The following is a 115343-nucleotide window of genomic DNA, read 5'->3' as shown; positions in this document are numbered from 1 at the left end:
CGGGCTGCGGGCGGCGATCAGCCGGTAGTGGCGGGCGATCTCGGCGGGATGGGTGCGGGTGTAGAACGGCGCGGTGACGACCACCGCGTCCGCGCCCGCCGCCGTGACCGCCTCGACATGCTCCAGCACCCGGGGCGTCGTCATGTCGATCGCCCCGGCCAGCACGGGCAGTCGGCCGGCGACATGGGACACCACCGTCTCGGTCACCAGCCGGCGCTGCCGGTCGGTGAGATGGGCGACCTCCGAGGTGGAGCCCAGCACGAACAGCGAGTCCACCCCGCCCGCCACGAGATGGTCGACCAGCCGGCACAGCGAGGGCACGTCCACCTCGCGGTCCGCGGTCAGGGGGGTGCAGACGGGCGGGACCACTCCGGTGAGCGGGGCGGGAAGGGTCATCGGTGCTCCCTGGGCAGGCTCTCGCGTACGAGGTCGTCGGTCGACTCGTCCTCCTGCACAGGATGGTGACAGCGGTAGTGGTGTCCGGGACGTGACGCGGCCGAGCGGCCGGGCATCGCTTCGGCGCACACGGCGTCGGCCCGCCAGCAGCGGGTGCGGAACGGGCAGCCGCTCGGCGGCCGGGCCGCCGACGGCACCGGCCCGGTCAGCGGGATCGGGTCGACCGGGCGCAGCAGGCTGGGGGTCGCGGAGAACAGGGCCCGGGTGTACGGGTGCCGGGCCCGGTCGGAGACCCGGTCGGCCGGGCTCTCCTCGACGATCCGGCCCAGGTACATCGTGATCACCCGGTCGCTCATCCGCCGTACGGTCTGGATGTCGTGGGAGACGAACACCAGGCTCAGGCCGAGGCGTTCCCTCAGGTCCAGGAGCAGGTTGAGGATCTGGGCGCGGACCGAGACGTCCAGGGCGCTGGTCGGTTCGTCGGCGACGACCAGAGCGGGGTCGAGGGCGAGCGCCCGGGCGATCGCGACACGCTGGCGCTGTCCGCCGGAGAGCTGTCCGGGCAGCGCGTCGGCGAGCGCCCGCGGCAGACCCACCAGGGACATCAACTCCCTCACCCGGTCGTCCCGTTCGGCCTTGGCGCCGCGCCGGTGGACATCGAGCGGGTCGCGCAGGATCCGCCGCACGGGCAGTCTGCGGTTCAGGGCCGTGGACGGATCCTGGAAGATCATGCCGGTGTGGGCGCCGACCGTCGCCCGGCGGTCGGCCGCGGACATCGACCACAGGTCGCGGCCGCGGAACGACACCGTGCCCGACGTCGGCCGCTCGATGCCCACCAGCACATTGGCCAGCGTCGACTTGCCGCACCCCGACTCACCGACCACCCCGACCGTCTCACCGGGCGCGACGGCGAGATCGGCGCCGGTCAGGGCGTACACCCGGCCCCGTCCGGACCGTGCCGTGTGCACCACGTGCGTGTCCCGCAGCTCCGCGAGGGCGGTCATGTCACGGGCTCGCTCTCGGTCGGGACGAGTTCCACCGCCGGACGGTGACAGGCGGCCGTGTGCGTGCGCGTGCCCGTCAGAACCGGTGCGGTGGTGCGGCACACCTCGCTCGCCACCGGGCAGCGGTCGGCGAACCGGCAGCCCGCCGGGAAGTCGGCCGGTGCCGGTACGGCCCCGCCGATCTGTGTCATGCGTTCCTCGGCCGACTCCAGCGAGAGCACACTGCCCAGCAGGCCGCGGGTGTAGTGGTGGGCCGGCGCCTCCACCAGGTCGGCGGTCACACCCGTCTCCACGATCCGACCGCCGTACATCACCACCACCCGGTCGGTGACGTCGGCGACGAGCGCCAGGTCGTGCGAGACGAGGATCAGCGCGAAGCCCAACTCCGCGCGCAGCCGCAGCAGCAGTTCCATGACCCGGGCCTGCACGGTGACGTCCAGGGCGGTGGTCGGCTCGTCGGCGACGATCAGTGCCGGGTCCCGGGAGAGCGCCATGGCGATCAGCACGCGCTGGCGCTGCCCGCCGGAGAGTTCGTGCGGATGGCTGCGCAGGGTGCGATCCGGGTCGAGGCCGACCATCTCCAGCAGCTCCCGGGGCGTACGGCGGCCTCCGCGCCGTACCAGCTGGGTGAGCTGGGCGCGGACGGTCATCGCCGGGTTCAGGGCGGACAGCGCGTCCTGATGGACCATCGCCATCTCGTGGCCGAGCAGCCGCCGCCGCACCCGTGCCGGTTCGGCGAGCAGGTCGCGCTGGTGGAAGCGGACCTGTCCCCGGACGCGGGCGCCCTTCGGCTGGAGTCCCATGACGGTGAGCGCGGTCAGCGACTTCCCGCAGCCCGACTCGCCCACCAGCCCCAGCACCTCGCCCGGGTACACCTCGAAGCCGACCCCGTCGACGATGTCCACGTCACGGTGGCGGCCGGGGAAGCCGACGGCCAGGTTCTCCACCGTGAGCACGGGCTGCCCGCTCCGGTCGAGCGGGGGCCGGGCCCGCGAGCGCAGCCGCCGGGCGGCCTCGGCGAGACCGGGCAGGGCGAGCACCTCGCCGCCGCCGGGCGCCGACGCCGCCGGGCGGTCGTCCGGTTCGCCGGCCGGCCGCGCCCTCCGCGCGGCCGGCGCCGCCCAGGCGTCCGACACCGACTCGGAGAGGATGTTCAGCGACAGCACGGTGACCAGCATCAGCAGCCCCGGGAAGACGGTCGCCCACCAGCCGCCGGTCAGCACCATGTTCTTGCCGTCCGCGATGACACTGCCCCAGGACGGGTCCGGAGGCCGTACGCCCGCCCCGACGAAGGACAGCGAGGCCTCGAAGACGATCGCCTCGGCGACCTGGACCGTGCAGAAGACGAGGATCGGCGCCGCGCAGTTGACGGCCACGTGCCGCAGCACGATGTGGTGGGTACGGGCGCCGATCACCCGTTCCGCCGTCACGTAGTCCTCGCCGTACTGGTCGAGGACGTTGGCCCTTACCACCCGGGCCACCGGCGGGACGAAAAGGAAGGCGATCGCGCAGATCAGGACGGTGATCCCGCCGCCGAAGACCGCGACGAGGACGGCGGCGAGCGCGATGCCGGGGAACGCCATCACCACGTCGAGACAGCGCATCAGCGTCTCGTCGACCCCCTTGCGGGAGGTGGCGGCGAGCGCGCCGACCAGCGCACCGGCCACCAGCGCCAGCGCGGTGGCGCCCAGCCCGATGGCGAGGGACCAGCGGGCGCCGTACATCAGTCTGCTGAGGATGTCCCGGCCGAGGCTGTCCTGGCCCATCCAGTGCGCGGCCGAGGGACGCCCGGTGCCGCCGACCGGGTCCTGCTGGTCCAGCGGATCGTGCGGGGCGAGCAGCGGCGCGAGGACGGCGGCCAGGACGACGACCGCCAGGAAGCAGACAGCCGCCTTCGACGGCGAGGGCAGCCGGCCCGGGCCCCGCAGCCGTACGCCGGGCCGGGAGAGCCGCTCGGTGAGGCTCGCTCGCGTGCGCATCAGGCCGTCCTCAGCCGGGGGTTGATGACGAGATGGAGGAGGTCGATGACGAGGTTGACGACGACGAACCCGGTGGCCGTGGTGAGGACGACCCCCTGGACGACGGCCGGGTCGCCGTTCTGCACGGCGTCGATCATCAGCTTGCCCATGCCGGGCAGGGCGAAGACGGTCTCGATGACGACGGCGCCGCCGAGCAGATGGCCGATCCGCAGACCGAGCACCGTCAGCGGGTTCACCAGCGCGTTGCGCAGCACGTTCCGGCCCACCACCACCCGGGGCGGCAGCCCGCCGCCGAACGCGGTGCGCACGTAGTCCTTGTCCAGTTCCTCGACCACCGACGTCCTGACGACCCGGGTCAGCTGGGCCGCGACGGGCAGGGAGAGGGCGAGCGCGGGCAGGGCCATCGTGCGCAGCCAGCCGGTGACGGAGTCGGCCGGGTTGACATAGCCGCCCGCCGGGAACCAGCCCTTCGCCACGGCCAGGTACTGGATCATCAGCAGCGCCAGCCAGAACCCCGGCGCGGCCACCCCCACCAGGGAGACGGCCCGCACGGCCTGGTCCGGCCACCGGTCCCGGTACACCGCCGCCGTGACCCCGCCGGCCAGCGACAGGACCACCGCGAGGCCGAGGCCCAGGAAGGCCAGCTGGAGGGTGAGCGGCAGCGCGGTGACGATCTGGTCGGCGACCGCGGCACGGGTCAGGGTGCTGGTGCCCAGGTCGCCGTGGAGCAGATCGCCGACGAAATGGACGTACCGCACGGGGAGGGGATCGAGGAGTCCGTTGCGCTCGCGGAACTCGTGCAGCTGCCCGGGGGTCGGGTTGGCGCCCTGGAAGAACGCGGACGCCGGGTCGGCGTCGGAGAACCGCATCACCAGGAACGCGAACAGCACGATGCCGAGCAGCAGCGGCACCAGCAGGGCGACGCGGCGCAGCACGATCCGCAGCACGGCCGGCACGCCGTCAGACCCACTTCGCTTGCAGGAGATTGACGCCCGGGTAGGGCTGGGCCCTGGTCCCGGTCAGCTCGCGCGGGTCCCACGCGGTCATCAGTTCGTTGTGGACGACCGGGTAGAGGACGGCCTGTTCGGCGACGACGTCGAGGCAGTCCTGGATCATCGCCCGCTTGCGCCCGGGGTCCGGTTCGCGGGTGGCCCGGTCCATGTCCCGGAAGAGCCGCCGGGCGACAGCGTTGTCGGCCCAGCGGGCGTAGCCCGTCCACAGGTTCCGCGGGCCGTAGGCGTAGCGGAGGATCAGATCGGGGTCGAGGCCGAACTGGTGGGGGTTCGAGGCGGCGGCGACGACCTGGTAGTCCCGCTTCTGGTCGAGCTTGGTGAACACAGCCGTCGTCTCCTGCGGAGCCAGGGTGGTGCGCACCCCGATCGCGTCCCAGGACGCCTTGACGGTGGGCAGGCAGTCGACGACCCAGCTCACGTTCACGGCGAGGACCTCCACCTCCAGGCGGTCCACCCCGGCCGCCCTGAGCAGCGCCTTCGCCTTCGCGGGATCGTGGTCGTAGACGGTCCTCGCGGGCCGGTGGGCGGGGTTGGACTCGTCGAGGAACGAACGGGCGGGTCTTCCGTGCCCCTTGAGGGCCACCTCGATCATCCGCTCGGTGTCGATGGCGTAGTGCAGCGCCCGGCGCACCCGTACGTCGTCGAAGGGCCGGCGGCGGGTGTTGAACATCAGGAACAGGTTGTTCATCCCGGCGGCGCCCGCCACCTTCAGGCCGCCCCGCTCCAGCCAGGGGACGTTGGCGTAGGGGATGTTGTCGGCGATCTGGGCGCCCGCGCTCCGCCCGGAGATCCGGGCGACGCGCGAGGCCGCGTCGACGATCGTCAGCCAGTTCATTCGCGTGAAGGCGGGTGCGCGCGGTCCGTCGTAGGCGGTGAACGCCTCGAAGGTGGTGTTCGACTTCGGGTGGTGCGCGGTCTGCCGGTACGGCCCCGAGCCCACCGCGAGCCCCCGGATCGCGTCGTCCCAGGCGCCCGGCCGGGAGAACACGTGCCGGGGCATGACCTTGGCCAGGGTGAGCCGGGCGATCCCCTCGGGGAACGGGAAGCGCAGGACGAGGTCCACGGTCCGGGCGTCGACCTTGCGGACCTCCTTCAGCCAGCTCGCGAAGAAGGTGCCGACGAGGGTCCGGGTGCCCGGGTCGAGGATCCGGTCGTAGACGAACACCACGTCGTCGGCGGTGACGGGTCGCCCGTCGTGGAAGGTGGCGCCGGGCCGCAGTGTGAACCGCCAGACGGTGGCCCTCGGGTCGCCCGGCAGTGCGGTCGCCAGCGCCGGGTACGGCGTGCGCGCGATCGGGTCGGTGTCGACCAGCCCCTCGTAGATGTGATGGTTGGCGGCCATCGCGAACGCGGACGCCGTCTGCGTCGGGTCCCAGCTGCCGTCGTTGCCGTAGCCGATCACCGCCGTCAGCGTGCGGTCCGGACCGCCGCCGCCGGTGTCGTTGGTGGACTCGGGGCCACAGGCGGCCAGCGACGAGCAGAGGGTTCCGGCCGCCGCGAGCGCGCCCGTGTGCGTCAGGAACGACCGGCGGTCCGGCGCCGGCACGTCGTGGACCACGGTTCCTCCAGCGGAGGCGGATGCCCCCATTTGTCGGCTTGATCAGCGCGACCATAGGAGGGGCCGTGGGGGCGGTCAAGGCGGTCCACCCGAACGGCGCAACGGCCGGGAAGGGGCCACCAAGAGGTGTCAGCCCTCCCCTGGCGGTCAGGCCCGGTTCTCCGTGGTCCAGCGCGGCAGCGGGCGGCCGCGCTCGAACCAGTCCTTGGTCTCCCGCCGTCCCGAGAGCGCCACCAGCGCCGCGCCGCAGGCGATGCCCGCGCTCCAGGCGTGGCCATGGGTCATGAACGCGGCCAGACTGCCCAGAACGGTCACCCAGCCGACGGCGACCGCACCGACCCGGACGGCGGCACCGCCTTCGGCGAACCTCACCGAGACGACCAGGGACGCCACGGCCGTCAGCGCGCACCCGGTCGCCGCGAGCAGCAGCAGGCCGAGGAACGGCGCGCCCAGGGCCCCGGTCTCGAACGTCGCGGCGGCCACCGCGAGCCACGCCGCGCAGACGGCGCCCGCGACGACCAGCGCGGCCAGCAGTACGCGCGCACACCGGGCGCTACCAGGCATGCGGGTCATATGCGGTCCTCCGGGCGAAGCGGGCGCGGGTGCCAGTCGGTCGGTCCGAACGGATGTGACCGCCCTCATAGCGGTGATGACGCTCGCACAGAGAACCTCTCCTCGCACGAGTTTCCGAAGAACTGTTATCCGCCGCTACCGCAGAGATCTCCCTTTGTGACGGACAGCATCGTTCGACGTCGACGACAGGGAAGCAGCGATGAGTACACGGCACACGAAGGAAGCGGCGGCACTGGTGATCGCCGCCCGGGCGGGCGACCAGGCGGCCCAGGACGCGCTCGTCGGCGCCTACCTTCCGCTCGTCTACAACATCGTGGGCCGGGCGCTGAACGGCTCGGTGGACGTGGACGACGTCGTGCAGGACACCATGCTCCGGGCCCTCGACTCCCTGGACACGCTGCGCGCCCCCGAGAGCTTCCGCTCCTGGCTCGTGGCCATCGCGATGAACCAGGTCCGGGCCCACTGGCACCGGCAGCAGCCCGCCCAGGGCGCCATGGAGGAGGCCGACGAGGTCGCCGACCCGGGCGCCGACTTCGTCGACCTGACCATCGTCCAGCTCCAGCTGTCCGGCCAGCGGCAGGAGACCGCGCGCGCCACGCGCTGGCTGGAACCCGACGACCGCGGACTGCTGTCGCTGTGGTGGCTGGAGTGCGCCGACGAACTGACCCGGGCCGAGGTCGCCGAGGCGATGGCCCTGTCACCCCAGCACACGGCGGTCCGTGTGCAGCGCATGAAGGCGCAGCTGGAGGCGGCACGCGTGGTCGTGCGGGCGCTGGACGCGCAGCCGTCGTGCCGGGAACTCCGGGGTGAGCTGGCCGGCTGGGACGGTCGGCCCTCGGCGCTGTACCGCAAGCGCATAGCCCGGCACGCGCGCGGCTGCGCCCGCTGCTCCGGCCTGTGGAGCGGACTCATGCCGGCGGAGGGCCTGCTGGCCGGCCTGGCGCTGGTCGCGGTGTCGTCCGCGCTCGTGGCGAGGATGGGCTCCGCCGCCGACACGATGGCCCTGGCCGGGTCCGTGTCCCCGCTCGACGCCGAGGGCCAGGGCGTCTCGTCCGTGCCGGGCAGGCACCGGGCCACGAGTGAGCAGGCCGTCTCCCGCGGCGAGGCCCGCCGCAAGCGGCGCACACGGCGGCGGGCGATCGGCGGGGCGGTCGTGGCGGTCTGCGTGGTCGGCGGCGGCCTCTACCACTTCGGCACGCAACAGGGCGGCGGGACGGAGGAGGGCACCGCCGCGCGGCCGGCGAACGACGTCAGTGTCTCGGACGAGCCCACCCCGGACGGCGACCGCACGACCTCCGCCTCGCCCTCTCCTTCCCCGTCGGCCTCCGCGTCGAAGTCGCCGAGCGCGAGCCCCTCCCCGAGTCCCCGGACGGAGAAGAACACGCCGGCGCCCACGAAACCGGCCACGCCGAAGCAGACCGCGTCGAGCAAGCCGGCCGTGCAGTCGGGCGGTTCGTCCGGCCTCGGGGCGCAGGTGATCGCCCTGGTCAACGAGGAGCGGGCGTCGGCGGGCTGCGGCCCCCTCACCGAGGACAGCCTGCTGCGCAAGGCCGCGCAGGGTCATTCCGAGGACATGGCCGCACGGGACTTCTTCGACCACACCAACCCGGACGGCGCCGACCCCGGTCAGCGCATCACGGCCGCCGGCTACCGCTGGTCCACGTACGGCGAGAACATCGCCAAGGGGCAGCAGTCGGCCGAGTCGGTGATGACGTCCTGGATGAACAGCCCCGGCCACCGCGCCAACATCCTCAACTGCGACTTCAAGAACATCGGCGTGGGCATCCACGACGGGGCGGGCGGCCCGTGGTGGACGCAGAACTTCGGCGCCAAGCTGTGACGGCCGCGGGGGCGTCCACGGCTGCGGGGGCGTGCACGGCCGCGGCGAGCGGGCCGGGCACGCCGAGTTCCCGAGGCGGCGCCCGGTGCGCGGTGTCGGGGGCCACCCCGAGCGCAGGACTGGGGTAAACCCCCATGGGAATAGGGCTGTTCCCCTGATGGGCCGGGTGGGTCCGCCGGGCGAGGCTGGTCCGCATGAAGCAGATGAGGAAGCAGCTCACGAAGAACGCGGCCCTGGCGGCGGCCTCGGTCGTCGTCCTGGGCCTGGTCGCGCCCGTCACCGCGTCCGCCGCGTCCGGCACGCCCCTCGAGTGGGGCCCGTGCGAAGGGAGCGGCCTCGATCCCCGGCAGGAGTGCGCCACCGTCCCGGTACCGGTGGACCACGCCGACCCCGGCGGCCCGAAGATCGGCATCGCGATCTCCCGCATCCCGAGCGAGAAGCCCGAAGCCCGGCGCGGGGCACTGCTGTTGATCCCCGGCGGGCCCGGGGGCTCAAGTCTGGACGAACCGTCACAGAAGGGACAGGCGTTACCGCAGGAGGTGCGGGACGCCTACGACCTCATCGGTCTCGCCCCGCGCGGCAACGCGCCCTCGGCCCCCGTCGACTGCCATCTCGACCACGCCGACCTCGCCGCCTCCCGGCTGCGCCCCTGGCCCGGGCCCGACGGTTCGGTCACGGAGAACATGGCCTACGGGCGACGGACGGCGGACGCCTGCGCCCGCACCGGCGACGCGCTGCTGGGGCACATCTCCACGGCCGACAACGCCCGTGACATCGACCGCGTCCGGGCCGCGCTCGGCGAGCGCACGATCTCCGCCTGGGGCGTCTCGTACGGCACGTACATCGGTGCCGTCTACAACGAGCTGTTCCCGCACCGCACCGACCGGATCGTCCTGGACAGCAATCTGGATCCCACCGGCGACGCCGGCCGCACCCAGGTCTCCCGGGCCTGGCTGGCCGGCTTCGAGCAGGGGGTGGAGGACGTCTTCGCCGAGTTCGCGCGGTGGGCGTCCGAGCCCGGCAACCCCGACCGGGTGGCGGACGATCCGGCCGCCGTCCGCTCGGTCTTCCTCACCCTCGCCGCACGCCTGGACCGCGCACCGCTGCCGTGGCCGGGCGCCAACCCCGAGATCCTGAACGGCACCGCGCTGCGTCAGACCATGCTGGACTCCTTCTACGACCCCGACTCCTTCCCCACCCTGGCGAAGCTGATCCGGGCCGCCCGCCAGGGCACCGTGCCGCCGGCGCCGCCGGCCCCGCCGGAGGCGCTCCTGCAGAACGCGATCGCGGTCGGCGCGGCGACCATATGCGGTGACAGCGCCTGGCCCACCTCGACCGCCGTGTACGAGAAGGGTGTCGCGCAGAGCCGGGTGAAGTATCCGCTGACGGCGGGGATGCCGAGGAACGCGATGCTCTGCGCCGCCTGGCCCCGCCCGCAGCGGCAGCCGGTGCGGATCACCGACCGGGGGCCGTCGAACGTCCTGCTCGTGCAGAACGAGCGTGATGTGGCGACCCCGCTCGCCGGGGCCCGCAAGCTCCGCGCGGCGCTCGGCGACCGCGCGGTCATGGTGACGGTGAACTCCACGGGCCACGACGCCTACCTCGACAACGGCAACGCCTGCGGCGACCGGACGGTCTCGCGCTTCCTGGCGACGGGCGAGCGGCCGGACCGGGACGTCTACTGCGAGTGACGGCGGGGGTCGTCCCGTACGGCCCGTCCGGGGCGCCGGACGCCGCGACTCCTCCAGGGGGTCCCGGCGCCCGGACCGGCCGGATCAGGTGTCAGGGGGGCCTGCGCGACGGCCGGGAGGGGTTCCGTGGCCTCGTCCACGGAACCCCCGTCGCTCGACCGGTGGGTGCGGTCAGTACGTGTGCAGCGTGAGCCCGTACCGGCTGAGGATCTCGTTGATCGGCTGGAACCATGTCTCGCCGCCGCTCGAGCAGTTGCCCCAGCCGCCCGAGGTGACGCCCTGCGCCTGGTCACCGCTGATGAACGAGCCGCCGGAGTCCCCGCCTTCGGCGCAGACGCTGGTCTTCGTCATCTGGTGCACCGCGCCCTGGCTGTAGTTGACCGTCTCGTTCTTGGCCAGAACGGTGCCGCAGTGCCAGTGGGTGGTGGAGCCGGAGCGGCAGACGGAGGCGCCCACGGGTGCCACGGCGGAGCCGCGCACCAGCTGGTCGGACACCGTGCCCCAGCCCAGCACCACCGGAACGGTCCACCAGCCGCTGCCCACGTTCACCCAGGCGTAGTCGTTGTCCGGGAACGAGGAGCCCTGGAAGGTGCCGATGTAGGAGCCGTCCCAGCCCCGGACCTGCGCCCCGGCCTGGCCGCAGTGGCCGGCGGTGACGAACCCGCCGTGGACCGAGAAGCCGATGGAGCAGCGGACGTTGCCCGTGTAGTACGGGTCGCCGCCGACGGTCCCCGCGGCGAGGGTGCCGGGGGCGGCGGCGACGCTCTCGACGGTGACCGGACCGGCGGCGCGGGCCTGGGTCAGGAAGCGCTGGACATCGTTGTCGTCGAGTCCGTCGCGCACCACCGTGACGACGACCGAGTTGGCTGCCGCGTCGACGTGCCAACCCGCCACCGCCGAGGGGGCGGAGAGCTTGTCGATGCGCGTCTTGGCCGCGTCCAGCAGACGTGCGCCGTGCTCGACGACGCGGACGGCGGCTCCGGCCGTGCGCAGTGCCGCGCGCGTCGCGCCGGAGGCCTCCGGTGTGACGGCCACGGTCAGCCGCCCGGTGTCGGCGTCGAACCAGGAACCGCCGTACGCGGCCCCCGCGGTGCGCCGGGCCTTCGGTTCGAGCGCGGTCGCGGACCGCTCGGCCTCGATCCGGGCCACGGCCTGGTCCTCGGTGAGCCCGAACTCCTGCCGCATGGCGTGCAGCAGTCCGGCGGAGGCGGTGCGGTGCGTCGGGGTGGCGGTGGCGGGTGTTTCGCCGCCGCTCGCCGTGGCGGGGAACGTGCTCGCCCCGCTCAGGCCGGCCAGCAGCAGGAGCGCGGTCACGCCGATGTGTTTGAGCCCCGTGCGTCTCATGGGAGTTGCCCTTCGTCGTTCCAGGGAGTGGGGGATGGAACAGCCGATGAGTGAGAGCGCTCTCAGGTATGGCGCGGCAGAGCCTAGCCGGGTGTCGGTGTCAGGTCTATGCCAATGCGGAGCCGTTTTCGCCGACCGCCGTCGGTTGCCGTCGGTGCGCGCTCCATGACCCGGCCACCGCGCCTCACCGGACTGCGGTTCCTCCTGCGGCCGTGTCCCGCACCGCCCTCACCGCGGTGCGCGCGGTGCGACGACCGACTCCCGCGTCGCCCCGGTGCTGCCTCGCACGATCAGCGCCGGCACCGGCACCCGGACCGTCCCCGCCGGTCCCCCGTCGAGCAGCGCCATCAGCTCGCGTGCCGCCGTGCGCCCGAACTCGACACTGTCCCGGGACAGCGCGGACAGCCACGGCTTCACCATGCGGCACAGCGCGGAGTCCTCCCAGGACACCATCGACACGTCGGACGGCACGGCGAAGCCCAGTTCGGCTGCGGTCACCACGCCCGCGACCGCCATCACGTCGTTGTCGTAGATGAGCGCGGTCGGGGGAGTGGTGCCGCCCAGCACCCGGCGGGTGACCGCCGCGCCCTCCGCGTCCGAGTAGTCGGTCGGCACCGACTGCACCTCGGTCAGCCCGCGCCGCTCGGCCTCCGCGCGCAGCGTACGGATACGGCGCTGGGTGTGGGCGAGGTCCGGCAGGCCGGCGATGTGCACGATCCGCCGGTGGCCGAGCGCGTACAGCTCGTCCACCACCGAAGCCATCGCCCCGGCGTCGTCCGCCCACACCGTCGACAGACCGGGGTGGCGCTCGTCGGGGGCGCCGCCGATCACCACCGCGGGCAGTCCGAGTTCGTCGAGCAGGTCCGGGCGCGGGTCGTCGGTGCACGGGTCGACGACCAGGACGCCGTCCACCCGGTTCTCGGCCCACCAGCGCCGGTACACCGCGCACTCGTCGTGGACGTCCCGCCCGATCTGGAAGAGCAGCCCGAGGTGACGCTCCGCCAGCACCTCCTGGATCCCCGAGACGAGCTGGAGGAAGAACGAGTCCACGCCGAGGGTGTCCGCCGGACGGGCCAGCACCAGACCGACCGTGGCCGCGCCCTCGCCGGACAGCGCGCGGGCCGCCGTGCTGGGCCGCCAGCCCAGCTCCTCGGCGACCCGGCGCACCCGGTCCCGGGTGACCTCCGAGACCCCCGGCCGCCCGTTCAGCGCGAAGGACACCGCGCTCTGGGAGACACCGGCCCGCTGTGCGATGTCCTGCATGGTGGGCCTGCGCGCCGGTGACCGCTTACCTGACAAGGCGATTCTCCCATTCCCACGGCAATTCCCGGCCAGTATGCACTAATGCGCTTCAGCTCAACAGGCCTAATGCGCATAAGCAACTAATGAAATTAGCTCGGCATGTGCCATTGACGGGCCTGTGAAACGGCGTGCAAGGTCTGCGTCGTCGGCCAACTCCCGCCGTCCCCGGCCGACTCGACTCGACTCGGCTCCACCAGGCTCCACCCGACTCCGGCGAACTCCGCCGCACCGAACCGAACTCCGCCGAACTCGACCGAACTTCACCGACCGTCACGCAATGGAGGCCGTTTCACCGTGCGTATTTCCCGCAGAGCCCTCGCAGCCGCCGCCGTCTGTTTCGTCCTGCCGTTGAGCGCCTGCGGCTCCGGGAGCGACGGCGGCGGACCGGCCGACGCCTCGGGCAAGGTCGAGGGCGACATCACCTTCCAGACCTGGAACCTGCGCGCCAACTTCAAGCCCTACTTCGAAGGCGTGATCGCCGACTTCGAGAAGGAATACCCCGGCATCCATGTGAAGTGGATCGACCAGCCCGCCGAGGGCTACGCCGACAAGATCAGCGCCGACGCGGCCGGCGGCACCCTGCCGGACGTCGTCAACGTCTCGCCCGACCTCGTCGCACCCCTCGCCAAGGCCGGCCTCGCGCTCGACCTCGACAAGGCCGCCCCCACGTACGGGAAGGAGTACCTGGAAGGGGCCTGGGCCAGCCACCGGATACCGGGCACGACCGGCACGTACGCCTTCCCCTGGTACCTCAACACCGGGCCGCTCTTCTACAACAAGTCCCTGTTCGAGGAGGCCGGGCTCGACCCCGACCAGCCGCCGAGGACGTACGGCGAACTCTTCACCGACGCCCTGGAACTGGCGAAGAGGACCGACGGCGAGGTGGCCACGCTCGCCAATGTGCCCACCATCGAGGACTTCGGCCGCTACGGCGTCCCGCTGATGAACGACCAGGGCACCGCCTTCGCCTTCGACGACGACAAGGGCGTCGAACTCCTCACCAAGTACAAGGAGTTGTACGACGCCAAGGCCCTCGACCCGCAGGCGCTGACCGCCACCCCCGAGTCGTCCGGCAAGAAGTTCCTCACCGGGGCCGTCGCCATGAACCCCGGCAGCGCCCTCGACCTGGGCAACTTCAAGAAGCAGGCGCCGAACCTCTACCGGAACATCGGCATCACCGACCAGATCACCAGCACCGGCCACGTCAACATGTACGTGATGGGGCTGATGGTGAACGCCAGGAGCGAACGGACGCCCGCCGCCGTGGCCTTCGCCCACTACGTCACCGACGCCGAGCACCAGATGTCGTTCGCGAAGCAGGTCGCCATCTTCCCGAGCACCGCCGGCTCGCTGGACGACCCGTACTTCACCGAGGAGGACGGCACCGACGAGACCCGTGTCAGGATCGCCGCGGCCAAGTCCCTGAAGAACGCCGTCAACTACACGCCGGTGCTGTTCAGCGAACAGATGAAGACCGCACTGCGCAACGAGGTCGCCAAGGCGCTCCAGGGCAGGCAGAGCCCGAAGGAAGCTCTCGACAACGCTGTCAAGGCCTGCGACACCCTGCTCCGGCAGCAGGGATGATCCGATGGCCGTGCCGAGAACGACCACCGTCACCCGCGTCCGACGCCAACTGCCCACCAGCCCCTGGCTGTTCGCCGCCCCCGGACTCCTCATCGCCGGCGCCTTCGTCCTCTACCCGTTCCTCTCCACGCTGGCGAACTCCTTCACCGACCGCCGCACCCTGATCCCCGGCCGGTTCGTGGGCCTCGCCAACTACCGGGAGATGCTCCACGACGACATGTTCTGGATCGGTCTGCGCAACAGCACGCTGTACGTCCTCGGAGTCGTCCCCGCCCTCGTGGTGCTGCCGCTGCTGCTCGCCCTCCTGGTGCGGAAGAACATCCCCGGTATCACCTTCTTCCGGTCCGCCTTCTACACACCGGTCGTCGCCTCGATCGTCGTGGTCGGCCTCATCTGGGTCTGGCTCCTCGACGAACGCGGTCTGATCAACTCGCTGCTGGAGACGATCGGGGTCGGCCGCGTCGGCTTCCTCAGCGACCAGTGGCTGCTCCTGCTGAGCGCCATGGCGGTCACCGTGTGGAAAGGCCTCGGCTACTACATGATCATCTACCTGGCCGCGCTGGCCGGTGTGCCGCGCGAACTGCACGAGGCCGCGGCCGTGGACGGCGCGGGCGCGGTACGCCGCTTCCTGACGGTCACCGTGCCCGCCGTCCGCTCCACCATGGTCCTGGTCGGGGCACTGTCCTCCGTCGCCGCCTTCAAGGTGTTCTCCGAGGTGTACCTGATGGCCGGCCCCAGCGGCGGCCCGGCGGGCGAGGACACCACCCTCGTCATGCTCGTCCAGCGCACCGGCACCGGACTCACCGGCCGCGTCGGCTACGCCTCCGCCCTCTCGGTCGTCGTCTTCGCCGTCACCGTCGCCCTGATGCTGCTGGTGCTGCGCGCCGACCGGAAGGAGGAGCGGGTGTGAGCGTGCTGGAGAAGGTGCGGCCCGAGCGGAAGCCGGCGCCCGCCCGCGAACCCCGGGTCACCGACGAGCACGGCCGCCGCGTCCGGGTCGGTGAACTCGCCCTGCGCTATGTGCTGCTGCTCGCCGTCCTCGCCCTGACCGTCGGCCCGTTCCTGTGGCAGCTGTCCACTTCGCTCAAGGGCCCCACCGAGGACATCTACAGCTCCCCGCCGAGCTTCCTCCCCGGCGATCCCACCCTCCACAACTACGAGCGGGTCGCCGACACCGTCCCCGTGTGGGACTACGCCCTCAACTCGCTCAAGGTCGCCGGCGCCAACGTCGTGACCAACTGCGTCGGTTCGGCCCTCGCCGGCTACGCGCTCGCCCGGCTGCGCTACCGGGGACGCCGGGCGGCGACGCTCGCCTTCGTGCTCGCCATGCTGGTGCCGGTCGAGGGCATCATCATCGCCCAGTTCACCACCATGCGGGAACTCGGGCTGAACAACACGCTCGTCGGCGTGGTCCTGCCGGGCTGCGTCGGCGCCATGAACGTCCTGCTCATGCGCAACGCCTTCCTCAACCTGCCGTACGAGATCGAGGAGGCGGCCTTCGTCGACGGGGCCCATGTGTGGCAGCGGTTCCTGCGGATCGCCCTGCCCTCGGTGAAGGGCACCCTCGCCGTCGTCGCGATCTTCGCCTTCATGGGCGCCTGGGACGACTTCCTGTGGCCGCTCATCGTGCTCAGCGACCCGTCGAAGTTCACCCTGACCATCGGCCTCAACTACCTGCACGGCACGTTCGCGAACGACGAACGCCTGGTCGCCGCCGGCACCGTCATCGCCGTGGCCCCGCTGATCGCCCTCTTCGCCTGTCTCCAGCGGTACTTCTTCCGCGGGGTCGGCGAGGGCGCGGTCAAGGGCTGAACCCCGACTTCCGCCGGTCACCCCGCCCGCAAGGACACCGCATGCCTTCTGCCGTGCGCTTCGGCGTCAACTACACCCCGAGCGAAGGGTGGTTCCATCACTGGCTCGACTTCGATCTGGACTCCGTACGAGCGGACCTCGACTCCATCGCGGCACTGGGCCTGGACCACATCCGGGTCTTCCCGCTGTGGCCGTACTTCCAGCCCAACCGCACCCTGATCCGCCCCCGCGCCGTCGAACAGCTCCGCGCGCTCGTCGACGCCGCAGGCGAACGCGGGCTCGACGTCAACGTGGACGGCCTGCAAGGGCACTTGAGCAGCTTCGACCACCTCCCGGCCTGGACCCGCACCTGGCACCGGCGCAACCTCTTCACCGACCCGGACGTCCTCCAGGGGCAGGCCGCCTACCTGCGCACACTCGCCGCCGCGCTCGCCGACCGCCCCAACTTCCTCGGTATGACCCTCGGCAACGAGGTCAACCAGTTCTCCGCCGGGCCGCACCCGGACCCCGACCGGGCGTCGAGCACCGAGATCGACACCTGGCTGGACCGGATGCTGGCCGCCTGCGCGCAGGGCGCGCCCGGCCGGCTGCATCTGCACGCCGAGTACGACGCGACCTGGTACCAGGACGACATGCCGTTCACCCCGGCGCAGGCCGCGCGGCGCGGCGCGGTCACGGCCGTGCACTCCTGGGTCTTCAACGGTACCGCCCAGCGCCACGGCCGCGCCTCCGTCCCGGCCGAGCACCACGCCGCCTACCTCGTCGAGCTGAGCAAGGCCTGGGCCGAGGACCCGCACCGGCCCGTCTGGCTCCAGGAGGTCGGCGCGCCCGCCCCCCTCGTCCCGGCCGAACACGCCGCCGCCTTCACCGAGGCGACCGTACGCAACGTCCTTGACTGCCCCGACCTGTGGGGCATCACCTGGTGGTGCTCCCACGACGTGTCCCGGCGGCTCGCCGACTTTCCGGAACTGGAGTACGGGCTGGGCCTGCTGACCAACGACCGCCGCCCGAAGGACACGGCCCTCGTCCTGGCGCGCGCGGCGGCCGAGCCGTCACGCGCCGTCCCCGCGACCCGGACCACAGCGCTCGTCGTCCCCGCCGACCCGTCGCTCCGCTCGGTCTGCGCCCCCGGCGGAGCCGTCTACGACGCCTTCTTCCGGCTGACGGCCGACGGCGCCCGCCCCACCACGGTCCTCGGCACCCACGCCGACGACCGGGACCGGCTGGCCCGGCGCGGCATCACCGAGGTCGTCACACCCGAACAGGTTCTCCCCACCCCACAAGGAGGCACCCGCTCGTGAAACCCACCCGACGCACCGTCCTGCTCGCCGCCGGCGCGGCGGCCGCCCTGCTGCCCACCCGGACCGCTGCCGCGGCACCCGAGCGGGCCGCCGCGGCACCCGCGCCCCACGCCGCCTACTGGTACCCGGACTCCCTGCCCTCCGGCACCCCCGGCACCGGCATCACCTGGCGCAGCCTGAAGAGCTGGACCGCAGCGGACGACACCGACCTCGCCTTCAACGCGGCGTCCGTGCCGCTCGCGCCCCGCTTCACCCCGGCCCCGGCGAACACCACCGCCCGCGCGGGCCAGGCCCGCATCCAGTCCCTGGTCTCCTTCGGACCCACCTCCGCGAACCCCTCCCAGGGCTCCGCCACCGCCGACTACTACGCCTTCACCCACTGGGCCTACGTCGACGAGCTGGTGTTCTGGGGCGGTTCGGCGGGCGAGGGCCTGATCCTCGCCCCGAACGCGCCGATCGTCGACGCGGCCCACCGCCACGGTGTGCCCGTCCTCGGCAACATCTTCCTGCCGCCCGTCGCCTACGGCGGACAACTCCAGTGGACCCGCGACCTGGTCCAGAGGGACGCCGGCGGCCGCTTCCCGCTCGCCGCGCAGCTCGTCCGGGTCGCCGCCGCGTACGGCTTCGACGGCTGGTTCGTCAACGCCGAGACCAGCGGCGGGAACACCGCTCTCGGCACCGCCATGCGGGACTTCCTGACCGAGCTGAAGGCGCTCGCCGCGGCCCAGGGGCAACGGGTGACCTGGTACGACTCGATGACCGTGAACGGCACGGTGAGCTGGCAGGGCGCCCTCAACTCCCAGAACGAGGCGTTCTTCCGGACGGCCGACGACATGTTCGTGGACTTCCGCTGGTCGGCCGCCACGCTCGCCTCCTCCGGGACCCGGGCGGAGTCGCTCGGCCGCAGCCGCTACGCGCTGTGGGCCGGTGTGGACGTCGAGGCGAACGGCTGGAACCGGTCCGTGAACTGGGACGCGATCGTGCCCACGAACAAGCCCCACGTCGTGTCCCTCGGCTTCTACCGGCCCGAGTGGACCCGCAACCACCTGCCCGCCGGCGGCAGGGCGCCCGGCGACTTCCACGCGGCCGACGACCGGTTCTGGACCGGCCGCTCGCTCGACCCGTCCCGGCCGGACGGCACGGACACCTGGCGGGCGCCCGCCGTGTCGGTGGCGGACCGGTCCACGGTGGACGCTCTACCGTTCGCCAGCGTGTTCAACACCGGGCACGGGCTGCGCTGGTACGAGGACGGGACGGTCACCTCCGGCACGCCGTGGAGCCATCTCGGACTCCAGGACCGGCTGCCGTCCCGGCAGTGGACGGTGCGCACCGAGGGGGAGCGGCCGGCCGTCGCCTTCGACTTCGCCGACGCGTGGCGCGGCGGCAGCAGCCTGCTCGTCACGGGCGCCCTGGACGAGCCGACCGTCGTGGACCTCTACGCGACCCGGCTGCCGCTCACCGAGACCACCGTCGTCGAGCTGACCCACCGGACCGACGCCGGAGCGGTGACCGTCGAGCTGGCCGTCGCCACCGCGGACCCGGACACGCCGGGCGCGACACCGCCGTACACCTGGCTGCCGCTGGAGTCCGGCGACGGCTGGCGGACCTCGGCCGTGGCGCTCCGAGGCCTCTCCGGATCCGTCCACGCGATCGGGGTCCGGCTCACCGCGACCGAGGGCCCGGTGCGGTGGCGGCTCGGCGGGATCGCCGTCCGCGACGAACCCCGGACGCCCGCCGCCCCCACCGGCCTGCGGATCACCGGGGCGGCCGGCGGCGATCTGCGCCTCGCCTGGGACGCCGCCGCCGACGACGTCCGCCAGTACACACTGCACCGCGTCCTGTCCGACGGCAGCCGCCGCTTCCTCGGCGGCACCTGCCAGGCGGCCTTCTTCCTCGCGGGGCTCGCACCGGAGCAGGACGAGCGGACGGCACGGTTCGAACTGCGCGCCGTAGGGGAGCTGTACACAGCGTCGGACCCCGTCACCGTGACCCACACCTGGTAACCGCCCCCCAGCCTTGGAGCACTCCGCATGCATGACGACCGCAACCTGGTCGAAGCCCGTCTCAAGCGCGTCCTCGACGAACGCGTCCGTCCCGCCGTGTACCCCGAGTCCGTCCCGCTGGACGTGGCCGTGTGGCACGCGCCCGGCGAACCGGTGCCGGTCGCCGAGGGGCTCGCGGCCGAGCCCGAGCCGATCGAGGCGGGCGCCCGGTGGGGTGCTCCCTGGGGGACCAGCTGGTTCCGCGTCGCCGGGACGGTGCCCGCGCACTGGGCCGGCCGGACCGTCGAGGCACTGCTCGACCTCGGCTTCGACGAGAACATGCCCGGCTTCCAGTGCGAAGGCCTCGTCTACCGGCCCGACGGCACCCCGGTGAAAGGCCTCAACCCGCGCAACCAGTGGGTCCGCGTCGCCGCGCCCGCCGTGGGCGGCGAGGAGGTACGCCTGCACATCGAGGCCGCCTCCAACCCCGTGATCCTCGACTACCACCCCTTCCTGCCCACGCCCCTGGGCGACAGGGAGACGGCCGGGAGCGAACCGCAGTACACCCTCGCACGAATGGACCTGGCCGTCTTCGACGAGACGGTGTGGCAGCTGGTCCTGGACCTGGAGGTGCTCGGCGAGCTGATGGCCGAACTTCCGGTGGAGTCCGCGCGCCGCTGGGACATCCTGCGGGCGGTGGAGCGGTCCCTCGACGCGATCGACCTCCAGGACGTGAACGGCACGGCGGAGCGGGCCCGTTCACGGCTCGCCGGTGTCCTCGCCGCGCCCGCCGTCCCCTCCGCGCACCGCATCAGCGCCGTCGGCCACGCCCACATCGACTCGGCCTGGCTGTGGCCGCTGCGGGAGACGGTCCGCAAGGTGGCCCGGACCACCTCCAACATGACCGCGCTCCTCGACGACGAACCCGACTTCGTCTTCGCCATGTCGCAGGCCCAGCAGTGGGCCTGGGTGAAGGAGCACCGGCCCGAGGTGTGGGCACGGGTCAAGAAGGCGGTGGCGGAGGGGCGGTTCGTCCCGGCGGGCGGCATGTGGGTGGAGTCGGACACCAACATGCCGGGCTCGGAGGCGATGGCCCGTCAGTTCGTGCACGGCAAACGGTTCTTCCTCGACGAGTTCGGCATCGAGAACGACGAGGCCTGGCTGCCCGACACCTTCGGTTTCGCCGCGGGCCTGCCGCAGATCATCAGGGCGGCCGGCACCAGGTACCTGCTGACCCAGAAGATCTCCTGGTCGCAGACGAACAACTTCCCCCACCACACCTTCCGTTGGGAAGGCATCGACGGCACCCGGATCTTCACGCACTTCCCGCCGGTCGACACCTACAACTGCTCCATGAAGGGCTCCGAGATCGCCCACGCCGCCCGCAACTTCAAGGACAAGGGCCTCGCCCGCCACTCCCTCGCCCCCACCGGCTGGGGCGACGGCGGAGGCGGCACGACCCGCGAGATGGTCGCGAAGGCGGCCCGGCTGCGCGACCTCGAAGGCTCCGCGACCGTGACCTGGGAGACCCCGTCCGCCTTCTTCGCCAAGGCACGGGCCGAACACCCCGAACCCCCGGTCTGGGTCGGCGAGCTGTACCTCGAACTCCACCGCGCCACCCTGACCAGCCAGGCCGGCACCAAACAGGGCAACCGCCGCAGCGAACACCTGCTGCGCGAGGCCGAACTGTGGGCCGCCACCGCCGCCGTGCGCACCGGATTCCCCTACCCCTACGAGGAGTTGGACCGGATCTGGAAGACGGTGCTGCTCCACCAGTTCCACGACATCCTGCCCGGCTCCTCCATCGCCTGGGTGCACCGCGAGGCCCGGGCCACCTACGCCCGGCTGGCCGAGGAACTCACCGCGATCATCGAGGCGGCCCAGCGCGCCCTGGCCGGCGAGGGCACCACCCCGCTCGTCTTCAACGCGGCCCCGCACGCGCGTGACGGCGTCCCGGCGGGCGGCGCGAACACCCCCGTCACGCACGGCGGTACGACCCTCACCGCTCGCCCGGAGGGCGGACACCTCCTGGACAACGGGCTGCTGCGCGTCGCGATCGACGCCGGCGGACTCGTCGTCTCGGCCTACGACATCGAGGCGGATCGCGAGACCGTCGCTCCCGGCCGGGCCGCCAACCTCCTCCAGCTCCACCCCGACTTCCCGAACATGTGGGACGCCTGGGACGTCGACGAGTTCTACCGCAACACCGTCACCGACCTCACCGACGCCGAGGAGGTCACCGCCGGCGAGGACGGCAGGTCGGTGCGGATCGTACGGTCCTTCGGCGCGTCCCGGGCCATCCAGGTGCTGTCGCTGCCGCCGGGGGAGCGGCGGCTGGTGATCGACACGGAGGTCGACTGGCACGAGACGGAGAAGTTCCTCAAACTCGCCTTCCCCCTCGACGTGCACGCCGAACGGTACGCGTCCGAGACCCAGTTCGGGCACTTCCACCGGCCCACCCACACCAACACCAGCTGGGAGGCGGCACGCTTCGAGGCCTGCAACCACCGGTTCGTGCACCTGGAGGAGCCGGGGTGGGGCGTCGGGGTCGTCAACGACTCGACGTACGGCCATGACGTGACCCGCACGGTCCGCGACGCGCCCGGGGACGACGGCGGGACCACCACGACGCTCCGGGTCTCCCTCCTGCGTGCCCCGCGCTTCCCCGACCCCGAGACGGACCAGGGCGTCCACCGCTTCCGGCATGCCCTGGTGCCGGGGGCGACGATCGGTGACACGGTGCGCGAGGGATGGCGGATCAACCTCCCCGCGCGCACGGTGCACGGCGCCCGGGACGTCGCCCCGCTGGTCCGCGTCGACCGGGACCAGGTGGTGGTGACAGCCGTCAAACTCGCCGACGACGGCAGCGGCGACGTGGTGGTGCGCTTCCACGAGGCCCATGGCGGGCGCACGCTGGCCACGCTCACCACGGGCTTCGACCTCGCCGGCGCCACCGCCACCGACCTGCTGGAACGCCCCCTGGCCGACGTCGTGGCACCGCGGGTCGAGGGGGACCGGATCACCGTGCGCCTGCGCCCGTTCGAACTCGTGACGCTGAGGTTGCGACGGGGGTGACGGCAGGCGCCGGTGAGGCGCGGTTCGCCGGGGTGGCGGTCAGTTGTTCGAGCCCACGACGTTGTTGTGGGCGGCGTTGAACACGTCGTCACCGGCGAACTGGCCCCAGTCGCCGAAGACGATGGTGACCGTGGGGGCTTCGGAGTCGTCCGCGGTCACCTCGGCACACGCGGTGCCGCCGGCGACGAGGACGAGGGCGCAGGCGGCGAGGGCGGCGAGCCCGGAGCGAACAGAGCGCATGGTGAGGCACCTTTCGGCGAGAGAGGATTTCGGCAATAACGGTTTCGGCGAGAACGGACGAACCGCGCCCGAACCTAGGCGCGAGAGGGCGCTCTGTCCGCGTGCCGGTCCGCGCCGGCGCGAGTCCCATCCGAATGGCCGATCACGGCGTCGGCGGTCCTGCCCGGCCCTGCCCGGTCCCACCCTCCGGCGTCCCTGGAGGGGCCACGGCCGGGGCCGCCCCTACACGGCCGGGGCGGCTGCCTCGAGTTCCGCGATGCTGCCCGACATGATCGTCCGTACCCGCTCGGTGATGTGCTCCACGGGCCAGTCCCACCAGGCCACGGCCAGCAGCCGCGCGATGTCCCGGTCGTCGTAGCGGGTGCGGACGAGGCGGGCCGGGTTGCCCGCGACGATGCCGTAGTCCGGTACGTCGCGCGTGACGACGGCGCCGGTGCCGATGATCGCACCGTGGCCGATGCGCACGCCGGGCATGACGGTCGTGACCATGATCGCGGCACTACGGCGTCCAGAACACCGGTTTCCGGCCCGCGCGAACGCGTGTCCCCCGTCGGTCGGCCCGAGGGGCGCCGGGCTTCCTGGGGATCGGGGTGACCCTAGGCCGGGCCCGTACCACCAGCCGATCCCTCCGGTGCGACACCGGGGAGTTCGGCTGAGCGGCCCGCCCGCCGGGGTCGGTCAGCCGACCGGAGCCTTCGACGCTCCGTCGAACGGCCGGTGTCGGTTCCCCGATCCGTCGGCCCGTCAGAGGCGGGTGGCCCGCAGGAGCTGGATCCGCCAGCGGGCGACGCCGTGCTCCGGCCGGTTCCTCACGCGGGTGGTGAGGCCGTCCGTGAACCGCTGTGCCACGTCCGGGCCGACGGCCGCCGGCCCGGCGAACAGCGAGGGGCCGAAGGCGGCCATGAACGAGGCCGTCACCTCGCTCGCGTACGCGTCGAGGTCGCCGTCGGCGTCGTACCGGACCCACATCGGGTCGTCCAGCACCACGAACTCCCGCTCCTCCAGCCGGAAGCGGTCCCGGAACGGGCCGGAGACCACCGGGTCGACGAACTCCGCCGTCGTCCTGTTCCACGTCGGCACGGTCATCACTGCCAGCTGCTCGCGGGTCAGCGCTCCCCGGGCCACCAGATCGTCCAGCTCGTCCACCGCCAGGTCGAAGAGGCCCTCGGCGCCGCTGAGTCCGTCGTCCGTGGCGGCGCCGCCGACCACGACCAGCTGGCCGCCGGGCGCGAGTTCGGCGGCCCGGTGGCCGAGGAAGGCCGCCCAGTCCTCGGCCGACTGCCGGCGCAGTCCGGTCCGGGCCGCGCCCGTCGCCCGCGAGCCGTAGATGTGGCCGTCGATCGGCAGGGGGACGCGGGAGAGCCAGTGCACGGCGATCGAGCACCACGCCAGGTGCAGTTCGCCGGGCGGGAACAGCGGCTCGTAGAAGGAGCGTGCCTGGGCGCAGCCGAAGACATCCGGGGTCCGGGTGTACGAGGACGGGCCGGCCAGGGTGGCGAAGAGCGCGCCGAAGTCGTTCGCGGGGATGTCGGTGTGGGTGACCCAGACGGGGGTGCCGGGGCGGCGGGCGCGCACGCCCGCGACGGTGCGTGCCATCGGCTCCATCGCGTTGGTCCCGGAGGCGCAGCCGAGGTCCGCGACCCGGAAGGCGTGCCCGTCGGCGGGGACGGGGACGGCTTCCAGAGCCCGGTCGAGCATGCCGCCGGCGGCCCGAAGCCCGGCGTGCTGGGCCGCGGAGTGCCGGCCGTAGCCGCTCCCCATCGCCCCGGATCCGGTTGGGCTCATACGGCACACCTCCTGTACGCGGGGGGCCTGTCACGCTAGCCCGCGAGGCCCGTGACCCGGTGTTGACACGCTTTCGGCCGGGCCGCCGGAGCCCCCGACCGGCGGCGGAGCGCCCTGCCGACCCGTCGGGTCTCGGACAGGCCGGATGCCGGAACACGGCCGGCGGGCGGCCGGGGCTGCGGCAGGACCATGTCCCCTGTCAAGATCCCCGTTCGCGCCGTGGTTGCGGGAGGTCCCGGCCAACCTCCCCGGCTGCCCGTGGTGGAACGTGTCACCACGGCTTAGGGTACGCATTCCCGAATCCCTTCCTTATGCCTTCCACTTGGCTGGAATATCTGTGGAACGCCCGCCGGGATCATGATGTGCTGACGGCGCATATTCGGTTTTCCGTGGAGGAGGTGAATTCCGGTGAACGAGTACGAGATGACTGAGTACGAGGCTCCCCAGATTGAGCCGATGGGCGACTTCAGTGAGCTGACCATGTGGTACGGCTGGGCGAGCGCCGACGGTGAGGGCGACGCCATCATCTGACGTGTCATAGGGAAATCCGGTCGGGGAGGAGAGAATGTGGGCGCTTCATGGTTCGTGACTTTCTCCGGAAAATTCACGGATACGCTTCCTGATTCATTTGGCCGAGCCGACCGGATTTCCACACTCGCCGACGCGTCGGGGCATTCCTGGATTGTCGCCGACACGACGCACTTCCGGCTGGTCGCCGCCGACGCGGGCGTCCGGCGACTCGCGCTGTTCGGCGAGACGGACGCCGGCCCCACCCGGCTGGCGGACCTCCTGCGGCGGCACGGCGACCCGCAGAGCCTCATGGAGGCCGCGCATCGCCTGCCCGGCAGCTTCCACATCGTGCACACCGACGGACGGACCACCCACGTCCAGGGCACCGCCTCCGGCCTGCGCCAGGTGTTCCACGCCCGCCGGCCCGACGGCGGGCACGCCGCCTCCGACTCCCCGGAGCTGCTGGCGTCACTGTGCGGGGCGGCACCCCGGACGGAGACGGTCGCCTGGGAACTGATGCAGCCGACCCTGGACTACGGCCTGACCGACGCGACCTGCTGGACGGGCGTACGGCGGCTGCCGGCGGACCAGCGGCTGCGGATGCGGGCCGACCGGATGGACACGGTCACCTGGTGGCACCCGCCGGCGGCCGAACTCTCCCTCGCCGAGGGCGCGCCACGGCTGAGGACGGCGCTCGACGCCGCCGTCGGGGTACGCGCCGCCACGGCACGGGGCCGTCTGTCCGCGGATCTCTCGGGCGGCATGGACTCCACCTCGCTGTGCCATCTGCTGGCCGGCCACGGGGCCGACTTCCGGGCGTTCGTCGAACAGACCGTGGACCCCAACCACGACGACGCCCTCTGGGCCGCCCGGGCGGCGCGCGAGATCGGCTGCGACCTGACCGTCTTCGGGCCGGACGACATCCCGGGCCCGTACGACGGCCTCTGCGACCCGGCCGGCGTCCTCGACCGGTCGGTCCCGCACGGCCTGTCCACCCCGTACACCCTCGTCCGCAACCGCACCCGCAGGGCCGCCCTGGCGCGGGAGTTCGCCGCGAGCGGATCCTCCGTGCACCTGGCCGGTTTCGGGGGCGACGAGCTGTTCACCGTCGCACCGGCCTACTTCAGCGACCTCTACGGCACCGCCCCCCTCAGGGCGCTGCGGGAGATCCGCCCCCTGGCCCGGCTGCGGCGCTGGCCGACGCGATCGGTGCTGCGCGAACTGTCCGGCCGGCAGACCTACGGCCAGTGGATCGAACGCCAGCTGCGGACGGTGCACCTGCCCCGGCCGGACACCACGCGGCCCACCGTGCACTGGGGGCCCGAGTGGCACATACCCGCCTGGGCGACACCGAGGACGGCCGAAGCGGTCCGTTCCCTGGTCGGCGAGGGCCCCGGAACCGGCCGTCCCCAGGCACCGCAGCGGTCCGTCCATCTCAGCCTGGTGGGCCAGCGCACCGGCGGCCACCGGCTGGCCCCGCTGCGCGAGCTGATGCAGCGGGAGGGCGTCCTGCTGTCGCTGCCGTTCATGGACGACGCCGTACTGGAAGCCGCCCTGTCCGTGTCCCGCGCCGAGAGCCGGCCCGGCCTGAGCTACAAGCCGGCCCTGAAGGCCGCCATGCAGCTCGACGGGCCCAAGGCGGTGCTCTCCCGCTCGACGAAGGGCGAGTTCAGCATGTCGGTGCACCACGGGATCGCCCGCAACCGCCGTCACCTCCTCGCCCTCTTCGAGGACTCGCTGCTCGCGCGGCACGGGCTCGTCGACCCGGGGCGTCTGCGGTCGAGCATCCGCGACAGCATGCGTCCCCAGGCCGAGACCGCGGCCCTGGAACTGACCGTGGGCGCCGAGGTGTGGCTGCGCACCGCGCTGCCCGCACCTGCCGCTCGACCCGCGGGCGCACGACCCGCGGCCGCACGCCCCCCGGGCGCCCGAGACCAGCCCGCGTGAAGCCGACCACCGACCTCCCGAACGGAAAGCCGACCCGCCCGTGCTGAAGCCCTCACCCCATGTCGTCCTGACCAAGAGCCAGGATGCCGCCGTGCTGCTCGACAAGCGGTCCGGCAGCTACTACCGCCTCAACCCCCTGGCCGTCGCCGTCTACGAAGGCCTGGCCGCCGGCACCTCGCAGGAGGCCGTCGTCGAGGAACTCCAGGCCCGCTTCCCCGACGCCCGCGAGCGCATCGAGGGTGACGTCGCCCGGCTGATCGCCTCGCTGCGCTCCGCCCGCCTCCTGGCGGACGCATGACCCTGCCGATGACCCTGGAACCCCGCTCGCCCCTCCCCGTCCACCGGCGGGTCGCCCCCCTGGCCGCGGTGGGCGTGAGCAGGCTTCTCATCGCCTGCTGCACCCCGTACCGGCTGGAGAAGGTCCTGCGGCGGCTCAGCCGCCGGGCCGCGCCCGCCTCCTACGACGAGGCGCTGCGCGCCCGCAGGGACGTGGTCGCGGTCAGCGGACGCTGCGCCGGCCAGTACTGCCTGGACCGGTCGGTCGCCGCGGCGGTCCTCGCCCGGTTCCGCGGGCGCTGGCCCACCTGGGTGTCCGGCGTCAGCCTGATCCCCTTCGCCGCCCACGCGTGGATCGAGGCGGACGGCCGCCCCGTCGGGGAGACGCTGAAGCTCGACGGCTTCCAGAAGAACATCGTGGTCGCCGGCCCCCGCCCGGCACCCGCGCCCGAGAAGGCGGAGGAATGAGCATGGACGTCGCCGCGGTGACACGGGAGATCGCACGGCGAGGACACGCCCTGATCCCCTCCTTCGTGACCGGCGAGGAGCTGAAACGGGCCACCGCGGGCATCGAGGAGTACTTCCCCGACCCGGAGACCACGGCCGACGGCACCCTCGACGTCGGGGCCTTCAAGCACGCCGTCCCCTTCCCCTTCGCCGCCAACGCCCTGAACCGGCTGGTGCTGGACCCGCGGGTCGTCGAGGTCGCCGAACGGCTGCTGGGCACCCGGGACATCCTGCTGACCAGCTCGTTCGTCCAGGCCAAGTACGGCACGGCGTACGGGGACACGAAGGACCAGGCGCTCCACAACGACACCTGGGCCGTCAACAGCCTGCTGCCGCCCCGTACCGACGGCGTCTACCAGCGGCTCTTCGGCATCGTCTACCTGACCGACGTGACCGTGGACACCGCCCCCACCTATGTGGCGGGGCGCGCCGGTGACCTCGGCGTGCCCCTGATCACCGCGGACCGGAAGGCCACGTACGGCAAGGACGCCTACCCGGACCTGTACGCACGCGAGCGTCCCGTCGAGGCGCCGAAGGGCTCCCTGCTGCTGTTCACCGGCGACCTCGTGCACCGGGGTTCGGCCTACCGGGGCCGGCACGGCCGCCGGCTCGCCGTGTTCTTCAACCTGCACTCCGCCGCCGCCCGCTGGACCGGCAAGCACCTGTGGGCGATGCTGCCCGCCTCGCCGGGCTGGCCGGACTTCTGCGACCTCATGGCCGAACTGTCCCCGGGGCAGCGCCAGTTGCTGGGATTCCCGGTACCGGGCGACCCGTACTGGACCGCCGACACCCTCGGCCGTCTCGCCGACCTGTACCCGGGCATCGACACGGCCCCCTACACCGCGGCCCTGCGGGAGCGCGGATGACCGCCACCGCGCGGACCCCGGCGGACGGCCGCCCGCCGACGGGGCCGGACGGCTACGCCGGCCAGGCGCTGCGCGGCCTGACGTACCTGGGGCGGCTCTTCGACCTCGGCCCCCGCTTCCCCGGCGCGGCCCGGGAGGCGGTCGAGACGCTCTTCGCCGGCTGGGGGCATCGCACGTCACGGGAGATCGACGAGCCCCGGGCGGCCCGCGGCCAGGCGCCCTTCGAGTTCTCCCTCGTGCTGCACGAGCCCGACCCCGAGGTGAGGATCTTCCTGCGGCCGCTCGCCTCTGAGGGGCCGACCACCGCCGCCGACAGCTGGGAACAGGGCTGGCGGGCCCTGCGCGCACTCGAGGAACAGGGTGCCGCGACCCTGACGCGCGCGGACGGCCTGCGCGACCTGTTCCGCCCGCGCAGCGACAGGGCGGCGTTCGGACTGTGCATCGCGGCGACCGTCCGGCCGACGGGAATCACGGGCGTCAAGGCGTACTTCGACACCATGGCCGCCGGCGTCGACGACAACCGGCGGATCGTGGGCGAGGCCATGGAGCGCCTCGGACACGGCACGGCATGGCACTGGCTGCGGGACAACGACCCGGCCGGCGTCGCGCATCTGATCCCGGCGTTCCTCGCGCTCGACCTCGCCGACTCACCGCAGGCGCGGATCAAGTTCTACACGACGGTGCAGGAGCGCTCCGGTGCGGAGGTCGGCAGCCGTCTGGACAGGCTCTCGCCCACGGCCCGCCGGACCGCCGCCGCTCTGCTCGACTCCCTGTCGGCCGACGGCCCCGCCGCGCTGACGGCACCCGGAACCCGCCCGACCCTGTGCTGGAACCTCACGGACGACGGACGCGAGCGCCCCGACGACGCGACGCTCTACCTGCCCTTCCACCGTTACACGCCCGCCGGCGACGAGGCCCTGGAGCGGCTGCGGACGTACGTGCCCCCCGCGCACCTGCGCCGACTGGCCGCGTTCCTGACGCACAGCGCCCCCGACGACGCGCCCGGACCGGCACCGAACCCGTTCCACTGGGCGGCGACGAAACTCCACCGCCCCGCCCCGGCCCCGCTGACCCTCTACGCGCCGGCGGCCGTGGTGGACCGCGCGAGCCGTGCCGTGGGCTGAGCCCCGGCCGGCGCACGCCGACGCATCGCCAGCACCACGCGCACCGCGCCCGACCACACCAGGGCGGACCCGCACAGGTGCAGGACCACCGCCACCGACGGCAGAGCCGTCAGCGACTGGAACACCCCGACCGCCCCCTGCCCGAGGAAGACGGCGAGGAACACCCCCGTACGCCTGCGCGCCACGGACCCGGCCGGCAGCGCGGCGAACAGCACACCGCCCAGGACGAGACACACCCCCGCGACGACACCGTGCACGACGGTGACGCCCACCCAGTCGAACGGCATCCGGTGCACATCGGAACTGTCGCCCGCGTGCGGCCCGGACCCGGTCACCGCCGTACCCAGCACCAGCAGCACGGCCGTGCAGCCCAGCAGATACCGGCCCAGCGCCGCACAACGCGCCGACACCTCGGTCGGCCCGGGCGCGTCGGCCTCGGCCCTCTCCACCCGCTCCCAGGTGACCAGCGCCGTCGTCAGCAGCAGGGTCGCCGCCAGGAAGTGCGCGGCCACGACGTACGGGCTCAGCCGCGTCCACACCGTGATCCCGCCGACGACGGCGTTGAGGACGATGACCCAGAACTGCGCCCATGCCCCGCGCAGCACCGCGGGGGAGGGGTCGCGCTGCAACCGGGCGGCGACGATCAGCCAGCCGACCACCGCGCACAGCGCCCCGGTCAGCAGCCTGTTGCCGAACTCGATCGCCCCGTGCAGCCCCATCTCGGCCGTGGGCGCGAGACTCTCCCCGGTGCACGAGGGCCACTCGGGGCATCCCAGCCCGGAGCCGGTGACCCGCACCACCCCACCGGTGACGATGATCGCGACGGCGGCGACCACCGACGCCACCGCGGCAGCACGCACGCTGCGCGGCGACCATGTGTACCGACGGGCTAACCAGGAGAGCGGTGTCCCCACGATGACTCCTCGCTGAACGATCTGCGGGTCCGGCCACTCACCCTAGCCCCGGCGGAAAACCCGAAGGACCACCCCCCGCGCGGGGGGACGGTTCACGCCGGCCGGTGCCCCGGGGCCGGGCATCGGCGCGGTGCCCGGGGGCCACGCCGTGTCAGGCGGACGCACCGGCGGCCGGCTCACCGCGCCCCGCGCCGGAGTTGCGGTGGGCGAGGAGGGCCGCACCCAGGTCCGCCACCGCCCGTGGGTCGGACAGCGGTCGGCCGAGCAGTTCCTCGACGCGGCGCAGGCGGTAGCGGACGGTGTTGGGGTGGACGAACAGGGTCCCGGCGGCGTCCGCGGCGGAGCCGGCCGCGCCGAACCAGTGGTCCAGCGTCTCCAGCAGCCGGGCACGCTCCGCCACGGGCAGGCCGAGCAGCGGGGCGAGGACCACCTCGGTCAGGTGCGCCGCCTCGGACGGGGCGGCCGCGACCAGCATGGCCAGCGGATTGTCGTCGAAACGCGCGACGCCCGGACCGGTGCCCGCGAGACCGGCCAGGGCCAGCCGCGCGAACCGCAGGGCCTGGGGGGCGTCCCGCAGCGAGGCGAAGCAGGGGCTCACGCCGACCCGGGCGCGGGCCCGGCGCAGGACACGCAGGCAGGTGGTCTCCGCCGTCGGCGTGGCCAGGGCGACCACGCCGATCTGCTGGTCGGGCAGCAGACGCCAGGCGGACGGGAGATGGTCGCGGCGCAGGGTCGCCTCCACACCGGCGAGGGGTTCCTCGCCGGGCGCGCTCGCGACCGCCGCCGCGACCGCGTACGGGCCCTGCTCGGGCAGCCCCAGCTCGCGCGCGGCCTCCCACAGCGTGGTGCGGTCGACGAGAACGCCGGTGAACAGCGCCTCCACCAGGGCCGAACGCCGTGCCTCGCGCTGCTGGGTCAGCTCGGCGGTGGTCTCCCGGTGGGCCGCCGCGACGGCCTCCGCGTAGCGGCCGAACAGCGACCAGATCTCCGCCGACCGGGTCACCAGCTGGGCGTCGGTGACCTCGGGGTGGGTGCGCGACTCCGCGATGATCTCCGACCAGAGCAGCTCGAAACCGATCCGGTACGCGTGGAGCGTGTCGGCCAGCGGCATGCCCTGTTCGGCGCGCAGACGGCCGGTGTCCCGGGCGGGGCTCGGGTCCGGGTCGTCGTCCCCGCGACTGAAGTGGCTCAGGATCAGATCGGCGTTGGCGGTGCAGGAGCGGCGCAGCGAGTCGAACGGGATGAGCGACGCGTCCCTGTAGGCGGCGACGTCCGAACGGATGCGCTGCGCCATCCGTTCGCCCAGTTCCGGCAGCCGTGCGTGGAGCGCCGAAGCCACCCCTGAGAGATCCATCGTCGCAGCTTAACGGCGCCCTATTGTTCCAGGGAACAATCCGGCGGGGTGGACGCTGTCACACCGCCCATAGGCCGTCGTCACGCGTGGCAGCACCATGTCGTCCACGTGAACGGCGGATTTCGACGGTGACATTCGTGGAGGCGGAAATGGCCAATCTGGCGGAGTTCCTGGTGGAGACGGCAGGACGGCAGCCGGAACGGCCCGCACTGCGGTTCGCGGGCCAGGTCACCGGCTACGCGGACCTGGACGAGCGCAGCGCCCGCGCCGCCGCCCTGCTCCGGGCCGAGGGGGTCCGCCCCGGGGACCGGGTCGCCCTGATGCTGCCGAACGTTCCCGAGTTCGTCGTCCTGTACTACGGCGTCCTGCGCGCCGGCGCGGTCGTCGTACCGATGAACCCGCTGCTGAAGACCCGGGAGACGGAGTACCACCTCGACGACTCCGGGGCGGTGCTCCTGTTCGAGTGGCACCAGGCGCCGGGGGAGGGCGCGCAGGGCGCGGCCGCCGCCGGGGTGCGGCACCTCGCCGTGGAGCCGGCCGCGTTCGCCGCTCTGCTGGCCGGGCACGAGCCGCTGCCGGAGGTGGCGCCGACGGCGGACGACGACGTGGCGGTGCTGCTGTACACCTCCGGCACCACGGGCCGGCCCAAGGGTGCCGCGCTCACGCACGGCGGGCTGCGGCACAACACCGAGGTCAACACGGTCCAGGTGCAGCGGATGACACCCGAGGACGTGGTGGTCGGCTGTCTGCCGCTGTTCCACATCTTCGGCCAGATCTGCACCATGAGCGTGGCCGTCCGGGCCGGCGCCTCGCTCACCCTCGTCCCCCGCTTCGACCCGCAGGCGGTGCTGGACGCCATCGCCCGCGACGGGGCCACGGTCTTCGAGGGCGTGCCGACCATGTACGCGGCCCTGCTCCAGCACCCGTCGGACGCGGACGTGTCCACGCTGCGGATGTGCATCTCCGGCGGGGCCTCGCTGCCGGTGGAGATCCTGCACGGCTTCGAGCAGCGCTTCGGCTGCGCCGTGCTGGAGGGCTTCGGCATGTCCGAGACCAGCCCGGTGGTCACGTTCAACCACCCCGACCGGCCGCGCAAGGCCGGGTCCATCGGCACCCCCATCCGGGACGTGGAGGTGCGGCTGCTGGACGACAAGGGCCAGGACGTCGCCCCCGGCGAGATCGGTGAGCTGGCGGTGCGCGGGCCGAACGTGATGAAGGAGTACTGGAACCGGCCGGAGGAGACGGCGGCGGCCGTCCCGGACGGCTGGCTGCGCTCCGGTGACCTCGCCCGGCAGGACGAGGACGGCTACTTCTACATCGTCGACCGCAAGAAGGACATGATCATCCGGGGTGGCTACAACGTCTACCCGCGGGAGATCGAGGAGGTGCTCCACGAGCACCCCGCGGTGGCGCTGGCCGCCGTGGTGGGCCGGGCGGACGCCCACCTGGGCGAGGAGATCGCGGCCGCGGTCGTCCTGCGCCCCGGCGCGCACGCGACGCCCGACGAGCTGCGGGAGTTCGTCAAGGACCGGGTGGCGGCGTACAAGTACCCGCGCGAGGTGTGGCTGATGGACGCCCTGCCGACCGGGCCCAGTGGCAAGATCCTCAAGCGGGAGATCACCGCGCCGACGGCGTGATCCCGGCGCGGGCGCGGTTTCCGTGACGCGCGGCGGGTGGATCCGGGAATCGTGACGGCGGCCGCCATCGACCTGGCGGCCGTTCCCTCGTAGGGTGGCAGCCGCCGTTCCCGGTACCCCCCCCGCCCCGCGCTCGCAGAGGACCAGGATGCCGTCCAGATTTGTCACGCACCTGACAGTAATGGCAGCCGTAGCACTCACCCTGCTGACGGCGGCACCGAGCGCGGTCGCCGCCCCCGCCGAGGCCGCTGCCGCCGTCGAGGCCGCCCCCGCCGAGGCGGCGGCCGACAGCTGGCAGCCGCCGCTGTCCACCCGCGGCCGCTACATCGTCGACGCCCGGGGAGACCGCTTCCGCCTGAAGTCCGCCAACTGGGACGGTGCGCAAGGGTCCTGGACCGGCAGCGGAAGCACCTCCGACCCGGCCAACCACCACGCCGGCCAGAACTCCTACGGCATCCCCCTCGGCCTGGACCGCGCCCCGCTGCCCGAACTCCTCGCGGACTTCCACGCACTCGGCATCAACAGCGTCCGGCTGCCGTTCTCCAACGAGATGATCCACGCGACCGCACCGGTCCCGGACGCCGCCGTCACGGCCAACCCGCAGCTGCGCGGCAGGACACCCCTGGAGATCTACGACGCCGTGGTCAGCGCGCTCACCGGCAGCGGATTCGCGGTGATCCTCAACAACCACACCAACACCACCCGTTGGTGCTGCGGCGTGGACGGCAACGAACGCTGGAACAGCAGCCAGTCCACCGAACGATGGGCGGACGACTGGGTCCTCATGGCCCGCCGCTACGCCGCCGACCCCCGGGTGGTCGGAGCCGACCTGTACAACGAGGTACGCCGCGACGTGCTGGACGACCCCAACTGGGGGCTCGGCGACGCCCACGACTGGTACGCGGCGGCCCGGCTCGCCGCCGACCGCATCCTCATCGAGGGCAACCCCGACCTGCTGATCGTCGTCGAGGGCATCAACTGGACCGGCCTGCCCGTCGACGGACTGCCGCACGAACGTCCCACCCTCGCCCCCGCCCGCACCCTCTCGCACACCCTGGTGAACGCCCACAAGCTGGTCTACTCGGCCCACTTCTACGGCTACACCGGTCCCCGGCACAGCGGCGCCACCGGAATCGGCGAGACCCACGACGCCCGCTACCAGGACCTGACCCGCGACCAGCTGTACCAGACCCTCGCCGACCAGGCCTTCTTCGTCACCACGGAGGGGCAGCACTACACCGCCCCCGTGTGGATCAGCGAGTTCGGCATCGGCGCCGGTGAGACGGGCGCCGCCGCCCGCACCTGGTTCGGCAGCATCACCGACTACTTCGCCGACCACGACGCCGACTTCGCCTACTGGCCGCTGGTCGGCTGGGAGGGTCACGACGACTGGTCCCTGCTGCGCTACGACACCGCCGGGCGGCGGTACGGCATCCTCGACGGGGCCGACTGGCGCGGCACCGGCTGGCAGCGCCTGATGACGTCCCCCGGTCGCACCGGCCCCGTCGCACCGGTGCCCGCCTGGCGCATGCTCACCACCGACCGGGGCGACGACGTCCGGTCCCTGCGGGTGCGGGCCGGCGGCGACTGGGATTCAGGTGCGTCCAAGGCCGCCTGCCCCGACGGGCTGCGGCTGGCCGGGCTCAGCCACACCGGCGGCCGGGGCCTGTGCACCGACGTGACCGCCGGCGACCTGCGCGCCGACGGGAACGCGCAGACGGTCGTCACCGACGAACGCCATGTCCCCGCGAACGGCGACTGGGCCGGCGGCTACACCAAACTCCAGTGCCCCGCCGGGCAGTTCCTGATCGGCTACAGTCGCCGCGGCGAGCGGGTGTCGGCGGCCCTGTGCGCACCCGCCCGCACCACGACGGGCCGCACCGGACGGACCGTCTGGTTCGACCGGTCCGACAACCGGCCCGCCGACGGCACCGGCGGCGACTTCGCCCAGGGCCGCTACAAGGGCCAGTGCGCCGCCGACGAGTACGCCGCGGGCATCGCCTTCACCACCCGCGTGGGCGCGCGGCAGGGCCCCGCGGCCCTGCTGTGCAGCCCGCTCCGGCCCTGAGCCGCCGAATCCCTCAGGGCCGGATTCCGTCGCAGGCGATGGACAGATGGCGTGGCCCGCGCAGCACGGCGTTCTGCCGGTACGGGGGCGGGTCCTCCAGGAGGCGCGGGTTCTCCAGCCTGCGGGCCAGCTCCGACAGGGCGAACTGCGCCTCCAGCCGGGCGAGCGGCGCGCCGAAGCAGCTGTGGATGCCGCTGCCCAGGCCGAGGTGCTGGATGTCGCGCCGGTCGGGATCGAAGCGGTCCGGGTTCTCGAAGCGGCGTGGGTCGCGGTTGCCGGACGCCAGCACCAGCCAGAGCGAGGAGCCCTTCGGGATGGTGACGCCGTGGACCTCGATGTCGGCCAGCGGAGTGCGCTGCGGCACCAGTTGCACCGGCGGCTCGAAGCGCAGCAGTTCCTCGACGATCGGTACGGCGAGCCGCGGGTCCGCGCGCAGCCGCTGGAGGACGTCGGGATTGCGCAGCAGGGTCAGCATGCCGTTGGTGACCAGGTTGACGGTCGTCTCGTGCCCCGCGATCAGCAACAGGGCCGCGGTGCTGAGCAGTTCCATCGTGGTCAGCGTGCCGTCCGGGCCCTTGGCGGAGGCCAGCTCGGAAAGCATGTCGTCCCCGGGGTTCTTGCGGCGCTCCTCGATCAGACCGGCCAGGTACATCCCGAGCTGCATCCGGGCGTCGGGCGCGCCCTTGCCGCGCTCCGCCGGATCCGCGTCCGGATCGGGGTCCAGGCTCGCGGCGATGGCGTCCGCCCAGCCGTGGAAGCGCGCCTCGTCCTCGCGGGGCACCCCGAGCAGCCGGCAGATCACCGTCACCGGGAAGGGGTAGGAGAACTGGTCCACCAGGTCGATCCGGCCGGGGTCGCCGATCCCGTCGATGAGCCCGGTGACGATGCCCTGGAGTTCCCCGCGCATTCCGTCCACCCGGTGGGGTGAGTGCGGCGGGCCGAAGTGCCGGTTGGTCATGCGCCGCAACCGGTCGTGCTCGGGCGGATCGAGCCGCAGGAAGCTGGGGGGCAGCTCGCTCTGTTCCTCCTGGGCCGGCTCGGCCAGTGGGTCATGGCCGGTCGAGACCAGATTGTGGGCGTCGGAGCTGATGCGGGGATCGTGCAGGAGGCTGCGGATCTCGTAGTAGGTGCTGACGACGAACGGCCCGTCCTCCTCGTGGTGGACCGGCGTCTTGCGCAGTTCCGCGTAGATCGGATAGGGATCGGCGCGGTTCGCGGGGTCCAGGATCTGGTGCAGCAGGGATTGCGTCATGGCGGGTCCTCGGGGCCGTGCGGATCAGTGCGCGGGCGTGAACGTCATCCGGCGGTCGGCCGGCGAATAGCCGCTGAGGGTCACGGTGGGACCGTGGGTGGGGACCGACGGGTCGGGGAAGTCCGCGTCCCTCGGCCGCTGTGCGTCCGGACGCCGGTCGAGCGTGGGGAACGGCGGCGGGAAGGGTGCCGCCTTCTCGATCTGCTCCTCGTAGAACGGCAGCCAGCGGGCGTGGTCGAAGGAGACCGCGCCGACCACGCGCCCCTGGTAGCCGTAGACGCCCACGAATCCGCCACCGTCGAGCGAGCCCTGCGGGACGACGATCTCCGTCCCCAGGGTCGGTACGCCGACCGACTTGATGCTGACTCCGAACTGGGAGGACCAGAAGGCCGGCACGGCCAGGTGGGGGAGGCGGTCGGTGCTCTCGCTGATCATGTTGTGTGCCGCGATCCGGGCCTGCGACACGGCGTTGCCCCAGTGTTCGAGCGACAGGAACTGGTAGCCGAACAAGGGGTGCGGGCAGCGGGCCACATCGCCCGCCGCGAAGATGTCGTCGGTCACGATGCCGCGGATGTCGAAGGCGCGGCAGCCGGCGTCGCAGGCGATGCCGCGCGGGCCGGCGCCGAGTCCGGACCCGGCGAGCCAGTCGGTGTTGCGCTGGGCACCCAGCGAGACGACCACCACGTCGGCCTCGACGGTGGAGCCGTCGGACAGCTGCGCCGCCCGCACCCGCCCCGAGGCGTCGCCCTCCAGAGCGGTCACCATGACCCCGCACCGCAGGTCCACACCGTGCGCGCGCTGGAGTTCGGCGGCGACGGCGCCGACCACCCCGCCGAGTGCGCCGACCAGGGGTGCCGCGCCGCGCTCGGCGACGGTGACGGCGACACCGCGCTCACGGCAGGCGGAGGCGATCTCCGAGCCGGTGAACCCGGCGCCGATGACGAGGACCCGCCGGGGGCCCTCGGCGAGCCGCCGCGCGAGGGCGGCGCCGTCGCCGCGACTGCGCAGACAGATGACACCGTCGAGCGCCGCCTCGGCCTCGCGCGGCCAGGGACGCGCCCGCACCCCGGTCGCGATCAGCAGCCGGTCGTACGGCACCTCGTCGCCGTCGGCCAGCCGCACCCGGCGGGCGGCCATGTCCAGCCCGGTCGCCGCCACACCGAGCCGCCAGGTCGCGTCGAGGGCCCGGCGCCGGGGCAGCGCGGTGCGGTCGGCGTCGGCCATGCCCAGCAGCACCTGTTTGGACAGCGGAGGCCGGTCGTACGGCTCGTACGGTTCGTCGCCGATCAACGTCAGTGATCCGGCGAAGCCCTCGTCGCGCAGGGTCTCCGCGGCGCGCAGGCCGGCCAGCGAGGCGCCGACGACGACGATGCGTCCTTCGCGTCGGAGTCTGTGCAGGGGTCCGTCACCGTTCACGGGTCACCGCCCCGGCCGGTGCGCCCGCCGTGACCGTCGGATCCGACGGTCCGGCGTCTCGACGGCGTCCACGAGGATGGCCTGGACGGGGCAGGCGGCGACGGCCTGGGCCAGCTTCTCGCGCTGTGCCTCGTCGGGCTCCGGGTCGTACAGCAGCCCCTCCTCGCCGTGCATGACGAACACCTCGGGAGCGAGGAACGCGCACTGCGCGTATCCCTGACAGCGGTTCAGGTCGACGACAATCCTCACCAAGGATCGGTCCTCTCCGATGGCCAGCCCGGTTCCCCCGCGTCCATCCTCGGCGTCGGGCGCCAGGACGGCGACGAGGAGTGGACCGTTGGAGTGAGCGCCACGGCCGGCTCAGGCCGGTGCGCCGGGCCGCGCGCCGGCGGGCCGTGAGCCGTCGGGCCGCCGGCCCCGCAGGATGTGCACGCTGACGATCAGCGCCCAGCCCGGGAAGACCAGCTCTGACCAGGGCAGATTCGCCCCCACCACGAGCAGCGTCAGCCCGGCGAGATAGCTGAGGACGACGAGCGGGCGTGGGAAGACGCCCAGCCGGTGGCCGATCGTCGAGGCCGTGAAGACGAACACCGCCGCCATGCGCATCGCGTACGTGGTCAGCATGGCGTAGGCGAACTGGCGGCCGAACGCCGAGTGGTCCTGGCCTTCGGCGAGCAGGGCTCCGGCCGCCGCGGCACTCGCGAACAGCGTGGCGACGAAGACCAGCCCGCTGCCCAGGAACACGGTGGACACGAACCGGTCCTCACCGGCACCCGCCTGCTCGCGCAGCGCGCCCATGAACCACAGGAAGGCGATCCCCGCGTACGGCAGGAGTTCCAGGGCGGTCCGCACCGTGTGCCGTTGCCCGGCGTTCACGGCGACGTCGGCCCCGTCGGCCCCGCCCGGCAGGGCGAGGCGCATCAGGACGATCGCCGCCGCCATCAGAATCGCGAACACGGTCCCGGCGATCCCGGCGGCCCGGGGCGTTCCGAGGCGCCTGCGCGTCTGCCTCATGCTCACTCGCTCTCTGTCTGCGGCCCTCCCTACAGACAGCAGCAATCCGCGACCTCGCGCCACCGGACCGCCGCGCGCCCACCGTTCGTCCGGTGCCGCGCCCACCGTTCGTGAAGTGCCGCGCCCACCGTTCCTCCGGTGCCGCGCCTACCGCTCGTCCAGGGCCGCGGCGGCCGCGTCGACGAAGGGGCCGATCAGCCGGATGTAGGCGCGCAATGTCTCCCGGAACTCACGGCGGTTCTCCCGGCAGGCGCTCTCGGCGGTGGCCGCCAGCGCGGTGGTGAGCGTGCCCGACATGATCAACAGGTTCGATGCCGCGACCTGGACCGTGGACGGGCCTTCCAGATCGATCAGCGTCACCGCCCGGCGCAACCGCTGGTGCCGGTCCCGGTGCGCGGCCAGCGCCGTCCGGGCCTCGGCGGTCGAGAGGGCGTCGACTCCCCGGAGCCCGTCGGCGACGACCTGAGCCTGTTCGATGAGGGCCAGGTAGGCGGCCCGCCGGGTCTGCCGGACGCCGTCGCGGCGCTGCGCCTCGGTCCCGGCCTCGACCTGGATCCGGGCCGCGTGGGCGTTGCCCCTGCTGGTCAGCCAGCTCGCCAGCGAACTGGCCGCGATCGCCGTGACACCGGTGAGGCCGGCGATGAACAGCGAGTTGTCGGGCATGCCCAGGAGTCTCTCCGACCGCGGTGCCCCGGGGCAGCCGAACGGTGAGGGTGGCCCGGGAGAGGCGACCGCCGGGCGTCGGAAGGCGCGTGGAGGACACCGCCCCGGCCGGCATCTGCGGCCGGGGCGGTGGTCCGCGCGCGGCGGGGCTACTTCACGTCACCCGTGAAGATCGCCGTCTCCGAGTCGTAGTCGGGCGCCACCTCGACCTGAAGGAACGTTTCTCCCTTGGGGAGTTCGCAGGCCCACGGCACGGAGAGGGACCGGCCGGCGAGGATGCTGGTGTCCGGGAGGCCGTCCAGCCCGTCGTCGTAGATAGCTTCACCCTCCCGGCCCTCGTCGCCGTAGGCGCAGCTGACGGTCATCTCGGAGGCGTCGACGGTCTTGTCCGACGCGTTGACGACCTTGATCGTGAACTTCGCGTACGCCGTTTTCTCCGGGGAGGCGTACTCGCTGGACACGCCGCGCGAGAACTTCGACAGGCTCACCTCGACGTCGTGGTCGTAGACGACGGTGTCGTCGAGCGCGTAGGAGTCGTCGCCGGCGTCCTCGGGGGTGGGCTCGGCGTCGGCGTAGACGTCGGCGTCCGCCGCGTCCTCGTCGCCCCGCGCCGGGACCGTCTCGGTGACGGTCACCGTGGGCGTCGCCTCGGCCTCCTTGTCGCCGGCGACCCCGGCGGTCACGGCGGCGGCGAGGACCGCCGCGACCGTGGCGGCGGCAGCGGCGACGAGGATCGTGGTGTTCCTCCTCGGCGGCCGCGGAGGGCCGTAGCCGGGCGCGGGAGGCGGGGCGTGGCCGGGCATGGGCGGCGGCGTGATGTCGTGACTCATGGTCCCCCCAGGGATGGTTCAGTTGAGTGGTGAATTATCTTCCATCTGATCATCTTGTGGAGACCATGTGATGGAATCGTGCTGATGGGGGGTGGGGGGCGAGCGTGCGATCGGCGACGAGTCGTGCCGGACGGCGGGGGCTCCGGTCGCGAACGCGGCCGGCCCGGCCGCGCCCCGCACGGTCGGCGGGGAGTCGGGCGGCCGGGCCGGTGGATCGGCGGCCGTCGGCCGTTCGGTCAGTCCGCGTAGACCCTGCCCTGCTTCACGACGTAGTGCGCCGGCTCGGAGCAGCCCAGGGAGGGAGTGAGCAGCAGGCTCACCGTGAGCGGCGCGGGCTCGGTGCCGGCGGTCGAGAACTGGCAGACGGCGCCGCTGCCGGTGAGCGGGTACCAGAACCAGCCGCCCACGTCGCCGACCGTCACCCGGTCCGACTCCTTCCAGGCTCCGCCGACCTTCTTGTAGACCTGTAGACGGACCGATGCGGCGTACCTGTCCTCCGTGGAACGCAGTGCGGTCAGGGTGATCTTGTAGTCGGTGCCCAGTACGGACGACGCGATCTGGCGCTTCTGCGGAGCCGCGGCCGCCGCCGGTGAGGCTCCCGCGTCGGCGACGGTGAGCGTGGTCGCCGCGAGGGCGGCGAGTGCCGCGGCCGTGACGCCGCGGGTGCGCGTGCGAGAGAGGCTCATGTGTTCCCCCGGTGGAACGAGGTGCGATGGATGATGTGAATCATCCCTTTTGAGGTAAAGACACGTTCCGCACCTCGAGGGTTGCACGGGATCGGGCCGACCTCATTTCGCCGACCTCGTCCGGTCCATCCGTCCGGCCGCGGATCCCGGGCGGCCGGCCGGTGGGCTACCAGGGAAGCGGACCGGCCGCCCTGCGGAACGTGCCGGTCGGCCCGTCGGCGTCGATCAGGGCCATACGGACGATGACGTCGGCGCCCTGTTCCACGGTCTGCGTGCCGGTGCGGTGGTTGAGGTCCGTGGCGGTGAAACCGGGGTCGACCGCGTTGACACGAGGCCGGCTGCGCGGCCTGATCGCGGAGCTGTGCGCGCGCAGCTCCCGCTTCGCCGAGCTGTGGGACAGCGGCGTGGTCGGTGTCCACGACGCGGCCCGCAAGACGATCGACCATCCGCTGGTCGGCCCGGTGACGCTCGACTGCGACGTGCTCTCCGTGGCCGGCAGCGATCTGCGGATCATGGTCTACACCGCGGAGCCGGGGACGGAGGACGCCGAGCGCCTCGCCCTGCTGACGGTCCTCGGGACGCAGGACATCACCGCGTCGCCCTGATGGGGTGCGCACGCCGTCCCGGGCGGACCGCCCTGGGGCCCGCCCGGCCCCGCCGCCGGCGGCGGGGCGTCGCGGCCTCAGCTCACCGCCTGCTTCACGAGCGCGCCGATCCGCGCCTCGTCGGCGGCGGTCAGCTCCGTCAGGGCGTACGCGGTCGGCCACATGCTGCCGTCGTCGAGGTGGGCCGTGTCGTTGAAGCCGAACGTCGCGTAGCGTGCGCCGAACTTCTGCGCGCTCTGGAAGAAACAGACGACCTTGCCCCCCTTGGCGTAGGCGGGCATCCCGTACCAGAGCTTCGGCGCGAGGTCCGGTGCGCCGGCCTTGATGACGGCGTGGATCCGTTCGGCCATCGACCGGTCCGACTCCTGCATCTCGGCGATCTTCGCGAGGACCGCGGCCTCGTCCTGTGCCGCCTTGTCCGCACGTGATCCGCGGCGCGCGGACGCTTTCAGCTCCTTGGAGCGCTCCTTCATCGCGGCGCGCTCCTCGTCCGTGAACCGCACGGACGTCTCGTCGTTCGCGGTGCCGCTCTTGGCGGGCTGCTGCGTGTCGTTCATGGTGGATTTCCTCCCGGTATTCACATCAATGGGTACATCTTCATGGCGGAGGGGCGCCGCAGCCACGGCTCCTCCAAGGGCGGAGTCACGGGGATCTCACCCCGGCGGTTCCGACGGGTGTCAGCCCCACGCGCCGGCGATCTGGCGGGTCGTGGCGTTGAGCCGGTTGAACAGGTTGGTGACACCGGTCATCAGGACGATCGCGGCCAGCTGCTTCTCGTCGAAGTAGGTGGCGGCCGTGTCCCAGACGTCGTCGCTCACCGGGTCGGGACGGTCGGCGAGCCGGGTCGCGGCCTCGGCCAGCGCGAGGGCCGCCCGCTCCGCCGCGGTGAAGTACGGCGCCTCCCGCCAGGCGGCGACCGCGGCCAGCCGCTCGTCGCCGACCCCCGCCTTGCGGGCCGTCTTCGCGCCCCCGTCGACGCAGGCGCTGCATCCGTTGATCTGGCTGACGCGCAGATGCACCAGCTCCAGCGTCTGCGCGTCCACACCACCCGAGCGCACGGTCTTGAGGATCGCCTGAAGGGGCTGCATCGCATCGGGCAGGACGACGGCGGGGTTGCGCATGCGGGACTGCGGGGCGGTCGTCGCGGTCGTCGCGGTCATGGCGTTCATGGCGGTCTCTCTTCTCCCGGTCGGTGCCCCGCTTCCGTCGGGGCGTGACACCATCACAGCCGCCCGGGGCGTGCCGCGACATGCCCGTGGGACACCGTGGGACAGTTGAAGCGCCCTTGACCAGCGGCGAGTTGGCTCGGAAGACTGCTGCCCCAGCGGGACGGGAAGGCGGGGGAACGGTGGACGGGTACGAACGGACGGCGCAGGCCGATCCACAGGACGAGCTGGCGGCCCGGTTGCGCCTGCTCCAGGAACTCTCCGGGCTCGGCGTACGGGCCCTCGCCCGGGACGCCGGCCTCAGCTCCTCGTCGCTGTCGCGCTACCTGAACGGGCAGACCGTCCCGCCGTGGCCCGCGGTGGTCGCTCTCTGCCGGCTCGCCAAGCGCGACCCCCGCCCCCTGCGTCCGCTGTGGGAGCGGATCTCCCACCCGCTGCCGGCGCCCCCGAAGAGCAGCCGCCAGGTCCGGCCGCTGCCCCGCAACGATCTGCCGCGCGACGTGGCCGACTTCACCGGACGCGAGGAGCGGCTTGCCGCCGTGCTCGCCGCGCTCGACAGCCATCGGGTGGTCTCCGTCGACGGCATGGCGGGCGTCGGCAAGACCTGTCTGGCGGTGCACGCCGCGCACCGGCTCGCCGCCGATTTCCCGGACGGCCGGCTCTACGTGGACCTGCACGGCTTCACCGAGGGCCGGCCCCCGCTCGACCCCGACTCCGCGCTGCGGATGCTGCTCGGCGCGCTCGACGTCCCCTCCGAGCGGGTCCCGCAGGAGGGCCTCGAACAACTCGCCGCGTGCTGGCGGTCGGAACTGGCCCACCGCCGGGTCGTCGTGGTCCTCGACAACGCCGCCGACGTCGACCAGGTCCGCCCGCTGCTGCCCGGCGCCGGCGACTCCGTCGCCCTGATCACGAGCCGCAACCGACTCCTCGGCCTGGACGAGGTGCCCCCGGTCTCGCTCGACGTCCTGAGCCCGCAGGAGAGCGCGGAGCTGCTGGCCCGCGCCAGCGGCGACCCCGGTGGCCCCGACGGCAGACTGGCCCGCGATCCGGAGGCGGCCGCCGAGGTGCTGCGGCTCTGCGGCCATCTGCCACTGGCTCTGCGCCTCGCCGCGGCCCGGCTGCGGCACCGGCCGGGCTGGACCGTGGGCATCCTCGTCGAGCGGATGGCCGAGGGCGCCGGCGAGTTCGACACGGCCTTCGCCATGTCGCTGCGGCAACTGGACCGCTCCCAGGCCCACCTGTTCCGGATGCTCGGCCTGCTGCCCGGGGAGTCCTTCGACGAGCACGTGGTGGCGGCGCTCGCGCAGGTGCCGCTGCGCGTCGCCCGGGCGATGCTGGAGGACCTGCTCGACGCGCACCTCGTCCAGCAGCCGACGGCGGGCCGCTACCGGCTGCACGACCTGGTCCACCAGCACGCGCGCCGGGCCGGGGCGGAACAGGACTCGGCCGACGACCGGGAGCGGGCCCTGGGCCGGGTGCTCGACTACTACGTGCACGCGGCGGCCGCCGCCGACGCCGCGATGCCGTTCCTGTCGCCCGCCCGGGCGGCCCGCGCCGGCGACCCCCCGGCCGAACTGCCGCGGTTCACGGACAAGAACGCGGCCATCGCCTGGCTCGTCACGGAGTACGCGAACCTGATCGCCGCCTTCGAGACGGCGGCCGCCGTCGGGGCCGACCTGCACGTGTGCGAGCTGCCGCGCTTCCTGCGCGCCTACTTCGCGCGTCGCTGCGGCACCACGCACCTCAACGTCCTCTTCGAACGCTCCCTCGCCGCCGCCGAGCGCCTGGGCGATCCGCTGCGACTGGCCGAGGCACACAGCGACCTGGGCTTCGCCCGCTACCACGCGGGCCGGATGGCGGAGGCCACCGCCGCGTACGAGACGGCCGGACGGCACGTCTCCCGCTCGGGGGACGTACGGGCGGAGGCCGAGCTGGCGATCCGCCGCGGCTATCTGAGCTGGGACGCGGGACACGTCGACGAGCCGCTCGAACTCTTCCGGCTGGCGGGGAAGCTGTACGAGAAGGCCGACTGCCCGACGGACGCGGCCCACGCGGCGGCCTCGGAGGCCTGGACGATGCTGCAACTGGGACACCGCGAGGAAGCGGCCCGCCGGGCGCGGGACGTGCTGCGCACGCCCCACACGGATCCCGCGTGGCCGCCCGCCCTGACGGCCCGGATCACCCTCGGCGTGGCCATCGCCCACGAGGAACCCGAGGAGGCGGCGCGGCAACTGGAGCAGGCGCTGGCCCTGGCCCGCGAGGACGGACACCTGCACAACCAGGCCTGGTGCCTCAACTGCCGGGGTGTCGCGCTGCGGCGGATGGGCCGTTACGAGGAGGCACTGGCCAGCCACCGGGAGGCGTTCGCCCTGCTCGACGAGTTGTTCGAGGAGCACTGGAAGATCCACTTTCTCAACGGCTACGCCGAGACCTGCCGCCTCGCGGGCCTGCCCGAGGAGGCCCTGCGGCTGCACCGGCAGGCACTGGACCTGGCCCCGCGCCTGGGCAACCGGCAGGAGGAGGCACTGGCCCACGAAGGCATCGCGACCCTGCTCGACGCCACGGATGCGGCGGGCGCCGCCGAGCACCGCGCGGCGGGACGGGCCGTCCTGCGGGACTTCGGGGCTCGCTGACCGGCAGACCTGGGGCGGGGGCGGCCCCGGCGGTGGGGCGGAGCGGCCGTAGGACCGGGGCCGGATCGCCAGGTGGCGCGGGTGCCGTACGGCGGGACCGGCCCCGTCACCGCAGTGTGGGAACCGCCCCGCCCTCGACGTGCGTCACCTCGACCCCCGGCAGGCCCGTGCCCCATCGGCCGGCGATCTCCGCGAGCCGTTCCGCGTCGAGTGGTGCGGGCCCGAGCCCGATGGCGTACCGCGCGTCGACCGGCCCCGCGTCGGACGCCGACGCGGGGACCAGCGCCCGGGGCCAGGGGTGCGCGTCCTTGGCCCCCGCGTCCTCCAACGCGCCGAGGAGCGCGCGCATGCGCCCGCGTACGCGCCCGTTCAGCTCGTCGAAGTCCTCCGCCCGGCGGGGCTGGACGGTCACCACGGCCCAGGCCGCGTGCCGCCGGTGCAGGGGCGGCGGGGACAGCAGCTCGGGCCACGGATCCGCACCGGACCCGGCCGCGGCCTCCACGGTCTCCCAGGCCCGGTAGAGCTCCTGGCTCAACAGGTCCCGCCCGGCCGCGCCGACCTGCTCGGTGCAGGACCGCACGGGCGCGCCGGGCGTCAGCACGGTCACCGCCCCCTGGGCCGTGTCACCGCCCCCGGTGAGGGCGACGGGCTCCCGCCAGTCCCACGCCGCCCAGGTGCCGAAGAACCGCCGCAGCAGCTCACCCGCGTCCGTGACGTCCGGTGACTCCCGGACGGTACGGGCCGCGAGCACCGCCCACGCCACCCCGGGCAGCCCGCCGAACGGCGCCCCGTCCAGCCCGCGCGCCCTCGCCCACGCCTTCACACCTCGTGCCAGCACCACGAACGGCGACGCCCCGGCCGCATCCACGACGTCCGTACCCACGGCTCCCGCATCTCCCGCAGCTCCAGCTCCCGCAGTTTCCGCACCCACGGCCCGCGCGCGCACCGCCGCCAGGACCGCGTCCGCGTCGGACACCGCGCTGAGCGCGACCGCCGCGGCCTCGCCCAGTTCGGCCCGCCGGGCCACCGCCTCCTTCGCCGGCACCGCTCCCGTGGCCACGACCACCAGGTCCACGTCGAGCCCCTCGACATGGAACCGCAGGCCGGGCACGCGCGCGCCGACGACCTCCCGCACCCGCCCGGCGTCCGGCAGCGCGGCCGTGACCCGCTCCCGTACGGCCGCGAGGTCCACCGTGCCGGGCAGCGCCGCGACGACATCCAGGTCGGCCCCGTCGAGCGCGCACCCCATGCGCCGCGACCCGGCGAGGTGGACGACCCCCGCACCGACCCCCGCACCGATCCCCGCACCGATCCCCGCGTCGGCCCCCGCACCGATGCCCGCGTCGCTCCCCTCGCCCAGCGCGTCCGTCAGCCGCCGCAATACCCGCTCGGCCGCCGCGTCGTCCGTGGCGGGCAGGACACCCGCGTCGGCGTCGGGCGCGGCCCAGTCCGCCCAGTCCCGGTCGGGCCGGCCGACGGCCGGCTCGGGAAGCCACCGCACCTCGCCGGTGCCGAGGGCCACCGTGGCCCGCGGCCGCATCGGTTCGTCACCGCGCCGGGACAGCAGGACCAGCTCGCCGACCCGTGCGGTCATGGGGGACAGACGGGCCGCGCAGTCGACGGCCACGGCGTGCGGATCGCCGGTCCGGCCGAGGCTCAGGTGCGGCGTGAACCCGCGGTGGCGTCCACGGCAGCGCGGGAAGCGCCGCACGAGCGCCTGCCACAGCTCCGCCCACGGCGTCTCGTCGTCCGCCGCGGGGTCGCACCACACGGTGGCGCTGTGCCGGTGCCCGAAGGTGTGCAGTCCCTCCAGCCGTGCCGTGAACGGCGCGACCTGCGCGGCCGCGGCGGCGAGCAGCGGCGCCGCCCGCGCGAAGTCCGACTCGGGGACGAACCCGAACAGCACGTTGACGTGCGGCGGCCAGCGCCGGATCTGCACGTCGTGGTCCTGCCGCACGTCCTGGATCGCCGGCCACAGCTCGCGCGGCGGAACCCACGCCAGCGCCGTACGGGGTGTCGGCGCGACGTCGAGCACGTCGACCGGAGTGCCGGTGCCGCAGTGCAGGTCGGCGGCGATCCCGTAGTGGTCGGAGACGTACAGCCCTTCCGGGGTGGGCGTGTCGCCGAGCAGTGCCGTGCCGGTCACGCGCGGTCCGTCGACGGCGCGGACGAAGACCCGGTCGAGGCGGGAGGCGCGGCCGGTCAGCGACGAGACGGCGGCCAGCGGGTTGACGCCGGGGTCGAAGGTGGGGGAGTGGTCGTCCGGCCCGTGCGTCTCGGTCCAGGTGTCGAGCATGCCGAGCGTGCGGGCCGGGCCGGGCCCGCCGTCGTTGAAGTCGCCGACCAGGACCAGGCCGCCCGCCACACCCGCCAGCCCCTCGGCGAGCCGGGTCAGTTCGCCGCCGCGCCGGGCCGGCCCGTCCTCGGAGTGGTCGCTCGTCAGATGGGTGCAGGCCACGGTCAGCGGTCCGGAGGCGGTGTCCACGACGACGGCGGTGACCGCCTTGTGGTGGTTGAGGACGTGCAGGGCCGCCTCCCGCACGGGGAGCCGGCTGAGCAGAAGCTGCCCGCAGTCGTCGACGTCCTTCCCGTAGGGGTCGGTGCCGACGGCGTAGCGGGCCCGTACCCATGGCGCGTCCAGCAGCATGGTCAGCAGTCCCGCCTCGACCTCCTGGAGGGCGATCACGTCCGCGTCGGCGCGCTCCAGCGCCGCCAGCAACAGCGGTCGGCGCAGGGCGGTGTCGATGCGATGGCTGTCGTAGCGGTCCCACAGGGTGTTCCAGGTGAGCACCCGCACCCGGTCCCGCCCCGGCTCCGGCGTGGTGGGCGTGGCGGGGATCCACCGTTCGGCGGCCGCGTCCCAGGTGTGCGGGGTGCGCGCCGTGAAGAAGGGCGCCCGCAGCCGTCGCGGGTCGCGCACCCGTCCGGCGCCGGACTCGTCGATGCGGTCCACGCCGGTGGCACGGTCCCACACCAGCTCGCCGTCCGCCTCCACGAACAGCACCCGGTGCCAGGGGATCTCGCCGCCCGGCACGTACGCCGGCAGCGGCACCCGCTTGGGCGCGGCGCCGCGCTGGTTGATGCCGAGCACGAACCGCGCGGGGTCGAAACGCGGGTCCCAGCGCACCCGGTGGTAGATCTCCTCGCTGGTACGCATCAGGCGTCCTCCCCCTCCAGTGTGCCGTCGTGATCCGCCACGGTCCCGTCCGCGCCCACGTACCAGGTGCGGTGCGCGTGACCGGGATACGGCGGCACGAACCGGCGCAGCTGCCCCGCGAGCACGTCCGCCGGCACCGGATGCGCGCGCGTGGCGTTGCGCCGTACGAGTTCGTCCTCGTCCGCGAGCACCACGGCGTGCGTGACGAGCGCGTCGCGCCGGTGGGCCACGCCGTGCACCAGGGACCGCTGGTGCGGGTTGAGCGACGTGGCGTCCCACACGACCGTGCCACCGGCCGCGAGCGCCTTGTCCAGCCGGTCGAGGCCCTCCCGCAGCACGTCCCCGTTGGCCTTCTGGTCCGCCCGCGCGCCGCGCGATGCGCGCAGGCCGTCCAGGGAGACGCACGCCGACACACCCGTCAGCCGCGCCGCGAACGCGCTCTTGCCGCTGCCGGACGGCCCGACGAGGTGCACCAGCCGGGGGAAGTCCCCGCCGCGCCACCGCCAGGTCGCCGCGACGGCCTCCTCCACCGTGGACACCCGCCCCTGGGCGTACGCCTCCCGCGCCTCCGCCCAGCAGCGGTCCCCCGCGTCGCCGCCGACCCCGTCGCGCCGCAGCGCCGCGCGCATCCCGGCCCGCAGCGGCGCGAGCGGCGCCTCGCCGAGCAGCCCGGCCTCCTCCGCGTGCAGCGCGGACCACTCCACCTGTTCCCGCGCCCGGTCCTCCGACGCGACCGCCCCCGCGACGGCGTGCAGCACCCCCAGATCGGTCGCCAACGACATCCGGACGAGCCCGGCCCGCCGCTCCGCGTCCGGGTACGGCCGGTGCAGGGCCGGGTGCAGGCCCACCAGATCGGCGACCCGCCGCGCGAGCGGCACGCCCAGGGGCCCGGCGGCCCGGCCCATCAGCCGCGCCCTGCCCGTGCGGTGGAGCAGCGCGGCGAGCACCCCCGCGAGCCGTGCGTCCCCGCGCCGTCCCAGCGCGTCGAGCCGGGCGCCCGCCTCGGCGGCCGCGTCACCGTCCGTGTCCGTCACGCCCAACTGCCCGGCCAGCGCTTCCCCGTCCGCCGCCGCCCCGGAGCGCACGGCCCACAGCGCGGCCGCCGGGCCGAGCCCGTTCTCCACGACGGCCGTGTGCATCCAGTGCGTCCCCGTCGTCACATGCCCGGGCCGCACCCACTTGGCGATCCGCCCGGCGAAGTCCTCCCGCGCGAAGCCGTCCACGGTCCGTACGACGTAGCCCTCCTGCCGGCCGGTCTCCACCCGCAGCCGGCGCAGCGCCCGCTCGTCGCACACCCCCCGCCACAGCACCGGCGGCACCGGGACCCCCAGACCCCGCAGAAACCGCACGGTCGCGTCCCAGTCCAGGCACCGGTCCCGCTCGTCCCACACGGAGAACCCGTAGAAGTAGCTCTCCAGGGCGTCGTACGGGATCGAGTGCCGTGCGTACATGTTCTCCCCGCACACCCGCCACCCCGCCGGGATCCGCGCCCCCACCCGCCCCTGGAGCGCCTTGACCCAGGCCCGCGAGGGGTGGTGCGCGGAATCCACGGACCGCGCGTGCAGCCCGTCCGCGTACAGGGTCGTGTTCTCCCCGTCGAGCTTCTCGGTGACGACGATCTCCCGCCCCGCGAACCCGCTCAGCCCACCGACCCGCACATCGTCCGCGGAAGCACCCGGTGACCAGGGCAAATGAGGGGTTCGGGGGTAGGAGGTGCGCATGCGGGCCACTATAGGAGCGCGGGAAACGGCCCCTCCAGCGGATTATCGGCGGGCGGTCCGGCGGCGGCCGGCCCGCGCGTGCCGGGAAATGGAACAGGGCCCTCGGGTGCGAGGTGTGCCCGAAAGTGTGTCCCTGAGGGCATGGGCGGGCGGGGCGGGGTGCGGCACGCTGGAGCGTTCATCGTTCCGTGGGTCGTCCGACGAGGGGAAGAGGGGGCCGTGCGCGCACAGCGACAGACATCCGGCGGCGAGCGGGGACAGGACCGTGACCGGCCGGCCGGCCGCGGAGGCCCGTCGACGGTGGTGCCGGGCCGGCTCGGCGGCATGTCGTCCGGGCAGGCGCTGGCGTTGCAGCGGTCGGCGGGCAACGCCGCGACGGCACGGGCGCTGCGGGACGAGCGGAACCAGCCTGCGGCGCGGCCGGCCACCGAGCCTCCGGCGGCGCGGACCGAGCCGGCGCGGGCGACCGTCCAGCGCTCCAGCGTGCACCAGGTGCTCAAGGGGGCGGGACAGCCCCTGGACGCCGGGACCCGTGCCGACATGGAGGCACGCCTCGGGGCCGACTTCTCCGACGTGCGCCTGCACACCGGCTCCGTCGCCCAGCGGTCGGCCGCCGAGATCGGCGCCCGGGCCTACACCTCCGGCAGCCACATCGTGCTCGGCGCGGGGGGCACGGACCGGCACACCCTCGCCCACGAGCTCACCCACGTCATCCAGCAGCGTCGGGGCCCGGTCACCGGAACCGACCACGGGGACGGACTCAACGTCTCCGACCCGTCCGACCGCTTCGAGCGGGAGGCCGAGGCCAACGCCGCACGCGCGCTGAGCCTCCCGGCGGGGCAGGCCGTGTCCGCACCGGAGGGCGCGCGGGAGCACGACCGCACGCCGACGGACGGCACCGGCACGGCGCAGCGCATGTGGAACGGCCAGGCACCGGTGAGCAACGCCCAGCTGGCCCGCCAGCAGCGCGACGAGATGGAGTTCCTGCCCGCCCTGTACGTCCCGGCGGAGGCCTTCGGCCCCGACGGCAGCCTGCCCGCGCTGCCCACGCATGCGTGGGCGACACCGTTTCCGGGCGCCGTGGACCTCCTGCAGATGGACGACCCGCCGCTGCCGGCCATCCCGCACCGCAACCCCGGTCCCCGCCCCTCCTGGCCGCTGAAGTACCAGTCCGGACACTTCATCTACCGCGTCGAGATGGTCAACGCCCCCGCCAACGCGGGCACCACCCTCATCGACGCGAGCCAGCCGTTCCGTGTCGTGCGGCGGACACTGAAGATGCGGCAGAGCGGTGCGTCGGCGGGCCGCACCTACCGCTTCGCGGAGCGCTGGTCGCCCAATCCGGCCCACTGGAATCTGGCCGACTTCCAGGAGGCGGCCCGAGCCGAGGCGATGGCCCAGCAGCTCGGACTGGACGCGAGCAGCCGGTTCACCGCGCACGACATGGCCGCCTTCACCGCCCTGCCGACCGACCCCGGCCAGCCCTTCGTCTTCTACGTCTCCTCGACCGGCGTCGACCCCCACTTCCAGCACGCCGACGGAACGGCGAAGAACGAGCGCAGGTACCGCAGCGCCACCACCTTCGACAACACCGTTGCCGCGGGCGCCGCCGTGAGCGGGCTCGAACATCAGGGGTACATGGCGCTCTCCTCGCCGCCCCAGGTGGACCGCCGCACCGCCGGCCGCGACCCGTCGCGCGCCATGGGCCGCAAGCAGGCCCACGAGCTGATGGGCGACGAGGGGCGCAAGGGCTCCACCGGTGAGCGGCTCGCCTCGCACGAGTGGTGCCACCTCGTCGGCGACGGCGACGGCGGCCCGGACCTGCCGGCCAACCTGGTGATCGGGACCAACGCGGTCAACACCGAGCAGCTCGCGATGGAGACCGCGCTGCGCCCGTTCGTCGGACAGCTGGCGGCCCTGGGGCACTCGATCCAGCTCCGGGTCGACGTGCTGCTCGACAGCACCCCCGAGGTCCACGCCCGTGTACCCAACAGCCCCGACAACGTCGCGGAGTTCATCAGCTACGACATCTCGCTCGTCCCTCGCGGTCAGCTGAACGCGCCTCAGCCGCACCCGGTGCACCGGCAGATCATGGACGGCAGGCGCGGCACCATCACGGAACTGGAGTTCACCTACCTGAACCATCTCGTGCGCGCCAAGCTCCGCGAGGTCACGACCGCCCTCCAGACCCAGCAGCAGGCGCCGCAGGCGGCGTACGCGGGGGCGGGGTACGGCTACAACTGAGCCGGATCGCGGGCGGCCTGCCGCACTCCGAACGTCCGCTGTGGCTGTGGCTGTGGCTGTGGCTGTGGTCGGTGGCCGTGGTCAGTGGCGCGGTGACCGGCGGACGGTCAGGACGGCCACGTCGTCGTGCCGGCGGCCGTCGCCGGCGAACGCGCGGGCGTCCTCGTGCAGTGCCCGGGGCAGGTCGGCGGGGGAGAGGTCGAGGTGCTCCATCAGGCGCTCGTCGACCGGGTAGAAGGTGCCGTCGTCGGCGCGGGTCTCGGTGAGGCCGTCCGTGGTCAGCACCAGCGTGGAACCGGCCGGGAAGGCGAACCAGTCGACGGTCGTCGGTTCGACGGCCAGTTCCGCGAGTCCGAGCGGCACGCCGGAGTCCAGCGCCGGAGTGGTGACGGCGCCGTCGTGCATCAACGTGGGCGGAACGTGACCGCAGTTGACGAGCTGCGCCTCCGCGCCCGCGTCGACTCCGACCACGAGGGCGGTGACGAACCGTTCGTCGTCGCCGGTCTGTTCGGCGTAGGAGTTGTGGCGTACGACGGCGGAGTCGAGGGCGTCGACGAGCGCGGTGAGGGTGGGCTCGCGGTGGGCCGCCTCGCGGAAGGCGCCGATGACGGCGAACGCGGCGCCCACGGCGGCCAGGCCCTTGCCCTGGACGTCTCCGATCAGCACCCGGGTCCCCCAGGGTGAGGCCACGACGTCGTAGATGTCACCGCCGACGAGCCGGTCCTCCTGGACGGGCTCGTAGACGCCGTTGACCAGGACGTCGTCGGTGAGCAGGGGAAGGGGGTGCAGGATGTGCCGCTGCATCGCGGCGGCGGTGGAGCGCAGCCGCAGCATCTCGTGCTCGCGCGCGATGCGCCGGTGACAGGCGTAGACGGAGGCGGCCCCCAGGGCGAGGGTGAGCAGCACCAGAAGCGCCCGGTCGAGCCATCCGCTCCCGTCCCCGTCCCCGTGGCCGGCCCGCACCAGCACGGTGACGGTGACGAAGAGGGTGGTCCACGCGGCCACGAACTTCGTCTGCTGGAGCGTGCACAGCGCCGACGCCGTCCCCGGCAGGAAGACCAGCAGTCCGAGGAGCCACACCTCGGATCCGGACAGGACGCCGAGGACCTCCACCAGGACCGTCACCGTGAGCACGCCGACGACCGTCTCCGCGTTGCTCGGGGGCTCGATGGCGTCGAGGGCTTCGATGGTGCCGAGGGTCTCGGCCGGGCGCTTCCGACGGATCTTGGTCATGGGAACTCCCGGGCACACGGTGCTCTCTCCACCTTAGACAGGAGTTTTTAGATACGCCGTACCGTACACTGACTCGCATGCCTCGCCACTCCCCTTCGCTGGACCGCGCGACTCCGGACCGGATCGCCGCGACCGCCCTCCTCCTGGTCGACGAGGGCGGCCCCGAGGCGCTGACCTTCCGGGCGCTGGCCACCCGGCTGGAGATCTCCCTCGCCTCGCTCCAGCGGCGCTGCACCGACCTGGCCGGACTGCTGGACCTGTGCCTCGACCACGTGGCCGCCCGGCTGCCCGAGGTCGAGCCGGACACCGACTGGGCGACCGCGACCGAGACCCGGTTCACCGCGCTGTACCGGCTGCTGGCGGCTCACCCGGGCCTGCTCGCCCTGCGCGGCACACGGCCGTGGCTCGGCCCGCACCTGCTGGCCCGCCTGGTCGAGCCCCAGGTCGCCGACAGCCTCGCCGCCGGGATGACCCCGCACGAGGCGATCACCACATACCGGCGGATGTACCTGCTCACCCTCGGCAGCGCCGGCTTCGTCGACCACCGCGACCCCAAGGCCGCCCAGGCGGCCGCCCGGACCGCGCTGGCCGCACTCGACCCGGAGGAGTTCCCGGCACTCACCGGCAGCCTGGCCGCGATCGTGCCCGCCCTGACCGACCACGACGTCTACCACGGCGCCCTGCGCCAGCTCATCCGCGCGGCGGACCCGGCCCGGTCCGCCGACCACCAGCAAGGAACCCGACCATGAGCGGCATCACCACCCCTGCCTCCCGCGTCTTCAGCAGCGACAACACCGCCGGCACCTCTCCGGAGATCCTCGAAGCCATGACCCGGGCGGCCGCCGGCCAGGCGCTGCCCTACGGCGCGGACGACACGACGGCCTCGGTCCGGCGCCGACTGGGCGAGATATTCGAACGCGACGTCGACGTCCTGCTCGTCTCCACCGGCTCCGCCGCGAACGCCCTGAGCCTCGCCGCGCTGACCCCGCCCTGGGGCAGCGTGCTGTGCCACCGCGACAGCCACATCAACAACGACGAGTGCGGGGCGCCCGAGTTCTACACGGCGGGCGCGAAACTGATCCCGCTCGGTGGCGACGACGCCAAGATCGACCCGCAGGAGCTGCGCGCCGCCGCACGGCACAAGGCCGGCGACGTGCACAGCGTGGAGCCCTCCGTGGTCGGGATCACCCAGGCCACCGAGACCGGAGCCGTGTACACGCTCGACGAGATCCGCACCCTCGGCTCGATCACCGAGGAGGCGGGTCTGCGCCTGCACATGGACGGTGCGCGGTTCGCCGGAGCCGTCGCCGCCCTCGGCTGCACCCCCGCCGACCTGACCTGGCGGGCCGGCGTCGACCTGCTGTCCTTCGGGGCCACCAAGAACGGCACGATGACCGCCGACGCGATCGTCGTCTTCGACCGCTCCCGCACCGCCGAGCTGGCCTTCCGCGCCAAGCGTGCCGGCCAGCTCGCCTCCAAGATGCGCTTCCACGCCGCCCAGCTGGACGCCTATCTCACCGACGACCTGTGGCTGCGCAACGCGGCCCACGCCAATGCCATGGCGGCCCGGCTCCAGGAAGGGCTGACGGCCGTACCGGGGGTCGGTCTGCTCGGCGCCGCCGATGCCAACATCGTCTTCTGCCGGCTGCCGCGACAGGTCGTCCAGGGGCTGCTGGCCGACGGCTACGCCTTCTACCACGACCGCTGGGAGCCCGGTGTGGTCCGCTTCGTCACCTCGTTCGCCACCACGCCGCAGGACGTCGACCAGCTCCTGGAGGCCGTCGGCCGGCACGCCGACCGTCCGGCCCCGGTGGGCGCGACACCGGGCCCGTGAGGGTGGCGAGCACGCGGACCCCGTGAGGGGGGCGACCACGCGGACCCCGTGAGGGGGGCGGCAGGGCGGACTCAGTCCTCCCGGTCGGCCACCCGCAACAGCAGCTTGCCCGTCGAGGCGCGTCCGCCCATCAGCCGGTGTGCCTCGGCGGCCTCCGCCAGCGGGAACTCGGCGGTGACCGGGAGACTCACGGTGCCGTCGGTGACCTTGGCGAAGGCGCGCTCGGCGAGCGAACGCAGGGCCTCGGGCGCCGTCTGCGCGAGCGCGAGAACGGAGAAGCCGGCGACCGAGCGGCCCTGCGGGTAGAGCTCGGGCTGCCCGACCTGCCACGGCCCGGCCCCGCTCGCGTTGCCGAAGGACACCAGGCGCCCGAAGACGGCCAGCGCGTCGAGGCCCCGGCGCAGCGTGTCGCCGCCCACCGGGTCGAGAACCAGGTCGACGCCCCTGCCGCCGGTCGCGCGGCGGACGTCGTCGGCGAAGGTGCCGGCGGTGAACACCTCGTCGTAGCCGTGCTTGAGGGCGTGATCGGCCTTGGCCGGGGAGGACGCGACGCCGTAGACCGCGCCGGCGCCCGCCGCCCTGGCCAGCTGCCCGGCCACCGTGCCGATGCCGCCCGCAGCGCCGTGCACCAGCACGGTCTCCCCGGCGCGCAGCCGTCCGACCTCGTGGAGCAGGGCGTGCGCGGTCGGCAGCACGGTGGGCAGGGTCGCGGCGGTGCGCAGGTCGATGCCCCGGGGGAGCGGGAAGACGGTGGTGGTGTCGGCGACGACGACCTCCGCGTAGGCGCCGCCGTCGACGAGCGCGGCGACCTCCTGCCCCGGGGCCAGCCCCGTGACACCGTCGCCGACGGCCCGGATCCGCCCGGAGACCTCCAGGCCCGGCCGGAAGGGCAACGACTGCACCCGGTATCCCTCGGCACGCGCCTTGAGGTCGGCGAAGTTCACGCCGACATAGGCGGCGTCGATGGTGACCTGGCCCGGCCCCGGCTCGGGCGTCTCGGCCCGGACGGCCTTCAGCACCTCGGGGGCGCCGTACTCCTGGAATTCGACCGCGCGCATGACGGATCACCGCACCCTTCGACGAGTGTTCAACGGGAAGCGAACACTGGGACTGTAAGATATCCATCGAACACTCGGCAACCGGCTGGGGCACCGTGCGTGGTGTCCCGTCGAGGAACGGGAGAGGCATGGCGAACCAGGCGCCCGGCGGTGGTCACCGTGCGGCACCGGTGCACACGGATCCCGAGGAGGTGTCCGTGCTCGCCGCGTTGTCCGCGGTCGCGGACCCCGTCCGTATCCAGCTGATCCGCGAGCTGGCGCACTCCGCCGACTGGACGCGCAGCTGCGGCAGCTTCGACGTCCCCGTCGGCAAGGCCGCCCTCAGCCATCACTTCTCGGTCCTGCGCGGCGTCGGCCTGGTCGAACAGCGCGACGAAGGCCCCAGAAGGGTCAACCGGCTACGCCGCGAGGAGTTCGAGGCACGCTTCCCCGGCCTCCTCGACCTGCTCCTGCGCGCGGGCGACACCGACTGAGCCTTTCGGGAGCCCGCGGCGTCCGAACGTGGTGCTCACCATTCTCTCTGGACGCCTTCTTTCGGTGGCTGCCTCAATAAGCTCCACAAACCTGAGAAGGCTACATTTCCCGATAGCTGGTTGACCGATATGTCGGGCCTCACTAGCCTCGGCCTGCCACGAGATTCGTGGAAATCTGGTGCAGGGGGGATTGCATGTCGTTCTTGCTCAACCCCAGTTTCGAAGAGGGGTCCACCGGTTGGTCGCGGGTGAATGTGGAGCACGCGGTCTCGTACAAGATCCTGGGCGGCGTCGGTGCCAGGTCCGGCGAGAACGTGCTGTCCGTCTCGACCACCGAGCCGAGTGGTTCGATCGCGCAGGACGTGAACGTGCCCGGCGGTGTCGCGAGCGTCTCGTGCTTCGCGTGGGTGCGAGCGAAGAACAACACCCAGGTCGAGGGGACGCTCGCGCTCTGGCAGCTCAGCCCGTCGCCGCAGCGGGGAATGCCGGCGCGGTTCACGGTGGGACCGCAGTGGCAACTGGTGACGTGCACGGTGGGTTTCTCCAACATCGGCGCGTCGAAGAGGATCAGGGCTGAGATCTACGTCGGCACGGTGAACCAGGACCTCTACGTGGACAGCGTCAACGCCTTCTGAGGGGTGGGACTTCCTGCGGGTCGCGTGGGCTCCCACAGTGCCACGGCGACTCGCAGGAGCCCCGCGTTCATGGTGACCCGCTCGGCGGCCGAGAGCAAAAGACCGCATTGCGTCGACTGTGAGTTCGACCCTTTCGGAATCCATGAATTGGGTGTGCTCTGCAAGGCTTTATCGAACGTGTTTGTTCGCCCTGGGGATTTTCCTGTGGTGATGCGCCGGCCCGCGGGGGCCGGACGGTAGTGCGCAGGTGGTAACACTCGCCCGGCGACGGAACCCACCAGCGTGCAGATTAGTTAATTGCTCGTTGATGTGCAACTATCGGGGTGCCCTCCCACCGTCGACCGGAGGTCCCGACATGATCCACGTGCACATCGCCGACGCCCCGGGGCGCGGCCGGACCCGCCTCACGCGGGCCCGCATCCTCGAGGCGGCCCGGCGGGAACTCGGCCGTGACCCCGACAGCAGCCTCGGTGACATCGCGGAGGCGGCGGGTGTGGTGCGGCGTACGGTCTACGGCCACTTCAACGGCAGGGCCGCGCTCGTGTCGGGGCTGGTGGAGGACGCCGCGCAGGCGCTGCGGCAGGCGCTCGCGGTCCCGGAGCATCCCGCGTCGGACGCCGTCACGGCGCTGGCGCGTTTCGTCCTCGCCGCCTGGCCCGTCGGAGACCGCTACCGCATGCTGCTCCGGCTCGCCCCTCAGGATCTCGGGGCCGAGCGGGTCGGCGAGGTCCTGGCCCCGGCGCGCCGTACGGCGGAGGCGATCATCGACCGCGGGCAGCGGCAGGGGGTCTTCCAGGCCGACGTTCCGCCGGGCCCGCTGAGCATGGCACTGGAGGGGCACCTGCTGGGGCTCCTGGAGTGCGTGAACGCCGGGACCTGGACCGACGACGGCACACGCACCGCGACCGCCGCCCTGATCGCGATGGGCGTGGACCGTGACCTTGCCACCGCCTGTGTCCGCAGCGCCGCCCGGGCCGAGCGCATCGGCGCCCGAGCCCCGGACGCCCACCTCGAACAACCATCACCGAGCACTTCCCGGAGAGAACCCCCATGGACCAGCAGTTCCGGCCCGATGACGAACGCGTCGGCGAACCCCGCTACGCCGACTCCGCCGTGTACGTGAGCCCCCCGGCCCCGAGGCGGCGACGCCTGATCGTCGCCGCCGCGTCCCTCGTGGCGCTGCTGGCCGGGGGCGTCGCCGTCGACCGGGTCGCCGCGGCCCGCGCGGAGAGCCGTACGGCCGAGGCGTTCCAGGACGGCATGGGAACCGCCGAGCGCCCTTCGGTGCACGTCGGCGGCTTCCCCGTGCTGACCCAGCTGGCCGAGGGCAGCCTGCGGCACGTCGACCTCACCGCCCACGACATCCCCGCCGACGGAACGTCGCGACCGCTGCCCGTGACGAAGCTGACCGTCGGCCTCGACGGCCTGGAGACCTCGGGCGATGCCGACGAGGCCCACGCGCGCAGCGTGGACGCGACCGCGTTCCTGTCGTACGAGGACGTGTCGGACGCGCTCGGCCCGGACGTCTCGCGGGGCGACGAGCCGGGCCGGATCAACGCGACGGTCGGCCTTCCGCTCGCCGGCGACGTGACCGTGAGCGCGGCGGTCTCGGCGGCGAGCGGCAATCGCATCGCGTTCACGGACGTGCGTGTCGTCCAGGGCACGTTGTTCCCGCCCCTGAAGGCGCTGCTCGACAAGGCCCTGGAGGAGCCGGTTCCGGTGCGGAACGTGCCCGAGGGGCTGCGCCTGCGGTCGGTCACCACCACGCAGGACGGGATCGACGCCCGCTTCACCGGCCGCTCGGTCACCTTCCGCCCGAGCTCGTCGTCCGCCGAGTCGTCCGCCGGGTCCTCCGCCTAGTCGTCCGCCGATTCCTTCACCGATTCCTCCACCTGGTCCTCCGCCGAGTCGTCCATCACGCCGTCCGCCGCGTGGCGCGTGCGTCGACCGGCGGTCAGGCGAGGTCGGGGAGCGGGCGCCGGGCGACCTCGTGGGCGTCGTCCGGCGGGACGCCCAGCATGCGCAGGACCATCTCGGCGAGGTGCGACGCGGCCTCGTCGCCGTCCAGGTCGGGGCGGGCGAACCTCAGCTCGACCAGGGACAGCAGGGCTCCGCCCAGCGCGGACAGGGCGACCGTCGGGTCCAGGACGGTGAAGCGGCCGGAGGCCATGCCGACCTGGAGGTCGCGCAGCGCCCGGGCGGTCAGGCCGTTCTCCGCGTGGATGTGCGCGAGGCCGCGCCGGCGCAGGATCTGCATCAGCTCCGGGTGGGAGTCCGCCATCCGCGCGCTGAGCCGGAAACCCGCGGCGACGAGCTCCGCCGGGTCGTCGATCCCGGTCAGACGCGCGTCGAAGGTCTGGCCGAACTCCTCCAGGGCGTCCACCACCGCCGCCTCGAACAGATCCGTCTTGGACTCGAAGTGGTTGTAGAAGGAGCCGAAGCCGACGTCCGCGCGCTCGGCGATCGCCTGGATGCTGGCGCCGGTGTCCCCGGTCTCGGCGAGGATCTGCCGGGCCGCGCGGACGAGCGCCCCGCGGGTCTCGGCGCGGCGCCGCTCGAAGCGGTTGCTGGGCGGGGCTGACGTAGGCATGCGCAGAGTCTAACGGGGACAGAGGGCGATCGCAGTTCTGATGAATTCGTCATTTCCTGTCGTGAACGCCTTGACGGCGGAACTGTCACACTTGATGATTTCCTCATTACAGCGATGTTGCTTGGAGGATGCCATGTCCCGGACGGCCCATCAGGACCTCCACAGCGAGCGAGGCGCCCTGCGGGGAGAGCATCCGGGGCGCTCCCGGAACCCCGTCATCAAGGTCGCGGACCTCGGCTGGCTGGAGTTCGAGAAGCCCGACCTGGCGCGGGCCGAGGTGTTCGCGCTCGACTTCGGCTTCTCGGTGGCGGCCCGTACACCGGACGCACTGTGGCTGCGCGGCACCTTCGCCGGCCCGCCCTGCATGGTGATCCGGCGCGGCCGTACGTCCCGTTTCATCGGCCCGGTGTTCCGCGCCGCCGAGCCGGCCGACCTGGACCGCCTGGCGCGGGCCACCGGTACGGATGTGCGGGAGGCGGACGTGCCCGGCGGCGGCAAGGTGGTCGACCTGCTCGACCCCTCGGGCTTCCCGGTCCGGGTGGCGCACTGCGCCGAGCGGCTCCCCGAACTGCCCGGACAGCGGCCGCTGCTGCTCAACTTCGGCACGGATCACCGGCGTACGAACACCACCCAGCGCCCGCCCCGTGAGCCGGCCCGCATCCAGCGTCTGGGGCATGTGGTCCTGGAGACCCGGGTGTTCGCCCGTGCCCTGGGCTGGTACCTGGACACGCTCGGCATGATCGTGTCCGACTTCCTGTACCTGGACGGCCGGCGCGACCGGGGCCCGACGATGGCGTTCATCCGCTGCGACCTGGGAGGCGTACCGGCCGACCACCACACACTGGCCATGCACCTGGGGCCGGGGTCGGGCTATGTCCACTCCGCCTACCAGGTCACCGACCTGGACGCGATCGCCGCCGGCGGCGAGTACCTGGGCGAGCGCGGCTACCGGCGCAGCTGGGGCATCGGCCGGCACATCCAGGGCAGCCAGCTCTTCGACTACTGGCGCGACCCCGACCGCTTCATGCTGGAGCACTTCGCCGACGGCGACCTGTTCTCCTGCGACGTCGAACCCGGGTGGGCGCCCATGTCCACCAGCGGCCTCGCCCAGTGGGGCCCGCCGGCCACCCGTGACTTCCTCGGCGCCACGCCTTCCCCCGCCAAGCTCCGCGAGGTGCTGCACGCCCTGCGCGGCGACAACGAACTCGACCCCGCCCGTCTGCTGGGCCTGCTGAAAGCCGTGAACTCATGAGCACCAACGTCCTGCGCACCGCCGAAGGCTGGTGGGCCGTCCGCGGCGACCGGGCCGTCCCGGTCGCCACCAAGGCCGTCACCACCGCCGAGCTGATCGCCGACCGCGCCGCCGTGCACGAGGCCGCCGCCTCCGGCCAGGAGGGCACACCCGTCGCCGACCTGGTGGCGCTCTCCCCGGTCACCACCCCCTGCCGGGTCGTCGCGCAGATGGTCAACTACCGCAGCCACGCCCGCGATTCGGGCTTCAGCGGCGACATTCCGCCCGCCTTCTTCCGCAAGGCCTCCGGCTCGGTCAGCGGCCCCGGAGAAGCCATCGTCCGGCCCTCCCATGTGCAGTTCCTCGACTACGAGATCGAACTCGGGCTCGTCATGGGCGCGTCCCTGCCCGTCGGCACCGTGGTCGAGGAGCGGGACCTGCCCACGTACGTCGCCGGACTGGTGATCACCAACGACGTCAGCGCCCGCGACGTCCAGCTGACCAAGACCCAGTTCTACGAGAGCAAGTCGTACCCGACCTTCACGCCCACCGGCCCCTACCTCGCGCTGCTGGAGCCGGCGGACTTCGCACTCCTGATCGACCTGCGGCTGCGGCTGACGGTCAACGGCGAACTGCGCCAGGACCGCACCCTCGCCGACATGATCGTCCGCCCCGCGCGGGCGCTGACCCTGCTGGCCCGCTTCCAGACGCTGGACCCCGGCGACCTGCTGCTCACCGGCACGCCCGGCGGTACGGCCCTGAAGGCACCGCCCAAGCCGGTCGAGAAGATCGGCGCGCTGCTGCCGCCCGCGATGAAGTGGAAGGCGTTCTTCAAGAGCCAGGCCCGCAACGCCCGTTACCTGCGCGCGGACGACGTGATCACGGCGACGATAGCGACCCCGGACGGCCGGATCGCCCTCGGCGAACAGCGCACGCCCGTCACGGACGCGGACCAGGTCCGAGGTGAGTGAGCCGCACATGACCCTCGACCGCATCGGCCCTCGGGACGGCACGCCCGGCCCGGCACGGAACGACCGCACACCCGTCGTGATCATCGGCGCCGGTCCGGTGGGCGCGACCGCCGCCCTCCTCCTCGCCCGGCGCGGAGTCCGCAGCGTCGTCCTCGAACGACACCAGGACGTCTACCCGCTCCCGCGGGCCGTCGCCACCGACGACGAGGTACGCAGGATCCTCCAGGCCGCGGGCGTCGGCGAGGAGTTCGCCGCGATCGCCCGCCCCGCGCGCGGACTGCGTCTCCTGGACGCCCGGCACCGGGTGATGGCCGAGTTCCGGCGTTCCGGGCACGGCCACCACGGCTACCCGCAGACCAGCATGTTCGACCAGCCCGAGCTGGAGCGGCTGCTGCGCGAAGCCCTGGCCCGCCGCCCGGAGTGCGTACTGCGGGGCGGTGTGGAGGTCACCGGCATCGGCCCGGACACCGCGGGGCCCGTACGCGTGACCTACCGCGACGACGACGGCGAGCACCACCTCCTGGCCGAGGCGGTCCTCGGCTGCGACGGCGCGAACGGCCTCACCCGCGACGCCATCGGCGCCGAGTGGGAGGACCTGCGCTTCGAGGAACGCTGGACCGTCATCGACGGCCGCACGACAGCCGACGTCCGCTGCTGGGAGGGCGTCGAGCAGATCTGCGACCCGGACCGCCCGGCGACGTTCATGCGTGTCGGCGCGGACCGCTACCGCTGGGAGTTCCGGCTGCGGGACGGCCACGAGCCGCTCCGCGAGCTGATCGCCCCCTGGCTGTCGCCCTCGTACGACGGGGACTTCGAGGTCGTCCGCGAGACCCAGTACACCTTCCGGGCGCGTATCGCCGACCGTTGGCGCAGCGGACGGGTCTTCCTCCTCGGCGACGCCGCCCACCTCACCCCGCCGTTCATCGGACAGGGGCTGTGCTCGGGCCTGCGGGACGCCTACAACCTCACCTGGAAGCTGGCCCGTGTCCTCGACCAGGGCGGCGACGAGCGGCTGCTGGACACCTACGAGAGCGAGCGCGGACCGCACGCCCGGCACGTGATCCGGCTCGCGGTCGCCCTGGGCTGGGCCATGACCGGAGGCCAGGACGGCGCCGCCGCGCTGCGCCGCAGGGTCCTGGCCGCGGCCTGCCGCATACCCGGCCTCACCGAGGCGGCCGGCCGCGACCTCAGCCGGCCCCTGACCGGCGGGCCCCTCGTACGGCGCCGCACCCGCAGGGGGCTCGCGGGCACCCACTGCCCGCAACCATGGGTGAGCGTCGACGGACGGCGTACCCGGCTCGACGACCTGCTCGGCGACTCCTTCACCGTCCTGACCGCCGCCGACCCCTGGCCCTCGCTGAACGCGCTCGCCCACGGGCTCGGCGCCCGGGTGATGCCCGTGACCGGCCTCGACGACGACGGCACGCTCGCCGCCTGGCTGCGCGCCGGCCGGGCCGACGCCGTCCTGCTGCGCCCCGACCGCGTGGTCATGGACGTCGTCCCCGCCGGGGGCCACGACTTCACGGACACCGCCGCCTGGGCGTCCCTCCTGCACACCACCCGCAGCCCCCACCCTTTCCGGCGGACCGCCGAGAAGAGCCTCTTGAGGAGCGCCGCACGATGACCAGGCCGTACCCCGACCCCTTCACGACGCCCGACCCGCAGGCCGTCGCCGACAGCCGCATCATGGACTTCGCCCGTTACGCCGGGACGGACGGCACCGACTACGCCGCCCTGCACCACTGGTCGGTCACCGACCTGGCGGGCTTCTGGGGCGCGGTGTGGGAGTACTTCGCCGTCGACGCGGACACCCCGTACGAGCGGGTACTGGAGGAGGAACGGATGCCGGGCGCCCGCTGGTTCCCCGGCGCCACCCTCAACTACACCCACCACGCCCTGCGCGACCTCGCGGACGACGACGTGGCGATCGTCGCCCTCGACGAGACCGGCGCCGGGTACGAGGTGACCGGCAGGCGGCTGCGCGCACAGGTCGCCTCGGTGGCCGAGACCCTGCGTGACCTGGGGGTGGAGCCGGGCGACCGGGTCGTGGGCTACCTGCCCAACACCCCGCACGCCATCGTCTCGTTCCTCGCCGCCGCCAGTCTCGGCGCCGTCTGGTCGGTGTGCGGCCAGGACTACGCCCCACAGGCCGCCGCCGACCGGTTCGCCCAGCTCGAACCCACCGTCCTGATCGCCGCCGACGGCTACCTCTTCAACGGCACCACCCACGACCGCTGCGACGCCACCCTCGAACTGGCGCGCGCGCTGCCGACGTTGAAGGCCACGATCCTGGTGAACCATGTGGGCCTGCCCTGGCCCGACGCCGTCTACCCGTCCCTGGTGGTCCCGTGGGAGGACGCGTCCACCCGCACCGAGGAACTCACCTGCACACCGGTGCCGTTCGACCACCCCCTGTGGGTCGTTTTCTCCTCCGGCACCACCGGCCTGCCCAAAGGCATCGTCCACGGCCACGGCGGCGTACTGCTGGAGCACCTCAAGACCCTCGGCCTGCACTCCGACCTCGGCCCCGGTGACCGCGTCCTGTGGTACACCACCACGCACTGGATGATGTGGAACCTGGTCGCCTCCACCCTCCTGACCGGTGCCACCACCTGCACGTACGACGGCAGCCCGGCACCCTTCGCCAAGCCGGACGTCCTGTGGGAACTGGCCGCCCGCCACCAGGTGACCGTGTTCGGCACCAGCCCCCAGTACCTGCTGGGCATGGCCAAGTTCGGCATCGACCCGTCCGTGCACGACCTGTCGGCCGTCCGCGTGGTCGGCTGCACCGGCTCCGCCCTGCCGGCCTCCGCCTACCCCTGGGTCCGCGACCACGTGGGCGAACACGTGCTGCTGGCTTCGATCAGCGGCGGCACGGACGTGGTGTCCGGGTTCGCGGGCGGCGCGCCCAACATCCCGGTCTGGGCGGGGGAGTTGTCGGCACCCCACCTGGGCGTGGCCCTGGCCGCGTTCGACACCGAGGGCTTTCCCGTCACCGGCCAGGTCGGCGAGCTGGTCGTCACCCGCCCCATGCCGTCGATGCCGCTGCGCTTCTGGAACGACCCCGACGGCACCCGCTACCGCGACGCCTACTTCTCCACCTACCCCGGCGTCTGGCGGCACGGCGACTGGATCACGGTGACGGGACACGGTTCGGTGATCGTCCACGGCCGCTCCGACAGCACCCTGAACCGCAACGGCGTCCGCCTCGGCAGCGCCGACGTCCACGACGTCGTCGAACGCCTCCCCGAGATCGCCGAGGCCCTGGTCATCGGTGCGGAGGAGCCCGACGGCGGCTACTGGATGCCGCTCTTCGTGGTCCCCGCGGCCGGGGCGACCCTGGACGACACGCTCCGTCAGAAGATCCGCGACGCCATCCGGACCGGCGCCTCACCCCGCCACGTCCCCGACGAGATCCTCGAAGTACCGGGCATCCCGCACACCCGCACCGGCAAGAAACTCGAGGTCCCGATCAAACGCCTGCTCCAGGGCGCCCCGGTCGAACAGGTCGTCCAACCCGCGGCGGTGGACACCCCCGAACTCATCGCCCACTACGCCCGCCTCGGCGCCGAACGCCGAAACCGCCGGGCCTGACGGAACATGTCCGTCCTCACCACGAAGCTCGTCAGCCGTTGCTCTCCTTGCCGTCGACGAACCGCGTCTCGAGAGCATCGCTGTAGCCGTTGAGAGGGTCGTCGGTCTCAAGGACGGCGAAGCGGCACTCACTGTCACCGAGTGACAGCAGTGAGGTGCGTTCGGCGCGCAGTCCGCTGACCGCGGGGTCGATCGCCTTCATGAAATTGACGTCGAACGCGCACATCACCGTCGTGACGGGCGTGGCGTCGTGGCGGGCGAAGAAGTCGCGCCAGAAGCAGCGCCTGACGTTCATCTCGAAAAGGCCCGGCTCCGGTCGTTGAAAGTCGAACTCGAAGTGAGCGGGGTAGAGCTTCACCATCACGCGGCACGTCTTCTCGATCTTGTCGAGCGCGTGGTCCCGCTCGTTGAGGGTCGAGAAGGCCATGTCGTACGGGCGCCTCAGCACCGGGCTCATCGCGTGCTGGAGATAGCGGATCGTACGCTTCTCGTCCCCGTCGAACAGAGGGGTCAGCGTCTCGAACGCGGCCAGTACCACCGCACCGATCGCCAGCGCACCCTTCGACGAACCGTCGGTGGCCATGTCCTCGTCCGCGTCGGCGATCTCCTCCGCCCTCGCGCGGATCGCGTCGATCAGCTCGTCCTCACGATCGGGTGCCACATGGTGGACGTGTTTGCGGACCTCGCCCAGAAACTTGCGGGGCATCACGCGACCCATCAACCAATGGGCCTCTGCTCCGATTGCCTTGTCGATGGCATTCATCAAGTCACCCTGCCTGCTGATCGCGATCAGAGACGGCCAAAGGGGTGCGATCTCGACGGGGCTTCGGCCCCGTTGTTCGATCCTCGACTTTGTGAAAAGCGTACTTCCGGGCCTGTCCGGACGCTACCCAGCGCTGCGCGCGGGCGATTGCCGGGGGAGCGGTAGGTGTGCGCCTGCGCTCGATCGGAGGCACGCTGGAAGGTGACGTCAGGCCGACGAGCGGCCGGGCCCCGAGGTGGCGGTGCGCGGACCTCGCCGGAGGGCGGGAAGTCCGTGTCCGTGTCCCCCCGTTCCGACCAGGGCCCGGTCCGCTGGGCATGGGCAAGGTCCTGAGTTCCCGCCGACTCCTCGTCCGAAGCCTGTCCGCGCGCCGTGCGTCACCGGCACCTGCGGGCTGGGTCGCCGACGGCTGCGGTCGCCGTCGCCCGAATGCCTGAAACCGGTGCGGCCACGGGCGAATAGTCGGCCCATCGAGATCGATCCGAGGTCAGGGATGGCGAGTCAGAGCAAGGACCACGCACTCGACCACGTGGTGGTCGTCGTCTTCGAGAACCGGTCGTTGGACAACGTGCTCGGCCGGCTGTACGGGCCGCGGGACGGCAAGACGTTCGAGGGAGTGACCGGCAGGGACCTCACGAATCCGATCCCGGACTGGGCCGAGCACGGCGCCGACCGAAAGGTGGTGCCGTACACGGTGGCAACGGACATGGACAGCCCCAATCCCGATACGGGGGAGGAGTATGCGCACACCAACACGCAGCTCTTCAACATCCTCGGCGAGCAGAACCGCTTCCAGCTCGGAGAGGAGATCTCGGCGCCGTACAACGCGCCCGAGGCCGGCCGGGCCCCCACCATGGACGGCTTCGTCACCGACTACATCAGCACCCTGACCGGCGAACTGGGCCGCCAGCCCACCTACGACGAGTACGCCCAGGTGATGACCGGGTTCACCCCGGAACAGATCCCCGTGCTGAACGGCCTGGCGCGCGCCTTCGGCGTATTCGACCACTGGTTCAGCGAGGTGCCGTCGCAGACGTTCACCAACCGGTCGTTCTGGACCGCCGCGACGGCCTCGGGATTCGTGGTGAACTCGCCGGTCAAGAACTGGATACTGGCCAACGACGCCGAGACGATCTTCAACCGGATCGAACAGCACGGCCGGACGTGGAAGGTGTACGTCGCCGAGCCGGACCGGCTCTCCTTGACCGGCCTGATCCACCATCCCCGACTCAAGGACCGCTTCGACACGCACTTCGTGCCGTTCTCCCAGTTCGAGACCGACGCCGGCAACGGCGACCTGCCCGACTTCTCATTCATCGAGCCGTGCCTGGTGCTCGGGCACGGGGACTACCACCCGGCGTTCTCACGTGTCCTCGGCCATGGTGTCGTGATCCCCGACGTCGACCCGCCGTCCTCGATCCTGGGCGGCGAGGCGCTCCTGGCCCGGATCTACAACGCCTACAGGGCGATGCGGTCCCCGAGCGGGTCCAACGTGTGGAACACCACCCTGCTCATCGGCTGGGACGAACCCGGCGGCACCTATGACCACGTCCCACCAGGCCCGGTGCCACCACCCGACCCGTCCGCTCCGGTCGGACAGCTCGGGTTCATGTTCGACCGCTCGGGCTACCGGGTCCCGGCCGTCGTGGTCTCCCCGTGGGTGGCCGCAGGCCAGGTGTTCAACGAGGAACACCGCCACACCTCACTGATCGCGACCCTGCGCGAGCAGTGGGACCTGGGCGCCCCGTTCACCGCGCGCGACGCCGCCGCCCGGACCATCTCCCACGCCTTCACCCTCGACACCCCGCGAGACCCGCACACCTGGCCCACGCCGGCCCCGCATCCCGTACCCCGGTACATCGAGGACGCCTTGCTCCTGGGCAGGACTCTCTCCACCCTGGGCAAGGCGGCTTTCGAAGGAATCCGCGGCTTCGCGGACCATCACGACATCCGCATCGAGGGACTTCCCGACGATCCCCGGGCCGAGGTCCCCCCGGAACAGGCCCTGCAGATCATGCGTGACTTCCTCGCCATCCACTTCCCCCGCCTGGTACCACCCACCCAGGTACGGCAGCCCCCGCACACCTGACGCAGGGAAGCAGATGCCAAAGGCCCCGGACCATGACCGGTCCGGGGCCCCTGCGCCGGTGCCCCCGGCAGGATTCGAACCTGCGCACACGGCTCCGGAGGCCGCCCGCCCCGACACCTCGGGAGGCTTCCCCGCCGAGGGGACTCCTCAGCCCGCCAACTGCTCGATCGGCTCCGGTGCGGCGCCCCCCATCGGCCGGCGCCGGCGGGCGGACAGGCAGAGCCCGGCGGATCCGGCCGCCCCGGCGATCGCGAGGGTGCCCATGGCGTCCGCCAGGCTGCCGGTGGCGGAGGTGAGGGCGAGGACGACGAGCGGGCAGATGAACTGGCCGATGAAGAACGACCCCGTCCACAGACCGGTACCGCGGCCGCGGTCGGCGTACTCGAGCCGGGACATGGCGAGGGTGAGCAGGCTCGGCAGCATGATGCCGCCGCCGAAGCAGTTGATCACCGCCCCGACGGTCAGGACGACGGGGTTCGGGGCGAGCCAGATCACCGCGAAGCCGAGGGCGCACAGGGCGAAGACGGTGGGCAGCCAGGCGGCCGGGCCGCGGCCGGTCCTGGTGAAGACACCGGCGCCGATCACGGTCGCGACGCTGGAGACGGCGATGGCCGACCCGATCACCCCGGGGTCGGTCACGCCCATGTCGTCCAGGAGGAAGGCCATTTCCACCTGGACCGCGTAGAAGAGGGCGGCGCCGAACACCGTCAGCGCGCACGTCCCGGCCAGGTCCCGCCAAGGGAAGGGCCGCCGGACCGGCTCCGAGACGGTGGGGGAGGGCTTGTGCGGGCGGGCCGCCGGCCGGGGCACGGGCAGGAAGGCGGCCATCGCGGGGGCGAGCAGCAGGCTTGCGGCGTACGCCCAGAACGGGGTGCGCCAGCCGGCCGAGCCGGCGGCGCCGCCGAGTACGAAGAAGGCGGTCGCGGAGACCGAGGCGCACATCGTCTGGAGCGCCAGGTAGCGGTCGCGTTGCCGTCCCGAGTAGTAGTCGCCGATCAGCGTCGTGCAGCAGGTCATGATCGCGGCCTCGACGACCCCGACCAGGGCGCGGCTGGCGACGATGGCGCCGAGGGAGTCCAGCCACAGGGGGGCCGTGCCGAGCAGTGCGTACAGCACGGTGGCGACGACGAGCAGGCGTTTGCGGCCGAGCCGGTCGACGACGACCCCGGCGAACGGGGCCAGCAGCGCCAGGGACAGGGCCGGGATCGTCAGGGCCACCGGGACCAGCGCGTCGACCCCCGGTACGTCGGCGAAGTGGTCCCGCATCCGGGGCAGGACCGGGGCGATGAGTACGGCGCCCAGGATGGGCAGGCAGCTGCCCGCCATGAGCAGGGTGAGGCGAAGACGGTGGCCGCGGCCGGACACGGTCTGCTCGGGCGGCGCGGTCTCGGCACACGCGGGCAGCGGGGACGGTGGCAGCGGCGGGGGCACGGGTGCGGGCATGCGGGAACTCCACCTGGCGGGTCGGGAGGGGGGACGGGAGAGGAGCACGGGCGGTCGCGTCGGGCGCGGGGCGCCGAGGAACGCGGGGCGAGGCCTCGCGGTGGGCCGGCTCGCCGAGCGCCCGCGCGGTCCCGGCACCGGTGAGCGGCGAGCGGTGAACGGTGCCGCTCCGGCGCCGGGTTGAGACGACTATGGGGGACCGCACAGGCCCTGCCCAGCCCCCGCCCGATCGAGATCGGGGATGCCGATCATCCACGTCCTGGATGGGGCAGGGCCGGTGTACGCCCTGCCCCGTCCGTCAGCGTGCCGCCTCGTCCGGTTCCGCCGGGGCGACGGCACCGCTCGGTGTGGACGCCGTCAGCTCCGCGCCCACCCGGGCCGCGGTGTCGCGCAGCCAGATATGGGCGGCGTCGTGGGTGTGCACCGGATGCCACCACAGCGCCTCCTGCACGGGCACCGCCGCGTAGGGCGGGGTCAGTACGCGGACGGCGGCGACCCCGCGCAGCCGCTCGGCCAGACGCCCCTGCACCAGGGCGATCCGGCGGGTGTCGGCGACCAGGAACGGCAGTACCTGGAAGCCGTCGACGGAGACCTCCACCCGGGGTTCGATGCCGAGCATGCTCAGCTGCCGGGCGGCCGGGGCGTCGTAGGTGCGCTGGTAGATGACCCAGGGCAGCCGTGCCAGATCCGCCATGGTCAGCCGGTCGCCGACCTCGTCGTTGGACTCGGCGACGAGGAAGACCCAGCGGTCGGTGAACAGCTCGACGGTGGGGAAGCCGCTGATGACGCCGTGCGGCATCAGCAGTCCGTCGACCGTACTGAGCAGCGTCGCGGTGTCCTCCGTGACGGCGGTCGGGGGCCGCTGGAAGCGCAGCCGTACCCCGGGGGCCTCGGCGTGCACGGTCCGGGCGAGTTCGGCGCCGAAGACGGCGACTGCGTAGTCGGAGGCGAGCAGGGTGAACTCCCGCTCCTCGCTGCCCGGCATGAAGTCCGCCCTGCTGCTGAACACCCGTTCCAGCAGGTCACAGGCGGTGGCGGTGCGGTCGAGCAGGGCGCGGCCGAGGGCCGTCAGCTCGTACTGGCCGCCGACGCGGGAGAGCAGCTCGTCGTCGTAGTGGCGGCGCAGACGGGCGAGGGCCGCGCTCATCGCGGGCTGGCTCAGTCCGATGCGCCGGCCGGCGCGGGTGACGTTGCGTTCCTCGAGCAGGGCCCGCAGAGCCAGGACGAGGTTGAGATCGAGGCCGGACATGGACAACGCCTCCAGACCGAGGCCGCACCGAAGCAGCGGTATTCATCAGATGGATGATCGGCATCCAAAGAATCTATTTCCCAGATTACGAGAGGGGGGCCAGATTAGTGCCATCGCAACCAGGAGGACATGCCCGTGAAACCCGCAGCCCCTACCGCGTCCTTCTCCGGACCCTTCGCCCTCGGCACCTTTTCCGCCCCTGAACAGGAACTTTTCCCCGGCCTGGTGACGCCCGAGAGCCGCGTGCTGGACCTTCGCGCGGCGCTCGGCGAGCCCGCCCTGACGGCCAGGGGCCTCTTCGAACGCTGGGAGGAGGTGCTGCCCCGTCTGCACGAGCTGGCGGGGGACGCCTCCGTGGACGGCTGGCGGCCGCTCGACGGCCTGCACGTGCACGCCCCGGTCGAGCCGCGCCAGGTCTTCCAGTCCGGGGCCAACTACCGCCGGCACGTGATCGACCTGGAGCTCGCCCACCGCTCGCCCGACGATCCGCGCACCGCCGAGGAGGCGCGGGCGGAGATCGCCGCGGTCATGGACCGGCGGGCGGCCGAGGACCTGCCGTACGTCTTCATCGGTCTGCCGAGCGCGATCACCGGCCCCTACGACGACGTCGTCCTGCCGTCCTGGGCCGAACAGCCGGACTGGGAACTGGAGTTGGCGGCCGTCATCGCCCGGCCCGCCTACCGGGTCTCCGTCGAGGAGGCCCTCGACCACGTCGCCGGGTACACCATCGCCAACGACCTCACCGACCGCGCGACCGTCTTCCGCCGGGACATGAAGGCCATCGGCACCGACTGGCTGCACTCCAAGAACGCTCCCGGGTTCACCCCGCTGGGCCCGTGGATCGTGCCCGCCGCGCAGCTCACCGACCCCGGTGACCTGCGGGTCACCTTGAAGTTGAACGGCGAGACCATGCAGGACGAGTCCACCAGGGACATGATCTTCGGCGTCGCGCGGATCGTGTCGTACGCCTCGCAGGCGGCCCGGCTGCTGCCCGGCGACCTGGTGCTGACCGGATCCCCGGCCGGCAACGGCATGCACTGGGGACGGCTGCTGCGGGACGGCGACGTGATGGACGGTTCCATCACCTCCCTCGGCGCCCAGCGCACCCGCTGTGTCGCCGAGGAGACCGCGTCATGACCTTCCCCCACGACCGCACCGACCCCGCGGGCGCGATCGCCGCGACAGCCAAGTCCGTCTCCAACTGGGGCCGTTGGGGCGAGGACGACGTCCTCGGAACGCTCAACTTCCTTGACGAGGCCAAACGGCGGGAGGGCGCGGCCCTCGTACGGCGGGGGGTGAGCTTCTCCCTCTCGCAGAGCTTCGACATGAACGGGCCCCAGAAGGGCTGGCGGCGACGCACCAACCCGGTGCACACCATGCTGGACACCGGCACGGACGCCGCGCTGGGCAACCAGGGCTTCCCGCACGGGATCGGCGGCGCCGACGACGTGATCGCGATGCCGTTGCAGTGCTCCACCCAGTGGGACGGCCTCGGCCACATCTTCGACCACGGCAGGGCCTGGAACGGACGGCGGGCGGAGAAGGTCGTCACCGCCGACGGCGACCTCGTGACCGGCATCGAGCACATGGCGCCGTACGTCGCCGGGCGCGGAGTCCTCCTCGACGTGGGCCGAGTGATCGGCGAGAACGGCGAGTTGCCCGACGGCTTCGCCGTCACCGAGGACCACCTGACCGTGACGGCCGAGGCGCACGGCGTGTCGGTCGGCCGCGGAGATCTCGTCGTCGTCCGCACCGGGCGGCTCGCCCGCGCCCGGCGTGAGGGATGGGGCGACTACGCGGGCGGTGACGCCCCCGGGCTGTCGTTCACGACGGCCGGCTGGCTGCACCGTACCGAGATCGCCGCGATCGCCACCGACACCTGGGGCTTCGAGGTGCGGCCCAACGAGTTCGACAGGGCCTTCCAGCCGCTCCACCAGGTGGCCATCCCGCACATGGGCCTCCTCATAGGGGAGATGTGGGACCCCGACGCGCTCGCGGCCGACTGCGCGGCGGACGGCGTGTACGCGTTCTGGCTCACCGCCGCGCCCCTGCCCATCACCGGAGCCGTGGGCTCCCCGGTCAACCCGATCGCCGTCAAATAGCCCGCCTCGCCCCCGCGCCGGTCGCCGTCGAGCAGCCTGTCTCGCCCCCGCGCCGGTCGCCGTCGAACAGCCCCTCTCGCCACCGCACCCGTTCGCCCTCAAGCGGGCGCCGGAACAAGGGAGTTCCCTATGCCCCACACCCGCTCGGTCCTCGTCGTCGGCGGCGGCGCCTCCGGCAACGCCGTCACCGTCCTGCTGCGCCGCGCAGGCCTGCGTGTCGACCTGATCGAGGCCAGTCCCGACTGGAACGCCACCACCGGCTCCGGCATCACCCTCCAGGGCAACGCCCTGCGCGTCCTGCGCCGACTGGGCGTCTGGGAGCAGGTCGAGGCCTCCGGATTCGCCTACGGATCGCTGGGCGTGACCGCCCCCGACGGCACCGTGCTGTTCGTCAAGGAGGACATGAGGACGGGCGGCGACGACCTGCCCGCCACCCTCGGCCTCCAGCGTCCGCAGCTCCAGCAGATCCTCATCGACGCCGTCCGCGCCTCCGGCGCCACCGTACGCCTCGGCACCACCGCCGAAACCCTGGACCAGGACGCGGACGGTGTCCTCGTCCGCTTCAGCGACGGCTCCGAGGGCCGCTACGACCTGGTGATCGCCGCAGACGGCCTCAACTCCGCCACCCGCGCCGCGATCGGCATCACCGACCGGGCCGAGCCCGTCGGCATGGCCATCTGGCGCGCCCCCGCCCCCCGCCCCGCGAGCGTCACCCGCACCGACCTCACCTACGGCGGCCCCGCCTACATCGCCGGCTACACCCCCACCGGCGAGCACACCGTCTACGCCTACGTCGTCGAGGCGTGCCGGGACCGGAACACCATCGACCCGTCCCTCTACGCGGACGAGATGCGCCGGCTCGCCGAGCAGTACGGCGGAGTCTGGCCCGAGATCGCCCAGCACCTCACCGACCCGGCGAAGGTCAACTACACATGGTTCGACCGGCTGTTGGTCGAGAGCTCCTGGCACCGCGGCCGGGTCGTCCTGGTCGGCGACGCCGCCCACTGCTGCCCGCCCACCCTCGCCCAGGGCGCGGCCATGTCGCTGGAGGACGCCTCGGTCCTGACCGATCTGCTCACCAGCGGCCGGCCCTGGGACGACGAGCTGTTCCAGGCCTACCACGACCGACGCGTCCCGCGCGTGCGGACCGTCGTCGAGGCGTCCGTGCAGCTCTGCCGATGGCAGTTGGACGGGGAGCGCGACGCCGACATGCCCGGACTGATCGGCCGGACCATGGCCGTCCTGAAGGAGCTGCCGTGACCGCGCCCACCGTCGACGTCCACGCCCACGTCCTGCTGCCCGAGGTCGAGGCGCTCGTCGCCGGCCTCCCCGGCCTTGCCGAGGCCAGGGCACTCGACGCCCGCCGCAACGGCCCGGCCTCCCTGGCCGTCAGCGGCCCGATGGTCGCCGAACGCGTCCCGAAGCTGACCGACGTCGCGGTACGGCTGGCCGCGATGGACGCACGGGGTGTCGACGTCCAGCTGGTCAGCCCGTCCCCCTCGCACTACCACTACTGGGCGGACGAGGAGACGGCCGAGCGGCTGTACCGGCTGGCCGGCGAGGCGACGGCCGCGCACTGCGCGCAGGCCCCCGACCGGCTGCACGGCCTCGGACTCGTCCCCCTCCAGCATCCGCGGCTGGCGGTCCGCGCCCTCGAACACGCCCTGGAACAAGGCCTGTCGGGCGTCGAGATCTCCTCCCACGCACCCGGCAGGGAACTGTCCGACCCGGCCTACGAACCCTTCTGGGCCAGGGCCGCCGCGACCGGCGCGATCCTCTTCCTGCACCCCTTCGGCTGCACCCTCGACGAGCGCCTGGACCAGTGGTACCTGTCCAACGTCGTCGGCCAGCCCACCGAGAACGCCGTCGCCCTGTCCCACCTCATCTTCTCCGGCGTCCTGGACCGCCACCCGGACCTGCGGATCATCGCCGCGCACGGCGGCGGCTACCTCCCCACCCACATCGGCCGCTCCGACCACGCCTGGTCGGCCCGCTCCGACGCGGGTGCGGGCTGCGCCCACCCGCCCAGCAGCTACCTCAGGCGTCTGTACTTCGACTCCCTCGTCCACGACCCCCACGGGCTGCGGGAGCTGATCCGCGTCGCCGGCCCCGACCGGGTGCTGCTCGGCTCCGACTTCCCCTTCGACATGGGCACCGAGGACCCGGTCGGCGCGCTGCGCGCGGCCCGGCTGCCCGATGCCGACTTCCACGCCGTACGAGGCGGCAACGCCGCCGCCCTCCTCCGGAAGGACTGACCCCATGCGTCTGCTCACCCATCTGCGGCACGTCGACCTCGCCGTGCCCGACTACGACGAACAGCTCGACTTCTACGCCGGCGTCTGGGGCCTGACGAAGGTCGCCGAGGACTCCGGCATCTCCTTCCTGGCCGCCGAGGGCTCGCCCGAGCACTACGTCGTCCGGCTGCGCAGGTCCGACGAGAAGCGGCTCGACCTCGTGTCGTACGGCGCCGCGAGCCCGGCCGACGTCGACACGCTCGCCGAACAACTCCTCGCGGGCGGCGTGCGGTTGATCTCCCGGCCGGGCACGATCGACACCCCCGGCGGCGGCTACGGCTTCCGGTTCTTCGACGTCGACGGCCGCACCGTCGAGGTCTCCGCCGACGTCGAGGTCAGGCGGCACCGGAAGATCGAGGAGAAGGAGTCGATCCCGGTCAAGCTGTCGCACGTCGTCCTCAACTCCCCGGACCTGAACCGGACCCGGGAGTGGTACGAGCGCCACCTCGGCTTCCGCCTCTCCGACACGCTCATGCACCCGCGCATGGGCGAGGCCATGCACTTCATGCGGATCAGCAACCAGCACCACTCCATGGCCATCGCCCAGGGCCCGCACACCGCCCTGCACCACATCTCCTTCGAGTTGCGCGGCATCGACGAGTACATGCGCGGCACCGGCCGCGTGATCCGCTCCGGCGCCCGCAAGCTCTGGGGACCGGGCCGGCACCTTGCCGGCGACAACACCTTCACCTACTTCCTGGATCCGCAGGGCAACACCGTCGAGTACACGACGGAGCTGGAGCTGCTGGACGAGGACACCTGGCACCCGCACGTCTACGACTTCTCCCGGCCGGAGGTCACCGACCAGTGGGGTACCGCGAACGCGATGAACGAACTTGTCGCCAAGGAGTCGTTCAACGACGTCGACCGCGGCTGTTTCGTCGCCCCGCCGGTCTGATCCCCCGAGTCGTCTGGAGCCGCACATGCGTTTCGCCACCTACGAACACCGGCATCGACGCCGGGTCGCCGTCGTCGACGAGGACGGCACCCTCCACCCGGTCCCCGGTGCACACTCGCTGACCGAGCTGATCCGGTCCGGCGACGGCCTGGACGGGCTGCTCCGCCTCGGCGCCGCCACCCTCGACGTCCCGCCGGGCCCTCATGTGTCGGAGGTACGGCTGCTGCCGCCGCTGGAACCGCCCACCGTGCGGGACTTCGTCACCTTCGAGGAACACGTCGAAGGCGTACGGCGGTCCGTGGACGGCGTGGCCGGTGTGCCGCAGGCCTGGTACGACGCCCCGACCTTCTACTTCACCAACCCCTACGCGGTCGTCGGCGCCCACGACGACGTACCCGTGCCCCCGGGCAGCACCGTCCTCGACTTCGAGCTGGAGGTCGCCGCCGTCGTCGGCCGGGAGGGGCGGGACCTCACCCCCGAGCGGGCACGGGACCACATCGTCGGCTACACCGTGTTCAACGACTGGTCCGCGCGCGACCTCCAGTCCCGTGAGATGCAGGTCCGCCTCGGCCCCTGCAAGGGAAAGGACACCGCCGCCACCCTCGGCCCGTACCTGGTCACCGCCGACGAACTGGAGCCCCACCGGGACACCGAGGGATTCCTGCGGCTCGCGCTCACCGCCGCCGTCAACGGCGAGATCGTCGGCGAGGACCTGCTGTCCAACATGAGCTGGACCTTCGAGGAGATGGTGGCCTACGCCTCACGCGGCACCCGGGTGCGCCCCGGTGACGTCCTCGGCTCCGGCACCTGCGGCAACGGCGGCTGCCTGGCGGAGTTGTGGGGCGTACGGGGCGCGCAGGACCCGCCGCCGCTGAAGCCGGGGGACACCGTCACCCTCACCGTCGAGGGCATCGGCACCACCTCCAACACCGTGGTCGCCGGCGCCGATCCGGTGCCGATCCCCTTCGCCCGCCGCCGCGGCCGGGAGCGGCCATGAGCACCCCGAGTCCCCGGAGGCTGCTGGGCAAGGTCGTGGTCGTCACCGGCGCGGCCCGCGGCCAGGGCGCCGCCGAGGCCGCGGCCCTGGCCCGCGAGGGCGCCCGCGTGATCGCCACCGACGTCCACCCGGACGGTGACTGCCGCCCCCTCGACGTCACCAGCGAGGACGACTGGGCCCGCCTGGCCGCCTGGCTGAGGGAGGCGTACGGCCAGGTGCACGGCCTGGTCAACAACGCGGGCGTCACCTGGCGCGCCCGCCTCGGCGACGTACGGCCGGTCGACTTCGACCGGGTCCACGCCGTCAACGTCACCGGCCCCCTGCTGGGCATCCAGCATCTCGCGCCGCTGATGCCACCCGGTTCCTCCATCGTCAACGTCGGCTCCACCGCCGCGCTCACGGGCCACTATCCCGTCGCCTACACGGCCAGCAAATGGGCTCTGCGGGGGCTGTCGAAGAGTGCCGCGACGGAGCTGGGGCCGCGCGGCATCCGCGTCAACACCGTCCACCCGGGATTCATCGAGACCGACATGACCGCGTCGGCCGCGCCCGCCTTCCGCGAGGCCAACGTCCGCGAGACCCCGCTCGGTCGCACCGGCACCGTCGACGAGGTGGCCCCGCTCGTGGTGTTCCTCCTCTCCGACGAGGCGTCCTTCATCACGGGCGCCGAGATCCCCGTGGACGGCGGGCTGACCGCTCACGGCGGCGTCAAGTCCGTCTCGGACGCGCTGCGCCCAGGGGAGTCAGGACATGGACGGACGCCGAGGCCGCACTGATCCCGGGCGCGTGCGACACCTCGCGGGTGACGAGCGACCCGGCGTGACCGGCGACCACGCGCAGGCGGCCGGTCAGCGCGCCAGCAGGTCGATCACGCCCGTCAGGCCCTCCTCGCCGCTGCCCTCGGCGAGGCGGCGGCGCATCAGGGCGAAGTAGGGACTGAGCAGTTCGGGGCTGACGCCCTGCTGCTCGGCGGTGCTCAGGAAGGTCGGTGTGCCGGCCACCTGCATGGCCAGCGGGGAGACGACCCCCTTGGTGTAGTCGCCGCTGCGCAGCTGTTCGGCGGTCTGGTGCACGGCCGGGGCCATCGCGACCAGCCAGTCCGCGAGCAGCGGGGCGAGCGACGCGGGGTCGATGTCCTCCTTGCGGATCAGGGCGAAGGCGTGCGCGGCCCCGGCGAACATCCCGTACATGGCGCTGAGCAGGGCCACGTCGTACAGGGCCGCGAAGCCCGCGTCCTCACCGACGTAGGTGGTGCCGGCCGGGACGCCCAGCGTCTCCCGGTGCCGCTCGAACAGGTCCCGGGAGCCGCTGTAGAAGACGTAGCCGCCGGCTTCCGGGACGCCGATCATCGGGGGGACGGCCATGATCCCGCCGTCCAGGTGGCGGGCGCCGCGCTCGCGGGCCCACTCGGCGCGGGCGCGGGCCCGGGCAGGGGTGCCGGTGGTGAGGTCGACCAGGTCCCTGCCGGCCAGGTCGGTGCCGGCCAGCACCTCGTCGACCGAGGCGTCGTCCAACAGACACAGGACGATCAGGGAGTTCGCCGCGACCGCCTCGGCGGCGCTGCCCGCGACCCGCGCCCCCTCGGCGGCGAGGGCCGCCGCGCGGGCGGGGGTGCGGTTCCAGACGGTGAGCGGATGGCCGGCGGCGAGCCAGGCGCGGGCCAGCGCGCCGCCCATCGTGCCGAGGCCCAGCAGGGTGAGGGGTGTCTTCTCAACAGGGTGCTGTGTCATGCCGGTCAGGCTGCTCGCAGTCCCGTACGTGATCAAGTACGTACTTCGGAGTGGGTGGTTACCCTGGGGTGAGCGAGCACGTCAAAGGGGTGGGGCATGACGACGCTGAACCGGCCGGGCGCACCAGACGGACACGTCTGCGGGATCGACACCGCGATGGAGGTGATCGGCGGCAAGTGGAAGGTGCTGATCCTCTGGGCGCTCCACGAACACCCCCACCGCCGCTTCGGCGAGCTGCGCCGGCTGCTCCCCGGGGTCACCGAGAAGGTGCTCGCCTCCCACCTGCGCGAGATGGAGGCGGACGGTGTCGTGCGCCGGGTCTCCTACGACGAGGTGCCGCCCCGCGTCGAGTACTCGCTGACCGAGGACGGCACCCGCCTCAACGACGCACTCCGGCCGCTGGCCGCCTGGGGACGCGAGCGGCCCGTCGGCTGAGGGCCGAGGAGAGAGCGGTCTCAGTCGGGCCGTTGGGTGCGGTTCTCGTGAGCCAGCCCGTCCGGATGGGCGGCCGTACGCGGCCCGGGCGCGAGAGGAAGCACCAGAGCCCGGAGCACGAAGGCGTCCGACGGCCGCAGACCAGGACGGTCCGGCGGTCGACGGACCGCACCGATGTCCTGCCAGCCCCACGACAGGAAGGCGTCGCAGGCCGCCGAGTCGGCTTGGTCCACCAACGTCGCCCCGAGCGAGGCGTGGTGGTCGGCGAGCAGGCGGTGCTGGAGTCGGCGGGCCAGGCCCGGGTCGTCCGTGTGAGGGTGCACCAGGGTCTCGGTGATCGCGAAGACGTGTCCGGATGCGGTGAGTTGTTCGACGCTCCGCGGAAGGGGTCCGTCGAACCCCCGCCACCACGTTCCCTCCCGCCGTACCGGGAATCCGTAGGCACACCCGGCGAAGGCCGTGCTCTCCGCTATCAGCAGGGCGAAGCCCGGGCGCCGGATTGCCCCGGTCAGCCGCCGTAGAAACGCCTCCCGGCCCCGGTAGTCCTCGCCGGGCTGTGCCCGGGAGGACTCCACGTACAGATCGGCCAGGTCCTCCTTGAGGGTCTCGGCCTGCCAGCGGTTCAGCCGGCGCAGGCGTAACGCGTCCATGGCAGGCGGGGGGCTTCCCTCGCCGTGCGGCGGCTGCTCCCGCCGGGGCGGGGTCGTCACAGCGCACCGCCCACGGCGACAGGAACCCGATGAGATCGTGCGCGACCGGTGAGTACCGGGTGCAGCAGGAAGCCGGTGCCGGTGATCTCGATGACGCGGGCCATGGTCTGCGACGGGTAGTGCAGTCGCAGGGTCATACCGGCATCCGTGACGAGCCGGAACGCCGTGAGGAAGGCGTTGAGTCCGCTGGCACCGCAGAAGGTGACCGCCGTGAGGTCGACATCGATGCTACGGATGCCGTCGGGCAGGCATTCGGCCAGCGCCTTGCTCACCTGCGGTGCCGTGGCCAGGTCGATCTCTCCCGCGAGGGTGATCAGAGCGCGGGTGTCGCGGTCGTGCCGGTAGACGTTCAGTTGGGGAGGGGGCATGGCTCCTCTGTTCGGACGCATGAGGTGTGGGTGGGTGGGCGTGCGTCAGTCGTCCCGTACGGCCGTGACCATCACGGCCACAGCGCCCGGATGCGTCGTCCGCGGAGGGATCACCAGGAAGAGGAAGTGCTCCTGGTCACCCTGAGTGACGATCACGGTGTCGTCGGCTGGGGGGACCGTGGGGACTCACTCCACTCCCTTCCGGCTGCGGCGTCCCCGCGAAGTCGACGGGGAGCGGCCGCGCTGGAAGGGCGCGATGCTGTCGCTGTGCTGCCGGTTGGCCAGGTGGATGAGGAGCACGCCCAGAGCGATCATCGCCATGACGACGACAACGGTCACGAAGGCTTCCACGGTCCTCACCTCCCCATCGGCGGATTCGGGGTCGCGACAGGTGCGGCGGCTCGCTCTCCGTCCCCGGCCATGACTGCCGGGATCCGTGGCCGTACGGCCGGATCGTGGGCCTCATGTCCGCCTTCGGAGTCCCAGACCGCCTCCACGGCCCGGTCGGTCTCGGACACCGTCCGCAGACGCGCCGCCTCCTCCATCAACCCGCTCGCGGTCGACGTGCCCAGTGGGTCGCTCGCGGCGGCCATCAGCCAGTCGGCCGAGACCTGATCCGTCCTCGGCGGAACCACCAGCAGGTTCCACCGGCCCACGTGGTACGAGAGCAGCAGCAGTTCGTGCGGATCCTGCTCGGCCAGGAACCAGCCCACGTTCACCGCATGCCCGGCGACGGGCACCTTGCGCGGGACGACCGGCCAGTGGGTGGGGTTCACCGTGACCCGGGTGATCCACCCCCACAACGGATCCAGTACGGCTGTGAGGGCGGGAAGTTCCGCCGTCAGATCGCGGGAACGGGGCCACCATGCGCCGTCCAGGAGAGGCGGCGCGGCGTCGCCGGGAGCCAGCGACAGACGGAGCGGGGACGGAGAGGGGGAGGACGACGACGACAACCGGTCTTCGAGTGTCGGCGAGAAGGAAATGGTCGCAGTCATGACGCGAACCCTGCCCCGGGGCGACCGCAGCCGGCCCGGCCTATTCGATCGCCGAAAACGACACGAGCGTGGTAGCCGGTGCGCGAAATATCCTCGGTAGGTTCAGCCTACTCCTCGGTTGGCCGAACGGACCGTGGCACCGGGGGATGAACCGCCCCCTGGGCTCTGCGGACGAACCGTCCCCCGAACCCAGGCGGCGGAATGCCGTGCAAGAGCTCAATTATGCGGGACTGTCATGATCCGTCGGCTCGACGCCCACGGCGCCCGGCGGCGGAATCCGCCTCCACCTCACGGTGGACACCGCTCGCGCAGCAGAGCCCGGAATGGACACGGGTGCCGCGAAATACCTGATGCCCGAAATGCGCACCAGGAATAGCATGAAAGCGGGTCGGCACACTCTCACGTGCGACCGGCCCGGAAGGGCGACCCCGGTGTGTATACGCCGGGGTCGTTGGGAACACGACCACGGCGCCCGCCGGGCAAGCCGGGGTGTCGGGCGCCGGCGCCTTCAGGCCGGCACCGCCCCGCACCGGCCGCGGTTCGACGAGGCCGGGGCGCCGGGCCGGCCCCCTCGCCGTCCCGCCCGGCGAACACCGCGTGGACCCGGCAGCCCCACGAGCTCCCCAGGCAGATCGCGCCCCGGGACGAAGGGAAGCAAGCAGCGATGACGGACGGTGGGCGAAAGCCGGGCAGGATCGGAGTGGACCGGTCGGAGGGGTTCGGCGAACGACTGCTGGGTGTGCTGCTGGACCGGGCCCACGAGATGCCGCCGGAGTTGATCGCCCCGCTCGTCGCGGAAGAGGTGGCCAGGGTCGGCGGGCGGGAGGTCTCCATCCTCCTGCAGGACTACGAACAGGTGTTGCTGGTGCCGCTGTCGGGCCGGGGGCTGAGGGTCGGCGGCCCCGAGCCGGTCGAGGACTCTCCCGCCGGTGAGGCCTTCCTGAGCCGCAGAACGGTAGAGGTGCCGCAGGACGGCAGTGTGCGCATGTACCTGCCGCTGCTGGACGGAAGCGACCAGATCGGAACGATGGCCGTCACCCTGGACAGGGTCGATGACGACGACCGGCGACTGCTCCGCAGACTTGCCGGTCTGGTCGCGGACATGATCGTCACCAAGGACGCCTACACCGACCTGTTCTTCCGGGCCCGCCGCAGCGCCCCGATGAGCGTGGCCGCGGAGATCCAGTGGTCGTTGCTGCCCCCACTGTCGATGACCGTTCCCCAGGTCGAGGTGGCCGGGATCCTGGAGCCCGCCTACGACGTGGCCGGCGACAGCTTCGACTACGCCCTCAACGGCGACGTCCTTCACGTGGCCATGATCGACGCGATGGGCCACGGGCTGGACGCGGCGACCATGGCGACAGTGGCCATCGGCGCCTATCGCCACACACGACGGGCCGACACCGATCTGTCCGAGGTGTACGCGTTCATGGACAGGGCCATCGATCAGCAGTTCGGACCCGACCACTTCGTCACCGCGCAGATGATGATCCTGAACATCACCACAGGCCGGCTGCAGTGGGTCAACGCCGGCCATCCGGCCCCGCTTCTGATCCGTGACCGCGCGGTGGTGGACCGGCTGGAGAGCCCGACCACGTTGCCGGTCGGCTTCGGCGGTGAGGATCCGGTGGTCAGCGAGCGGACGCTGCACCCGGGGGACCGGCTGCTGTGCTTCACCGACGGTCTGATCGAGGAGCACCAGGCCGGCGGGGAGCAGTTCGGTGAGGAACAGCTCGTCGAGTGGACCAACCGGATTCTCCGCGACCGCACCGAGGTACGGGCGGTGGTGCGAGCCCTCTCCCACACCCTGAAACAGGAACGTGGCGGCACCACGAGCGACGACGCGACCATCTTCCTCATCGAATGGCGAGGCGGCGACGCCGACCATCTCGCCGCCCTCGACCGAGCCCGCGACGAAGGCCCGCCGAGCCTGGACCGGTGACGCGACCCCACGCCTCGCCAGGCCGAAGCGGCCGCACGCGACCGGCCACGCTCGACCGGTGGAGCGGGCTGCACCGCCGGCTCGGGGGGCCTCGTGGCGCGGGGCCGGTCGTGGGATCGTTGACCCCACCGGGCAGACGAACAGCCCTGAGCGACCGCCGCCCCCGCCCACCGCGCCGACGACGGGGAGATGATGGTCCGTATGCTCATCCGTATCGACGCCGTCGACCTGCCCGGCCGCACCCGTGCGGCCCCCGCCGACAGCGACGGCCCCTCGTACGTCGACATCCATGTCGCCGTGCAACGCCGCGACCGTCCGGCCGAAGTCCTCGAACCACAGCCCGGCGACGCCGCGTCCGCGACCTGGACCCTTCAGTGCACCGCGACCTCCACACCCGACGGCATCGAGGTGACAGGCCCGTACGTGCAGGACCGTCTGGGCCGCCGGTTCGTCTACCTGTCCTGGGGCACGGTCGACGACTCGGGCGTCTTCTCCATGTTCCGCCGCGCCAAGCTCATGCTGGACGCCGTCCCCTCCGACGTGCTCGCGGCCGCCGCGCACGACGGCCTGCTGGTAGGACGCCTCGGCCTGACCGACTCGCACGGCGGCCCCCTGTGCGCACGTGTCGAGCCCCCGCACATCACCTGGACCGCCGAACCCGCCGGTCAGGACGGGCTGTCACCTCGACTGGGGGCAGTACGGGGTTCCCGGTAGCGCCCACAGCCGGAGAAGCCCCCGCCGGGCGGCCTGACAGCACCGCCCGACTATCATGACCTGCGGCCGCGCACGGCGCCGGGAGGGGGAAATGAGCGTGAGATCCGACGGTCCGAGTGTCGCGGGGCGAACCATCGGGACTTCACCTCCCGTACTGCGGCACCTCGGTGCCATGCATCTGAGCGGCGCCATACTCCTGCTCACGTTCCTGGTGCCGCCGTTCTGGATGCTGGACGCCGGCTACACGACCCCGCCGGGCGATCCCACCGCGGACGCTCCTTTCCTCCTCCTGCTCGCCGTGCCGTCGGCCTGCGTCGTCTTCCATGTGCTGGTGCAGATTCCGGCGGGGCTCCTGGGCACCTGGCTGGGCGGAAGCCGTACGACACCGGTCCGGTACGGGAGCGCGGTCGCCGTGGCCGGCGCGCTGAGCCTGCTGCTGTTCTGGAGCGTGGGAGGGAACGCCTGGGGCAGCATCGTGCCCGCCTGGGCCGACGCCATGGCGCGCGGATCACTCGGACTGGCCGGATACATGTGGGTCGTGCGGGTGCTGCCCGGATCCGCGCGGCACAGGCAAGGCTGATCGACGGACTCCGGCGACGGGTCACCGGAGTCCGGAACGCGCACTCGGCACGGCCGCCTTGTCCTGCCCTGCGACGGTACCGTCGAGGCGGGCGACCCGCGGCCCTGCCGGTGGCGGTCAGCAGTACAGGTTGGCGCCCGCGGAGGTGCCCAGGATCTGCACGAACCGCTGGTAGGCGTCGACGCGGCTCTGCACCTGCGCGGGATTCTTGCCGTCGCACTCCAGGGAACCGTTGATGCTGCGGATCGTCTGGCCGAACCCGGCGCTGTTGACCATCGCGTTGTGGGGTGTCATCGTGCCCGGTCCCGACTGCGTGTTCCAGTACCAGAGCGCTGTCTTCCAGGCGATGGACGCGTTGTTCTGCACGAGGTTCGGGTTGTTGAGCAGGTCGATCCCGAGCGCGTCGCCCGCCGCCTTGTAGTTGAAGTTCCAGCTGAGCTGGATGGGGCCGCGGCCGTAGTAGGCGGCCTGACCGGCCGGGCAGCCGTAGGGCTGGCTCCAGTCGCAGTAGTGCGGGTAGTTGGCGGTGTTCTGCTCCACGACGTGGACCAGCCCGCCGGTCTCGTGGTTGACGTTGGCGAGGAAGGCCGCGGCCTCCCGCTTCTTGACGGTGTCGCTGCCGGTGGTCGCGAAGCCCGGGTAGGCGCTGAGAGCCGCCTTGAGGCCGCTGTAGGTGTAGAAGGAGTTCCGGCTCGGGAACATCTGGTTGAACTGGGCCTCGCTCACGACGAAGCCGCCGGAGGGGTCCGTGGAGCCGCCGTCACAGGCGTACGGCTCCCAGTACCAGGTGCTGATGACGGGGTCGTAGCCCGGGTTGTCGTGCTCGGCGATGTAGGCCTTGCCGTCGGTGTACCGGACGATGTCACCGGTGCGGTACGCCTTGCCGGCCGTCCAGCTCGGGTAGCTGGAACAGGCGGCGGCGGAGGCGCCCGCGGCCGGAAGCAGCACGGGTGCGGCGGTTCCGACCACGATCGCGGCCATGAGGGCGGAGAGGCGACGTTTTGACACAGGATCAATTCCTTCACAGTGCCAGGCCGCACCCGGAGACAAGGCGGAGCCTTGAGCGCACGCGCCGACAGGGCCGGCCACGGCTCCGGGGCGGCCGCGGTGGGGGGTGTGGAGGCACACTCAATCGCTTTGGTCTGTACCAGTCAAGGGTGTAGACCAATTGGATTCGGGGGGCGTCGACACGGAAGTGCCCTGACCTGGCGGGACGTTGGCGAAGTCGGATGCGGTGGGCCGGGGCGGCGGCATTCTCTGCGCGAGCTTGTCGCCCTCGGCGTCGAGGTCGGGCAGAAGCCGGTTCAGCCCGGCGGGGATCCACCAGGCCTTCGCCTGTGCGATGGCCATCGTGGCCGGGATGAGGGTCATGCGGATCACGAACGCGTCGACGAGGATGCCCGTGGCCAGGGCGAAACCGGCCTGCTTGATCATGGGTTCGGGGTTGAACACGAATCCGGCGAAGACCGAAACCATGATGGTCGCCGCCGCGACGACGACGGTGCCTGCGCGAGCGAAGCCGGCGACGGTGGCGTCCACCGGGGTGGCGCCGTGCACATGGGCCTCGCGCATCGAGGTGACCAGGAACATCTGGTAGTCCATCGCGAGCCCGTACAGCACACCGGTGATGATGATCGGCAGCAGGCTGACGACCGGCGAGGTGGCGTCCAGCCCGATCAGGCCCTGGAGCCAGCCCCACTGGAAGACGGCGGTGGTGAGGCCGAAGGTGGCGCCGATGCTCAGCAGGAAGCCGAGGGTGGCCGTCACCGGGACCATGAGGGACCGGAACACCAGGAGCAGCACGACCAGGGAGAGCCCGAGAACCGTGGCGACGTAGAGGGGCAGGACGTCGGCGAGCCGGTCGGACACGTCGATCGCGAGCGCCGTGAAGCCGGTGACGCCGACGGTGACGCCGTGCTCGGCGCCGAGCCGCTCACTCTTGTCCCGTACGGCGGTGACGAGGTCCTGGGTGGCGTCGTCGTTGGGGCCGCTGCCGGGGACGAGCGTGAGGACGGCGGTCGTCCCGGTGCCGTTGACCCCGGCCAGTGACACCGAGACCGCGCCCTCGGTGTCCCGCAGCCCGGAGGCGATCGCGGTGAGCGCCGCGGGGGCCAGGGGGCGCTGCCCGCCCGCCGAGGCGACGGCGATCATGAGGGGGCCGTTGTAGCCGGGCCCGAAGGCGTCGCTGACCACGTCGTAGTTCTGGCGCTGCGCCGTGCCGGTGTTGTAGCCGGCTCCGGAGGGCAGCCCCATGCGCATGTCCGCGGCCGGCACGGCGAGGATCGCGGGGACGAGGAACGCGGCCGCGAGGGCGGCGTACTTGCGGCGGACCAGGCCCGCACCCCAGCGTGTCCCCAGGGTGCGCCGCGCGTCTGTCGACCCATGCCGCGCCTCGCGCCGTGCCCGGTCGGGGCAGACGCGTTCCTTGATCAGCCCCAGCAGCGCCGGCAGCAGGGTCAGGACGAGCAGGACGGCGACCGCGATCGTGGCGGCGGCGACGACGGCCATCGTGCTGAGCAGGGTGATGCCGACGACCAGCAGCCCCGCCAGGGCGATGACGACGGTGCTGCCCGCGAAGAAGACGGCGCTTCCGGCGGTGCCGGTGGCGCGAGCGGTGGCCTCGTGGGCGTCCAGGCCGTCTTCGAGGATGAGCCGGCGTTCCCGGCTGACGATGAACAGGGCGTAGTCGATGCCGACGGCCAGCCCCAGCATCAGGGCGAGGACCGCGGTGAGGGAGTGGATCTGGAAGACGGTGGAGAAGGTGAAGGCGCCGCCCACGCCGATCGTGACGCCCACCAGGGCGATGATCAGGGGCAGGCCCGCCGCGACGACGGAGCCGAGGGTGACCAGCAGGACCAGGGCCGCCACGCCGACGCCGACGATCTCCCCCACCCCGATGATGTCCGGGATCTCCATCATCGAGGCCGACGGCAGAACCTCCAGCCCGCCTCGGGCGGCTCGCTGTTCGGCGGCCCTGACGGTGCTGTCGATCGTCCCGGAGGGCAACTCGTAGGTCTGCTCGTCGAACGGGAACTGCATCAGGGCGGTGGAGCCGTCGGCGGAGACGACGACTCCGGGCACCGGCCGGCCGTCCACCAGGAACGGAACCGGGGCCTTGTCGGAGGACGTCGGCCCCGAGGCCGGCGCAACGGCCGCCTGTGCGCGCAGCAGCACGCTGTCGCTCTTGGCGGCCTCCTCGGCGAGGGCCTCCCGTACGTCGATCACATGGTCGTGGCGGTACACGGCGTCCACGGCCGCGATCAGCGCCGCCCCCGTCCTCGCGCCGTCGACCCGGGCGCCGTCCGGCGCCCTGAACGCGAGCATGCCCTGGCCCCCGGACGCCTCCGGCAGGGCCGTGGCGAGTTCGTCGATGACCTTCTGCGACGGGGTGCCGTCGATACGCACCTCGTTGCTCACCCTGACCGGGCCGGCCGTCAACAGCCCCACGACGGCGGCCACCACGGCAAGCCAGCCGGCGATGACGTACCACGGTCTGCCGTAGGCGAACCTGCCCAGCCTGTACAGCACAACGGACACAACTCTCCCCTTTCCGGGCGCTCCGGCGGACAGCGGCGCGCTCCGAAGTGAGAGGGTACTATCGAAGTGATAGTCAACTATCACCCGTGGGCTGGATAGCCTTGGGCGCAGACCAGGGAGGAGCCCCACATGGCGACCACGAACGACCGCGCCCCCCGGCGCAGAGTCGACGCACGCTCCAGCGCCGAACGCATCACCGCCGCCGGACGCACCGTCCTCGCCGTGGGCGAGGGCTCCCTGGAACAGATCGCGGCCGAAGCGGGCGTGGGCATCGCCACCCTCTACCGGCACTTCCCCAACCGTGAGGCGATCGTCCGGGCCGTCCTCGACGACATCCTCGAGACGGACCTGCTCCCGCTCATCGACGGCGCCGCCGAGACCACCCGCCCGCGCCGGGCCCTCCAGGACATCGCCACCCGCCTCCTCGACCTGATCACCGAGGAGAAGGGCCTGGTCACCTTCGCGAGCAACTTCGCGGACGTCGCCGTCGACGCCATCCGTCGCTTCAGCGACTCCCTCCAGCCGCTGCTGCTGCGCGCCCAGCGGACGGGTGAGGTCCGCGCCGACCTCACCCCGCAGGACATCCCCCACATCCTGGTCATGGCCGTGGCCGGCCTCGCCCTCCCCGGCACCGCGCCGTCCGTACGCGCGCGGTACGTCGCCCTGCTCTTCGACTCTCTCAACCCCGCCAACGCGACCCCCCTCCCCGCGCTGTCCGCCGGGGAAGGAGACCTGCGCGCCGCGGTCGGCGGCGTCTCACCCGGCCGCCCCGCGGACGCCTGACGGCGCACGGCACGCGTCGGACGGCACACCGCATATGGCGCACCCGCATGCGGGCATGCGGGCATACGGGCATGAGAGCTCCGCGGCGTCGCCGCTACGACCGGACGCTCTCCACGGCGGCGGCCAGCAGCGCCACCAGCTCGTCGATGACGGGGGAGCGGGTGCCGGGTCTGCTCACGGCGAGGATCTCCCGGTACAGCGGCGCGGCCCCGGGCGGCAGAATCACCCGTTCGACCCCGGATCCCTCCGGTCCCGCGCCGAGGAGCGTGGCCGGGACGAGGCCCACCGCGAGGCCGGCCCGGATCATGGCGAGCATGCTGTGCAGGTCCTCGGTCTCCAGCGTCACCCGGGGCGCGATCCCCAGCTCTCCCGCCCAGCGGTGCAGCAGGCGCCGGTCGGCGTTGTGCGCGTGGCCCGAGATCCACGCCCGCTCCAGGCACTCGGCCAGCTCCGGCGGGCGTCGACGCCCCGGCTCGGCGGCCGCGACCAGCACCAGCGGCTCACGCCCCAGGGCGGTGACGGTCCACGCCTCGGAACGGCCCGGCGGGTCCTCGGGCAGGTAGCGGTAGGCGATGAGCAGGTCCATGTCCCCCGACTTCACCCGCGGCAGGCCCTCATGGGTCTCCACGTCGATGAGACGGAGGCGCGGTCCCAGGCGGCGGGCCCTGAGCGTGGTCAGGACGTCCGGGAGCAGGTGGCTCATCGCGCTGGGGTAGGTCCCGACCCGCAGTTCGGCGATCTCGCGCTGCGCGATGCCCGCGGCGGCGTCCTGGAACCGCGCCGTCGCGTCGAAGAGCGTCTCCGTCGCCTGCGCCAGGGAGCGGCCGGCCGCGGTCAGGATCAGCCGGCTGCCGGGACGGCGGACGATGAGCTCCACGCCCAGGTCGCGCTCCAGCGCCGCGATGTGCTGGGACACCGCCGAGGGGACGTAGCCGAGCGCCGTCGCGGCCCCGGCCATCGAGCCCTGACGCACCACGGCCAGGAAGGTGGCCAGGAGCTTCAGATCGGGCTGGGACTTCATGAGACATGAACTTTCTCTTCGGAATCCCTCACTTTACGTGCCACCAGGCCGGTGCCAGAGTCGGAGTCCAGGCACCCCGCACCAGGCACGCCGCCGAGAGAAAGCCGAGGCCATGGCCATCGACCTCCCCGCCCTCCGCGCCCACTTCCCCTCCCTGGAGACGGGCCTCGCCTACTTCGACGGGCCGGGCGGAACGCAGACTCCCCGCCCCGTCGCCGACGCCATCGCCACGACGCTGACCGGCCCCCTGTCCAACCGGGGGTCCGTCAGCCCGTCCGAGCGGAACGCCGAACGCGTCGTCGCGGAGTTCCGCGCCGCCTACGCCGACCTGCTCCACATGCCCGCGAACGGCATCGTCCACGGACGCAGCGCCACCCAGCTCACCTACGACTTCTCACGCCACCTGGCCAAGGACTGGACCGCGGGCGACGAGATCGTCGTCAGCCGTCTGGACCACGACTCCAACGTCCGGCCGTGGATCCAGGCGGCCGAGCGCGCCGGTGCGACGGTCCGCTGGATCGAGATCGACGCGGAGACGACGGAGCTGGACCTCGGCTCCTTCGAGCGGGCCCTGTCGTCCCGCACCCGGCTGGTCGCGCTCACGGCGGCCTCCAACGTGCTCGGCACCGAGCCGCCCGTACGCAAGATCGCCGACCGCGCCCACGAAGCCGGCGCCCTGGTGTACGTGGACGGCGTCCACTACGCCGCGCACCACCTCGTGGACGTGCCCGCCCTCGGAGCGGACCTGTTCGTCTCCTCGCCGTACAAGTACCTCGGACCGCACTGCGGAGTGCTCGCCGCGGCGCCCGAGTTCCTCGAAACCCTCCGCCCGGACAAGCTGGTGCCCTCCACCGACGTCGTGCCGGAGCGATTCGAGTTCGGCACGCTTCCCTACGAGATCCTGGCGGGCGCCACCGCGGCCGTCGACTTCCTGGCCGCCATGGACCCGGGCACCGAGACCTCGCGCAGGGAGCGGCTGGCACACTCCCTGGACGCCCTGCACGAGCACGAACTGACGCTGCGCGCACGCCTGGAGGAGGGACTGCGGGCCCTGGGCGACGCCGTCACCGTGCATTCGAAGGCTCCCGACCGCACCCCGACCCTCCTGATGTCCCTCGCGGGGCGCGACGCGCGCGAGGCCCAGATCCACCTCGCCGCGCGGGACGTGGTGGCACCGGCCGGATCGTTCTACGCGTACGAGCCCTTCACCGCGCTGAAGTTCGAGGACCCGGCCCTTCGGGTGGGCCTGGCGCCGTACAACACCGCCGACGAGGTCGACCGGCTCCTCGACGGCCTCGCCGACTTCCTCTGAGGGACCGGAGGCCCGGTGGGCGGCTCTGTTGCCCCGGCGCCCGACGCGCAGCAGATGTGCTGAAGGACCATGCCGGCCGCACGAGGTGTGGTCGGTGACCACATGGGGCGATGGGGGAGGTCTGCCTACAGTCGCACCATGACCCCGCGCTTCGCAGCCCCCGCCCCCGCCCTGGATCTCGGCGGCCGTACCGCCCTCGTCACCGGTGCGGCCGGCGGCATCGGCCGCGCCTGCGCCCTGCGGCTGGCGGCGGCGGGGGCCAAGGTGCGCGCGGTCGACCGTGACGCCGAGGGGCTGGACCGGCTCGCCGAGAGCGCGGCCGGCCTGCCCGGCACGGTCGAAGCACGCCTCCTGGACCTGACCGACCTGGAGGCCGCCGAACAGGCCGCCGCGGGGACCGACGTCCTGGTCAACAATGCCGGGCTGCAACGGGTGAGCCCCCTGGAGGACTTCCCGCCGGACGTCTTCCACACCGTCCTCACCGTCATGCTGGAGGCACCGTTCCGGCTCATCCGCGGCGCTCTTCCCCACATGTACGGGCAGGGCTGGGGCCGCATCGTCAACGTGTCCTCCGTCCACGGGCTGCGCGCCTCGGCCTACAAATCGGCGTACGTGGCCGCCAAACACGGACTGGAAGGCCTGTCCAAGACCGCCGCCCTCGAAGGCGCGCCGCACGGGGTGACCTCCAACTGCGTCAACCCCGCCTACGTCCGCACGCCCCTGGTCGAGCGGCAGCTCGCCGACCAGGCACGGGCCCACGGCATTCCGGAGGAACGGGTCCTGGCCGAGGTCATGCTCCGGGACAGCGCCGTCAAGCGCCTCATCGAACCGGAGGAGGTCGCCGAGGCCGTCGCCTACCTCTGCGGCCCGCACGCGTCCTTCGTGACCGGCACCTCGCTGATCCTCGACGGCGGCTGGTCCGCGCACTGAACGGGCAGGCGTCGCCGGCGCCCGGGCTCGGTGCACGGGGCTGACGGCACGGCCCGGTCATGAGGAATCCTGTGACCATGTCCCGCGATCATGTCGAACCGGCCGACCGTTCCGTGAGCGATGCCGAGGCCCCGGCGGAAACCGCCGCGCCGGCCGAGGCCACCGCCCACGACGACACCGACTCGGCGCACGACGACACGGACGCGCCGTTTCTCGAACTGCTCGCCCGAGACGCGCCGGCCGAGGCCTACGAGCGGCCCGTGCTGCTCGCCCGCGCCGAGGGGCGGCCCGCCGGACGGATCGCGGCGCTGGAGCGGGCCAAGTCGGCGGCGCTGCGGGTGCGGGCGGAGCTGGAGGGCCGACGCCGCCGGGAGGCGGAGCTGTCCGCGCTGTTCGAGACTGCCCACGACCTGGCGGGCCTGCGCGACGTCGACGCCGTCCTGCGCGCGATCGTGCAACGGGCCCGCTCACTGCTCGGCACCGACATCGCCTACCTGAGCCTGCACGACCCGGCCAGGGGGGACACCTACATGCGGGTCACCGAAGGCTCCGTCGCCGCCCGCTTCCAGCAGCTGCGCCTGGGCATGGGCGAGGGACTGGGCGGCCTCGTCGCCCAGACGGCCCGCCCGTACGTCACCGACGACTACTTCCGCGACGACCGCTTCCGGCACACGACGACCATCGACGCGGGCGTGCACGACGAGGGCCTGGTGGCCATCCTCGGCGTACCCCTGACCCTGGGCAAGAACGTCATCGGCGTGCTGTTCGCCGCCGACCGGCGCGCCCGGGTCTTCGAGCGGGAGCAGATCGCGCTGCTCGGCTCCTTCGCAGCGCTCGCCGCGGCCGCCATCGACACCGCCAACCTGCTCACCGAGACCCGATCGGCCCTGGCGGACCTGGAGCGCGCCAACGAGATCATCCGGGACCGCAGCGGCGTCATCGAGCGCGCTTCCGACGTCCACGACCGGCTGGCGGAGCTGGTCCTGCGCGGGGGAGGCGTGCACGACGTGGCCGCGGCCGTCTCCGAGGTCCTCGACGGAACGGTGGAGTTCACCGAGACCGCGCCACCCGCGGCCGTACAGGCGTCGAGGGCCGAGGGCCACGCCGTACGGCACCGGGACGACTGGATCGCCGCCGTGGCCGCGGGCGGGGAACTGCTCGGCGCGCTCGTCCTGCGTGGCCATCCCGGGGTGGACCCCGTCGACCAGCGCACGCTGGAGCGGGCCGCGATGGTGACGTCCCTGCTGCTCCTGGCCCGGCGGTCCGCCGTCGAGGCCGAACAGCGGGTGCGCGGCGAACTCCTGGACGACCTGCTCGACGCCCGCGATCGCGACGCGCGCCTCTTGCGCGAGCGGGCCGCCCGGCTGGACGCCGACCTCGACGCCACTCATGTCGTGCTCGCGGCCCGCCTCGACGCCGCCGCGTCCGACGCCGACCAGGAGGCGGCCGCCCGCACCCGGCTGTGGTCCGCGGCCTCCCACCTCGCCGCGACCCGGCACGGCCTGGCCGCCGCCCGTGACGGGGGGACCGTGATGCTGCTGCCCCTGGAACCCGGGTCGACCGCCGCGGACGTGGCCCGCCGCACCGCCCGTCACCTCGGTACCGCCGTCCACGAGGCGGTCACCGTCGGGGCCTCCGCCGCCGTACGGGGACTCGTCGCCGACCGGCGCGCGGCGGCCGCCGCGTACGAGGAGGCCCGGCGCTGCCTCGACGCCCTGCGGCTGCTGGGCCGTTCGGGCGACGGGGCGGCCGCCGAGGACTTCGGATTCCTGGGGCTGCTCCTCGCCGGCGACCGGGACGTGACGGGCTTCGTGGAGCGCACCATCGGCCGGGTCGTCGTCTACGACGAACAGCGGGGCACGGATCTGCTGCGCACCCTCGACGCGTACTTCGCCAGCGGTATGAGCCCGGTGCGCACCAAAGACGAACTCCACGTGCACGTCAATACCGTGGCCCAGCGGCTGGACCGCGTCGCCCAGCTCCTCGGCGACGACTGGAACACTCCCGCCCGCGTCCTGGAGGTGCAACTTGCCCTGAGACTGCACCGGTTGGCGGCCCCGGCACAGCATTGATCCCCCGTACGCGAGCGGAGCGTACGGGGGACCGGCGGGCGCGGTGCGCCCCGTGCGGGGGGACGGGGGATCAGACGACCCGGGCGTCCGCCGTCGGCGTCGGCGCCGGCGCGCGGTCGGCATCCGCGGCGGGAGCGACGTCGGCCAGGTCACGGTGGCGGGTCTCCTTGGCCACGCCCACGGCGAGGACCGTCAGCACCACCGCGCCGATCACGTACAGGGCGATCGGCGTGGAGCTGTCGTAGTCGGCCAGCAGCGCCGTGGCGATGAGCGGCGCCGGGGCGCCCGCCGCGACGGAGGCGAACTGGGCGCCGATGGAGGCGCCGGAGTACCGCATCCGGGTCGCGAACATCTCGGAGAAGAAGGCGGCCTGGGGCGCGTACATCGCCCCGTGCAGCACCAGACCCACGGTCACGGCGAGGACGAGACTGCCGAAGCGGCCGGTGTCGACGAGCGAGAAGAACGGGAACATCCACAGCCCGACCCCGACCGCGCCCAGCAGATACACCGGGCGCCGCCCGATCCGGTCGGAGAGGGCACCCCACGCCGGGATCACCGCGAAGTGCACGGCCGAGCCGATGAGGACGGCGTTGAGCGCGGTCTGCTTCGAGACACCGGCCGAGGTCGTCGCGTAGACGAGGATGAAGGCGGTGATGACGTAGTAGGAGATGTTCTCCGCCATGCGCGCCCCCATCGCGACCAGGATGTCCCGCCAGTGGTGCCGCAGCACGGACACCAGCGGCGGCTGCTCGCTGTCCTTCGCCCGCTCCGCCTTCCTGGCTTCGGCCTGGGCCAGGGCCTGCCGGAACACGGGTGATTCGTCGACGGACAGACGGATCCACAGACCCACGCCCACCAGGACACCGGAGAGCAGGAACGGGATCCGCCATCCCCAGGCGCCGAACGCGGCTTCCGACAGCACGGCGGTCAGCAGGGACAGCACGCCGGTCGCCAGCAACTGCCCCGCAGGCGCCCCGGTCTGCGGCCACGAGGCCCAGAACCCGCGCCGCCGCGCGTCCCCGTGCTCGGACACCAGGAGCACCGCTCCGCCCCACTCACCGCCCAGCGCGAAGCCCTGCACCAGACGCAGCACGGTCAGCAGCACCGGTGCGGCCGCCCCGATGCTCGCGTGCGTCGGCAGCAGCCCGATCGCGAACGTGGCCCCGCCCATCAGCAGCAGACTCAGCACCAGCAGCTTCTTACGGCCGAGCCGGTCACCGTAGTGTCCGAAGACCAGCGCGCCCAGCGGCCGTGCGGCGAATCCGACGGCGTACGTGAGGAACGACAGCAGCGTGCCGACGAGCGGGTCGGAGCCGGGGAAGAACAGTTCGTTGAAGACGAGCGCGGCGGCGGAGCCGTAGAGGAAGAAGTCGTACCACTCGATGGTGGTGCCGATGAGGCTGGCGGCGACGATGCGCTTGAGGTTGTTCGGGGCCGGTGGAGCGGTTGCGGGCGACGACATCGGCACCACTTCCTGGGGTGTGACGGGGACGTTTGCGTGTCGCCACACCGTAGGAATCCGCAGGTCAGGCGCACATGTGGCGGGGCAACATAGTTCGGTGGTTGGCTATGCGTGCGGCCACCATGCCGACTCATGGAAAGGCGGTTCAGGGGATCGATGGTGGTCGAAACGGGTGCCGTCCGGGACGCGTAGGTCAGGGTGATTTGATGGTGCGGTGCTGACTTCCGTGCTGACTTGGTGCTGACTACACTCCGTTGAGCTCGGACATCTTGGGGCTGATCGGCTCAGGGCCGTTGCGCGGTAGGCGACCTGACTGATAGGCCGACCCGGCTTTGCCGCTCGGCTCTGCGGGCACGGACAAAGGGCTGCGGTGTGGTGCGCGTTCGTCCCAGCAGATTCTTCGTCTCCTGGTGGTATAGCAGCCGAACCTCTACTGACCTGGGAAAACGTCGTTCAGCAGGGTTCCTTGGAGGAAGTTGGTCCGGGAATGGTCCGGATCTTGGTGCGCGCTGGCCCGCGCGGCAGGCATTGGGCAGGATCGAGAAGCGGTGGGAGCGACGGGGAACCGGGAGGGGGCTCCCCGTGGGTGGGGCCTGCCTTATCGGCTATGGCCGGTGGTCGTCGCAGAGCCATCCGGCGGGATAGAAGCGCGCGGACGCCCCGCATGGCTGTACCCCGGCCCCGCACCTGCCCCGGTAGGCGATCGGCAGTGCCCCGTCACCGTAGGCCCTGTGGTCGGTACGGCCTCAGGCTGGCGAGGTGCCGGGATGTAGGGGAGCGGCGCTGCCTCGTGGTCGGGCGCGGCCGCCGGCCGGACGCGGCACATTGGGTCGCCATCCTCCATGGGGCGCCGGACCTGCCATTGCCTTGGTATGACGGCGGGCGGTTCGCCCGATGTCGCGTCGAGGTACGCAGTGTGATCGGCAGCGGGGGTCCAGAATTCGAACGCTCTCCGCTTCACCTTTACGATCGCTCGCACACCTTTACGATCGCTCGCACGTAAAGCCCGGAGGCCGCATCTCGGATGAACTCGTCGAAGGGGCGTTCCGCAGGTTGTGCGGTCGGATGCCAGCCACCGCACTTCCCGGTCCGCTTCTTCGGGCACGTTCCTGGGAACCGCTCGTCGCACTTGGCGAGCTTGATGCGCCGGATACCACCTCGGAACGGGATAGGGGAGTCCCGCTTCGTGATCAGCTCCAGGGGAACCCGGTCAGTACGCAACCACGGCACCGTAGTGTCCCGCGCCTGATTTACCCACGCTCGGCAGTTAGGCCTGGTCGAGCACCTGGCTGACGGCCCGGCCGTGGAGATCCTTGCCGACGCCGGCTACCAGGGCCTGGGCGCCCAGACCGGCGGCAGCATGGTGACACCACCGCACCGTAAGTTCAAGAAGAACCCGCCGGAGTGGTACGAGGAAATCTACGAGCGCCAGCGCAAGGCGCACTCTTCACGCCGGATCCGGGTCGAGCACGGCATCGCACACCTCAAGAACTGGCGGGCACTCGCTCTCCATCACGGCCGACGCGAGCACCTGAGCGACACAGTCCAAGCCATCGCCGGACTGTTTCACAGCAGCAGACCGCCACCCGCGGGGTCCGTCAGCCACAGTGACCACCGGGCCGATCTGCACCTTTTGATGCGTCACCGTCAAGGCTGCCCGGCCAGTAGACCCGAGCGACACCGCCAGGACAGGCGCTAAGGACTCGCAGAGAATCAAGGTGTTGCTTCCCGTGATTCGGCTCGTTGTTGTGATACGAGCGTCTCCGATGAGGTTCGTAGTCAACTCACCGTGAAGTTCGGGGTGTTGTTCCCGCACCTCGATGAGCGGCGGCGACGGGCCGGTGTTTCCGGCGATACGCGTGCGTTGGTGGAGCTTGCCTTGTGTAGAGAGCGAAGCGGTGACTGTCAGCCGGGGCCCCTATGGGTTTCGTCAAGCTGATGGGGCGGGCTGTGGGTCGTAGAAGGTGCCGTCGCGGAGCATCGCGAAGAGCACGTCGGCTCGGCGTCTTGCGAGGCAGAGGAGGGCTTGGGTGTGGTGCTTTCCCGGGCTGATCTTCTTGTCGTAGTAGGTCCGGGAGACCGGGTCGGCCAGAGCCGCGAACGCGTACAGGAAGAAGGCCCGCTTGAGCTGCTTGTTCCGCGCCGGGACGGTTGTTCGCCGCGGATCGAGGAGCCAGAGCTGCGGGTTGTGGGGGCGAGGAGGGTGGTTCTCCAGCAGTTCCTTGATCCGAGTGGCCAAGAGTTTCCGCTGGCTAAGAACCGCTCGGAGCGAGTTGGTGAGGCTGGGGACGATCAGAGCGGCTGCGTCGGTGCCTGGGACGACGACGGTCTGTTCGTCCAGCGCGGTGAAGATGTCCTCGACGAGCCGTTCGGCCATCCAGGGCGCCTTCGGGTGTATCAATGCAATGATCCGCTGGCGTCCGGCTTTGCGGATCTGGGCCGGGGAGCCGAACTGGTCGAGGAGCTTGAGCACGGCTGGGTGTCGGACGCGCGGGCCCAGGACCCGTTCCAGCGACGGGTGGATCTGCGTCAGCAGGCCCTGCAGGCGGTTGCTGATGCGTGTTGCTTCTCCGGCCAGGTCGTCGTCGAAGCCGACGATCATCTCCAGCTCGGCGATGGTCTCGTCCTCGAGGTCGACCGAGCGGAGCGTGTGAGGCATGACGCGGGCCGCGTCCGCGATGACGAACGCGTCCCGGGCATCTTGTTTTGGCCTCGCCGGGATAGAGGTCGGCGATCCGCCTCATCGTCAGGCCGGGTAGGTTGGCGACCTGGCAGCCCATGTCCCGGGCCACCGCCAGCGGCAGAGCCCCGATCGAGGCCGGCTGGTCGACGACCACAAGCACGGTCCCGTGCTTGGCCTGCAGTTTGCCGAACACTTCGCGGAGCTTCGGCTGGCTGTTGGGCAGCCGCTTGTCGAAGGCCTTCTTCTCGGCCGGGGTGACGGCGGTGGCGTGATGTTCGCCCTTGCCGACGTCCAGGCCGAGGAATACGCCGATGTCACTGACGTCGATCACGTACGTCATTCGGTCGTCCTCGTCCGGCCGTCCCACGGCACCGATCGCCACATCCAACATTACGAAGAGCCTCCCGACCTGCGAAGAAGCCGGGGGTCATGCCCCTAATCAGCGGTCTATCGATGCCTTCGGAGCCGGTGACACCACCCCCCAAGACATGCGATCGACAGTGGGAGAAGTCATGCCAACTCCGAAGGCCGGGCACCCCATTGCGGGGCTGCCAAGAAGGTAATGGGGGAGCGACTTGCCCTGGCAGCTGCCTCTGCCGGTGATGTCCGCGCATTGGCGGAGCTTGCTTTGCGTAGTGAGCGAAGCGGTGACCATCGGCACGCGGAACAATTGGCCCAGCGGATCGCCGAATGCGGCAGTACCGAAACGCTGACCGACCTTGCCTGGAGGAGAAGCCGTTCCGATACCGCCGATGCGGAGCGTCTAAACCGGCAGGCTGCCGATGCGGCTGGCGCGTGGGGCGAGCGAGCGGGAGAACTTCACGCCGTTGACCTTTGGCCTCATGGGCTTGAGCCGAATGGCAGGCGTTCCGTTTCGTGGTGAACAGTCTGCGCTGCGTCCCGCATCCCGTGACGAGGCCAAGGAGTCATACTCTCGTTTTCTCCCTGCTCGCGTGGCTTCCCGTGGGTCGCGCCCAACATGCTGTCGACCAGCCTCCGCCGAGAATACGGCGCCTCTCGTGGGCGGATTTTCTCCAGTCGCAACCTCCCCGGCGCCGAGCGATGATGTACTCATCAGCCCCATGAGCCCCACGTCAAGAGGGGGCGTGCCGCGTGTCCGAGCCATTCAGTATGTCTGCATTGGGAATGCTGGCACTCAGCGAAGGCATCAGATTCCTCTACACCCAAGCGGGAGACGTCCTGCGGCAGTGGCACCGGCGCCGCGACGCGAGGCAGCCGTCTGGGGAGGAGGGCCCCGATCTGGTGCCCCCCGAGGACCAGGGATTGCTGGCGAGCCGCCTCACACCGGCACGCATGGACCGCGACGCGATGGCGCAGGTGAGCGACCAGCTGAGTGCGTTGCGTCAGGAGCTCACGGAGTATGCCGACGGCATAAGGCCGGTCAGCCCCGACAATGTGAAGTTGCTGGCAGCTGCGGACGGACTGCGGAATCTCCTGGAGATGGTCTGGCAGCAGCCGATCACGTTCCGTGGTGAGCAGCGGTCGGTGACAGGCCCCTTTGTGGTCTCGAGGCTCCGGGTGGACGAGGTCATGGGAAGAGCCACCGGTGTTAGCGTCGACGCCGCCGAGGCGGGAACAGTCGAGTCCCAGACAGAGGCAGGAACGGTAGGGGAAAGCGGCACACTCGAGGGGGTCCGGATAGGCACCCTCGGCCGTGCCCCGGACCAACGGCCTCAGGAGCCCGCCCGGGAGCCCGGGAACGACGTGGTAGATCGCGATGGCCGGCCTTCCCGCCCCTGACTTCTCCGGCTATATCGAGGACCGTGCTGGCGGGTTCGTCGGTCGGCGGTGGGTGTTCAGCGCCATCGAGGACTGGCTCGGTCGGCCGGAGGGTCCGCGCGTTCTTCTGCTAACCGGAAGTCCCGGCAGTGGCAAGACCGCTGTGTGTGCGAGGCTCTGCCTCGCCGCGGTCGGCACGGCCGGGCCGCGCGGTGAGAAGGTCGCGAGCGCCTTCCATTTCTGTCGGGCCCGAGACCGCTACTGGACGGACCCGTTCGTCTTCGCCGGATCGCTGGCGACTCAGCTCGCAAACAAGTATCCGGCATTCCTCGAACATCTGCCGGTCGATCACGATCAGGGAAACATCAATATCCAGGTCAGGCAGGACGTCCGGTCCGTGAAGGGCGGGCAGGTCGTCGGTGTCGTCGTCCAGGTGAGTGGACCGTCCCCCGACAGCACGTTCATGCACGCCGTCCGGGGGCCGCTGGAGGCGATGTTCGCGCAGGGCCGCCAGAAGCCGGTTGTCCTGATCGTCGACGCACTCGACGAGGCGTTGCAGTACGGGGGCCCGACAAGCATCGTCCAGTTGCTGGCGGACATGGAGCACCTTCCGTGCGGTGTCCGGATGATCCTCTCCACCCGCCCGGACGACCGGGTGCTCAACCGCTTTCACGACGCTCAGGTCATCGCCCTGTCGAGTGGTGAGCACAGGAGCGACAACGACCGGGACATCAAGGAGTTCGTCGAGGAGCAGCTACGGCAGGACGCAGCGCTCATGGCTGCCCGTGACGGGCTTCCGCCGTCCGTGAGGCAGCAGTGGGTGTCGGAGGTCGTTCATCGCGCCGGAGGCAACTTCCAGTACGTCTCGCTGCTTACGCGGTCGATCTCCTCCGGCGCTCGTGTGATGGCTGACTTTGCGGGCCTGCCGGAGGGTCTCGACGAGCTCTACCACGACACCGTCTCTCGAGTGGTCGATCTGGGCGGCAAGCGATGGGATTCCGACTACGCTCCGTTGCTGGGCCTCCTCTCGGTGGCGCAGGAACCCATGACACCGCGCCAGCTCGGCCGATTCACTGGAGCGTCCGCTTCCTCGGCGTGGAGTTCACTCCGGGACCTCGGCCAGTTTCTGGAGAATGTGGCCGATGACTCTCATGGCGAGGAGCCCAGGTATCGGCTGTTCCACCAGTCTCTCGCCGACTTCCTGGAGCGGCCTCAGCTGGTACAGCCGGGGCATACGCTCTACAACCGTTTCCACCTGCCGTCGCAGGAATGGCATGAGCATCTCGTCCGGTTCTACGGCATGGGGGTCGCTGACTGGGGGAGCGCGGACTGGGAGAGGATGGACGATTACGGGCTGTTCCACGTCGTCGATCACCTGCATGCCCTGCGCAGCGAGGACAGCCACCGCGCGGCCCTGTACGAAGTGATCAACCAGCGTTACCGGTCGGCTCTGCACCACCGTCTCCACAGCGACGACAAGTTCCTTCAGGACGTCGAGCTCGCCATCGCCGCTGCGGAGGGCGAGCTGATGGTGGGCGCACCGCGCGTTCTCGCGTACAGCGTCGGGCAGGCGTGCGTGCGGGAGCAGGGGTCCGCGGTACCGTTGCCGCTGCTCGTGCTCCTGTTCCGTGCGGGCAGGCGGGAGGAGGCCCTCGCCCGGCTGCGAAGCCTTTCGTACGGCGGGGGCACACGGAGGCGGGACAGCCCGCGGGGGGACGGCCCGCAGGGGGAGGGCGGAACACCGGACGAGGTCGAGGGGCTGATCGAGTTCGCGAAGGTGTGTCGGCTGGAGCACGATGTGGCGACGGCACGCGAGCTGATCGAGCGTGCACTGAGCACCTCGATCGAGGTCTTCGAGGAAGATGACCGGCTCCAGGCGATCCGGGCAGCCGTTCGAGGGTGCTCGGTCGTCGATGAGGATGCGACGTGGGTGGTAGCCGCCCTGCAGCCGGTCGTTGATGCCGTCCGAGCCCTCACCCACGACGCCATGCGTGTCGACGGGTTGATCGAATGTGCCACAGCCCTGGGGTCGGCCGGACCGCGGCAGGCGGCGGAGCTGGCCGAGGAGGCCGAAGAACTCAGCCGCCGGATCGGCCGGAGGCGGGGTGGTTCGGCGATCGAAGTGGCCCGGCTGTGGAACAGGCTCGGGCGTGCCGACCGGCAGCGGAGTCTCATCCTGGAAGCACTCGAATGGCCGGGCAAGGACGACAGGGGCGAGGTGCAGGACACCTCCGTCACGTTCTCGTTGCTGCTCCTCGCCGGCCGAACGCAGGACGCCTCAAGGCTTCTTGACAGGCTTGGCGATCCAGCAACGCTCTTCTTCTTCGAGGACTACCTCGACTCCAGGGAGGCCCTGGAACGGACTTGGGACATTCTGCGGCGAGAGCCGGCCGGCTACGGGCGTTCCGTGGCCGAGTCCGCAGTGCTCCGCCGCATGGCGGAAACCGGCTCCGCCCGCCAAGCACTCGCGTTGCTGCCCGACTTGGAGGCTGAGCTGCCGGACCAGGAGGCCGGGCTCGCCGACCGACTTGCCGTCCGCCTGGCCGTCGCCGAGGAGTGCCGTGCCACCGACCCGGAGCAAGCCAGGAGACTCGTCTCCGAAGCGCTTGAGCTGCACGAACGGTGGAGTGAGCAGGCACGGGTCGACGCGGCAGAAGGACTGGCCACCTCGATACAGTTCACCGAGAAGGTACTGCTCCGACTTGCTGCGGTGGCAGCCTCGCTCCATGACCCCTCGTGGTCGTCGGCAGCGCTGGACGACGTTCTGGCCATCATGCTGGGACAGGTTCCGGTCTCAGCGCTACTCGGCCTCACCGCAGATGTATGGGAGGTCCAGGCGAAGTCAGCGGTGGCAGCCGGGTTCGCGGAGATCGGCAACGAGGAGCGGGCGAGCGCGCTCGTCACTGAGGCCCTCACCGACGCCGACCGCATCAGTTCCACCAGGGCGAGGCGGGAAGGCCTTGCGGCAGCGGCGGAAACCCTGACCCCATTCCATGACCGCCCCTGGGCTCAGGCAGCTGCCCGCCGGCTGCTGGACCTGCGGGTCGTACGACCCGGCCAGGCAGAGATCGCAGCCTGGTCAGCCCTCGCCCGCGAGGCCAACCAACTGCCGGAGGAGGTGCCGCTGACCCAGGACGTTGCCGCGCGGCTCATCGTGATCATGCGTGAGATCAGGTCGGCTTGGGACCTGCCGCACTACCGGCGCGATCTGCGCCTGCGGGAGGATCTGGACTTCCACGCCTGGTATGCCGTCGACGGCGCTTTGGACCTCCTGCCCGCGCTCTCAAGCGACGAGACTGCGGAGGTGATTGAGGAGTCCTGGGCCCTGGTGGCCCGCACCGAGGACCCCGTCGGGCGCCGAGCCATGATCGAACGGCTTGTGTCCGTCTCGGCGCCCGAGGAGCCCGGCGGGCCCCTGGTGGATCGCATGAGGCTGCCCTGGGACCGAGTGGTGATGCTTGCGGCGTCCGCAGCGCTCCACGCTGATCAGCGAACTGCCGAGCAGGCGGCGAACGAGCTCACGGAGGCACTGGACCAGGCCCGGCAGCTGTCGTGGGCCGACGACCTGGAGTCAGCCTTGGCAGCAGTGGTCGAGGCCGTGCCCGCGGACGCGGAGATTGCCGGCGGCTGGCTCGTCGAGGTCCTGATGCAGGTCCGAGGCCACGACTGGCCAGCCTGGCTATCCGAACGCATACTCGGATCGGCCTTCGACCTGTTGGACACCGCCCACGGCGACGAGGCACATGAATCGGTGCGGGCCGCGATGGAGACAGCGCGTGGCATCCGCGACAAGTCGGCGGCGGCACACTTCTGGTGCCTGGCGGCGGAGTGTCTGGACATGATCGGAGACCAGGCCGCTGCGGAGGAAGCCTGTGCACGTGCGCTGCGAGCGGTGACCGCGGCGGATCCGGATTCCCGTGGGACCGCTGTCGCCGCGCTGGTCCGTGCGCTCGCTGGCTCCGCGATCGAGACACGGATGGTGGCTCTGGCCGATGATCCTGAATATGTGACGATCCGAACGGAGCTGATCGACGAGCTCGCACGTACGCGTGAGGCGAAACCGCCGGCGATGGAGCAGCTGCGCAACACCCTTGTCGAGGACGACCGCACCAGCGACTTCGAAGCCTGGGCCGGTGAGGTGGCGCGCCTGACCGAAGAGATCTTGGACTCGGCTCCGCCCGGGGACCGCCTCCACCTCGTCGAGGAGATCGGGGAACACCTGTCGTCCTGCCTCGGTGAGCAGCAGCTCCGCGAAGTGCTGGCCGCGATCGCCGGCCGGCTCATGCGTCCCGGCGCGGCCGCAACCGCTGACCAGGACGTCGGCGTCGGCGGCATCCTGCCGCTGGCCGTCCCCTTCGTCCGGATGTGCAGGAATCTGATCCTTGACCTGGAGGAAGACCAGCAGCCGCAGGCAAGCCTGCACGCACTGGGGAGAATCACCGCAGACTGGGCGGACGACGGGTATGGCACCGTCGAAGCGCGCATCCCGGGGTGGCTCGAACAGATGGCCGAGGAGATCTCGGTGCTCGGAGAGGTTGCGGAGAAGGCACTTGATGGCAAGTACTACGAGTGCTGCACGGACGCCGTGCTGTCGATCCTGGCCCGAGAAGAGTCGGTGTTCACGGTCGGGGACCTCGGATTGCGGGCCGAACTGGAGCCCCATCCCGAGCTGTTCAGGGCTCTGCGCACCGCTGCTCTCGTGCTGGGCCGTGTGATCCCGAAGCTGATCCCGATCGGTGAACTGGATGCCGCTGAGGCGTGGACGTCGGGTGTCGTCCACAACCCCGGACGTGCGTACGTCCAGGCGGTTCTGGAGCACGTCCTGCGCGCACATCGCCTCACGGACACCGCGGACAGGACACTCGACGCCGCTGTTCTCAACCTCGAGGAAGCAGGGCCTGCGGCATGGGCGGTCGCGTCGGCGGAGGTCGCAGCGGCCCTCGTTGTCCAGACCCGACTGGCGGAGGCCTTCCGCCTGGCCGACGAGCAGCAGGAGCCGGAGGATCGCAACCACGTACTGGATGCGATAGCGGAGGCGCAACTCGCAGCCGGAGACCCGGACGAAGCCCTCTCCACGCTCGCTCTTCTGCAGGCTGTCTACGCTCCCATCGTGACCTCGACCACCGATGTCGTCTCGCACACCGCGGCGATGCATGCAACAGAGGCGCTGGCCCGTCGCGGTGAATTCGAGCGTGCCGCCGAGGTGATCGTCCACCTCAGCGACCCCTGGGCGTTCCCCGAGCGGGACCGAGCACTCCACACGTTCGGTGAATGCCTGGCAGAGCTGGTCGGCCACACGGACGCCGTCTCCGTTGCCGACGCGCTCTTCGGGGCTCTGCGCCAGGCCCGCTACGTTGACCGCGAACAGATACTCGCCTGGGTCACCGCTGCGGCTCCCGTCATCCGGGCAGCCGGTGCCGGTGCGCTGGTCGAGACCTGGCAGCGCCTACGAGAGACCGAGGAATGGGCCTATGCCGGCTCACTCCCGAAGCCTGGCGTCGTTCATCCGGTTCGGACGCACGTTTCATAGTTGCCTGCCGGGAGCAGCACCATCGCGTCGCGGCGCTGTGCGGGCCATACTGGCAACTCCTCGTCCAGGTCGGCCATCAGGCCTCGCATCATGAGCTCGCCCGACACCGAGTGTGGCATTCGTACAGAAGAACCGTCTGGCAGCCAGTTGATGCGTGCCGGAACGTCTGTTGGGTGATCGACGTGCCGACGCCGGAGGCCATCGCGGTACGCACCGGTGGGCGGGCGGTGCCTCGTCGGCCGGCGGTTCCCCGACTGAGACGGCCAGCCGGGGCAGCCGGAGCAGAAGCCGATCGGTGTGTACTGCATCCAGAGGCTCTGCGAGCCCGCGGCGTCACGCCTGATGACCGTCTGCGAACGCTCCAGCGCCGCGCACGCGTCATTGAGCGCGCCCAGCAGACTGGCACTCTGCGCCCGGCGTCACCCGCGCGGACCTGGTTGGTCGGCGCGACCCGGTGCAGTTTTTGCCATGGAGGAACGCTACGGATCCGGACAGTGTGTTCTCCGGCAGAAGGTGCGAGCGTCGAGCGGGCGACAGGTCGCTGTGAATTTGGGAGCCAGCTACGGCCTGTGACCATCAGCAAATACGAAGGTTCCCTGCCCTGAACTGCATCGAGTCCTCTGTTCGATGCCCAACCAGCAGGCCAGAGTTCCGGTGCTGGTTCTGTGCTGACTTCCAGCTCGCCGATGAGGCAAAACGGCAGGTCCTAGCTCTGATCGAATGAGTTGTCGTACCACTCGATGGTGGTGCCGATGGGACTGGCGGCGACGATGCGCTTGAGGTTGGTGGGGGGTGGGGGAGCGGTTGATGCCGAGGCCATGTGCGCATTCCTCGTGTGCGATGGGGACGGATACGTGTGGCACACCGTAGGAAGACGCAGGTCAGGGGCACATGTGGCGGGACGACACAGTTCGGGGGTCGGCTATCCGCGTGGCCACCATGCCGACGCGCGACAGGGCGGTTCAGGGGCTCGAAGGTGGCCGAGACGCGTGCTGTCCGTGACGCGTCGTTCCGGGCGATCCGACGGTACGGTGCTGACTCCCGTCACCGGGTGTGGTGCGGACTCTGGTGGCTGCGGATACTGGTCCCCGGCGCCGAGCATTCGTCCACGAAGCGGTCGTCACCATGGAAGCGGGCGGTGATGTGCGAGCCCCGGGTGCCGCCGTCACGGTCGCCCTCTGCGGACGCGGGGAGCACGAGCCGCCGTGCCCCCTCGCGCCCCACCACACCACCGCGGAGCGCTCCGGCGACGACGTATGCCTACGGGTGCTCTTCGTCGCCGACCCCGCGGACGAGGCCGAGGTCCGCGGGCGGATCGAAGCAGCCCTTTCCCGGGCCCGCCTCGACGGCCCGGACGGCGTCACCACCCACTGGCGGCCGCGCAGAGCCCGGCCCGGCCTCGCCCGCCAGGACGAGACGGCCCACGCCGAACGACTCACCCTGACCTGAGACACACCCCGCCCCAGAAACGGACAAACCTTCCCTGTTTCCTTCCCCCGCGACAGGCTCCTCGATCGTCATCCACCGCCCCGCTGTCCGGTGCTGTGCCGGCCCGGCGCGATCACCGGCGCCGCCGCCGATGTGAACTCTGCTTCGATCGAGGCGGGTTGGCGCCTGTCCGCTCCTCTCCGACCCGGCTCACCGCTCCACTTCGCGGGAGAGGGCGGACACTGGGAGGGGAGTACGGGAGGCGACGATGCTGACGGACGACGTGCGCGCATACCTGGGCAAGACCCTGTTCGATCGGGTGGCGGGCCCCGACGGGCCGGCGGTCCGCGCGCGCATCCACGGCACGCCTGGCCCGCGCTGGTTCGGCCCCGAGCGTCCGATCCGGACGGTGCACGGCGACGCCTCGATGTTCATCGGCGGGATCAGCGCCCTGTTGCTGCAGTCGTTGCACCCGCTGGCCATGGCCGCGGTCGCCGCCCACTCGGGGTACCGCGGCGACCCGTGGGGGCGGTTGCAGCGCACCAGCACGTTCCTGGCCGTGACGACCTTCGGCACCGCCGAGGACGCCCGGCGGGCGGTCGACCAGGTCCGCGGAATCCACGAGCGCATCCGGGGCAGGACGGCGGAGGGGCTGGAGTACCACGCGGCCGATCCGCACCTGCTCGGGTGGGTGCACGCGGCCCAGACGGAGAGCTTCCTGCGCGCCCACCAGCGCTACGGGGCCCGGCCCCTCGACGCCGCCGGTTACGACGGCTACGTCGCCGACGCCGCCCGGGTCGCCGAGGCCCTGGGCGTGCTCGACCCGCCCGTCGACCTGCGTGGACTCTCCGAGCGCCTCGCCGCCTACCGGCCCGAGCTGCGGGCCACCGCGCAGGCCCGCGCCGCCGCACGCTTCGTGCTGCTGCGGCCACCCCTGCCCCTCGCGGCACGGCCGTTCTACGGCGGACTCGCCGCGAACGCCGTCGCACTGCTCCCGCCCTGGGCCCGGGCCATGCTCCGGCTGCCCCGTCTCCCCGTCGTCGAGGACATCGCCGTACGCCCCGCCGGTCACGTCCTCACCAGAACCATCCGCTGGGCCATGACCCCACCACCACCGCGCACGGACTGACCACGCAGCCCTGCGGGCCGGTCCGGCGGACCGTGGTGCTGTTCGCGCCGCCCTACGTGTTCGGGCGCGTGCCGGTGATGTCGTCACCGAAGGCGGCGGCCAGAGCCTTGGCGATCAGGTCCGGCAGCGCGGTGCGTCCGTCGTCCTCGGCCCAGCGGACGAGGGCGGTGTGCAGGGCGGCCAGGCAGGCGCCGGCCGCCGCCCGGGTGGGGAAGACCGCGTCGGGGTCGGTGGTGTCGCCGCCGACGGCGTCCACGATGGCCTGCTGGAGGGCGTAGTGGTTGTCCAGGTGCCGCGCCCGTAGGGCGGGCGTGGAGATCATGAGCCGGAGGCGGGCGAGCAGGAACCGCTCGTTCGCCGTGGGGTCGCTTCCGGGGCCGCCGTCGGTCAGGGTCGCGGCCGAGTCGATGAGCGCCGTGCCGATGCGGCGGACCAGGGGCTGCGCGGCGGACGACGCGGCGATCCGCTCGGCGACGAGGCGGCCGTTCCGGTCGGCGAGCACGAGGTCTTCCTTGGTGGGGAAATGCCGGTACACGGTCATGGGCGAGACGCCCGCCGCCTCGGCGACGTCGGTCACGGTGGTGGCGTCGTAACCGCGCTCGGTGAAGAGCCGTACGGCGTGGGCCTGAATCGTGCGCTGCGTGTCGGCTCGTCGCTGGGCTCGCAGTGTTGAGTGCTGGTCGGGCATGTGGTAGACCCTACCGGAGCGGTAGTCACTACCAGATTGGTAGTGACTAACGAGACGGGGTGGCGGGGATGAGTGATCTGACCGGCAGGACGGCACTGGTGACCGGAGCGTCGCGCGGCATCGGGCAGGCCGTGGCGGCCCGGCTGGCGGGCCGGGGGGCCATGGTCATCGTGCATTTCGGCACGGACGAGGACGGTGCGGCGGCCACGGTCGACGCGATCGCGCGTGACGGGGGAACCGCGCTCGCCGTCGGGGCGGAACTCGGCGTGGACGACGACGTCGAGACGCTCTTCGAGGGAGTCGAGGCGGGTCTGGCCGGGCGGCCGCTCGACATCCTCGTCAACAACGCGGCGGCTGCGCCCGCCGGCCCGCTGGGAGTCACGACGCGGGCGGAGTTCGACCACCTCTTCGCGGTGAACGTGCGCGCCCCGTACTTCATCATCCAGCGGGCCCTGCCCTTGCTCCGCGAGGGTGGCCGCATCGTCACCCTCTCGTCCGTGGCGACCCGGATGGCCAACCCCGCGCAAACGTCCTTCGCCATGACGAAGGGCGCGGTCGAGACGATGAGCTTGACCCTGGCCAACCAGCTCGGGGCCCGAGGGATCACGGTGAACGCGGTCGCGCCCGGCGCCACTCGGACAGCGACCAACGGAGCGTCCTTCGAAGCGCCGGGCCTGGCCGAACTCATCGCCGGATCCACGGCGCTCGGCCGGCTGGGTGGGCCCGCCGACGTCGCCGACGTGGTCGCGTTCCTCGCCTCCGACGCGGCGCGCTGGATCACCGGGCAGGTCATCGACGCGAGCGGGGGCTTGTTCCTGGGACCCCGGGCCTGATCGCGGGCCCCGCACGCGCCGCGCCGGGAGCCGTTACTCCTCCCGCCGGTCGGCGAGACAGCGGCGGGTGGTCAGCGTGTCGGGATGGTCGGGGCCCAGCACCCGCGCAACGTCGGTCAACAGCTCGGCGAAAGCCGCTGCCGCTCCGGCCGGATCCCCTGATTCGCCTTGCCACCAGGCGAGATTGCGCCGTGCGGTGAGAGTGTCGGGGTGGTCGGGCCCCAGCACGCGCATGCGGGCGGCCACCACGTCGGCGAAGGCGCTCACGGCCTCGTCGGCGTCCCCCGCCTGCCCTCGCCAATGGGCGTGGCTGTGCCGGGCGTCGAGAGTGCGGGGGTGGTCGGGTCCCAGCACGCGCGTACGGTCGGTCACCAACTCGGCGAAGGCGGCCAAGGCACCGTCGGGATCGCCCGACTCCCCCTGCCACCAGGCCTGATTGCCCCGGGCCGTGAGGGTGTCGGGGTGGTCGGGTCCCAGCACGCGCACGCGGTCGGCCAGGACGTCGGCGAAGGCGGCCGCGGCCCCGGCGGCATCCCCCGATTCGCCGTGCCACCAGGCGAGGTTGTGCCGTGCGGTGAGGGTGTCGGGATGGTCCCGGCCCAGAACCCGCACCAGGTGCGGCAGTAGGTCGGCCGTCGCGGCGGCGGCTCCGGCCGTGTCCCCTGCCTTCCCCTGCCAGTAGGCCAGGCTGTGCCGCGTGACGAGGGTGTCGGGATGGTCCTCGCCCAGGTGGCGGCATGCGGTCGTGGTGAGGCGCCGGTAGTAGTCGCGCGCCGCGTCGGCCTGGCCGGCCTCGCCGAGACTGGTGCCGGCGCGGTACAGCACCGCGTGCGCGGCGGGCCGGTACAGCGCCTCCTCGGCACAGGCGGTCAGCGCCGCTGCGTTCGCGCGCAGGGCCTGGGCGAGGGCCGTGTCCCGCTCGACGGCCGGCCAGGCGGCCCGCAGGGCGTCGGCGGCGGCGTGGGCGGTCCGGTCGTACCTGCCGGGGGTGAGGCCGTCGCGGACAGCGCGCTGGACGAGTTGGTGCACGCGGACGGCCTGGTGGGGGGTCTCGGGGGTGTGATCGACCAGGCTGAGCCGGTGCAGCGCCCGCAGGGAGCGCACGGCATCCCGGGTGGACAGCGGAGGCTGCTGTTCTTCGGCGGGGTGCGGGCCGGTGCCGGTACCGGTGAGGTGCGCCGTGAGGTGGGTGAGCGCGGGCCCGCTCGTCAGAACGGCTTCGGGAACGCCGTTGGCATCGAGCAGCGAAGCCAATTGCAGCATGGGGCGGGCCACCCCCCGCGGGAGGAGGGTGTCGGCACGGTCGACCGACAGGGACCAGGCGGCCGCCAGGGAGAGGGGCTGGTCGTCGGGCAGCACATCGGGGACGGCGTCGGCGAGTGTGGCGCTGCGATCGGCGAGCAGAGCCCGGTAGGCGGCGGGGCCGACACCGACGTCGATCAGGTAGGCGGCGGCCTGGGACAGAGCCAGCGGCAGCCGGCCCAGCTCCTCGGCGAGCTCCGCGAGTTGGTCGTCGGGCTCGTGTCGGTCGTGGGCGGCCAGCGTCGTGGCGAGACAGGCCAGCGCTTCCGCCGGGGTGAACAGGCCGACTTCGAACGGGGAGCGGCCGCCGGCCGTCATGGCGGTGTCCCGGCGGCGGGTGGTGGCCAGCGTGCGGCCATGTGGGCCGGCCGGCGGCCACAGGCCGCGCAGATCGGCCGGGTCGGCGACGTCGTCGAGGACGACGAGCCAACGGCAGGGCGGCGCACCGTGTTTGGGTTCCAACCAGGCCAGGAAACTCGCGGCGGCCGTTCCCGGATCCGCCGGATCGGTACCCAGGATCTCCGCAGCGGCCTGCGCGTACCCGGACGTGATCGCGGAGGCACTCGTCGCGGTGATCCACACCAGCACATCCAGCTCACCCGATCTCCAGGCCCTGCGGGCGTGGTCGGCGGCCAGCTGGGTCTTGCCCACCCCGCCCATCCCGACCAGTACCCGCCCCCGCACCGCGTCCTGGCCCGCCAGGGCGTCGGCCTGTCCGTTCGCGCCCGTCATCAGCTCCTCCCGCAGCCGGACCGCCTCGACCCGATCCTGGAAACAGCCGGCCCGCGGCGGGATCACCCCCACCTGGTGGGGCCATCTCGCCGGTTCACGGGGCGCCGTGACGTGATGGTGTTGCACTCCCACGACAGGGCCGGTGAAGCAGCCGCCACGGAAATCGACGTGATCCCCACCCGTCACCACAGCCCCCAGGAATCCGGCGCAGCCAGCATGTCGACCGTACCGGCGCACCTACCCGGTTCGCGCGGTGCGTGAGCCCTGGCCGAGGGACGGGTGTCAGGCGCCGGCCGCCGCGCCACGGATCGCGTCGAGGGCACGTCGCACGTCGTCGTCGGTCGTCGACCAGTTGCTCACCGAGATGCGCATGACGCGGCGGCCGTGCCAGGTGGAGCCGCTGATCCATGTGGTGCCCTCGTCGAGCAGCCGTCCGATCACCCGCTGGGTGCGGTCGTCGTCGCCGAAGTCCGCGCAGACCTGCGTGAAGACCACGTCGTTGAGGACCGTCGCGCCGTCGATGTCGGCGATGCCGGCGGCGAAGGCGCCGGCATGCCGGCACAGCCGCTCGACGAGGTCGGCCACGCCCGATCGGCCGAGGGAGCGGAGCGCGGCCCACACGGTGAAGGCTCGCCCGCGCCGGGAGAGTTCGGGGACCTTGTCGATGGGATCGCCGTGTTCGTGTTGGATGAGGTAGGCGCCGTGCAGGCCCATCGCCGCGCGGAGGGCCGCCGGATCGCGTACGACGGCGAGGCCGCAGTCGTAGGGGACGTTCAGGGTCTTGTGGGCGTCCGTGGCCCAGGAATCGGCGGCTGAGCAGCCGTCCGTCAGGTGGGTGTGGCGGGGGGAGGCCGCTGCCCACAGACCGAAGGCGCCGTCGACGTGCACCCACGCACCCGCGTCGCGGGCGGCGGGGATCGCCTCCTCGAAGGGGTCGAACGCGCCGGAGTGGATGTCTCCGGCCTGGAGGATCACGATCGTGGGTCCGCGCCCGCCCGCCGCCAGGGTGCGCCGCAGGGCTTCCGGCTCGATGCGTCCCTGACCGTCCGCCTTCACCAACTCGGGTGCGCCCAGCCCGAGATAGCGCAGGGCCAGGTCGACGGCCATATGGCGGTCCTCACCGGCGACGACACGCAGGAGCGGCCCGCCCACGAGTCCGTCGCGGGCGACGTTCCAGCCGGCACCGTCCAGCACCGCGTCGCGTGCGGCGGCGAGGCAGGTGAAGTTCGCCATCGTGGCCCCGGTGGTGAAACCGACGGCACTCTCGCCCGGCAGACGCAGCAGATCGAGGAGCCAGGCGCCGGCGATGTCCTCCGCCGCCGTGTGCGCGGGAGAGACGGCACGCATGACACTGTTCTGGTCCCAGGCACTGACCAGCCAGTCCGTGGCCAGCGCGGCCGGTTCGGTGCCGCCGACGACGAATCCGTAGAAACGGCCGCTGGGAAACGCCGTGAGTCCCGGCTCGCAGGCCGTCGCCAGCAGGTCCACGACGTCGGCGGGCGGACTCGGCCCGCCGGGCAGGTCGGCACCGAGCGCGCGTACCGTCTCCTCGACCGACGCGCGGGCAGGAATCGGGCGTTCGGACAGGCTCGCCAGCCAGCGCACGGCATGCCGGTACGCCCGCTGGAGCGCTGCCTCGCGCGCATCCATACCTCGGACTATGAAACGTCCGGGGCCACGCCGCAAGCCGTACCGAGGCGCGGCGGCGGCAGACCGGCGGTGGTCGCTCGGGAGCGGGAACGGCTGCCGAGTCGGTGCCGCCGGGGCGGCAGGGGCGACAGGGGGTCGGCCGGCCCGGCGTTCGTCACCTCGCCCGATGCCCGCCCGTGTCCGGATGTTCCAGGTGTGAGGCGAGGACGGCGGCCTGGACTCGGCGTTGTACGCCGAGTTTGGCCAGGAGGCGGGAGATGTGGTTCTTGACGGTCTTCTCCGACAGGTAGAGCTTCTTGCCGATCTCGCGGTTGGTCAGGCCTTCGCCGATCAGTGCCAGGATGTCCCGCTCGCGGGGGGACAGGCTCGCCAGCTCGGACGGTACGGCGGGGGTCTCCGCGGGGTCGGCGCGCAGGGAGCGCATCAGTCGGGCGGTGGTCGCGGGGTCCAGCATCGACTGGCCCGAGGCCACCGTGCGTACCGCCGAGACGAGGTCGGACCCCTTGATCTGCTT

General features: G+C 72.2%; 92 protein-coding genes, 1 tRNA gene and 4 pseudogenes (2 of these 97 only partly in view). 51 read left to right on the top strand and 46 right to left on the bottom strand.

Going from position 1 to position 115343, the window contains the following annotated elements:
* The 6 genes from IE275_RS10950 to IE275_RS10925 form a co-directional block, all read right to left on the bottom strand.
* On the bottom strand, positions 1–396 hold the start of the coding sequence (locus tag IE275_RS10950; RefSeq protein ID WP_189710275.1) for a dihydrodipicolinate synthase family protein. 531 nt of this gene lie to the left of the window's left edge; the window shows 396 of its 927 coding nt (coding positions 1–396); the start codon lies at positions 394–396; its stop codon lies beyond the left edge, outside the window.
* A complete protein-coding gene (locus IE275_RS10945) occupies positions 393–1400 on the bottom strand; it encodes an oligopeptide/dipeptide ABC transporter ATP-binding protein (RefSeq protein WP_189710273.1) in 1008 nt (335 codons plus the stop codon). Before IE275_RS10945 ends, IE275_RS10950 begins: the two co-directional genes overlap by 4 nt.
* On the bottom strand, positions 1397–3379 hold the full coding sequence (locus IE275_RS10940; protein WP_189710271.1) for a dipeptide/oligopeptide/nickel ABC transporter permease/ATP-binding protein: 1983 nt from the start codon (positions 3377–3379) through the stop codon (positions 1397–1399). The genes IE275_RS10945 and IE275_RS10940 overlap by 4 nt, the downstream gene beginning before the upstream one ends.
* Positions 3379–4335 carry an ABC transporter permease gene (locus tag IE275_RS10935; RefSeq protein WP_189710269.1) on the bottom strand — a complete coding sequence of 319 codons (957 nt, stop codon included), beginning with the start codon at positions 4333–4335 and terminating at the stop codon, positions 3379–3381. Before IE275_RS10935 ends, IE275_RS10940 begins: the two co-directional genes overlap by 1 nt.
* Positions 4336–4339: 4 nt before the next feature.
* Positions 4340–5980 carry an ABC transporter substrate-binding protein gene (locus IE275_RS10930; RefSeq protein ID WP_189710267.1) on the bottom strand — a complete coding sequence of 547 codons (1641 nt, stop codon included), beginning with the start codon at positions 5978–5980 and terminating at the stop codon, positions 4340–4342.
* A gap of 117 nt (positions 5981–6097) precedes the next feature.
* Positions 6098–6514, bottom strand: coding sequence for a hypothetical protein (locus tag IE275_RS10925; RefSeq protein ID WP_189710265.1), 417 nt, complete (start codon positions 6512–6514; stop codon positions 6098–6100).
* A 208-nt stretch (positions 6515–6722) separates the two neighbouring features.
* Between IE275_RS10925 and IE275_RS10920 the strand changes: the two genes are divergently transcribed.
* Both IE275_RS10920 and IE275_RS10915 read left to right on the top strand, forming a co-directional pair.
* Positions 6723–8363 (top strand): sigma-70 family RNA polymerase sigma factor, encoded by a 1641-nt coding sequence (locus IE275_RS10920; RefSeq protein ID WP_189710263.1) that lies wholly within the window; start codon positions 6723–6725, stop codon positions 8361–8363.
* 194 nt (positions 8364–8557) lie between these two features.
* The gene (locus IE275_RS10915; RefSeq protein ID WP_189710262.1) at positions 8558–10054 is read left to right on the top strand and encodes an alpha/beta hydrolase; all 1497 of its coding nucleotides are present in this window, start codon (positions 8558–8560) and stop codon (positions 10052–10054) included.
* Between the two features lie 171 nt (positions 10055–10225).
* Here the strand turns inward: IE275_RS10915 and IE275_RS10910 are convergent, their stop codons facing one another.
* Together IE275_RS10910 and IE275_RS10905 are read right to left on the bottom strand one after the other, a co-directional pair.
* Positions 10226–11398, bottom strand: a complete 1173-nt coding sequence (locus tag IE275_RS10910) for a S1 family peptidase (protein WP_189710260.1) — start codon at positions 11396–11398, stop codon at positions 10226–10228.
* A gap of 228 nt (positions 11399–11626) precedes the next feature.
* Positions 11627–12661 carry a LacI family DNA-binding transcriptional regulator gene (locus IE275_RS10905; RefSeq protein ID WP_189710258.1) on the bottom strand — a complete coding sequence of 345 codons (1035 nt, stop codon included), beginning with the start codon at positions 12659–12661 and terminating at the stop codon, positions 11627–11629.
* Positions 12662–12994: 333 nt separating this feature from the next.
* Here IE275_RS10905 and IE275_RS10900 point away from each other — a divergent pair, with 333 nt between their 5' ends.
* Genes IE275_RS10900 through IE275_RS10875 form a run of 6 tightly spaced genes read left to right on the top strand, consistent with a single transcriptional unit; the run spans position 12995 to position 22454 of the window.
* Complete coding sequence (locus tag IE275_RS10900; protein ID WP_189710256.1) at positions 12995–14284, top strand: ABC transporter substrate-binding protein; 1290 nt, start codon at positions 12995–12997, stop codon at positions 14282–14284.
* Positions 14285–14288: 4 nt separating this feature from the next.
* Positions 14289–15194 (top strand): carbohydrate ABC transporter permease, encoded by a 906-nt coding sequence (locus IE275_RS10895; RefSeq protein ID WP_189710255.1) that lies wholly within the window; start codon positions 14289–14291, stop codon positions 15192–15194.
* Positions 15191–16096 (top strand): carbohydrate ABC transporter permease, encoded by a 906-nt coding sequence (locus IE275_RS10890; RefSeq protein WP_189710253.1) that lies wholly within the window; start codon positions 15191–15193, stop codon positions 16094–16096. The genes IE275_RS10895 and IE275_RS10890 overlap by 4 nt, the downstream gene beginning before the upstream one ends.
* A gap of 41 nt (positions 16097–16137) precedes the next feature.
* Entirely contained in the window at positions 16138–17397 is a 1260-nt protein-coding gene (locus IE275_RS10885) for a glycoside hydrolase 5 family protein (RefSeq protein WP_229870197.1), read from the top strand.
* Positions 17394–19400 carry an endo-beta-N-acetylglucosaminidase gene (locus tag IE275_RS10880; protein WP_189710251.1) on the top strand — a complete coding sequence of 669 codons (2007 nt, stop codon included), beginning with the start codon at positions 17394–17396 and terminating at the stop codon, positions 19398–19400. Before IE275_RS10885 ends, IE275_RS10880 begins: the two co-directional genes overlap by 4 nt.
* Positions 19401–19427: 27 nt before the next feature.
* Positions 19428–22454 carry an alpha-mannosidase gene (locus IE275_RS10875; protein WP_189710249.1) on the top strand — a complete coding sequence of 1009 codons (3027 nt, stop codon included), beginning with the start codon at positions 19428–19430 and terminating at the stop codon, positions 22452–22454.
* 39 nt (positions 22455–22493) lie between these two features.
* Here the strand turns inward: IE275_RS10875 and IE275_RS10870 are convergent, their stop codons facing one another.
* The 3 genes and pseudogenes from IE275_RS10870 to IE275_RS10860 all read right to left on the bottom strand — a co-directional run bounded on the left by IE275_RS10870 (position 22494) and on the right by IE275_RS10860 (position 24479).
* Positions 22494–22694 (bottom strand): hypothetical protein, encoded by a 201-nt coding sequence (locus IE275_RS10870; protein WP_189710247.1) that lies wholly within the window; start codon positions 22692–22694, stop codon positions 22494–22496.
* A 222-nt stretch (positions 22695–22916) separates the two neighbouring features.
* Positions 22917–23177, bottom strand: a pseudogene (locus tag IE275_RS10865) (LbetaH domain-containing protein); the annotation flags it as partial.
* Positions 23178–23438: 261 nt separating this feature from the next.
* Positions 23439–24479 carry a class I SAM-dependent methyltransferase gene (locus IE275_RS10860; RefSeq protein ID WP_189710246.1) on the bottom strand — a complete coding sequence of 347 codons (1041 nt, stop codon included), beginning with the start codon at positions 24477–24479 and terminating at the stop codon, positions 23439–23441.
* A 423-nt stretch (positions 24480–24902) separates the two neighbouring features.
* Here IE275_RS10860 and IE275_RS10855 point away from each other — a divergent pair, with 423 nt between their 5' ends.
* The 6 genes from IE275_RS10855 to IE275_RS10830 are packed head-to-tail and all read left to right on the top strand — an operon-like array spanning position 24903 to position 29709.
* Positions 24903–25010 carry a lasso RiPP family leader peptide-containing protein gene (locus IE275_RS10855; RefSeq protein ID WP_189710244.1) on the top strand — a complete coding sequence of 36 codons (108 nt, stop codon included), beginning with the start codon at positions 24903–24905 and terminating at the stop codon, positions 25008–25010.
* Between the two features lie 54 nt (positions 25011–25064).
* Positions 25065–26936: an asparagine synthase-related protein gene (locus tag IE275_RS10850; RefSeq protein WP_229870196.1), complete on the top strand. Its 1872-nt coding sequence runs from the start codon at positions 25065–25067 to the stop codon at positions 26934–26936.
* A gap of 40 nt (positions 26937–26976) precedes the next feature.
* Positions 26977–27234 carry a lasso peptide biosynthesis PqqD family chaperone gene (locus IE275_RS10845; protein ID WP_189710240.1) on the top strand — a complete coding sequence of 86 codons (258 nt, stop codon included), beginning with the start codon at positions 26977–26979 and terminating at the stop codon, positions 27232–27234.
* Complete coding sequence (locus IE275_RS10840) at positions 27231–27680, top strand: lasso peptide biosynthesis B2 protein (RefSeq protein ID WP_189710238.1); 450 nt, start codon at positions 27231–27233, stop codon at positions 27678–27680. Before IE275_RS10845 ends, IE275_RS10840 begins: the two co-directional genes overlap by 4 nt.
* Before the next feature lie 2 nt (positions 27681–27682).
* Entirely contained in the window at positions 27683–28585 is a 903-nt protein-coding gene (locus IE275_RS10835) for a phytanoyl-CoA dioxygenase family protein (RefSeq protein WP_189710236.1), read from the top strand.
* Positions 28582–29709, top strand: a complete 1128-nt coding sequence (locus IE275_RS10830; protein WP_189710234.1) for a tryptophan dimethylallyltransferase family protein — start codon at positions 28582–28584, stop codon at positions 29707–29709. The genes IE275_RS10835 and IE275_RS10830 overlap by 4 nt, the downstream gene beginning before the upstream one ends.
* Here IE275_RS10830 and IE275_RS10825 read toward each other — a convergent pair.
* Together IE275_RS10825 and IE275_RS10820 are read right to left on the bottom strand one after the other, a co-directional pair.
* A complete protein-coding gene (locus tag IE275_RS10825; protein ID WP_229870195.1) occupies positions 29661–30569 on the bottom strand; it encodes a COX15/CtaA family protein in 909 nt (302 codons plus the stop codon). The two genes, IE275_RS10830 and IE275_RS10825, sit on opposite strands and share 49 nt — an antisense overlap.
* 205 nt (positions 30570–30774) lie before the next feature.
* Complete coding sequence (locus IE275_RS10820) at positions 30775–31977, bottom strand: PucR family transcriptional regulator (RefSeq protein ID WP_229870194.1); 1203 nt, start codon at positions 31975–31977, stop codon at positions 30775–30777.
* Between the two features lie 149 nt (positions 31978–32126).
* Here IE275_RS10820 and IE275_RS10815 point away from each other — a divergent pair, with 149 nt between their 5' ends.
* Both IE275_RS10815 and IE275_RS10810 read left to right on the top strand, forming a co-directional pair.
* On the top strand, positions 32127–33614 hold the full coding sequence (locus IE275_RS10815) for a long-chain-fatty-acid--CoA ligase (RefSeq protein ID WP_189710230.1): 1488 nt from the start codon (positions 32127–32129) through the stop codon (positions 33612–33614).
* A gap of 181 nt (positions 33615–33795) precedes the next feature.
* Positions 33796–35682 carry a glycoside hydrolase family 5 protein gene (locus IE275_RS10810; RefSeq protein ID WP_229870193.1) on the top strand — a complete coding sequence of 629 codons (1887 nt, stop codon included), beginning with the start codon at positions 33796–33798 and terminating at the stop codon, positions 35680–35682.
* A gap of 13 nt (positions 35683–35695) precedes the next feature.
* Here the strand turns inward: IE275_RS10810 and IE275_RS10805 are convergent, their stop codons facing one another.
* The 8 genes and pseudogenes from IE275_RS10805 to IE275_RS45875 form a co-directional block, all read right to left on the bottom strand.
* Positions 35696–36934, bottom strand: coding sequence for a cytochrome P450 (locus IE275_RS10805; protein WP_189710227.1), 1239 nt, complete (start codon positions 36932–36934; stop codon positions 35696–35698).
* A gap of 24 nt (positions 36935–36958) precedes the next feature.
* Positions 36959–38350, bottom strand: a complete 1392-nt coding sequence (locus tag IE275_RS10800; RefSeq protein WP_189710225.1) for an NAD(P)/FAD-dependent oxidoreductase — start codon at positions 38348–38350, stop codon at positions 36959–36961.
* A gap of 3 nt (positions 38351–38353) precedes the next feature.
* On the bottom strand, positions 38354–38599 hold the full coding sequence (locus tag IE275_RS10795; protein ID WP_189710507.1) for a ferredoxin: 246 nt from the start codon (positions 38597–38599) through the stop codon (positions 38354–38356).
* A 111-nt stretch (positions 38600–38710) separates the two neighbouring features.
* A complete protein-coding gene (locus IE275_RS10790; RefSeq protein WP_189710223.1) occupies positions 38711–39364 on the bottom strand; it encodes a hypothetical protein in 654 nt (217 codons plus the stop codon).
* 147 nt (positions 39365–39511) lie between these two features.
* The gene (locus tag IE275_RS10785; RefSeq protein WP_189710221.1) at positions 39512–40027 is read right to left on the bottom strand and encodes a hypothetical protein; all 516 of its coding nucleotides are present in this window, start codon (positions 40025–40027) and stop codon (positions 39512–39514) included.
* A 149-nt stretch (positions 40028–40176) separates the two neighbouring features.
* Positions 40177–40857 (bottom strand): hypothetical protein, encoded by a 681-nt coding sequence (locus tag IE275_RS10780; RefSeq protein ID WP_189710219.1) that lies wholly within the window; start codon positions 40855–40857, stop codon positions 40177–40179.
* A 236-nt stretch (positions 40858–41093) separates the two neighbouring features.
* Positions 41094–41543: a hypothetical protein gene (locus IE275_RS10775; RefSeq protein ID WP_189710217.1), complete on the bottom strand. Its 450-nt coding sequence runs from the start codon at positions 41541–41543 to the stop codon at positions 41094–41096.
* A gap of 166 nt (positions 41544–41709) precedes the next feature.
* Positions 41710–41874, bottom strand: a pseudogene (locus IE275_RS45875) (short-chain dehydrogenase); the annotation flags it as partial.
* A 4-nt stretch (positions 41875–41878) separates the two neighbouring features.
* Between IE275_RS45875 and IE275_RS10770 the strand changes: the two are divergent.
* Positions 41879–42148: pseudogene (locus tag IE275_RS10770) on the top strand (MmyB family transcriptional regulator); the annotation flags it as partial.
* A gap of 77 nt (positions 42149–42225) precedes the next feature.
* Here IE275_RS10770 and IE275_RS10765 read toward each other — a convergent pair.
* Positions 42226–42705 (bottom strand): iron chaperone, encoded by a 480-nt coding sequence (locus IE275_RS10765; protein WP_189710215.1) that lies wholly within the window; start codon positions 42703–42705, stop codon positions 42226–42228.
* A gap of 120 nt (positions 42706–42825) precedes the next feature.
* Positions 42826–43269, bottom strand: a complete 444-nt coding sequence (locus IE275_RS10760) for a carboxymuconolactone decarboxylase family protein (RefSeq protein WP_189710505.1) — start codon at positions 43267–43269, stop codon at positions 42826–42828.
* 227 nt (positions 43270–43496) lie between these two features.
* Here IE275_RS10760 and IE275_RS10755 point away from each other — a divergent pair, with 227 nt between their 5' ends.
* Entirely contained in the window at positions 43497–45947 is a 2451-nt protein-coding gene (locus IE275_RS10755; RefSeq protein ID WP_229870192.1) for an ATP-binding protein, read from the top strand.
* A 106-nt stretch (positions 45948–46053) separates the two neighbouring features.
* Here IE275_RS10755 and IE275_RS10750 read toward each other — a convergent pair whose 3' ends face one another.
* Together IE275_RS10750 and IE275_RS10745 are read right to left on the bottom strand one after the other, a co-directional pair.
* The gene (locus tag IE275_RS10750) at positions 46054–49104 is read right to left on the bottom strand and encodes a poly(A) polymerase (protein WP_189710211.1); all 3051 of its coding nucleotides are present in this window, start codon (positions 49102–49104) and stop codon (positions 46054–46056) included.
* Complete coding sequence (locus IE275_RS10745) at positions 49104–50825, bottom strand: RNA ligase family protein (protein ID WP_189710209.1); 1722 nt, start codon at positions 50823–50825, stop codon at positions 49104–49106. The genes IE275_RS10750 and IE275_RS10745 overlap by 1 nt, the downstream gene beginning before the upstream one ends.
* A gap of 219 nt (positions 50826–51044) precedes the next feature.
* On the opposite strand from IE275_RS10745, the gene IE275_RS47220 reads away from it, so the two are divergent.
* Entirely contained in the window at positions 51045–53069 is a 2025-nt protein-coding gene (locus IE275_RS47220; RefSeq protein WP_373299197.1) for an eCIS core domain-containing protein, read from the top strand.
* An 81-nt stretch (positions 53070–53150) separates the two neighbouring features.
* Here IE275_RS47220 and IE275_RS10735 read toward each other — a convergent pair whose 3' ends face one another.
* On the bottom strand, positions 53151–54302 hold the full coding sequence (locus IE275_RS10735; protein ID WP_189710207.1) for a PP2C family protein-serine/threonine phosphatase: 1152 nt from the start codon (positions 54300–54302) through the stop codon (positions 53151–53153).
* 77 nt (positions 54303–54379) lie between these two features.
* Here IE275_RS10735 and IE275_RS10730 point away from each other — a divergent pair, with 77 nt between their 5' ends.
* Both IE275_RS10730 and IE275_RS10725 read left to right on the top strand, forming a co-directional pair.
* The gene (locus IE275_RS10730; RefSeq protein WP_189710204.1) at positions 54380–55051 is read left to right on the top strand and encodes a TetR/AcrR family transcriptional regulator C-terminal domain-containing protein; all 672 of its coding nucleotides are present in this window, start codon (positions 54380–54382) and stop codon (positions 55049–55051) included.
* Positions 55048–56136: a threonine aldolase family protein gene (locus IE275_RS10725; RefSeq protein ID WP_189710202.1), complete on the top strand. Its 1089-nt coding sequence runs from the start codon at positions 55048–55050 to the stop codon at positions 56134–56136. The genes IE275_RS10730 and IE275_RS10725 overlap by 4 nt, the downstream gene beginning before the upstream one ends.
* Positions 56137–56207: 71 nt before the next feature.
* On the opposite strand, the gene IE275_RS10720 is transcribed toward IE275_RS10725, so the two are convergent.
* On the bottom strand, positions 56208–57194 hold the full coding sequence (locus IE275_RS10720; protein WP_189710200.1) for a quinone oxidoreductase family protein: 987 nt from the start codon (positions 57192–57194) through the stop codon (positions 56208–56210).
* A gap of 128 nt (positions 57195–57322) precedes the next feature.
* On the opposite strand from IE275_RS10720, the gene IE275_RS10715 reads away from it, so the two are divergent.
* The 4 genes from IE275_RS10715 to IE275_RS10700 all read left to right on the top strand — a co-directional run bounded on the left by IE275_RS10715 (position 57323) and on the right by IE275_RS10700 (position 60162).
* Positions 57323–57667, top strand: a complete 345-nt coding sequence (locus tag IE275_RS10715; protein ID WP_189710198.1) for an ArsR/SmtB family transcription factor — start codon at positions 57323–57325, stop codon at positions 57665–57667.
* 194 nt (positions 57668–57861) lie between these two features.
* The gene (locus tag IE275_RS10710) at positions 57862–58302 is read left to right on the top strand and encodes a hypothetical protein (protein WP_189710196.1); all 441 of its coding nucleotides are present in this window, start codon (positions 57862–57864) and stop codon (positions 58300–58302) included.
* A gap of 355 nt (positions 58303–58657) precedes the next feature.
* Positions 58658–59425 carry a TetR/AcrR family transcriptional regulator gene (locus IE275_RS10705; RefSeq protein WP_189710194.1) on the top strand — a complete coding sequence of 256 codons (768 nt, stop codon included), beginning with the start codon at positions 58658–58660 and terminating at the stop codon, positions 59423–59425.
* Entirely contained in the window at positions 59353–60162 is an 810-nt protein-coding gene (locus IE275_RS10700) for an LmeA family phospholipid-binding protein (protein WP_189710192.1), read from the top strand. The genes IE275_RS10705 and IE275_RS10700 overlap by 73 nt, the downstream gene beginning before the upstream one ends.
* 94 nt (positions 60163–60256) lie before the next feature.
* Here IE275_RS10700 and IE275_RS10695 read toward each other — a convergent pair whose 3' ends face one another.
* Complete coding sequence (locus tag IE275_RS10695; RefSeq protein WP_189710190.1) at positions 60257–60892, bottom strand: TetR/AcrR family transcriptional regulator; 636 nt, start codon at positions 60890–60892, stop codon at positions 60257–60259.
* Positions 60893–61025: 133 nt separating this feature from the next.
* Between IE275_RS10695 and IE275_RS10690 the strand changes: the two genes are divergently transcribed.
* From IE275_RS10690 to IE275_RS10675, 4 genes are read left to right on the top strand one after another with little or no spacing between them, the layout of a single operon-like run.
* The gene (locus tag IE275_RS10690; RefSeq protein WP_189710188.1) at positions 61026–62144 is read left to right on the top strand and encodes a VOC family protein; all 1119 of its coding nucleotides are present in this window, start codon (positions 61026–61028) and stop codon (positions 62142–62144) included.
* A complete protein-coding gene (locus IE275_RS10685) occupies positions 62141–63094 on the top strand; it encodes a fumarylacetoacetate hydrolase family protein (RefSeq protein ID WP_189710186.1) in 954 nt (317 codons plus the stop codon). The genes IE275_RS10690 and IE275_RS10685 overlap by 4 nt, the downstream gene beginning before the upstream one ends.
* Before the next feature lie 7 nt (positions 63095–63101).
* Positions 63102–64718, top strand: coding sequence for a bifunctional 3-(3-hydroxy-phenyl)propionate/3-hydroxycinnamic acid hydroxylase MhpA (mhpA, locus tag IE275_RS10680; protein ID WP_189710184.1), 1617 nt, complete (start codon positions 63102–63104; stop codon positions 64716–64718).
* Entirely contained in the window at positions 64715–66688 is a 1974-nt protein-coding gene (locus IE275_RS10675) for an acetoacetate--CoA ligase (RefSeq protein ID WP_189710182.1), read from the top strand. The genes mhpA and IE275_RS10675 overlap by 4 nt, the downstream gene beginning before the upstream one ends.
* Before the next feature lie 31 nt (positions 66689–66719).
* Here IE275_RS10675 and IE275_RS10670 read toward each other — a convergent pair whose 3' ends face one another.
* The gene (locus IE275_RS10670; RefSeq protein ID WP_189710179.1) at positions 66720–67451 is read right to left on the bottom strand and encodes an L-2-amino-thiazoline-4-carboxylic acid hydrolase; all 732 of its coding nucleotides are present in this window, start codon (positions 67449–67451) and stop codon (positions 66720–66722) included.
* Positions 67452–67944: 493 nt separating this feature from the next.
* Here IE275_RS10670 and IE275_RS10665 point away from each other — a divergent pair, with 493 nt between their 5' ends.
* Positions 67945–69540, top strand: a complete 1596-nt coding sequence (locus IE275_RS10665) for an alkaline phosphatase family protein (RefSeq protein WP_189710177.1) — start codon at positions 67945–67947, stop codon at positions 69538–69540.
* A 59-nt stretch (positions 69541–69599) separates the two neighbouring features.
* Here IE275_RS10665 and IE275_RS10660 read toward each other — a convergent pair.
* The 3 genes from IE275_RS10660 to IE275_RS10650 form a co-directional block, all read right to left on the bottom strand.
* Positions 69600–69667 (bottom strand) — tRNA-OTHER (locus IE275_RS10660).
* A 20-nt stretch (positions 69668–69687) separates the two neighbouring features.
* Positions 69688–70983, bottom strand: a complete 1296-nt coding sequence (locus IE275_RS10655) for an MFS transporter (protein ID WP_189710176.1) — start codon at positions 70981–70983, stop codon at positions 69688–69690.
* 298 nt (positions 70984–71281) lie between these two features.
* Positions 71282–72238, bottom strand: coding sequence for a LysR family transcriptional regulator (locus IE275_RS10650; RefSeq protein ID WP_189710174.1), 957 nt, complete (start codon positions 72236–72238; stop codon positions 71282–71284).
* A 123-nt stretch (positions 72239–72361) separates the two neighbouring features.
* Between IE275_RS10650 and IE275_RS10645 the strand changes: the two genes are divergently transcribed.
* The 7 genes from IE275_RS10645 (at position 72362) to IE275_RS10615 (ending at position 79299) form a co-directional block, all read left to right on the top strand.
* Entirely contained in the window at positions 72362–73369 is a 1008-nt protein-coding gene (locus IE275_RS10645) for a fumarylacetoacetate hydrolase family protein (RefSeq protein ID WP_189710172.1), read from the top strand.
* Positions 73366–74334, top strand: a complete 969-nt coding sequence (locus IE275_RS10640; protein WP_189710170.1) for a cyclase family protein — start codon at positions 73366–73368, stop codon at positions 74332–74334. Before IE275_RS10645 ends, IE275_RS10640 begins: the two co-directional genes overlap by 4 nt.
* A 129-nt stretch (positions 74335–74463) precedes the next feature.
* On the top strand, positions 74464–75594 hold the full coding sequence (locus tag IE275_RS10635) for an FAD-dependent oxidoreductase (RefSeq protein ID WP_189710168.1): 1131 nt from the start codon (positions 74464–74466) through the stop codon (positions 75592–75594).
* The gene (locus IE275_RS10630) at positions 75591–76589 is read left to right on the top strand and encodes an amidohydrolase family protein (RefSeq protein ID WP_189710165.1); all 999 of its coding nucleotides are present in this window, start codon (positions 75591–75593) and stop codon (positions 76587–76589) included. Before IE275_RS10635 ends, IE275_RS10630 begins: the two co-directional genes overlap by 4 nt.
* A gap of 4 nt (positions 76590–76593) precedes the next feature.
* Complete coding sequence (locus IE275_RS10625; RefSeq protein WP_189710162.1) at positions 76594–77526, top strand: VOC family protein; 933 nt, start codon at positions 76594–76596, stop codon at positions 77524–77526.
* Positions 77527–77551: 25 nt separating this feature from the next.
* Entirely contained in the window at positions 77552–78523 is a 972-nt protein-coding gene (locus IE275_RS10620) for a fumarylacetoacetate hydrolase family protein (RefSeq protein WP_189710160.1), read from the top strand.
* Positions 78520–79299 (top strand): SDR family NAD(P)-dependent oxidoreductase, encoded by a 780-nt coding sequence (locus IE275_RS10615; RefSeq protein ID WP_189710158.1) that lies wholly within the window; start codon positions 78520–78522, stop codon positions 79297–79299. The genes IE275_RS10620 and IE275_RS10615 overlap by 4 nt, the downstream gene beginning before the upstream one ends.
* A 72-nt stretch (positions 79300–79371) precedes the next feature.
* On the opposite strand, the gene IE275_RS10610 is transcribed toward IE275_RS10615, so the two are convergent.
* Entirely contained in the window at positions 79372–80253 is an 882-nt protein-coding gene (locus IE275_RS10610) for an NAD(P)-dependent oxidoreductase (protein WP_189710156.1), read from the bottom strand.
* A gap of 96 nt (positions 80254–80349) precedes the next feature.
* Here IE275_RS10610 and IE275_RS10605 point away from each other — a divergent pair, with 96 nt between their 5' ends.
* The gene (locus tag IE275_RS10605; protein WP_189710154.1) at positions 80350–80688 is read left to right on the top strand and encodes a winged helix-turn-helix transcriptional regulator; all 339 of its coding nucleotides are present in this window, start codon (positions 80350–80352) and stop codon (positions 80686–80688) included.
* A gap of 20 nt (positions 80689–80708) precedes the next feature.
* On the opposite strand, the gene IE275_RS10600 is transcribed toward IE275_RS10605, so the two are convergent.
* The 4 genes from IE275_RS10600 to IE275_RS10585 all read right to left on the bottom strand — a co-directional run bounded on the left by IE275_RS10600 (position 80709) and on the right by IE275_RS10585 (position 82761).
* The gene (locus IE275_RS10600) at positions 80709–81338 is read right to left on the bottom strand and encodes a hypothetical protein (RefSeq protein ID WP_229870191.1); all 630 of its coding nucleotides are present in this window, start codon (positions 81336–81338) and stop codon (positions 80709–80711) included.
* 56 nt (positions 81339–81394) lie between these two features.
* The gene (locus IE275_RS10595) at positions 81395–81766 is read right to left on the bottom strand and encodes an STAS domain-containing protein (RefSeq protein WP_189710150.1); all 372 of its coding nucleotides are present in this window, start codon (positions 81764–81766) and stop codon (positions 81395–81397) included.
* A 186-nt stretch (positions 81767–81952) separates the two neighbouring features.
* Positions 81953–82117, bottom strand: coding sequence for a hypothetical protein (locus tag IE275_RS10590; protein WP_189710147.1), 165 nt, complete (start codon positions 82115–82117; stop codon positions 81953–81955).
* A gap of 5 nt (positions 82118–82122) precedes the next feature.
* Positions 82123–82761 (bottom strand): DUF5994 family protein, encoded by a 639-nt coding sequence (locus IE275_RS10585; protein WP_189710145.1) that lies wholly within the window; start codon positions 82759–82761, stop codon positions 82123–82125.
* Positions 82762–83425: 664 nt separating this feature from the next.
* Here IE275_RS10585 and IE275_RS10580 point away from each other — a divergent pair.
* The 3 genes from IE275_RS10580 to IE275_RS45870 all read left to right on the top strand — a co-directional run bounded on the left by IE275_RS10580 (position 83426) and on the right by IE275_RS45870 (position 85997).
* On the top strand, positions 83426–84703 hold the full coding sequence (locus tag IE275_RS10580) for a PP2C family protein-serine/threonine phosphatase (protein ID WP_189710143.1): 1278 nt from the start codon (positions 83426–83428) through the stop codon (positions 84701–84703).
* Between the two features lie 201 nt (positions 84704–84904).
* A complete protein-coding gene (locus IE275_RS10575) occupies positions 84905–85417 on the top strand; it encodes a DUF5990 family protein (protein WP_229870190.1) in 513 nt (170 codons plus the stop codon).
* 172 nt (positions 85418–85589) lie between these two features.
* The gene (locus tag IE275_RS45870) at positions 85590–85997 is read left to right on the top strand and encodes a hypothetical protein (RefSeq protein ID WP_229870189.1); all 408 of its coding nucleotides are present in this window, start codon (positions 85590–85592) and stop codon (positions 85995–85997) included.
* Positions 85998–86114: 117 nt separating this feature from the next.
* Here IE275_RS45870 and IE275_RS10565 read toward each other — a convergent pair whose 3' ends face one another.
* Positions 86115–87005 (bottom strand): glycoside hydrolase family 19 protein, encoded by an 891-nt coding sequence (locus IE275_RS10565; RefSeq protein WP_189710139.1) that lies wholly within the window; start codon positions 87003–87005, stop codon positions 86115–86117.
* A 120-nt stretch (positions 87006–87125) separates the two neighbouring features.
* Entirely contained in the window at positions 87126–89534 is a 2409-nt protein-coding gene (locus tag IE275_RS10560) for an MMPL family transporter (protein ID WP_189710137.1), read from the bottom strand.
* Between the two features lie 129 nt (positions 89535–89663).
* Between IE275_RS10560 and IE275_RS10555 the strand changes: the two genes are divergently transcribed.
* Positions 89664–90317, top strand: coding sequence for a TetR/AcrR family transcriptional regulator (locus tag IE275_RS10555; protein WP_189710135.1), 654 nt, complete (start codon positions 89664–89666; stop codon positions 90315–90317).
* Positions 90318–90411: 94 nt separating this feature from the next.
* Here the strand turns inward: IE275_RS10555 and IE275_RS10550 are convergent, their stop codons facing one another.
* A complete protein-coding gene (locus tag IE275_RS10550) occupies positions 90412–91338 on the bottom strand; it encodes a LysR family transcriptional regulator (RefSeq protein WP_189710133.1) in 927 nt (308 codons plus the stop codon).
* A 112-nt stretch (positions 91339–91450) separates the two neighbouring features.
* Between IE275_RS10550 and IE275_RS10545 the strand changes: the two genes are divergently transcribed.
* The 3 genes from IE275_RS10545 (at position 91451) to IE275_RS10535 (ending at position 95652) form a co-directional block, all read left to right on the top strand.
* A complete protein-coding gene (locus IE275_RS10545) occupies positions 91451–92650 on the top strand; it encodes a cysteine desulfurase-like protein (RefSeq protein ID WP_189710131.1) in 1200 nt (399 codons plus the stop codon).
* A 138-nt stretch (positions 92651–92788) separates the two neighbouring features.
* Entirely contained in the window at positions 92789–93580 is a 792-nt protein-coding gene (locus tag IE275_RS10540) for a 3-hydroxybutyrate dehydrogenase (protein ID WP_189710129.1), read from the top strand.
* A 77-nt stretch (positions 93581–93657) separates the two neighbouring features.
* Complete coding sequence (locus IE275_RS10535) at positions 93658–95652, top strand: helix-turn-helix domain-containing protein (protein ID WP_189710127.1); 1995 nt, start codon at positions 93658–93660, stop codon at positions 95650–95652.
* A gap of 70 nt (positions 95653–95722) precedes the next feature.
* Here IE275_RS10535 and IE275_RS10530 read toward each other — a convergent pair whose 3' ends face one another.
* Positions 95723–97114 carry an MFS transporter gene (locus IE275_RS10530; RefSeq protein WP_189710125.1) on the bottom strand — a complete coding sequence of 464 codons (1392 nt, stop codon included), beginning with the start codon at positions 97112–97114 and terminating at the stop codon, positions 95723–95725.
* A gap of 1273 nt (positions 97115–98387) precedes the next feature.
* Here IE275_RS10530 and IE275_RS10525 point away from each other — a divergent pair.
* Positions 98388–98813, top strand: coding sequence for a transposase family protein (locus IE275_RS10525; RefSeq protein ID WP_268255262.1), 426 nt, complete (start codon positions 98388–98390; stop codon positions 98811–98813).
* A 231-nt stretch (positions 98814–99044) separates the two neighbouring features.
* On the opposite strand, the pseudogene IE275_RS10520 reads toward IE275_RS10525, so the two are convergent.
* Positions 99045–100092: pseudogene (locus IE275_RS10520) on the bottom strand (IS110 family transposase).
* 1019 nt (positions 100093–101111) lie between these two features.
* On the opposite strand from IE275_RS10520, the gene IE275_RS10515 reads away from it, so the two are divergent.
* The 4 genes from IE275_RS10515 (at position 101112) to IE275_RS10500 (ending at position 109624) form a co-directional block, all read left to right on the top strand.
* A complete protein-coding gene (locus IE275_RS10515) occupies positions 101112–101558 on the top strand; it encodes a hypothetical protein (RefSeq protein WP_189710123.1) in 447 nt (148 codons plus the stop codon).
* Complete coding sequence (locus IE275_RS10510) at positions 101536–107067, top strand: P-loop domain-containing protein (protein ID WP_189710121.1); 5532 nt, start codon at positions 101536–101538, stop codon at positions 107065–107067. The genes IE275_RS10515 and IE275_RS10510 overlap by 23 nt, the downstream gene beginning before the upstream one ends.
* 1143 nt (positions 107068–108210) lie before the next feature.
* On the top strand, positions 108211–108516 hold the full coding sequence (locus IE275_RS10505; protein WP_229870187.1) for a hypothetical protein: 306 nt from the start codon (positions 108211–108213) through the stop codon (positions 108514–108516).
* Positions 108517–108763: 247 nt separating this feature from the next.
* Complete coding sequence (locus tag IE275_RS10500; protein WP_189710117.1) at positions 108764–109624, top strand: oxygenase MpaB family protein; 861 nt, start codon at positions 108764–108766, stop codon at positions 109622–109624.
* A gap of 52 nt (positions 109625–109676) precedes the next feature.
* Here IE275_RS10500 and IE275_RS10495 read toward each other — a convergent pair whose 3' ends face one another.
* A complete protein-coding gene (locus IE275_RS10495) occupies positions 109677–110312 on the bottom strand; it encodes a TetR/AcrR family transcriptional regulator (RefSeq protein ID WP_189710115.1) in 636 nt (211 codons plus the stop codon).
* Between the two features lie 68 nt (positions 110313–110380).
* Between IE275_RS10495 and IE275_RS10490 the strand changes: the two genes are divergently transcribed.
* The gene (locus IE275_RS10490) at positions 110381–111145 is read left to right on the top strand and encodes an SDR family oxidoreductase (protein WP_189710113.1); all 765 of its coding nucleotides are present in this window, start codon (positions 110381–110383) and stop codon (positions 111143–111145) included.
* Between the two features lie 33 nt (positions 111146–111178).
* Here the strand turns inward: IE275_RS10490 and fxsT are convergent, their stop codons facing one another.
* The 3 genes from fxsT to IE275_RS10475 form a co-directional block, all read right to left on the bottom strand.
* Positions 111179–113245 (bottom strand): FxSxx-COOH system tetratricopeptide repeat protein, encoded by a 2067-nt coding sequence (fxsT, locus tag IE275_RS10485; protein WP_229870186.1) that lies wholly within the window; start codon positions 113243–113245, stop codon positions 111179–111181.
* A 216-nt stretch (positions 113246–113461) separates the two neighbouring features.
* Complete coding sequence (locus IE275_RS10480) at positions 113462–114829, bottom strand: pyridoxal phosphate-dependent decarboxylase family protein (RefSeq protein ID WP_189710109.1); 1368 nt, start codon at positions 114827–114829, stop codon at positions 113462–113464.
* A 154-nt stretch (positions 114830–114983) separates the two neighbouring features.
* Positions 114984–115343, bottom strand: partial view of a response regulator gene (locus IE275_RS10475; RefSeq protein ID WP_189710107.1) — the 3' portion only. It continues 342 nt past the right edge of the window; 360 of the gene's 702 nt are visible here — the last part of the coding sequence; its start codon lies beyond the right edge, outside the window — the gene reads right to left on this strand; it ends in the stop codon at positions 114984–114986.

Source organism: Streptomyces phaeofaciens, assembly GCF_014648915.1.
GTDB lineage: Bacteria > Actinomycetota > Actinomycetes > Streptomycetales > Streptomycetaceae > Streptomyces > Streptomyces phaeofaciens.
Note: the sequence above shows the minus strand (reverse complement) of the source record. Positions and strands in the feature narration are given on the sequence as shown.

What these genes read in the sequence shown, in the direction of transcription:
- IE275_RS10945 (WP_189710273.1), bottom strand. Translation starts at nt 1,400, where the DNA reads ATGACCGCCCTCGCGGAGCTGCGGGACACGCACGTGGTGCACACGGCA.
- IE275_RS10940 (WP_189710271.1), bottom strand. Translation starts at nt 3,379, where the DNA reads ATGCGCACGCGAGCGAGCCTCACCGAGCGGCTCTCCCGGCCCGGCGTA.
- IE275_RS10930 (WP_189710267.1), bottom strand. Translation starts at nt 5,980, where the DNA reads ATGGGGGCATCCGCCTCCGCTGGAGGAACCGTGGTCCACGACGTGCCG.
- IE275_RS10925 (WP_189710265.1), bottom strand. Translation starts at nt 6,514, where the DNA reads ATGCCTGGTAGCGCCCGGTGTGCGCGCGTACTGCTGGCCGCGCTGGTC.
- IE275_RS10920 (WP_189710263.1), top strand. Translation starts at nt 6,723, where the DNA reads ATGAGTACACGGCACACGAAGGAAGCGGCGGCACTGGTGATCGCCGCC.
- IE275_RS10915 (WP_189710262.1), top strand. Translation starts at nt 8,558, where the DNA reads ATGAAGCAGATGAGGAAGCAGCTCACGAAGAACGCGGCCCTGGCGGCG.
- IE275_RS10910 (WP_189710260.1), bottom strand. Translation starts at nt 11,398, where the DNA reads ATGAGACGCACGGGGCTCAAACACATCGGCGTGACCGCGCTCCTGCTG.
- IE275_RS10905 (WP_189710258.1), bottom strand. Translation starts at nt 12,661, where the DNA reads ATGCAGGACATCGCACAGCGGGCCGGTGTCTCCCAGAGCGCGGTGTCC.
- IE275_RS10895 (WP_189710255.1), top strand. Translation starts at nt 14,289, where the DNA reads ATGGCCGTGCCGAGAACGACCACCGTCACCCGCGTCCGACGCCAACTG.
- IE275_RS10885 (WP_229870197.1), top strand. Translation starts at nt 16,138, where the DNA reads ATGCCTTCTGCCGTGCGCTTCGGCGTCAACTACACCCCGAGCGAAGGG.
- IE275_RS10875 (WP_189710249.1), top strand. Translation starts at nt 19,428, where the DNA reads ATGCATGACGACCGCAACCTGGTCGAAGCCCGTCTCAAGCGCGTCCTC.
- IE275_RS10870 (WP_189710247.1), bottom strand. Translation starts at nt 22,694, where the DNA reads ATGCGCTCTGTTCGCTCCGGGCTCGCCGCCCTCGCCGCCTGCGCCCTC.
- IE275_RS10860 (WP_189710246.1), bottom strand. Translation starts at nt 24,479, where the DNA reads ATGAGCCCAACCGGATCCGGGGCGATGGGGAGCGGCTACGGCCGGCAC.
- IE275_RS10855 (WP_189710244.1), top strand. Translation starts at nt 24,903, where the DNA reads ATGACTGAGTACGAGGCTCCCCAGATTGAGCCGATGGGCGACTTCAGT.
- IE275_RS10840 (WP_189710238.1), top strand. Translation starts at nt 27,231, where the DNA reads ATGACCCTGCCGATGACCCTGGAACCCCGCTCGCCCCTCCCCGTCCAC.
- IE275_RS10835 (WP_189710236.1), top strand. Translation starts at nt 27,683, where the DNA reads ATGGACGTCGCCGCGGTGACACGGGAGATCGCACGGCGAGGACACGCC.
- IE275_RS10830 (WP_189710234.1), top strand. Translation starts at nt 28,582, where the DNA reads ATGACCGCCACCGCGCGGACCCCGGCGGACGGCCGCCCGCCGACGGGG.
- IE275_RS10820 (WP_229870194.1), bottom strand. Translation starts at nt 31,977, where the DNA reads ATGGATCTCTCAGGGGTGGCTTCGGCGCTCCACGCACGGCTGCCGGAA.
- IE275_RS10815 (WP_189710230.1), top strand. Translation starts at nt 32,127, where the DNA reads ATGGCCAATCTGGCGGAGTTCCTGGTGGAGACGGCAGGACGGCAGCCG.
- IE275_RS10810 (WP_229870193.1), top strand. Translation starts at nt 33,796, where the DNA reads ATGGCAGCCGTAGCACTCACCCTGCTGACGGCGGCACCGAGCGCGGTC.
- IE275_RS10805 (WP_189710227.1), bottom strand. Translation starts at nt 36,934, where the DNA reads ATGACGCAATCCCTGCTGCACCAGATCCTGGACCCCGCGAACCGCGCC.
- IE275_RS10790 (WP_189710223.1), bottom strand. Translation starts at nt 39,364, where the DNA reads ATGAGGCAGACGCGCAGGCGCCTCGGAACGCCCCGGGCCGCCGGGATC.
- IE275_RS10785 (WP_189710221.1), bottom strand. Translation starts at nt 40,027, where the DNA reads ATGCCCGACAACTCGCTGTTCATCGCCGGCCTCACCGGTGTCACGGCG.
- IE275_RS10780 (WP_189710219.1), bottom strand. Translation starts at nt 40,857, where the DNA reads ATGAGTCACGACATCACGCCGCCGCCCATGCCCGGCCACGCCCCGCCT.
- IE275_RS10775 (WP_189710217.1), bottom strand. Translation starts at nt 41,543, where the DNA reads ATGAGCCTCTCTCGCACGCGCACCCGCGGCGTCACGGCCGCGGCACTC.
- IE275_RS10765 (WP_189710215.1), bottom strand. Translation starts at nt 42,705, where the DNA reads ATGAACGACACGCAGCAGCCCGCCAAGAGCGGCACCGCGAACGACGAG.
- IE275_RS10760 (WP_189710505.1), bottom strand. Translation starts at nt 43,269, where the DNA reads ATGCGCAACCCCGCCGTCGTCCTGCCCGATGCGATGCAGCCCCTTCAG.
- IE275_RS10750 (WP_189710211.1), bottom strand. Translation starts at nt 49,104, where the DNA reads ATGCGTACCAGCGAGGAGATCTACCACCGGGTGCGCTGGGACCCGCGT.
- IE275_RS10745 (WP_189710209.1), bottom strand. Translation starts at nt 50,825, where the DNA reads ATGCGCACCTCCTACCCCCGAACCCCTCATTTGCCCTGGTCACCGGGT.
- IE275_RS10735 (WP_189710207.1), bottom strand. Translation starts at nt 54,302, where the DNA reads ATGACCAAGATCCGTCGGAAGCGCCCGGCCGAGACCCTCGGCACCATC.
- IE275_RS10730 (WP_189710204.1), top strand. Translation starts at nt 54,380, where the DNA reads ATGCCTCGCCACTCCCCTTCGCTGGACCGCGCGACTCCGGACCGGATC.
- IE275_RS10725 (WP_189710202.1), top strand. Translation starts at nt 55,048, where the DNA reads ATGAGCGGCATCACCACCCCTGCCTCCCGCGTCTTCAGCAGCGACAAC.
- IE275_RS10720 (WP_189710200.1), bottom strand. Translation starts at nt 57,194, where the DNA reads ATGCGCGCGGTCGAATTCCAGGAGTACGGCGCCCCCGAGGTGCTGAAG.
- IE275_RS10715 (WP_189710198.1), top strand. Translation starts at nt 57,323, where the DNA reads ATGGCGAACCAGGCGCCCGGCGGTGGTCACCGTGCGGCACCGGTGCAC.
- IE275_RS10710 (WP_189710196.1), top strand. Translation starts at nt 57,862, where the DNA reads ATGTCGTTCTTGCTCAACCCCAGTTTCGAAGAGGGGTCCACCGGTTGG.
- IE275_RS10705 (WP_189710194.1), top strand. Translation starts at nt 58,658, where the DNA reads ATGATCCACGTGCACATCGCCGACGCCCCGGGGCGCGGCCGGACCCGC.
- IE275_RS10700 (WP_189710192.1), top strand. Translation starts at nt 59,353, where the DNA reads ATGGACCAGCAGTTCCGGCCCGATGACGAACGCGTCGGCGAACCCCGC.
- IE275_RS10695 (WP_189710190.1), bottom strand. Translation starts at nt 60,892, where the DNA reads ATGCCTACGTCAGCCCCGCCCAGCAACCGCTTCGAGCGGCGCCGCGCC.
- IE275_RS10690 (WP_189710188.1), top strand. Translation starts at nt 61,026, where the DNA reads ATGTCCCGGACGGCCCATCAGGACCTCCACAGCGAGCGAGGCGCCCTG.
- IE275_RS10685 (WP_189710186.1), top strand. Translation starts at nt 62,141, where the DNA reads ATGAGCACCAACGTCCTGCGCACCGCCGAAGGCTGGTGGGCCGTCCGC.
- mhpA (WP_189710184.1), top strand. Translation starts at nt 63,102, where the DNA reads ATGACCCTCGACCGCATCGGCCCTCGGGACGGCACGCCCGGCCCGGCA.
- IE275_RS10675 (WP_189710182.1), top strand. Translation starts at nt 64,715, where the DNA reads ATGACCAGGCCGTACCCCGACCCCTTCACGACGCCCGACCCGCAGGCC.
- IE275_RS10670 (WP_189710179.1), bottom strand. Translation starts at nt 67,451, where the DNA reads ATGAATGCCATCGACAAGGCAATCGGAGCAGAGGCCCATTGGTTGATG.
- IE275_RS10665 (WP_189710177.1), top strand. Translation starts at nt 67,945, where the DNA reads ATGGCGAGTCAGAGCAAGGACCACGCACTCGACCACGTGGTGGTCGTC.
- IE275_RS10655 (WP_189710176.1), bottom strand. Translation starts at nt 70,983, where the DNA reads ATGCCCGCACCCGTGCCCCCGCCGCTGCCACCGTCCCCGCTGCCCGCG.
- IE275_RS10645 (WP_189710172.1), top strand. Translation starts at nt 72,362, where the DNA reads ATGCCCGTGAAACCCGCAGCCCCTACCGCGTCCTTCTCCGGACCCTTC.
- IE275_RS10640 (WP_189710170.1), top strand. Translation starts at nt 73,366, where the DNA reads ATGACCTTCCCCCACGACCGCACCGACCCCGCGGGCGCGATCGCCGCG.
- IE275_RS10635 (WP_189710168.1), top strand. Translation starts at nt 74,464, where the DNA reads ATGCCCCACACCCGCTCGGTCCTCGTCGTCGGCGGCGGCGCCTCCGGC.
- IE275_RS10625 (WP_189710162.1), top strand. Translation starts at nt 76,594, where the DNA reads ATGCGTCTGCTCACCCATCTGCGGCACGTCGACCTCGCCGTGCCCGAC.
- IE275_RS10620 (WP_189710160.1), top strand. Translation starts at nt 77,552, where the DNA reads ATGCGTTTCGCCACCTACGAACACCGGCATCGACGCCGGGTCGCCGTC.
- IE275_RS10615 (WP_189710158.1), top strand. Translation starts at nt 78,520, where the DNA reads ATGAGCACCCCGAGTCCCCGGAGGCTGCTGGGCAAGGTCGTGGTCGTC.
- IE275_RS10610 (WP_189710156.1), bottom strand. Translation starts at nt 80,253, where the DNA reads ATGACACAGCACCCTGTTGAGAAGACACCCCTCACCCTGCTGGGCCTC.
- IE275_RS10605 (WP_189710154.1), top strand. Translation starts at nt 80,350, where the DNA reads ATGACGACGCTGAACCGGCCGGGCGCACCAGACGGACACGTCTGCGGG.
- IE275_RS10600 (WP_229870191.1), bottom strand. Translation starts at nt 81,338, where the DNA reads ATGGACGCGTTACGCCTGCGCCGGCTGAACCGCTGGCAGGCCGAGACC.
- IE275_RS10595 (WP_189710150.1), bottom strand. Translation starts at nt 81,766, where the DNA reads ATGCCCCCTCCCCAACTGAACGTCTACCGGCACGACCGCGACACCCGC.
- IE275_RS10585 (WP_189710145.1), bottom strand. Translation starts at nt 82,761, where the DNA reads ATGACTGCGACCATTTCCTTCTCGCCGACACTCGAAGACCGGTTGTCG.
- IE275_RS10580 (WP_189710143.1), top strand. Translation starts at nt 83,426, where the DNA reads ATGACGGACGGTGGGCGAAAGCCGGGCAGGATCGGAGTGGACCGGTCG.
- IE275_RS10575 (WP_229870190.1), top strand. Translation starts at nt 84,905, where the DNA reads ATGCTCATCCGTATCGACGCCGTCGACCTGCCCGGCCGCACCCGTGCG.
- IE275_RS45870 (WP_229870189.1), top strand. Translation starts at nt 85,590, where the DNA reads ATGCATCTGAGCGGCGCCATACTCCTGCTCACGTTCCTGGTGCCGCCG.
- IE275_RS10555 (WP_189710135.1), top strand. Translation starts at nt 89,664, where the DNA reads ATGGCGACCACGAACGACCGCGCCCCCCGGCGCAGAGTCGACGCACGC.
- IE275_RS10550 (WP_189710133.1), bottom strand. Translation starts at nt 91,338, where the DNA reads ATGAAGTCCCAGCCCGATCTGAAGCTCCTGGCCACCTTCCTGGCCGTG.
- IE275_RS10545 (WP_189710131.1), top strand. Translation starts at nt 91,451, where the DNA reads ATGGCCATCGACCTCCCCGCCCTCCGCGCCCACTTCCCCTCCCTGGAG.
- IE275_RS10540 (WP_189710129.1), top strand. Translation starts at nt 92,789, where the DNA reads ATGACCCCGCGCTTCGCAGCCCCCGCCCCCGCCCTGGATCTCGGCGGC.
- IE275_RS10535 (WP_189710127.1), top strand. Translation starts at nt 93,658, where the DNA reads ATGTCCCGCGATCATGTCGAACCGGCCGACCGTTCCGTGAGCGATGCC.
- IE275_RS10530 (WP_189710125.1), bottom strand. Translation starts at nt 97,114, where the DNA reads ATGTCGTCGCCCGCAACCGCTCCACCGGCCCCGAACAACCTCAAGCGC.
- IE275_RS10515 (WP_189710123.1), top strand. Translation starts at nt 101,112, where the DNA reads ATGGACCGCGACGCGATGGCGCAGGTGAGCGACCAGCTGAGTGCGTTG.
- IE275_RS10510 (WP_189710121.1), top strand. Translation starts at nt 101,536, where the DNA reads ATGGCCGGCCTTCCCGCCCCTGACTTCTCCGGCTATATCGAGGACCGT.
- IE275_RS10500 (WP_189710117.1), top strand. Translation starts at nt 108,764, where the DNA reads ATGCTGACGGACGACGTGCGCGCATACCTGGGCAAGACCCTGTTCGAT.
- IE275_RS10495 (WP_189710115.1), bottom strand. Translation starts at nt 110,312, where the DNA reads ATGCCCGACCAGCACTCAACACTGCGAGCCCAGCGACGAGCCGACACG.
- IE275_RS10490 (WP_189710113.1), top strand. Translation starts at nt 110,381, where the DNA reads ATGAGTGATCTGACCGGCAGGACGGCACTGGTGACCGGAGCGTCGCGC.
- IE275_RS10480 (WP_189710109.1), bottom strand. Translation starts at nt 114,829, where the DNA reads ATGGATGCGCGCGAGGCAGCGCTCCAGCGGGCGTACCGGCATGCCGTG.